106 protein-coding genes, 1 tRNA gene and 2 pseudogenes (1 of these 109 running past the window's edge) are annotated in these 115,343 nt (G+C 29.8%); 59 read left to right on the top strand and 50 right to left on the bottom strand.

The annotated features are described in order from the left end of the window. On the top strand, positions 1–104 hold the final stretch of the coding sequence (locus AB6T46_RS00545) for a heme biosynthesis protein HemY (protein ID WP_370931512.1). The gene continues 1,366 nt to the left of window position 1, outside the view; the window shows 104 of its 1,470 coding nt (coding positions 1,367–1,470); the start codon falls outside the window, past its left edge; its stop codon occupies positions 102–104. Then, positions 82–939 (top strand): aminotransferase class IV, encoded by an 858-nt coding sequence (locus AB6T46_RS00540; protein ID WP_370931511.1) that lies wholly within the window; start codon positions 82–84, stop codon positions 937–939. The genes AB6T46_RS00545 and AB6T46_RS00540 overlap by 23 nt, the downstream gene beginning before the upstream one ends. Here the strand turns inward: AB6T46_RS00540 and holA are convergent. Further along, the gene (gene holA / locus AB6T46_RS00535; RefSeq protein ID WP_370931510.1) at positions 936–1,991 is read right to left on the bottom strand and encodes a DNA polymerase III subunit delta; all 1,056 of its coding nucleotides are present in this window, start codon (positions 1,989–1,991) and stop codon (positions 936–938) included. The two genes, AB6T46_RS00540 and holA, sit on opposite strands and share 4 nt — an antisense overlap. Before the next feature lie 176 nt (positions 1,992–2,167). Between holA and AB6T46_RS00530 the strand changes: the two genes are divergently transcribed. From AB6T46_RS00530 to AB6T46_RS00520, 3 genes are all read left to right on the top strand, one after another. Continuing rightward, positions 2,168–2,242 (top strand) — tRNA-Gly (locus tag AB6T46_RS00530). Between the two features lie 127 nt (positions 2,243–2,369). Beyond that, positions 2,370–2,828 (top strand): hypothetical protein, encoded by a 459-nt coding sequence (locus AB6T46_RS00525; RefSeq protein ID WP_370931509.1) that lies wholly within the window; start codon positions 2,370–2,372, stop codon positions 2,826–2,828. Between the two features lie 102 nt (positions 2,829–2,930). Continuing rightward, positions 2,931–3,737 (top strand): lysophospholipid acyltransferase family protein, encoded by an 807-nt coding sequence (locus AB6T46_RS00520; RefSeq protein ID WP_370931508.1) that lies wholly within the window; start codon positions 2,931–2,933, stop codon positions 3,735–3,737. 1,674 nt (positions 3,738–5,411) lie between these two features. On the opposite strand, the gene pyrF (AB6T46_RS00515) is transcribed toward AB6T46_RS00520, so the two are convergent. Next, positions 5,412–6,257, bottom strand: coding sequence for an orotidine-5'-phosphate decarboxylase (gene pyrF / locus AB6T46_RS00515; RefSeq protein ID WP_370931507.1), 846 nt, complete (start codon positions 6,255–6,257; stop codon positions 5,412–5,414). Next, on the bottom strand, positions 6,250–6,909 hold the full coding sequence (gene tmk / locus AB6T46_RS00510; RefSeq protein WP_370931506.1) for a dTMP kinase: 660 nt from the start codon (positions 6,907–6,909) through the stop codon (positions 6,250–6,252). Before tmk ends, pyrF (AB6T46_RS00515) begins: the two co-directional genes overlap by 8 nt. Before the next feature lie 499 nt (positions 6,910–7,408). Between tmk and AB6T46_RS00505 the strand changes: the two genes are divergently transcribed. Next, the gene (locus AB6T46_RS00505; protein WP_370931505.1) at positions 7,409–8,635 is read left to right on the top strand and encodes an MFS transporter; all 1,227 of its coding nucleotides are present in this window, start codon (positions 7,409–7,411) and stop codon (positions 8,633–8,635) included. A gap of 706 nt (positions 8,636–9,341) precedes the next feature. Here the strand turns inward: AB6T46_RS00505 and AB6T46_RS00500 are convergent. Both AB6T46_RS00500 and AB6T46_RS00495 read right to left on the bottom strand, forming a co-directional pair. Next, entirely contained in the window at positions 9,342–10,430 is a 1,089-nt protein-coding gene (locus AB6T46_RS00500) for a DNA glycosylase AlkZ-like family protein (protein ID WP_370931504.1), read from the bottom strand. 579 nt (positions 10,431–11,009) lie between these two features. After that, positions 11,010–11,576 carry a hypothetical protein gene (locus tag AB6T46_RS00495; RefSeq protein ID WP_370931503.1) on the bottom strand — a complete coding sequence of 189 codons (567 nt, stop codon included), beginning with the start codon at positions 11,574–11,576 and terminating at the stop codon, positions 11,010–11,012. Positions 11,577–12,176: 600 nt separating this feature from the next. Between AB6T46_RS00495 and AB6T46_RS00490 the strand changes: the two genes are divergently transcribed. Then, complete coding sequence (locus AB6T46_RS00490; protein WP_370931502.1) at positions 12,177–13,355, top strand: D-alanyl-D-alanine carboxypeptidase family protein; 1,179 nt, start codon at positions 12,177–12,179, stop codon at positions 13,353–13,355. 6 nt (positions 13,356–13,361) lie between these two features. On the opposite strand, the gene AB6T46_RS00485 is transcribed toward AB6T46_RS00490, so the two are convergent. Together AB6T46_RS00485 and AB6T46_RS00480 are read right to left on the bottom strand one after the other, a co-directional pair. Next, complete coding sequence (locus AB6T46_RS00485) at positions 13,362–14,315, bottom strand: acetyl-CoA carboxylase carboxyltransferase subunit alpha (RefSeq protein ID WP_370932066.1); 954 nt, start codon at positions 14,313–14,315, stop codon at positions 13,362–13,364. A 66-nt stretch (positions 14,316–14,381) separates the two neighbouring features. Then, positions 14,382–15,326 (bottom strand): site-specific tyrosine recombinase XerD, encoded by a 945-nt coding sequence (locus AB6T46_RS00480; protein ID WP_370931501.1) that lies wholly within the window; start codon positions 15,324–15,326, stop codon positions 14,382–14,384. A gap of 94 nt (positions 15,327–15,420) precedes the next feature. Here AB6T46_RS00480 and AB6T46_RS00475 point away from each other — a divergent pair, with 94 nt between their 5' ends. Then, positions 15,421–16,014, top strand: coding sequence for a shikimate kinase (locus AB6T46_RS00475; protein WP_370931500.1), 594 nt, complete (start codon positions 15,421–15,423; stop codon positions 16,012–16,014). A 1-nt stretch (position 16,015) separates the two neighbouring features. After that, positions 16,016–17,125, top strand: a complete 1,110-nt coding sequence (aroB, locus tag AB6T46_RS00470; RefSeq protein ID WP_370931499.1) for a 3-dehydroquinate synthase — start codon at positions 16,016–16,018, stop codon at positions 17,123–17,125. Positions 17,126–17,715: 590 nt separating this feature from the next. On the opposite strand, the gene AB6T46_RS00465 is transcribed toward aroB, so the two are convergent. The 9 genes from AB6T46_RS00465 to AB6T46_RS00425 all read right to left on the bottom strand — a co-directional run bounded on the left by AB6T46_RS00465 (position 17,716) and on the right by AB6T46_RS00425 (position 28,522). Then, entirely contained in the window at positions 17,716–18,864 is a 1,149-nt protein-coding gene (locus AB6T46_RS00465) for an MFS transporter (RefSeq protein ID WP_370931498.1), read from the bottom strand. A gap of 381 nt (positions 18,865–19,245) precedes the next feature. Beyond that, entirely contained in the window at positions 19,246–19,644 is a 399-nt protein-coding gene (locus tag AB6T46_RS00460; RefSeq protein WP_370931497.1) for an EVE domain-containing protein, read from the bottom strand. Between the two features lie 365 nt (positions 19,645–20,009). Next, positions 20,010–20,585 (bottom strand): GNAT family N-acetyltransferase, encoded by a 576-nt coding sequence (locus tag AB6T46_RS00455; protein WP_370931496.1) that lies wholly within the window; start codon positions 20,583–20,585, stop codon positions 20,010–20,012. Between the two features lie 85 nt (positions 20,586–20,670). Continuing rightward, positions 20,671–21,894, bottom strand: a complete 1,224-nt coding sequence (locus AB6T46_RS00450) for an MFS transporter (RefSeq protein WP_370931495.1) — start codon at positions 21,892–21,894, stop codon at positions 20,671–20,673. Positions 21,895–22,330: 436 nt separating this feature from the next. Further along, entirely contained in the window at positions 22,331–22,969 is a 639-nt protein-coding gene (locus tag AB6T46_RS00445; RefSeq protein ID WP_370931494.1) for an epoxyqueuosine reductase QueH, read from the bottom strand. Positions 22,970–23,783: 814 nt separating this feature from the next. After that, entirely contained in the window at positions 23,784–24,086 is a 303-nt protein-coding gene (locus AB6T46_RS00440; RefSeq protein ID WP_370931493.1) for a hypothetical protein, read from the bottom strand. Positions 24,087–24,105: 19 nt separating this feature from the next. Beyond that, entirely contained in the window at positions 24,106–24,870 is a 765-nt protein-coding gene (locus tag AB6T46_RS00435; protein WP_370931492.1) for a hypothetical protein, read from the bottom strand. Between the two features lie 1,301 nt (positions 24,871–26,171). Further along, positions 26,172–27,410: a saccharopine dehydrogenase family protein gene (locus tag AB6T46_RS00430; protein WP_370931491.1), complete on the bottom strand. Its 1,239-nt coding sequence runs from the start codon at positions 27,408–27,410 to the stop codon at positions 26,172–26,174. Between the two features lie 17 nt (positions 27,411–27,427). Then, complete coding sequence (locus AB6T46_RS00425; RefSeq protein ID WP_370931490.1) at positions 27,428–28,522, bottom strand: carboxynorspermidine decarboxylase; 1,095 nt, start codon at positions 28,520–28,522, stop codon at positions 27,428–27,430. Positions 28,523–28,649: 127 nt separating this feature from the next. Here AB6T46_RS00425 and AB6T46_RS00420 point away from each other — a divergent pair, with 127 nt between their 5' ends. The 7 genes from AB6T46_RS00420 (at position 28,650) to AB6T46_RS00390 (ending at position 34,839) form a co-directional block, all read left to right on the top strand. Then, on the top strand, positions 28,650–28,925 hold the full coding sequence (locus AB6T46_RS00420; protein ID WP_370931489.1) for a hypothetical protein: 276 nt from the start codon (positions 28,650–28,652) through the stop codon (positions 28,923–28,925). An 81-nt stretch (positions 28,926–29,006) separates the two neighbouring features. Further along, the gene (gene mbhE / locus AB6T46_RS00415) at positions 29,007–31,853 is read left to right on the top strand and encodes a hydrogen gas-evolving membrane-bound hydrogenase subunit E (RefSeq protein ID WP_370931488.1); all 2,847 of its coding nucleotides are present in this window, start codon (positions 29,007–29,009) and stop codon (positions 31,851–31,853) included. Continuing rightward, positions 31,853–32,194 carry a Na+/H+ antiporter subunit C gene (locus AB6T46_RS00410; RefSeq protein ID WP_370931487.1) on the top strand — a complete coding sequence of 114 codons (342 nt, stop codon included), beginning with the start codon at positions 31,853–31,855 and terminating at the stop codon, positions 32,192–32,194. Before mbhE ends, AB6T46_RS00410 begins: the two co-directional genes overlap by 1 nt. Next, positions 32,191–33,759 carry a proton-conducting transporter membrane subunit gene (locus tag AB6T46_RS00405; protein ID WP_370931486.1) on the top strand — a complete coding sequence of 523 codons (1,569 nt, stop codon included), beginning with the start codon at positions 32,191–32,193 and terminating at the stop codon, positions 33,757–33,759. Before AB6T46_RS00410 ends, AB6T46_RS00405 begins: the two co-directional genes overlap by 4 nt. Continuing rightward, complete coding sequence (locus AB6T46_RS00400) at positions 33,756–34,253, top strand: Na+/H+ antiporter subunit E (RefSeq protein WP_370931485.1); 498 nt, start codon at positions 33,756–33,758, stop codon at positions 34,251–34,253. Before AB6T46_RS00405 ends, AB6T46_RS00400 begins: the two co-directional genes overlap by 4 nt. After that, complete coding sequence (locus tag AB6T46_RS00395; protein ID WP_370931484.1) at positions 34,250–34,534, top strand: monovalent cation/H+ antiporter complex subunit F; 285 nt, start codon at positions 34,250–34,252, stop codon at positions 34,532–34,534. Before AB6T46_RS00400 ends, AB6T46_RS00395 begins: the two co-directional genes overlap by 4 nt. After that, positions 34,534–34,839, top strand: coding sequence for a cation:proton antiporter (locus AB6T46_RS00390; protein ID WP_370931483.1), 306 nt, complete (start codon positions 34,534–34,536; stop codon positions 34,837–34,839). Before AB6T46_RS00395 ends, AB6T46_RS00390 begins: the two co-directional genes overlap by 1 nt. A 17-nt stretch (positions 34,840–34,856) precedes the next feature. On the opposite strand, the gene AB6T46_RS00385 is transcribed toward AB6T46_RS00390, so the two are convergent. The 3 genes from AB6T46_RS00385 to AB6T46_RS00375 form a co-directional block, all read right to left on the bottom strand. Beyond that, a complete protein-coding gene (locus AB6T46_RS00385) occupies positions 34,857–35,366 on the bottom strand; it encodes an invasion associated locus B family protein (protein ID WP_370931482.1) in 510 nt (169 codons plus the stop codon). A gap of 101 nt (positions 35,367–35,467) precedes the next feature. After that, positions 35,468–36,241 (bottom strand): M48 family metallopeptidase, encoded by a 774-nt coding sequence (locus tag AB6T46_RS00380; protein ID WP_370931481.1) that lies wholly within the window; start codon positions 36,239–36,241, stop codon positions 35,468–35,470. Continuing rightward, positions 36,225–37,001: an alpha/beta hydrolase gene (locus AB6T46_RS00375; RefSeq protein WP_370931480.1), complete on the bottom strand. Its 777-nt coding sequence runs from the start codon at positions 36,999–37,001 to the stop codon at positions 36,225–36,227. The genes AB6T46_RS00380 and AB6T46_RS00375 overlap by 17 nt, the downstream gene beginning before the upstream one ends. 192 nt (positions 37,002–37,193) lie before the next feature. Here AB6T46_RS00375 and infC point away from each other — a divergent pair, with 192 nt between their 5' ends. Further along, on the top strand, positions 37,194–37,730 hold the full coding sequence (gene infC, locus AB6T46_RS00370) for a translation initiation factor IF-3 (RefSeq protein ID WP_370932065.1): 537 nt from the start codon (positions 37,194–37,196) through the stop codon (positions 37,728–37,730). A gap of 278 nt (positions 37,731–38,008) precedes the next feature. On the opposite strand, the gene lepA is transcribed toward infC, so the two are convergent. Further along, on the bottom strand, positions 38,009–39,817 hold the full coding sequence (lepA, locus tag AB6T46_RS00365; RefSeq protein ID WP_370931479.1) for a translation elongation factor 4: 1,809 nt from the start codon (positions 39,815–39,817) through the stop codon (positions 38,009–38,011). 164 nt (positions 39,818–39,981) lie between these two features. Here lepA and AB6T46_RS00360 point away from each other — a divergent pair, with 164 nt between their 5' ends. Beyond that, on the top strand, positions 39,982–40,980 hold the full coding sequence (locus AB6T46_RS00360; protein ID WP_370931478.1) for a complex I NDUFA9 subunit family protein: 999 nt from the start codon (positions 39,982–39,984) through the stop codon (positions 40,978–40,980). 471 nt (positions 40,981–41,451) lie between these two features. Here AB6T46_RS00360 and pheT read toward each other — a convergent pair whose 3' ends face one another. From pheT to nth, 5 genes are all read right to left on the bottom strand, one after another. Further along, entirely contained in the window at positions 41,452–43,851 is a 2,400-nt protein-coding gene (gene pheT, locus AB6T46_RS00355; RefSeq protein ID WP_370931477.1) for a phenylalanine--tRNA ligase subunit beta, read from the bottom strand. 25 nt (positions 43,852–43,876) lie between these two features. After that, positions 43,877–44,959, bottom strand: a complete 1,083-nt coding sequence (gene pheS, locus AB6T46_RS00350; protein WP_370931476.1) for a phenylalanine--tRNA ligase subunit alpha — start codon at positions 44,957–44,959, stop codon at positions 43,877–43,879. Between the two features lie 124 nt (positions 44,960–45,083). Beyond that, on the bottom strand, positions 45,084–45,485 hold the full coding sequence (rplT, locus tag AB6T46_RS00345) for a 50S ribosomal protein L20 (RefSeq protein ID WP_370931475.1): 402 nt from the start codon (positions 45,483–45,485) through the stop codon (positions 45,084–45,086). Between the two features lie 22 nt (positions 45,486–45,507). Then, positions 45,508–45,711 carry a 50S ribosomal protein L35 gene (gene rpmI, locus AB6T46_RS00340; RefSeq protein ID WP_370931474.1) on the bottom strand — a complete coding sequence of 68 codons (204 nt, stop codon included), beginning with the start codon at positions 45,709–45,711 and terminating at the stop codon, positions 45,508–45,510. A 123-nt stretch (positions 45,712–45,834) separates the two neighbouring features. Then, positions 45,835–46,485 carry an endonuclease III gene (gene nth, locus AB6T46_RS00335; RefSeq protein WP_370931473.1) on the bottom strand — a complete coding sequence of 217 codons (651 nt, stop codon included), beginning with the start codon at positions 46,483–46,485 and terminating at the stop codon, positions 45,835–45,837. Positions 46,486–46,605: 120 nt separating this feature from the next. Between nth and AB6T46_RS00330 the strand changes: the two genes are divergently transcribed. Continuing rightward, a complete protein-coding gene (locus AB6T46_RS00330; RefSeq protein WP_370931472.1) occupies positions 46,606–46,857 on the top strand; it encodes a DUF1150 family protein in 252 nt (83 codons plus the stop codon). Positions 46,858–46,892: 35 nt separating this feature from the next. Here AB6T46_RS00330 and AB6T46_RS00325 read toward each other — a convergent pair whose 3' ends face one another. Together AB6T46_RS00325 and AB6T46_RS00320 are read right to left on the bottom strand one after the other, a co-directional pair. Further along, the gene (locus AB6T46_RS00325) at positions 46,893–47,369 is read right to left on the bottom strand and encodes a hypothetical protein (RefSeq protein ID WP_370931471.1); all 477 of its coding nucleotides are present in this window, start codon (positions 47,367–47,369) and stop codon (positions 46,893–46,895) included. 226 nt (positions 47,370–47,595) lie between these two features. Next, on the bottom strand, positions 47,596–48,051 hold the full coding sequence (locus AB6T46_RS00320) for a PTS sugar transporter subunit IIA (protein WP_370931470.1): 456 nt from the start codon (positions 48,049–48,051) through the stop codon (positions 47,596–47,598). 180 nt (positions 48,052–48,231) lie between these two features. Between AB6T46_RS00320 and AB6T46_RS00315 the strand changes: the two genes are divergently transcribed. From AB6T46_RS00315 to AB6T46_RS00290, 6 genes are read left to right on the top strand one after another with little or no spacing between them, the layout of a single operon-like run. Continuing rightward, complete coding sequence (locus tag AB6T46_RS00315; protein WP_370931469.1) at positions 48,232–48,540, top strand: integration host factor subunit beta; 309 nt, start codon at positions 48,232–48,234, stop codon at positions 48,538–48,540. A gap of 10 nt (positions 48,541–48,550) precedes the next feature. Then, positions 48,551–48,880: a hypothetical protein gene (locus AB6T46_RS00310; protein ID WP_370931468.1), complete on the top strand. Its 330-nt coding sequence runs from the start codon at positions 48,551–48,553 to the stop codon at positions 48,878–48,880. An 8-nt stretch (positions 48,881–48,888) separates the two neighbouring features. Then, complete coding sequence (locus AB6T46_RS00305) at positions 48,889–49,827, top strand: class I SAM-dependent methyltransferase (protein ID WP_370931467.1); 939 nt, start codon at positions 48,889–48,891, stop codon at positions 49,825–49,827. After that, on the top strand, positions 49,824–50,654 hold the full coding sequence (locus AB6T46_RS00300; RefSeq protein WP_370931466.1) for a TrmH family RNA methyltransferase: 831 nt from the start codon (positions 49,824–49,826) through the stop codon (positions 50,652–50,654). The genes AB6T46_RS00305 and AB6T46_RS00300 overlap by 4 nt, the downstream gene beginning before the upstream one ends. Positions 50,655–50,656: 2 nt before the next feature. Then, positions 50,657–51,142 carry a signal peptidase II gene (gene lspA, locus AB6T46_RS00295; protein ID WP_370931465.1) on the top strand — a complete coding sequence of 162 codons (486 nt, stop codon included), beginning with the start codon at positions 50,657–50,659 and terminating at the stop codon, positions 51,140–51,142. Positions 51,143–51,151: 9 nt separating this feature from the next. Continuing rightward, complete coding sequence (locus tag AB6T46_RS00290) at positions 51,152–51,748, top strand: DUF805 domain-containing protein (RefSeq protein ID WP_370932064.1); 597 nt, start codon at positions 51,152–51,154, stop codon at positions 51,746–51,748. A 22-nt stretch (positions 51,749–51,770) separates the two neighbouring features. Here AB6T46_RS00290 and AB6T46_RS00285 read toward each other — a convergent pair whose 3' ends face one another. The 4 genes from AB6T46_RS00285 to AB6T46_RS00270 are packed head-to-tail and all read right to left on the bottom strand — an operon-like array spanning position 51,771 to position 54,800. Continuing rightward, on the bottom strand, positions 51,771–52,145 hold the full coding sequence (locus AB6T46_RS00285) for a YraN family protein (RefSeq protein WP_370931464.1): 375 nt from the start codon (positions 52,143–52,145) through the stop codon (positions 51,771–51,773). Beyond that, the gene (rsmI, locus tag AB6T46_RS00280) at positions 52,138–53,028 is read right to left on the bottom strand and encodes a 16S rRNA (cytidine(1402)-2'-O)-methyltransferase (RefSeq protein ID WP_370931463.1); all 891 of its coding nucleotides are present in this window, start codon (positions 53,026–53,028) and stop codon (positions 52,138–52,140) included. Before rsmI ends, AB6T46_RS00285 begins: the two co-directional genes overlap by 8 nt. Continuing rightward, on the bottom strand, positions 53,021–53,719 hold the full coding sequence (pyrF, locus tag AB6T46_RS00275; RefSeq protein ID WP_370932063.1) for an orotidine-5'-phosphate decarboxylase: 699 nt from the start codon (positions 53,717–53,719) through the stop codon (positions 53,021–53,023). The genes rsmI and pyrF (AB6T46_RS00275) overlap by 8 nt, the downstream gene beginning before the upstream one ends. Beyond that, positions 53,703–54,800 (bottom strand): Mrp/NBP35 family ATP-binding protein, encoded by a 1,098-nt coding sequence (locus tag AB6T46_RS00270; protein ID WP_370931462.1) that lies wholly within the window; start codon positions 54,798–54,800, stop codon positions 53,703–53,705. The genes pyrF (AB6T46_RS00275) and AB6T46_RS00270 overlap by 17 nt, the downstream gene beginning before the upstream one ends. Before the next feature lie 149 nt (positions 54,801–54,949). Here AB6T46_RS00270 and rpmH point away from each other — a divergent pair, with 149 nt between their 5' ends. The 7 genes and pseudogenes from rpmH (at position 54,950) to AB6T46_RS00235 (ending at position 60,076) form a co-directional block, all read left to right on the top strand. Then, positions 54,950–55,084 (top strand): 50S ribosomal protein L34, encoded by a 135-nt coding sequence (rpmH, locus tag AB6T46_RS00265; RefSeq protein WP_370931461.1) that lies wholly within the window; start codon positions 54,950–54,952, stop codon positions 55,082–55,084. Positions 55,085–55,093: 9 nt separating this feature from the next. Further along, a complete protein-coding gene (rnpA, locus tag AB6T46_RS00260) occupies positions 55,094–55,480 on the top strand; it encodes a ribonuclease P protein component (protein ID WP_370931460.1) in 387 nt (128 codons plus the stop codon). 59 nt (positions 55,481–55,539) lie between these two features. Continuing rightward, a pseudogene (yidC, locus tag AB6T46_RS00255) lies at positions 55,540–57,207 on the top strand (membrane protein insertase YidC); the annotation flags it as partial. Next, positions 57,204–57,860: a ribosome biogenesis GTP-binding protein YihA/YsxC gene (gene yihA / locus AB6T46_RS00250; protein ID WP_370931459.1), complete on the top strand. Its 657-nt coding sequence runs from the start codon at positions 57,204–57,206 to the stop codon at positions 57,858–57,860. The pseudogene yidC and the gene yihA, both read left to right, overlap by 4 nt. A gap of 72 nt (positions 57,861–57,932) precedes the next feature. Further along, positions 57,933–58,625: a glutathione S-transferase family protein gene (locus AB6T46_RS00245; protein ID WP_370931458.1), complete on the top strand. Its 693-nt coding sequence runs from the start codon at positions 57,933–57,935 to the stop codon at positions 58,623–58,625. A 10-nt stretch (positions 58,626–58,635) separates the two neighbouring features. Continuing rightward, positions 58,636–59,472: a 4-hydroxy-tetrahydrodipicolinate reductase gene (dapB, locus tag AB6T46_RS00240; protein ID WP_370931457.1), complete on the top strand. Its 837-nt coding sequence runs from the start codon at positions 58,636–58,638 to the stop codon at positions 59,470–59,472. Beyond that, positions 59,462–60,076, top strand: a complete 615-nt coding sequence (locus AB6T46_RS00235; protein WP_370931456.1) for a 2,3-bisphosphoglycerate-dependent phosphoglycerate mutase — start codon at positions 59,462–59,464, stop codon at positions 60,074–60,076. The genes dapB and AB6T46_RS00235 overlap by 11 nt, the downstream gene beginning before the upstream one ends. Here AB6T46_RS00235 and AB6T46_RS00230 read toward each other — a convergent pair. The 3 genes from AB6T46_RS00230 to fucP are packed head-to-tail and all read right to left on the bottom strand — an operon-like array spanning position 60,073 to position 63,235. Continuing rightward, positions 60,073–60,909: an amidohydrolase gene (locus AB6T46_RS00230; RefSeq protein ID WP_370931455.1), complete on the bottom strand. Its 837-nt coding sequence runs from the start codon at positions 60,907–60,909 to the stop codon at positions 60,073–60,075. The two genes, AB6T46_RS00235 and AB6T46_RS00230, sit on opposite strands and share 4 nt — an antisense overlap. A 2-nt stretch (positions 60,910–60,911) precedes the next feature. After that, complete coding sequence (locus AB6T46_RS00225) at positions 60,912–61,940, bottom strand: aldo/keto reductase (RefSeq protein WP_370931454.1); 1,029 nt, start codon at positions 61,938–61,940, stop codon at positions 60,912–60,914. 11 nt (positions 61,941–61,951) lie between these two features. Further along, the gene (gene fucP, locus AB6T46_RS00220; RefSeq protein ID WP_370931453.1) at positions 61,952–63,235 is read right to left on the bottom strand and encodes an L-fucose:H+ symporter permease; all 1,284 of its coding nucleotides are present in this window, start codon (positions 63,233–63,235) and stop codon (positions 61,952–61,954) included. Between the two features lie 225 nt (positions 63,236–63,460). On the opposite strand from fucP, the gene AB6T46_RS00215 reads away from it, so the two are divergent. Both AB6T46_RS00215 and AB6T46_RS00210 read left to right on the top strand, forming a co-directional pair. After that, complete coding sequence (locus AB6T46_RS00215) at positions 63,461–64,231, top strand: Bax inhibitor-1/YccA family protein (RefSeq protein ID WP_370931452.1); 771 nt, start codon at positions 63,461–63,463, stop codon at positions 64,229–64,231. A 47-nt stretch (positions 64,232–64,278) separates the two neighbouring features. Beyond that, a complete protein-coding gene (locus tag AB6T46_RS00210; RefSeq protein ID WP_370931451.1) occupies positions 64,279–64,989 on the top strand; it encodes an endonuclease/exonuclease/phosphatase family protein in 711 nt (236 codons plus the stop codon). A 359-nt stretch (positions 64,990–65,348) separates the two neighbouring features. On the opposite strand, the gene cls is transcribed toward AB6T46_RS00210, so the two are convergent. From cls to AB6T46_RS00175, 7 genes are all read right to left on the bottom strand, one after another. Beyond that, positions 65,349–66,821: a cardiolipin synthase gene (cls, locus tag AB6T46_RS00205; RefSeq protein WP_370931450.1), complete on the bottom strand. Its 1,473-nt coding sequence runs from the start codon at positions 66,819–66,821 to the stop codon at positions 65,349–65,351. Positions 66,822–66,829: 8 nt separating this feature from the next. Then, positions 66,830–69,721, bottom strand: a complete 2,892-nt coding sequence (gene polA / locus AB6T46_RS00200; protein WP_370931449.1) for a DNA polymerase I — start codon at positions 69,719–69,721, stop codon at positions 66,830–66,832. Positions 69,722–69,909: 188 nt separating this feature from the next. Beyond that, on the bottom strand, positions 69,910–70,629 hold the full coding sequence (gene dnaQ, locus AB6T46_RS00195; protein WP_370931448.1) for a DNA polymerase III subunit epsilon: 720 nt from the start codon (positions 70,627–70,629) through the stop codon (positions 69,910–69,912). Then, positions 70,616–71,215: a dephospho-CoA kinase gene (gene coaE, locus AB6T46_RS00190; RefSeq protein WP_370931447.1), complete on the bottom strand. Its 600-nt coding sequence runs from the start codon at positions 71,213–71,215 to the stop codon at positions 70,616–70,618. The genes dnaQ and coaE overlap by 14 nt, the downstream gene beginning before the upstream one ends. Beyond that, positions 71,206–72,027, bottom strand: coding sequence for a shikimate dehydrogenase (aroE, locus tag AB6T46_RS00185; RefSeq protein ID WP_370931446.1), 822 nt, complete (start codon positions 72,025–72,027; stop codon positions 71,206–71,208). Before aroE ends, coaE begins: the two co-directional genes overlap by 10 nt. A gap of 2 nt (positions 72,028–72,029) precedes the next feature. Continuing rightward, positions 72,030–72,617, bottom strand: a complete 588-nt coding sequence (locus AB6T46_RS00180) for a nucleoside triphosphate pyrophosphatase (protein ID WP_370931445.1) — start codon at positions 72,615–72,617, stop codon at positions 72,030–72,032. Then, entirely contained in the window at positions 72,617–73,441 is an 825-nt protein-coding gene (locus tag AB6T46_RS00175; protein ID WP_370931444.1) for a pyruvate, water dikinase regulatory protein, read from the bottom strand. The genes AB6T46_RS00180 and AB6T46_RS00175 overlap by 1 nt, the downstream gene beginning before the upstream one ends. Positions 73,442–73,889: 448 nt before the next feature. Between AB6T46_RS00175 and hemE the strand changes: the two genes are divergently transcribed. The 9 genes from hemE to AB6T46_RS00130 all read left to right on the top strand — a co-directional run bounded on the left by hemE (position 73,890) and on the right by AB6T46_RS00130 (position 84,194). Beyond that, entirely contained in the window at positions 73,890–74,927 is a 1,038-nt protein-coding gene (gene hemE / locus AB6T46_RS00170; protein WP_370931443.1) for a uroporphyrinogen decarboxylase, read from the top strand. Position 74,928: 1 nt separating this feature from the next. Beyond that, a complete protein-coding gene (locus tag AB6T46_RS00165; RefSeq protein ID WP_370931442.1) occupies positions 74,929–75,393 on the top strand; it encodes a CopD family protein in 465 nt (154 codons plus the stop codon). Positions 75,394–75,480: 87 nt separating this feature from the next. Next, the gene (rho, locus tag AB6T46_RS00160; RefSeq protein WP_370931441.1) at positions 75,481–76,749 is read left to right on the top strand and encodes a transcription termination factor Rho; all 1,269 of its coding nucleotides are present in this window, start codon (positions 75,481–75,483) and stop codon (positions 76,747–76,749) included. 61 nt (positions 76,750–76,810) lie between these two features. Further along, positions 76,811–78,121, top strand: coding sequence for a tRNA uridine-5-carboxymethylaminomethyl(34) synthesis GTPase MnmE (mnmE, locus tag AB6T46_RS00155; protein ID WP_370931440.1), 1,311 nt, complete (start codon positions 76,811–76,813; stop codon positions 78,119–78,121). A gap of 62 nt (positions 78,122–78,183) precedes the next feature. Beyond that, positions 78,184–80,058, top strand: coding sequence for a tRNA uridine-5-carboxymethylaminomethyl(34) synthesis enzyme MnmG (gene mnmG, locus AB6T46_RS00150; protein WP_370931439.1), 1,875 nt, complete (start codon positions 78,184–78,186; stop codon positions 80,056–80,058). A 91-nt stretch (positions 80,059–80,149) separates the two neighbouring features. Continuing rightward, positions 80,150–80,800, top strand: coding sequence for a 16S rRNA (guanine(527)-N(7))-methyltransferase RsmG (gene rsmG / locus AB6T46_RS00145; protein ID WP_370931438.1), 651 nt, complete (start codon positions 80,150–80,152; stop codon positions 80,798–80,800). Between the two features lie 71 nt (positions 80,801–80,871). Next, entirely contained in the window at positions 80,872–81,669 is a 798-nt protein-coding gene (locus AB6T46_RS00140) for a ParA family protein (RefSeq protein WP_370931437.1), read from the top strand. A 68-nt stretch (positions 81,670–81,737) separates the two neighbouring features. Continuing rightward, positions 81,738–82,754 carry a ParB/RepB/Spo0J family partition protein gene (locus AB6T46_RS00135; RefSeq protein WP_370931436.1) on the top strand — a complete coding sequence of 339 codons (1,017 nt, stop codon included), beginning with the start codon at positions 81,738–81,740 and terminating at the stop codon, positions 82,752–82,754. A gap of 318 nt (positions 82,755–83,072) precedes the next feature. Further along, positions 83,073–84,194: an ATP-dependent RecD-like DNA helicase gene (locus AB6T46_RS00130; RefSeq protein WP_370931435.1), complete on the top strand. Its 1,122-nt coding sequence runs from the start codon at positions 83,073–83,075 to the stop codon at positions 84,192–84,194. 108 nt (positions 84,195–84,302) lie between these two features. Here AB6T46_RS00130 and AB6T46_RS00125 read toward each other — a convergent pair whose 3' ends face one another. The 4 genes from AB6T46_RS00125 to dapF are packed head-to-tail and all read right to left on the bottom strand — an operon-like array spanning position 84,303 to position 88,099. After that, positions 84,303–84,920 (bottom strand): inner membrane-spanning protein YciB, encoded by a 618-nt coding sequence (locus tag AB6T46_RS00125; RefSeq protein WP_370931434.1) that lies wholly within the window; start codon positions 84,918–84,920, stop codon positions 84,303–84,305. Further along, a complete protein-coding gene (gene ftsY / locus AB6T46_RS00120) occupies positions 84,907–85,956 on the bottom strand; it encodes a signal recognition particle-docking protein FtsY (protein WP_370931433.1) in 1,050 nt (349 codons plus the stop codon). Before ftsY ends, AB6T46_RS00125 begins: the two co-directional genes overlap by 14 nt. After that, the gene (mtaB, locus tag AB6T46_RS00115; protein ID WP_370931432.1) at positions 85,953–87,239 is read right to left on the bottom strand and encodes a tRNA (N(6)-L-threonylcarbamoyladenosine(37)-C(2))-methylthiotransferase MtaB; all 1,287 of its coding nucleotides are present in this window, start codon (positions 87,237–87,239) and stop codon (positions 85,953–85,955) included. Before mtaB ends, ftsY begins: the two co-directional genes overlap by 4 nt. After that, complete coding sequence (gene dapF, locus AB6T46_RS00110) at positions 87,239–88,099, bottom strand: diaminopimelate epimerase (protein WP_370931431.1); 861 nt, start codon at positions 88,097–88,099, stop codon at positions 87,239–87,241. Before dapF ends, mtaB begins: the two co-directional genes overlap by 1 nt. A 121-nt stretch (positions 88,100–88,220) precedes the next feature. Between dapF and AB6T46_RS00105 the strand changes: the two genes are divergently transcribed. From AB6T46_RS00105 to AB6T46_RS00065, 9 genes are all read left to right on the top strand, one after another. After that, positions 88,221–88,694, top strand: a complete 474-nt coding sequence (locus AB6T46_RS00105; protein ID WP_370931430.1) for an AprI/Inh family metalloprotease inhibitor — start codon at positions 88,221–88,223, stop codon at positions 88,692–88,694. 7 nt (positions 88,695–88,701) lie between these two features. Beyond that, positions 88,702–89,841, top strand: coding sequence for a cell division protein ZapE (zapE, locus tag AB6T46_RS00100; protein ID WP_370931429.1), 1,140 nt, complete (start codon positions 88,702–88,704; stop codon positions 89,839–89,841). 126 nt (positions 89,842–89,967) lie between these two features. Continuing rightward, positions 89,968–90,930 carry a malate dehydrogenase gene (gene mdh / locus AB6T46_RS00095; protein WP_370932062.1) on the top strand — a complete coding sequence of 321 codons (963 nt, stop codon included), beginning with the start codon at positions 89,968–89,970 and terminating at the stop codon, positions 90,928–90,930. A 34-nt stretch (positions 90,931–90,964) separates the two neighbouring features. Continuing rightward, on the top strand, positions 90,965–92,158 hold the full coding sequence (sucC, locus tag AB6T46_RS00090; RefSeq protein WP_370931428.1) for an ADP-forming succinate--CoA ligase subunit beta: 1,194 nt from the start codon (positions 90,965–90,967) through the stop codon (positions 92,156–92,158). Position 92,159: 1 nt separating this feature from the next. Continuing rightward, entirely contained in the window at positions 92,160–93,062 is a 903-nt protein-coding gene (gene sucD, locus AB6T46_RS00085) for a succinate--CoA ligase subunit alpha (RefSeq protein WP_370931427.1), read from the top strand. An 88-nt stretch (positions 93,063–93,150) separates the two neighbouring features. After that, the gene (locus tag AB6T46_RS00080; protein ID WP_370931426.1) at positions 93,151–96,117 is read left to right on the top strand and encodes a 2-oxoglutarate dehydrogenase E1 component; all 2,967 of its coding nucleotides are present in this window, start codon (positions 93,151–93,153) and stop codon (positions 96,115–96,117) included. Positions 96,118–96,137: 20 nt separating this feature from the next. Then, a complete protein-coding gene (gene odhB / locus AB6T46_RS00075; RefSeq protein WP_370931425.1) occupies positions 96,138–97,346 on the top strand; it encodes a 2-oxoglutarate dehydrogenase complex dihydrolipoyllysine-residue succinyltransferase in 1,209 nt (402 codons plus the stop codon). 12 nt (positions 97,347–97,358) lie between these two features. Next, on the top strand, positions 97,359–98,765 hold the full coding sequence (lpdA, locus tag AB6T46_RS00070) for a dihydrolipoyl dehydrogenase (protein WP_370931424.1): 1,407 nt from the start codon (positions 97,359–97,361) through the stop codon (positions 98,763–98,765). 53 nt (positions 98,766–98,818) lie between these two features. Then, positions 98,819–99,667: a YihY/virulence factor BrkB family protein gene (locus tag AB6T46_RS00065; protein WP_370931423.1), complete on the top strand. Its 849-nt coding sequence runs from the start codon at positions 98,819–98,821 to the stop codon at positions 99,665–99,667. Position 99,668: 1 nt separating this feature from the next. Here AB6T46_RS00065 and AB6T46_RS00060 read toward each other — a convergent pair whose 3' ends face one another. Continuing rightward, positions 99,669–100,292: a TlpA disulfide reductase family protein gene (locus tag AB6T46_RS00060; protein WP_370931422.1), complete on the bottom strand. Its 624-nt coding sequence runs from the start codon at positions 100,290–100,292 to the stop codon at positions 99,669–99,671. Between the two features lie 79 nt (positions 100,293–100,371). Here AB6T46_RS00060 and lysA point away from each other — a divergent pair, with 79 nt between their 5' ends. Next, positions 100,372–101,637: a diaminopimelate decarboxylase gene (gene lysA / locus AB6T46_RS00055; protein WP_370931421.1), complete on the top strand. Its 1,266-nt coding sequence runs from the start codon at positions 100,372–100,374 to the stop codon at positions 101,635–101,637. Between the two features lie 3 nt (positions 101,638–101,640). Here lysA and AB6T46_RS00050 read toward each other — a convergent pair whose 3' ends face one another. Further along, the gene (locus AB6T46_RS00050) at positions 101,641–106,452 is read right to left on the bottom strand and encodes an NAD-glutamate dehydrogenase (protein WP_370931420.1); all 4,812 of its coding nucleotides are present in this window, start codon (positions 106,450–106,452) and stop codon (positions 101,641–101,643) included. 159 nt (positions 106,453–106,611) lie between these two features. On the opposite strand from AB6T46_RS00050, the gene AB6T46_RS00045 reads away from it, so the two are divergent. The 6 genes from AB6T46_RS00045 to AB6T46_RS00020 all read left to right on the top strand — a co-directional run bounded on the left by AB6T46_RS00045 (position 106,612) and on the right by AB6T46_RS00020 (position 111,605). Beyond that, complete coding sequence (locus AB6T46_RS00045; protein WP_370931419.1) at positions 106,612–107,076, top strand: YcgN family cysteine cluster protein; 465 nt, start codon at positions 106,612–106,614, stop codon at positions 107,074–107,076. 27 nt (positions 107,077–107,103) lie between these two features. Then, entirely contained in the window at positions 107,104–107,751 is a 648-nt protein-coding gene (locus AB6T46_RS00040) for a carbonic anhydrase (RefSeq protein ID WP_370931418.1), read from the top strand. Between the two features lie 182 nt (positions 107,752–107,933). Next, positions 107,934–109,442 carry a signal recognition particle protein gene (gene ffh, locus AB6T46_RS00035; RefSeq protein WP_370931417.1) on the top strand — a complete coding sequence of 503 codons (1,509 nt, stop codon included), beginning with the start codon at positions 107,934–107,936 and terminating at the stop codon, positions 109,440–109,442. Between the two features lie 26 nt (positions 109,443–109,468). Continuing rightward, on the top strand, positions 109,469–109,849 hold the full coding sequence (gene rpsP / locus AB6T46_RS00030; RefSeq protein ID WP_370931416.1) for a 30S ribosomal protein S16: 381 nt from the start codon (positions 109,469–109,471) through the stop codon (positions 109,847–109,849). 141 nt (positions 109,850–109,990) lie between these two features. Beyond that, positions 109,991–110,659 (top strand): cell division ATP-binding protein FtsE, encoded by a 669-nt coding sequence (ftsE, locus tag AB6T46_RS00025; protein ID WP_370931415.1) that lies wholly within the window; start codon positions 109,991–109,993, stop codon positions 110,657–110,659. Continuing rightward, positions 110,643–111,605, top strand: coding sequence for a cell division protein FtsX (locus AB6T46_RS00020; RefSeq protein ID WP_370931414.1), 963 nt, complete (start codon positions 110,643–110,645; stop codon positions 111,603–111,605). Before ftsE ends, AB6T46_RS00020 begins: the two co-directional genes overlap by 17 nt. Here AB6T46_RS00020 and AB6T46_RS00015 read toward each other — a convergent pair. From AB6T46_RS00015 to AB6T46_RS00005, 3 genes and pseudogenes are all read right to left on the bottom strand, one after another. After that, entirely contained in the window at positions 111,592–112,401 is an 810-nt protein-coding gene (locus AB6T46_RS00015) for an exodeoxyribonuclease III (protein ID WP_370931413.1), read from the bottom strand. The two genes, AB6T46_RS00020 and AB6T46_RS00015, sit on opposite strands and share 14 nt — an antisense overlap. Positions 112,402–112,449: 48 nt before the next feature. Beyond that, on the bottom strand, positions 112,450–113,049 hold the full coding sequence (locus AB6T46_RS00010; protein WP_370931412.1) for an outer membrane lipoprotein carrier protein LolA: 600 nt from the start codon (positions 113,047–113,049) through the stop codon (positions 112,450–112,452). Continuing rightward, positions 113,049–114,560: pseudogene (locus AB6T46_RS00005) on the bottom strand (DNA translocase FtsK); the annotation flags it as partial. The gene AB6T46_RS00010 and the pseudogene AB6T46_RS00005, both read right to left, overlap by 1 nt. Between the last annotated feature and the right edge of the window lie 783 nt (positions 114,561–115,343).

Here is a 115,343-nt window from a genome sequence, read left to right as displayed (position 1 = left end):
AAATACATATATTAAATCCCGACGCTGACAATATGTTAGTATTAGATAATCCGGGAACACAGAAAGAAGAAAGGGAAACTAATGGAACCAATTATTTATCTTAATGGACAATGGGTTAAGGAATCTGAAGCAAAAATTTCTATTTTTGATCGCGGAGTATTAATGTCAGATTCTATCTATGAAGCAACCGCTGTGATTAACGGTCAATTATTGGATTATGAAGCACATATGCTAAGATTCTTATCCTCTATTAAGAAGCTTAATATGAATTATTCTATAAATCTTCAAGAATTATTACAAATACATTTACAATTAAAAGAAAAAAATAATTTAAAAGAAGGTCTAATTTATTTACAATTATCACGTGGTTCCGGACCAAGAGATTTTAATTATGAAAATCACCCTTATAAACCACATCTCTTCTTATTTACTATTCCATTATATTTTGACAAACCAATTCAGGAAATTAAATCTCAACATTTAATTTCTAAATTAGATGGTCGTTGGCAACGTCGAGATATAAAAACTACTCAATTATTATATGCCTCACAAGCTAAAACAGAAGCCGTACAACAAGGCGCCGATGATGTTATTTTTACTTTAGAAGGAAATGTAACGGAATCTAGTTCTTCAAATATTTCTATCATAACTAAACAAGGAACATTAATTACTCATCCAACTAATGAAGCTATTTTACCTGGTATTACTCGAGCTAGATTATTAAAAATCGCACATGAATGTGGAATACCCGTGTTAGAAAAACCTTTCACCTTAGATGAAGCTCTCAACGCAGCAGAAGTATTCGTATCTTCAGCATCGCAGATAGCATCACCAGTGTCAATGATAGATGGAGTAACTATAGCCGATTATGATAATGGATGGGGACCAATAACACAAAAACTACGTAAAATATATTTTGAAACAGTACCTAAAACTTAATTTTTAATGGAATCTTTATCATAAGTAGCCATTTTGACTAATGTTAACATCACTCTAAAAACCAAAATATTTTGTAAATGTGGCATTTGTCGAATATCAAAAATTAATTTTTGCATATGTTTGATAGCTTTAACAATCATGGGCAAACTCCAATCAATAGCGGCTAACTCCAGTTGTTTTTTCTTTTTATAAAAAACAGCTGGCTTTAGCCGGCTAACTGCTTGCTCGATAGTTAACTTATCTTCTTGCACATGTAAATGTATCATCTGTAATTGTTGTAACTGTTTAGAAATTGCACTTAAAAGCCAATGGATATTACCCCCCAATCTTAAATAACGAGTAAAATAATTATCAGCTAAAGAAATATTTCCTGCAAAAATAGCCTCTAAGATTGGATCATGATTCAAATTAGCTACATCACTAATTATTATTTTAATATCTTCTATAGTTATTTCCGCTTTTTCAAGACAATATAAACATAATTTTTCTAATTCATTTTTTGACGCATATCTATCTCCTCCTAAATATTCTTTTAAGAGATATTTTGCTTCTTTCGTTATAGTTAAATTAAATTTTTTTAGATATTGCTCGATAAGATTATCTAAAGATTTTGCATCATCAGGATAACATGGTAAAGCCATAGATCTAGGATGTTTTTCTATCAATGATCTTAAACCATGTGTTATCTTTAAATCACCTGCTTCAATTAATATTAACAAATTTGGTGGAATATCTTTCAAAATCATTTCTAAATTATTTAATAATTTTTTACTGTTTGTAGCATCTTTTACCCAAATAATACGCTGCTCGCCAAATAAAGATATTGTATTAGCTTCATCAATTAATTTTGTTATATTTTGCTCTAACTCAGCTACTTCCATTTTTATCAAACTAAACACATTATTTGTGTCAACATTATTTAACGATATTATTTTATTAGCCCTATCAAAGACCATTCCACGATCAGGACCATAAATCAATATTACAGGATAACTTTTGAGAGATTCCGCTTTTAGAAAATCCTCAACCTCATAAGCTTTTTTTTGTGCCATATTACTTATATTTTTCTCAAAAATTTATATTGTTCAATATAAAACGATCGACTAATAAAAGAAAGTAAATTTTCCACAGAAAGGTTATAAAAATATAAAAATTATATTTTTATGTTGTAATCTTAATTAAATTATTGCATATATAGCAAGTAAATATATTATGTTTTAATATATGAGCGGGTGTAGCTCAGGGGTAGAGCACAACCTTGCCAAGGTTGGGGTCGTGGGTTCGAATCCCATCGCCCGCTCCATTATAAACTTCTCTATATATCTTTTTTTAGTGACTAAAATTAGTTAAGCTTAAAAAAAATCTCTTATATATCTAGTTTTTATATATTTTATTCTATTTCTTTATACATATAATAAAGGATAGATAGCATGAAAAAATCTTTTACCCTTATATTTCTTTCTATTTTTCTAAGCGCCTGTATCCTAGGTTCTAATTTTTCTTCTAGCATTATTAGAACCTCTGCTGACATGATAATTATCAATGTTAAAGTTAATGATAGATGTTCTTTCAATCAAATTATTAGCACTACACAAAAAGTTGCAGCATTAGAAACATTAAAAGCAGGTTATGATAGTTATATAATCAGACAGGTAAAAGCAGATAGTTTTTATTTAGATACCAAAGTTGATACTGAACTAAAAACCCCTATCCCTACCTTTAAAATGAGTGGCAGCCATAAAGAGTTACCTGATAGATATCACACTGTAATTATACAGATGTTTGATGAAGCTAAAGGTAAAAGCAATAATGCTATAAGTGCAAAAGCCATATTAGGTGCAAATTGGAAAGATATTCTACAACAAGGAGAAATATATAAATGTGAATAGCAATATAAATAAGAAAGATATAAATTGTCATTTTACTAGCCTTTTATCAAGGAATAATTTATAATATTACAATGTTAATTTATTTAGATTAAAGGTGTTCTAGTGGCTTTTATACGCAGCCTTATTTTTATAATAATTTTTTATATCTCTACTATCTTACAAGTTATTATCTTTTTACCTGTGTTTTTTTTATCATCACAAAAAACCACTTGGAGTATTACTAAATTGTGGGCGCGCATCAATAATTGGTTATTCTCCCGTATAATAGGCGTAAAGATTATTATAGAAGGTATAGAAAATTTACCTCCTGCAGGTACTAGTTATTTGATAGCCCCTAAACATCAATCAGCGTGGGATACCTTTGGTTTTTTTCCAATATTAGATCATCCATCATTAATTTTAAAACAAGAACTCTTACGTATACCCTTATTTGGATTGTTTGTTAAAAAAACAGGAATGATTGCTATTAACCGGCAATCTCCACTCAAAGCGCTTAAAACAATCACTAAGGAAGCACAAATAAAAATTAATCAAGGAAGACAAATTTTAATCTACCCTGAAGGAACAAGAAAAACTCCAGGAGAAGAACCTTCTTATAAAAGCGGTATTGTTAATTTATATAAAAACTTAAATGTTCCAGTAATAATAATTGCTCATAATGCAGGCTTATTTTGGTCAGCAAAAAAATTTACTAAATATGGCGGTACATTAAGATGCAAAATTTTACCAGCGCTACCTAGTGATATGGATCCTAAAGATTTTTTTAACAAATTAATTGAATTAACAGAAACTAGCTGTAATGAACTACTGATAGAAACTGCTTCGCAACCAGACTGCCCACCTTTACCTGAGTCAGCGGTCAATTATCTTCAACAAAAAAATATTGATTACTATATAAAAAATAAATGAATCTTTATAAATATCTTATAATCTAATCGTATAATATTTATTAAATCATTTAGAAAATTTAATCGCTAATATCAGCTAGAATTTTATACAAAGCAATTAGTTATGAATATTGATAAATTTTTTATTAATACAATATATTATTTTATAGTTAGTTAGATATTAGCAATTTTTACTAACAATAATAATTAATTAGTTAAAAAGTTTATCTTAATTAAAGTCTCTTATCTCAATATTAAACTCTACCGTTAATTATAGATTTATTGTACTGATAGATATAAATTCTACAAGATATTTTTCAGCATAAGATCAATTATTAATTATACTATAACTTCATTATATCAAAATTACTATTTATCTTAAAAAGCACTCTATGATTTATTTTGATATCAATATATGGATATATTAATATTATCTAATGTAGTAAAAAATATATTCTCTGTATTAACAGTTTTGCAAGTATAAATTTAGATTATAGTTGCAAATATAGTATGTAAATATTAAAATTAACTGTTAAAAAAAATATTAAAGATAATATAAAAATTAAATATATATCCATATTTTTATATTTACTTGTAGGTAGTGCAACTCAGGCAAATGGTGTTTTTAATAATGTAAATGCTAAAAATTCTCAAAGTCAAATCTGGAAGCAGAAGTTAGTTTATATTAATCTCCGTGTGTATTATGAGCTTCTGTTGGTGTAGGAATAGTCGTGGGGTATGTAATTGATAAAGAATAAACTTTAAACTTACATAGATTTTTTTATCTGTTGTAAATTTAAGTGTAATAAGAAGGATAATATTATGAAAAACGACAAAAAAGATAAATATGAAGATTGCTGCATAGTAATATGGATAGGATGGGGTATTTTTCTTGGCATTGTTACTTGGGATATATTAAAGAAATTTAACATTGTTTAACAAGGGCAAAAAAATGAAAAAAGCAAAAAACTGGTTTGTAGTCTCAATTTGTATTATATCTGGATTCTTAGCCACTATAGCATATAAATTCCTTATAACTCTATAGTTTTATATTCTATTTATTGTTATTAGCTAAATCTCTACCAAACTCATAGCCTGGTGCAATTCCACCTAATATTGCAATGGTGGGCAATAAAGACTAACTCCTGCCTTTAGATTTGACTTTTAAGAGTTTTTAGCATCCACATTTACGTTATTAAAAACACCATTGGCCTGAGTTACAGTCGCGCTACCTACAAATAAACATAAAAATACAGATATATATTTTAATGTTTATCTTATCTTTAATATTTATATAATAACAAACTGAAAGCGAGATTATATTATAAAAACATTGAATAAATTTAATATTGTTTAGCGGAGTCAAGAAATGAAAAGAGTAAACTGGTTTATAATATCAACATTTTTTTATTAGGATTTTTAATTGCTATAACATTGAAATTCTTTAAGCTCCTATAATTTTATATTTTATTTATTGTTATTAGCTAAATATCTGCCAAACTCATAGCCTGGAACAACAAGAGCTACTATATATCTACTGTGAGCACACACAGGATAATATAAATTAACTCTTGCTTTCGAATTTGACTGAACCTTTTGAGAATTTTCCTTATTTAAGTTATTAAAAACAATAACAAACTGTAACATTAAATTTTTTAATTCTACAATAACCAAAAGTTTCGCTATAATTCCTATATTAACTCTTACCTATAAGTTGTCTTGCCTTATCTTTAAAACTCTCAAGACGATCTAATATCTGAACTTGATCATTCCCTATTAGAGATAATTGTCTAGAAATTGTAGGAATAAACTTATTCATTACGTGCTTCATAGCTAAATTTTCTATCGAGGCTCCTTGTGCTCCAATACCCGGGCTAAGAAGCATAGCCGTTTGTAAAGTATCATAAAATTCAGCAGGTAAATTAGTTTGTGTTGCTCCCACTACAGCTCCGCAAGGTTTGCTATCTGGATAAATCACTGTATTAATATGTTTTATTTTTTCAGCAATATGCTGATATAATGGTTTATTATCAATTAATGCTCGTTGTAAGTTAATTCCTTCAGGATTTGAGGAGACCGTTACCACAAAAACATAACCGCCATTTTTAGCAGCAAGATCAATAACCGGCAATAAAGTATCGAAACCTAGAAATGGTGTGACAGTGATAGCATCAACTCTAATAGAACTATTTTGACTAAAGTATGCTTCAGCATAGCCTTGCATAGTTGTAGGAATGTCGCTACGTTTTGCATCTAGTAATACTAAGATATTATTTTTTCTGCATTTAGCAATTAGCTTCTCTAAAACCTTAATTCCTTCGGAGCCAAATCGCTCAAAAAAAGATGCTTGCGGTTTAATCATTGCTACATTTCCAATGAGAATGTCACTATATTGATCACAATATTTTTCTAAAGATAACAGATCATCATTTCCACCCCAAGCTCTTAATACTTCAGGCGTTGGATCTATTCCTATACATAAAGGAGAATAAAGTTGTGCAGCATCTTTAAATCTATCAATGAATTTTATCGCTTTATTCATAAGTATTCCTCTTTCTTTCTATTAGTTCACATAGCATTTTTGTTATTTGCGATTCGGAAAGTGTGCCATCAATTAATATAAATTTTTCATCTATCGTAGTTAGATAACGAAAGACAGCACAGACTTTTTCTATAAATTCTAATTTTTCTTCAAATTTTAATATAGATCCATCTCGTTCCTTTAGCCTTTGCAATATAACAGAGGAAGGAACATCAAGATAAAAACTTAATGTCGGTTTAAGTAAATTACGATTAAGATTAATAATATATTCTAACTTCATTCCTATTACAGAAAAATAACTAAGCAAAGAAAAAATATATCTATCGCTTATCAACAAAGTATCAGAACTTAATAAAGCAGGTTCAATTACTTCTATACTATGTTTACGCCTATCTGCAGCAGCGAATAGAGCTAACAACTGAAGATCAATATAAGATCCTTTATCCAAATATGCACGCACTTCTGGTAAATTTCTATACCAATTAGTCGGCTGATAAGTTTTAATTACTTTTCTTTTACTTGAATAAACATTAGCAATATTTTGAGTTTGAGTTGTTTTACCACTGCCATCAAATCCACACATTGCTATAAAAAGCCCTGCATAAGGCTTATGGCTCCACATCGCCTCATAGTTTTCTGTTGTTATTAACATCTTAAATCACAGAGTAAAATCTTTATTCTTATAATAAGGAAGTTTTAAATACTATCTTGCTATTAAAAATAACCGGCAGTTATTTTTAATAGCACAAAAAAGAAATAGCAACCACAAATTTAAATTATAGATCAAATAACAAACAAATCTCTATAGATTAAGTCTTAACTTTTGCACCTAATTTATATAATTTAATTAAACTATAAAATACAATGTAATACAGTAAAATAATTGTCATAAACACATATAATGAAAATGTTATAAATATGATACCATGTTTATACTAAGTAATTATAATTTTATTTCGCAAACATATATCAAACAAAAACTATATGTATAAAATTATATATAATAGTATAATTATAAAAAATATGGTAAATTAAAATCTGTTAACGTCAAAATAGAAAATAAACTAGGTAAATTTATATAAGTCAATGTCATAGCAATCACTAAACATTATATGTTTAGTGATTGCGATTGTATTTCATGAGAGCTAATTATGATGTTTCTTTTTAAAGATAGAAACATAAGGTATCTATGTATAACAGTAATACTATTATCATTTGTCAACGGTTTTATAAAAACTTCTATACCAATAATATCTAAAATGTATGGATATGATCTATCCTACATAAGTTTAAGTCAGACGTTTTTTTTATTATCTTGGCCTATATTTGGTATTTTCTTTGGAGTATTATTTGATAGATATAAAATATTATCTACAACTAGAATATTTATTTTTCTGTTTATTTTTCTTTATGCTGTAAATATCCTTATATTATTTTTTAATCTAGATATAACATATTACATTTTTATATATTCTATTTTTTCTGGAATAATAGTTGTTTTTATCGAGTCGCTTTTGCTCACTATTCCACCATTAATTATGAAAAATAAAGATTTATATAAATTTTATTCTTTAGTTATATTTATGGAATTAGGTGTATCTTCATTTATTAGCCCTATAATTGCAACTGGTTTTATTATAGATAATATATTTTTATTTTTCTTATTTATTGGATTTTTATTAATTTTGTCATTGTTAACTTTATCTATTGCTTTAAATAAAAAGCTATCTAATAATGAAGAAAATAACGCTATCAGTATAAAATATATTTTTAGCGGTTTTTCTTTTTTATATTCAAATAAAATTATTTTTTCTATAACTACAATAACTTTTTTCCTTTCCCTGGTTTTTGGAGCTTTTATGGGCTCTCTAATAGTATTTATAACAGATGCAAATTATCTCGGCTTATCTATTCAAAAATATGGTATAATGCTCTCAGCTTATGCACTGGGCACTATGTTTGGATGTCTTTGTTTACAATTTTTCAATAATTTTTCTATCCGTTTAGCCATTATAATTGATATTATTGGAACAATTATGATTTTGCTAGTTCCTGCTTTTTCAAAATCTGTTCTTGTAGTTTGGATTGCTATATTCATGGCTGGAGTAGGGTTGAGTTTTTGGTTAATTGCCATCACACCTCTTAGACAAAGTTTAACACCCAAAAATCTCTTAGGTCGTGCTAATTCTGCATTTAGAGTTATAGGATATACAGGGCTACCTCTTGGAAGTTTTCTAGTTTCTATTTTAGGCACAATTTTATCATTAAAATCTATAGCAATTTTAGTTTCTAGTATATTGATTATAGCTTTTATTATTACCGTTCCTACTATTTGGTCACTAGATGAACTTGCATCAAAAAAAGTAAAAAATAATTAAAATTTTTATTTACTAAAAAGGTAGAAATCTTATAAACTAACCTTTAAAGTTAAAATATTTACTAGAAAACTATTATCTATTATTTAAGTAAAAGAATTATAAAATCTGTAATTTTAATTTGCTGCCACCTCTGCTTGTTAAACTTAAATCCGCAAAATTCCACCATAAAATATGCTGATCGGCGAGTCCAACAAGCTACGCGCGTATGAGATATTATTACCAGTATCGATAGCAAAGACAAATATAATAATACTTAAAGCTTAGTAATATAAAATAAAACAGATATAACCCCAGTCATTTTTAGCTATATTTTTATGTTAACCAAATTAAACCCCCAACGACAATATTAGAATAGTGTACCACTGCGCCTATTGGCGTGCATACGGAATCTAATTAATTACCTATAGCCACATAAAAAATAAACGCTACTTACAAAAACAACTATCCAAAATATACAAAAAACAAAACTATGATTATAACTTCATAACGATATATATAATGTCATCACCAAAGACTTACCGCAGAACTGATAAACATAAACACCTTAACAATAAGTAGTTATTGCATTACACAAAAATACTATTAAGCTAAAAAACAAAAGATAAAAACGCGGCTACTTGAGGCTGTTAGTAATAAAGCTGAAAATCCTCATCTAACGAAAAAATTTTGATAAGTAATCTAGATCTTATGCATAAGTTATTTGTCTTTAGGAAGTCCCGAAAGATACTGAAGCTTCACCCCATTTTTGCAAAATATCTTGTATATTTTCCATAATTGTACAATCTATACCAGCATCCAATTCGTGTGCTTCTATCCATATTTTGTTATTACAACGACGCGGAGCAATACGTCCTACAATTTTTGTCCCCCATAAAATGGGCATAAAATAATGACCAAAATAACGACTATGAGCAGGCTTATAAGACTCTAATTTATATAGTTTGCTAAAAAGCCTATGTAACCTTGGACGATACCAAACAAGAGAATCAAATGGAGAAAGAAGAGTTATATTATCTAATTTTAATAATGCTAGTTCCTCAGCACGGCGAGATAGCCATACCGGCTGTTTCCACCCCTCAACGGTGCCTTTTAAGCAATCAAGTTGCTCTAACGTATTTTTAACGACCGCTCGAGGCAAACGAAAATAATCAGCAATATCCTCTACAGTAGCAACACCAAGTGCATCAATTGCTGCTTGAATAAGATACGAGAAACACTCATCATCAGAGGGTTCAAAATTAAACAATCCAGCAGGAATACTATCCTGTGCTAACCTATATATACGACGGGTACCATCGCGAGTTGTTGAAACTGCTTCGCCCGTCCATAACAACCACTCAGCAGCAGTACGCCATGGAGATAACCGATTCCACCCCGATCCATTCGCTTTCGGAAAATCTTTTACTGTTACCCCCTTTTTTTCATGTAAAAGTTCGCGTACAGCACATAATGCAGCTGCATTAACATCAGGACCTCGCCAACCGTTAACCCGTATTCGTCTACGCATAAATGCAAACCACGGCCAAAAAGAAAGCGGTAAAATAGCCATAGCATGACCCGGGAAAGTAAAAACGGGAAAAGCGCTCTCTTGAGTTAAAATCAAGCGCGCCTCTGTAAGCGATAAACCACGAGATAAACATACAAGCTCATGAGATTCACGAACAGCTTTTAAAGGATCAAGCTGAATAGATTTTACTCTTTCAAAGATACGTCTCAACGACACATTATCCAAACCAAATCCCTGGCTTGCAACCGCTATTGCCCTAGCTTCAGTTAAAGAAATAGAAAGCGACATTTAATATATAAACCTTTCTATTAATTAATAGATAGATAACTTAAAGGATAATTTTAGTATAATAAGCTCTTTAAATTAGATATATATTTAAACTATGTAACTTATTAATAGAATACCAATATTTCCCTCGACATAAATATAAGATGTTTCTCTGCTCTTTATAATAGTCTCTCTTCTTTTGACCTTAAATTGTTTCCAATTAGGATTTACATAATTCTTACTTAAATCTAACTAAAACACCTGACCCTATTTAAACCAGAATCAGACACAAGTGCATATTGTCTCCTAAAACTATTGCAAGGTCACTCAATTCTTGCTCAATTCTAATATATAGAATATTTAATCAATAAGATTTATACTAAGTAATTATCACTAGATAAAGAGTATAGAGAAATATTCCAATAACTATACCAAATACAATCTAATAAAGAAATATTATTGTATCGATAATTGCAGAACAACGACTGACTTCATTTTTCAAGTCGAGCTTTTGTATAATGATTAATGACAAGCTTTAATAATTCAAATTTAAATTAACATAAACTCTGATTAACTATTAAATTACGATAACCAATCAATTTAATTATGTATAGCATCTGTTTTGGTTATGCTTTTATAGTCTGTCTCATCTGTTATTAAATTATTACCCTCTTCTTTTACGTCTTTATATTGTTTTTCATAAATCCAATTATCGTTTATATAATAATGACATTCATTTAATACAGTATATGCTTTAATTATTATATCTAAAAATAATTTATGTATCGTTTCAAAGATACTTACTATTAGAATAGTAATTAGAGTTTTTGTTAAAAATATACTAAGACTTTTAGGAAGATATGCACCAAATATACTGCTAAATAAGTCTATATCTTTTGCTAAATCAAAACCAAAATGTTTTTTAAAATCAAACCCCAAAGCTACCGGAAGATCAATCACAAGAAATGATATCATTACTAATATAGGCAAAATATTTCTACAAAAATTACTAATCATATTAAAAATAGATGAAAATAAATTTATTATAGTTCTAGTTATATATAAAAAAGGTATAATAATAGAGATAGCTAAAGCTTTTTTAAAAACCAAAGCTGGATCTACTATCTTCTTTTTTGGTGTTTTGATTTTCTTTTGTACTTTAGTCATTTTATTTTTCATTTTGTTTTATATATTTAGTTGTTCTTTTGAGATAATGTAAAACGTCATAAATGAAGTGAGGATAAATATTTGACCTAATTAATTTTAATTTCCATTTTATAATTTCCTTAATTAATAATTCAATTATTTCTTGCTATTCTGTAAAATTGAAATTAATTTATTGTTTTAAAAAATATTTTCACCATTAAATAAAGCATCTATATAAGTCACTTTAGCATAAATAAATATTTATTATAAGTATATTTATTTAAAATATTCTAATGTTCTTTTATTTTTTAATACTGCTTTATTAAAAGACTTATAACCTATTTTTGCTAGAAGAAATTAAAATATTTTTTTAAGATAAAAACTTTCAGTTATATTCCTAACAATCAAAATCCAACCTTAACCATAACTGAATTAATATAAAAGTTAACCACGTCACTAATTATTAAGTTATATTAAATAACTTATTTTTATAAAAATTATTTAATATTAATATCTGAATTAACTGAGCTAATAAACCTCTCTAACTCCAAAAAGATCAATACACAAGGAACTATTAAGCCCTTAATAACTTAAATATAAAACTTAGTTATGGAGGCTTTAGTGTTTAATAAAAAACATATTTACATCATATTTATCGTAAATTTACTATGTTTTTTACTTATCACACCAATAACATATAGCAAAGAATTAACTAATTCTAAATTACAAAATAATTTAGTTAAACCTACTTCTAAGCAAAATATAGTCGCCCCTATTTTAGTTATAGACCCATATAATTTAACTATTTTTCATCAAAAAAATATATTTCAACGCTGGTATCCAGCATCGCTTACCAAATTAATGACTGCTTTTGTTGTTCTAATATTAGTTGATCAAAATCAAATTTCTCTTAATGATCCTATCATTATATCAAAAAATGCTAGTAACGTTAGTCCAACAAAGATTGGTTATAAAGAAGGAGAAATTATTTCCGTAGATACAGCGATAAAAGCCTTATTAACTAGGTCTGCTAATGATGTTGCTATAGCCTTGGCTGAAAATATCGCAGGTTCTACTGCGGGATTCGCTACCTTAATGAATAAAGTAGCTAAATTAATCGGTATGGATAATAGCAATTTTGACAATCCTTCAGGTCTTCCTAGCGCCAACAACTATTCAACGGCTTATGATTTAGCTATTCTAGCAATAAATATATGGCGAGAATTTCCACAATATCGACATTATCTAGGTATAGCACAAGTAGAGATAGACAATAAAAAACTAACTAATACAAATCCATTAATAGGTAGATTTACCGGCGCTAATGGCATGAAAACCGGTTTTACTTGTGATTCTGGTTTTAACATGATAACTTCAGCTACAAGAAATGAAAATACATTAATAGTTATAACTTTAGGTAATGAGTCTCAAACAGAAAGAGCAGAAAAAACTGCTAAATTATTAGAAGAATCTTTTACTAATATTAAAGACAGTAAATATCTACCAAAATTAAATCAATTACAACCAAATAATAGTGAAACACCTACCAAAGTAGTCTCAATTAGAGAAAAAATATGCGGTAAAATTAAACATCAACGCCCAAAAGATATATTTACAAAAAATAGACAATTAATATTAAACAGCCAATATATAAATCCTCCTATAGAAGAAACACACACCGTATCACTACCCTATATTTTAAAAATTAACTCAGAAAAAAAGACCATCAAAGAGGAGAAAAAGAAAAATTCATCTCCAACAACAAGATCACCTAAACTAGCAAAAAAACATAGAAGTTAATTCAAATTATAAATTACGTCCTATAGCTAAAAACTTTTCCCACCGTTGACGTTTTAAAGCATCACCACTCATAAGATTAAGATCTTCTAGTGCTTTAGCAATTATATCTCCAGCAGAATCAATAACATGCATTGCCGCCCGATGAGCACCGCCAATAGGTTCTGGTATGATACCATCAATAACTTTAAGATTTAATAAATCCTGCGCTGTTATTTTCATATTATCTGCAGCATCTTTTGCTTTAGCTGCATCTCTCCACAAGATAGAGGCGGCCCCTTCTGGTGAAATAACCGAATATATAGAATGTTCTAACATATAGACCTTATTAGCTGCAGCAATCGCAATAGCGCCTCCAGAGCCGCCTTCACCAATAATAACCGCAACCACGGGGACATTTAAACTCAGCATCATTTCAGTTGATCTAGCAATAGCCTCTGCCTGACCTCTTTCTTCTGCACTAACGCCAGGATAAGCACCAGCAGTATCTACTAATGAGATAATTGGTAATTTAAATCTTTGTGCTAATTGCATAATTCTTACAGCTTTACGATATCCTTCTGGTCTAGCCGAGCCAAAATTATAATACATACGACTTTCAGTATCATGCCCTTTTTCCAGACCTAAAAAAGCAACTGCTTGTCCTCTAAATCTAGCAAATCCAGCTTGTAAAGCAGAATCTTCTGCAAATTTACGATCACCTGCCAATGGAGTAAAGTCAGTAAATAATCTTTCAGCATAATGCAAAAAATGTGGACGATCAGGATGTCGAGCCACCTGAGTTTTTTGCCAAGCAGTTAAATTGCTATATAGATCATGCATAGCTTGTGCTGACTTTTGTTCCAGCCGTTCTATTTCCTCTGACATATTCAGGCTATTGCCCTCTTCTGACATTTTTTTTAGTTCCAGAATCTTACCATCTACATCAGCGATAGATTTTTCAAACTCAAGGTAGTTATACATATCTTTTCCATCCATTAATTTCTAGTTTATTATAAGACAAAAATTTAATTTAGGCAATAATTACGTTTATTTATTAGAAGTTGCAAGAGGATGATAAGTTTCTATTAACTTTTGTATTTTATCTTCTAAAATATAGGTGTAAATTTGTGTTGTCGCTATATCAGCATGTCCTAACAATTGTTGAATAAAACGTAAATCTGCCCCGTTTTGAAGTAAATGACTTGCAAAAGCATGTCTGAATAAATGAGGAGAAACTAATTCCGGGTTAATATTAACCTTTATAGCTGCTTTTTTTAATTCCCTAGCAAATACTTGACGACACAAATGCCCATCGACACCATTTGCAGGAAATAAAAATTTAGATTTTGCCTTTTTAGATAAACTTCTCCACTTTAACCAAATTTTTAAAGTATCTATTGCTTTATCATTTAATGGTACATATCTTTCTCTACCCCCTTTTCCATATATTAAAATAATAGAATCATAAAAATTAACAGCAGTAATAGGTAAAGAAACTAATTCTGAGACACGCATTCCTGTAGCATATAAAAGTTCTACCAAACAGTAAAATTGCATTTTTTTATATCCTTTTTTTTCAGGGTATTCGTATTTTTTAGTTTCTTGATAGGCGAAATCTATTAAGGAATTAATTTGCTTTTGTGATAAAAACTTAGGAACTATTAAAGGTTTCTTAGGAGCAGAGATATGTCTTAAAGGATTTTCTTTAGCTTTATTTTCTAATAAAAGAAACATAAAAAACTGCTTTAACACTGATAACAACCTTAATTGGCTAGTAATAGAAAATTGCTGCTGATTTATAATAGAAAAAAAACTCTCTATATCTTTTTCCGTGGCATTCAAAGGATCTATACCTTTGGAGGTTAGAATAGAACAATATTTTATTAAATCGCTGCGGTAAGCTAAAATCGTGTTAGTAGTTACACCTCTTTCAGCGGCCATCATCTCCAAAAATTCTTCTATTTTACATTCTATCACTTGCAAATTTAACAATTTTCTTCTCCAAATAAAAAATTTGGTTATATATAATTTTAAGATATAATAGCTAAAATTAACCCGTTAATAAAATCACTCAGGCGCGTAGATCGTGAAACAAATAGAGATTAGCAAGATTGATAAATACAGTAAAGAAGTTTTACATAAACAACTAAAGAATCATTCAATTGTTCTAGTTGGAATGATGGGCGTAGGTAAAACTACTATTGGAAAGTTATTAGCTAAGTTACTAGAGATTCCTTTCAAGGATAGTGATAAAGAGATTGAAATGATATCTAGATTCTCGGTTGCAGAAATATTCCAAAAATATGGGGAAGAAGAATTTCGTAGAATAGAAAATCTAGTTATACAACGTCTATTAAAAGAAAAACCTATAATATTATCAATAGGAGGTGGAGCTTTTATTAACCCTATTATCAGAAATCATATAACTAAAAATGCTATTTCTATTTGTCTAGAAGCTGATAAAAATATTTTATTACAACGCATTGCTTTAAGACCAACGAGACCTTTATTAAATGCTGAAAATCCAACCTTAATCTTTGAAACTTTACTACAACAAAGAAATCCAATATATCAAACCGCAGATATAAGAATAAATACCAATAGTCAGAACACAAAAATAATTACTGAAACACTGCTAATCAAACTACAACAATATATAACTAAAATCAATTTAGGCTAATATGGAAAAGATCCAACATATAACTGTTAATTTTGATCACTCACAATCGTCTATCTTATTCGGCGACAATATATTTAAGAAAATAGGAGAAATATTTAAAAATAATTTTCCTATTAGCAGTAAAATAATGATTATAACAGATGATAACGTTGCACCATTATATTTAAAAAATTTATGCAATATGCTTAATAATGAAAATTTTATAACTCATTATTATATTCTACCAGCAGGTGAAATTTCTAAAAATTTTAAACAACTACAAAATATATTAAATAATATTTTCTTACATAATTTTTTGAAATCTGACTTAATAATAGCTCTAGGTGGTGGAGTAATCGGAGATATAGCTGCTTTTGCTGCCTCTATAGCAAAGCGTGGAATGAATTTTATTAACATCCCCACTAGTTTATTAGCTCAAGTAGATGCATCAATAGGTGGCAAAACAGCTATAAATAGCGAATATGGAAAAAATTTAATTGGAAGCTTCCATCAACCAAAGCTAGTAATAACTGATCCAAAATTATTAAATAGTTTACCTAATAGACATTTACTAGCTGGCTATGCTGAAGTAGTTAAATATGCTTTGATAAGTGATATAAATTTTTTTAACTGGTTAGAAAAAAATAATAATTATCTTTTACAAGATACAATTCAACGCAAACAACTTATTTTACATTCTATAAAAACAAAATTAAATATAGTAACCAAAGATGAAAAAGAAAAAAATATAAGAGCTTTGTTAAATTTCGGACATACTTTTGCACATATACTGGAAGCCTATTATAATTATGATGAAAAAATAATCATTCACGGAGAAGCGGTATCACTAGGTATGTTATTAGCTTTAAAATTTTCAAAGCTATTAAATTATATTTCTAAAGAAGAGATAGATAAATTAACAAATCATCTAAAAATTATGCAACTTCCAACTTCTCTAAATGAAATCAAAGGTAAAAAAATTAATAAAGATGAATGGTGGAATTACTTACTTCAAGATAAAAAAAACTATAACAATAAATTTAAATTTATTTTATTAAAACAATTAGGTACCGCTTTTATAGCAGAAAATATCCCTGAAAATAAAATCAAAGAATTTTTTAACAAACTATAAAAAACACTTGATAAAATGACAAATCATGTTAAAAGATAAAATATGTCCACGTAGCTCAGTAGGATAGAGCGTAGGATTCCTAAATTGGGCATTAATAGTGAAAGCTATTAATGAATCTGCTCAAAGTCGGGGAAGGCTTAATAGTTAAAAACTACTGCTAATCCCGAGCCAAGCAATATTATATGAAGGTGTAGAGACTGGACGGGCAGTACCTAAGGATCTTAAATATCTAAGGTAAAGGGACAGTCCAGACCACGAACAAATTTATTTAATTTGGCGGCGAAAGTCGAAGTGGTATGAATCCTAAGGTCATAGGTTCGATTCCTATCGTGGACGCCATTAACGTATAAAAACCTAGAAATATTAACGTTTTACAGCGAATTTAAGACTATATTATTACCCTTTCACACCCTTTTAAGATCAATGTACTTAAAGCATACAGAAGAATTTATAAATTTTATACCCTCTAAATAATTTTAAGTTATTTATATGCACTTCATATAACCACTATGTGTTATGTGCAACTACTGCAATTTAAAACTCTTATTCTACAAAGATAAAACTATTTTAACCAGCTTAGAATTAATAAATTAATATCTTAATTTATATTTCACCATAATAATAGCTGAAATGAGATAACAAAAGGCCAAAGTGATACTTATAAAAATAAGTTTATCATAGTAAGCAATAGCTAAAACAAATGGTATCGACAAAGATTTATTTATTAATGCAGATGCACTCCTCAAAATAGAAACTTTAGCCAAATCTGTATCTAAATGCTCTAACTGATAATAAGATTTTTCGGAATATTTTGCTATAGCAAGACCTATACCCAAAAAAAACTCCAAACAACATAATAAATAAATATTATTTATACCACCCAAAGGCGCCATAAAGATAGCACTTATCACACATCCTACAATAAATAAAAAACTAATATCCCAAGACAGCAACCTTTTTAAGACTAATAAAGCTATTATTCTGCCTGCGAACATAGCTATAATAGGATAAGAATATAAATAAATATTGCCACCACCCACTTCTTTAGCAATCATAGCGAGAGCAAAAGCGGTAGCCGAAAAAGCAAATAAATAAATATTTGATGTAAAAAAGAAGTGTCGTAATTTCTTCTCTGTTAAAATATTTATATAATTCTGCCAGCTATTTATAGATTTATGCAAAATAGTTTCAACTGTTACCTTTCTAAAAATTATATAAAAAATACTACCGCAGCTAAAATTTATAAAAGCAGATAAGATAAAAAATAATTCAGCTGTTTGAGTAAAGAAAAAGGCAAAAGGAACCAATAAAGCAGATAGAAAAAATGAAGTAGATAAAGCTTGCTCACTCCAAATATTAAATAACTTTACTTTATCCTCTTTAAAAAGTCGTGGTAGAAGCTTATAAAATAATGCTGCGTTAAGCGTTTGTGTTAAAGTTGTAAAAAATATATAAATTGAAAAGGTTAAAAACTCCTGCCCCTGAATCACTAATATATTTAACAAGGCGCTAACTAAGCCAAAAATTAAAAAAAATTTTGCGGGGCGTGCAAACCTAGATATATATCTCTCTAAAACAGGAGAAAAACAGGCTACAGATATAATCTGACAAGCAATAAGAATACCATATTCAAATCCATGTTCTGTATTTAATAAATATTTATAGGTAATAACCATATTAACGCAAGCACTAATGATTGCACTAAGCCAAGTTATCATAAGTAACGTTACGTAAGGCATTTATCTATCTTCAACTAAATTATAAAGATGACATTATAAGCAACTAACACAGTTATAATTAAAATCAGTTCAATAGATAACAGTTAGCCCCTAGTTTCACCTATATAAATATAACATAACAAGTTAATTTACTAAACACAAAATATCATCATCATGAAAAATTGATGGAAATCTACTATTAAAACAGATCTTATAGAATAAGATAGATTTTTTCATAATCCGGCTTATGCAGAGAATAGATTATACTAAAATCTAGAACAATATACGATACTTTTTACCGAACATTTGCCGAAAACACTCACTCTAAACAATTTAAAATCAGCCTAAGTAATTTAGTAAAACACCACGCTAATATTTTAAAGAATTTTACTATTCCTATTGTTATTGCTTTAATAGTGCGGCATCATGCGGACTAATTTCAAAAAAACCACGACGTGCTAACATTCCCCAATGAGGAGTGGTGGTAAATTCTAATCCTTTAACCTCTTTAAGAATTAATGGTTGAAAGTTACGCATGAAAATTACATCTTTACGGTAAGGATTAAAACCAGGAAACTGTTCAACTTGATACACCTCGTTATTTTTAAAAATACCATGGAATTCAATAGTCTTTAATATTGTCCCGCCACCCATTTCACTACGTGGACAATAAATAAAGACCTCATCACCAGCATTTGTTCTTCTCAATGGACTAGCTTTACCATGACACACTTGCAAAAATCCTGACCTAGCAGCAGTTTGAGCATGATCTCTCGATATAACGGCAATCCAATGTTTCATATTTTCTAACTTACCTAGATCGCAAAGCAATCAAATAACTAAATAATATTAATACTACAAGAATAAAAAACCTAACAGTTTCACCAAGTTTTTACAAATCTTTATAAATAAAATTTAAATTATTAAATATATTTCCCACAACAATTGCAGCATATTTTATCTAAATATTGCTTTTTATCTGAATCAAAAATAATAACCGCGAAAAATTTACATAAACTGCTTAAAGAAACTAATTAAGTTATGTAAGCAATTAAAAGATTCTTGTTATTCACTAATTACAATATTTTACCTAAATCTCTAGCAACACTAACTAAAACATTTAAAACAGGAAATAATAACTACTCTAACTGCTTATCTTAAATAATTTACTTATTACTATCTTCAGCTAACCAACTATAAATATTTTGATCATAAAATATTCCATTTAAATATTCTGCTTTTCTTAATCTTCCTTCTAATGTAAAACCGCATCTTTTCGCAACAGCATTACTTTTAGAATTAGCAACTGAACATTTTATTACAAATCTATTAATTAAATCACCGGTTTGATAATATTTAACCAAAGCTAAAACAGCCTTTGTTACAATACCATTACCGGCTGATCTACTATCTAACCAATAACCAATTTCAGCAACTTTATTACCTTTATCTATATTATTAAAGCCTACTACTCCTACAACTTTATCAAAATATAAAATAACATATGTCTTAGATGCATTTTTTTGATGGGCTGAATAAAAATCTTGTAAAGATTTTAAAGTATCTGCTTCTTGTTTAACAAAAGAAGGCCAAGCCATATATTTACTAAAATTTTCTCTATTAAAATCAATTGCTTCAAATATAGCTGATGCAAAAGCTGATGAAGCAACTACTAACTTTAAATTATCTTCTATAAAAATAATATCTTCTTTAACGTCTTGACAGTTATTTTTCTCTTGCATCATTATCCCCTTAATTAAATATAGTTTTGAAATTTAGCATAATATTTTTTTACTTAAAAATACAATAAAGTTATTATCATAAATCTTAACATTGTAATTTTTTAACTTGAGACATCCACTTTATCATAATAAATCCACATAAAGCAAAAGTAATAGCAGGTAGAACAAGGTAATATACAGGTGGTAAATTTTCTGGTAAAAAAGATATAACACTTAAAACTAAAATAGAAAATATTCTGCCGCTAAAAGCAATAGCGCCTGCAATAGATGATACATGAGTTTCTTGCCCTTGCTTAAGTTCTGATAAAAAAAGACTTTGCGCACCAATAGGTACTGTACATATAAACCCGTGAATTAAAGAAAATGCTATAATTGCTAAATAGATATAATTCACATTTACCAACAGCAGCAAAGCAATACACATTCCTCCAGAAAAAAAAGAAAAATATTTAATATAATTTTTATATTTATTATCAGCTAGATGATATTTTGATAAAATAAAATTAGAAAAATACTGAGACGAAAATGCCCCCACATGACATAACATAAGTACTAACAAATTATAATTATCAAAATAATTAATTCTTTCATTATTTAATATAATTGGTTGCCAGAAATGTAAAACAACCTGCAACCCTGCTGTAAGAAGACAGGCCTGAATTATATAATATTTTCCTCCAAGAGTATTTTTAAATATCCACAATGTCTCATATGTATTCTGAATTAAGGTTGCTGGTTTTACCTCACTTTGTTGCACTATCTTTTTTTCTGGTACCCAAATGAGAATAAAAATAATCATAACCATAGCAATAGCAGATATTATATATCCCACGAAAAAACTTCCTGAAAAATAAATAGTTGCAATGCCAATCATACCGGTAAAAACGCTACCTAAAGAACCAACCCTATGGCTTAAATGAGCATATTGTGAAAAAGAATCTTTTTTATCTTCCAATGAATAATAAAGCCAACCATTAATTGCAGTAGCACAAAGTCCTAAACCTATAGAATAAAAGATTTGTGCAATTACTAAAAAATACATATCAGGTGCTTGAAGAGAAAAAAGATAAAAAATTGCGGTAAAAAATACACCAATTATAACAGAATATTTATGACTATATTTATCAGCAATAACAGCACAAGGAAAATTAAACAATAACATAACTACAGAAAAGACTAATTGTAACAGCGCTAACTGCGCTAAAGTAACCCCTGTTGAAAGCAAAAATATAGCATGATATACTCCTATTAACATTCGCACAGCGGTATAAATTCCGAGAGTAGAAGCTAAAATAAAAGGTCTATTCATTATCCCCACCACAAATTTTACAATTAAATTCCTTTTACACTAAAAGATACTTAAAAATAATTTATCATTTCAAACCCAACACGCTAATTAATAGATATTGGTTCAGCATGGCTCTAATAATGAATGTGACTTCTAGAATAATATCTATAAACTAAAATATTTTTCGAGGTTTCAGACAAAATTAACAAATTATTCTTAACAAGAAATTTAAAAACCCTCTCAAATTATTCTTTAGAAATTTATTCTGAAATAATATTAAAAAGTTAAGTTGCAGTTTACGCTCTATCCATAATAAAATGACAGGAACTATTCTACTCCTCTCAGCTTTATTCTTAAATATATAGTTAACTAGAACCAACTCCAAATAGAGCTCCTTCACGTCTCATAAAGACACTAGCCTATTTTTCTAAAATAAAAATATCCTCAATGTCCAACTCTATTTTTTATAAAAATTTTTACCAAATTTCACTGTTTCACGACCTTTTGATTTACGATAGTCATTAGTATCGCGTAAAGAATAGATACAACCACAATATTCTTGCTGATAAAATTGCTCCTGTTTACTAATTTCTATCATACGAGCTGAACCACCAAATTTACGCCAATTATAATCCCAATAGATTAAACCTTCATATGGCTTTACTGCACGGTGACCACAATCATTAATTTGGTTCATATCCTTCCAGCGAGATATTCCTAAAGAACTTGTCATCACAGTAAAACCATTTTCATAAGCATAAAGAGCTGTTCTTTCAAAGCGCATATCAAAGCACATTGTACATCTTATACCCCGCTCTGGTTCAAACTCCATACCCTTAGCACGCTGGAACCAATTATCAACATCATAATCAGCATCAACAAAAGTTATATTATGTTTTTCAGCAAATCTTATATTTTCATCTTTGCGTAACAAATATTCTTTATGCGGATGAATATTAGGATTATAAAAAAATATAGTATAATCAATACCAGATTCTGTCATAGCCTCCATTAATTCACCAGAACAAGGAGCACAACAAGAATGCAATAAAACTTTTTGACTATTATCAGGAGTAACTAATCTAGGTCTGCTCATTATATTTCTCTCAAAACATCAATGATGTATTAATAATTAAAACAATCATAATAATATATTATACCCTGGCTATAAAGCCCCTATAACTAAAAATATATAATTATCATTAAAATAAAAAATAATATTCACTTATCTTATTTAGTCATAGCAAAAACAATTGATGTTTTCTCTAAGATATTTATTCCTTTTACTTTAGAGTTTTATATAACACAACTATAAAATACCAAGTAATCGTAATAATTAATATAGATATTTATGACTTACAAAATCAACCAAAGAATTAATATATACGACAGTAACTCAATATAGCATTATTTTTAAAAGCAACATCTATTCATACATCCCTCCAGAATTTTTATAAGAAATCAACCTCTTATAACATACCCAAGATTATGATATTATATTTTTACTCACCTTTTTATATTTAAAAGAATAGGAAAAATTATTTAGTAAAGGATCATTATTTCAACTATTTTATGAGAATGTAATATAAATAATCTGGGGTATGTTATAAACTGTTGATTTGCTAAGTTTTTAACATATATTTGTGCGTATTATTTTCTGGCGGGCAACTAGGATTGCTGTAAATGCCGATCGAATGTTTTTATAGTATATATAAGAATAAAAAGCCGCGACCCAACTGCCGCGACCAAAACTATAGCGTCCGAACTATTAAAAATCCTGAATTAGATTTAGTATCTCTAGAAACATTCTACCTGATACTGATACAAAAAAGGTTAGTTATAAAGTAACTAGACATGGTAATTATTTAATCAACACCCACATCTAAATCCTTCTATTAATTAATATTTCTCTATTGCTCTTCAGTAATTTCTTCAGTGATGATATATTTTGTTCCGCGCGTCAATAAGGTTAATATACCCAAGATAATATCACCAATTACCCAAACATTTAAAATTATACCCATAGCAAATGCCCCTCCGAAAACGGCCCCTGCTTGAAAGGCGGCGTCGCTACTACTACTAATTATGTCCCCAGTTAGAAAAATAACAGATCCAAGCCACAAAAGCATTAGGATGTTAAATGCAATAAATATCCATTTAATGATTTTCCCTATTATACTACGTTGACGAATTTCTTTTTGAATGGTTGCCATAATATTTCCTTTCATTATATCAATTGTTAAAAAGGTTGATAGAATCAAACGAAGTCAAGAACTGAGGTTGTTTCATTGACCCGTCTAATGTTATACTTTTCTCCTGATAGCAGTCTTTGGCATTCTCTCGAAAAAGTCTGCCAGAGAAACGAATTTTTTGCCCTTTTTCTAAACTAGCTAATATATCAAAAAGCTTGCTATCAGGATCAATAAGCGTAGCAGGACCTGACAAATCAGAAAAAACATTATTTGAAGTTTCCAACGTAATACCTTCAGCAATCTGAATTACTAAGACGCCTTGCCCCTCACTTGTGGTGGTTAACCGTTTAATCGTGCCTATCCAATTCTTAACAACAGGCGAAGGAAGGGCAGAACAAATAGCCCGCGCCCTTTGGCGCCGTACGCGGCTTTTGAGTAAATCATTATATGCGTTTTTATACTCTTCCCGTGCGGTATCAATAGCTTTTATGAAAGCAATTTGATCGTCCGGTATAACTAAATTGGATGCCTGGCTTTGAGATGAAATAGCACTATTTTGATCTAATATCTCTACTCTATCAGGGGTTTTAGGAAACATTATACCAATTAACACTAATCCACCAATGAGGATAAATATAGACCACTTACAAATCCTTAAAGCTTTTGAACGCTTTTTATTAAAAATAATAGAATATTCTGGAATCCTAAAGACTTTTTTAGGCTTTTTATTGAAAAGAGCAACTATTAAACTAATGATAAAACTTACCAATGCTATAAAAACAATAGTCCTTAATAAGATATCCATTCCTTACTCTCAATCTAATTACTGAATTTACAGATAAGAAAATCCAATATAAAATTTATGCGCGCAGACATTAAAGAAATTTATTCTATAAATTAATTATTCTAAATTTTTTTATTTAGTCCCCTGATTCAATTTGTAATTTATTATAAAATAATAAATATATCAATAATTATTATTGAAGCGTTCGGAACCGCTTTTACAAACACTATAAAAAATAAAACGTTTAACAACGCAAGAGAAACAAATGTTGTAAGCTTCGTTAATCATAGGTTCACGGAAGTTAGCTCATGGGCTAAAAGGGTTCAACGGTAGCATCTCAATATGTAGATTGTGATAGAGATGAACAAGAGCCACTAAGCAAAACGAAAGAATATAAAACCATTGCAATTATCTCTATAAGTGCTTTAGATACACAACCTTTATTAGTCCTTGCTAGAGAACTACAACCATAATCAGAAAATTTCACCATATTAAATTATCTCTTTACCATTTTAACCTTACTCGATATTGGATTAACTCTTTTCCATGATTAAGAATATTAAAGATCGGTGCTGTACTGCAGCAGTTGGATAAAGATAGATTATTTTGTTAGAGCAATGATAAATAGCTTATAAGAATAGACAAATGAAAATGGATTTAAGCGTAGAGATTAAGAAACTACGTAAAAAAATTAAATTACAATTTTAACTAGAGCTGATAATATAACAATTAGATTAAATCGCAAGGAACAACAACGTAATATTTTAGACAATTCGTTAGCTATAGTTTATTTCTATTAACAATAATAGTAAGGAATTCACTAAAAAAATATAAAAAATTTTGTAAACTTAGAACTTAAAATAACCTAACTAAAGATTGTAGAAGCCGTCTTAAATATTTAAAGAAATTGCTATAGATTATTATTTTACTAAATCTAAAGAAAAAATCTCATATATTTTTAGTGAACAATTTATAACTAACGATTTTAATAAAGTAGATTAATTATGTAACACAAGCTACACATTAATTAATTTTAGCAAAATAAAAACAAATTATAGTTCCACTTTTAAACTATCAATGGTTTTAGCCCGAACAATTTTCCTAATATCAATATATATATATACTTGTTGCCATATCTAAATTTCTAAAAGAAGATAAAATACAATTACTTATTCCTATAAAATATTATACAGTATAATTCTTATAGAATATTCCTAATAATAAAAAGCCCCCGAGGTAACCCTCAGGGGCGCCTACCTCTTTTAGGAGGGGGGAGGAAAAAAAGAGGCAGGTATGAGATACACTATAATTATAGTATTTTTCTAACCCTCATAAAGGTTACTTTTGCCATTTTCATTTATATAACTCTTTAAACCCATCTTATTCAATAGTAAAAGAAAATATTTAGTTGATAACTCTTCAACATTTACCATTTTTTTAACGTCCCATGTTCCTTGAGCTATTAAAATCGCAGCTGCAGCTGCAGGAACACCAGCGGTATAAGATATTGCTTGAGTACCAACTTCAGCAAAAGCTTCTTCATGATCACTGACGTTATAAATAAATAACTCTCTATTTTTACCGTCTTTTTTCCCTCTGATATAGTCACCTATACAGGTTTTTCCAGTATATTTTGCTGCTAAAGAAGAAGGATCTGGTAATACTGCTTTAACAACTTTTAGAGGTACTACTTCAAGTCCTTCTGCAGTTTTAATAGGTTGCTCAGATAATAAACCAAGATTTTTTAATACAGTAAATACATTAATATAGTGTTCACTAAAGCCCATCCAAAAACGTACGTTAGGAACATTAAGATTTTTAGATAGAGAATGAATCTCATCATGACCGGTCATATAAGCAGTCCTAGTACCAACCACTGGCAAATTCCAATCCTTACGTACTTCAAACATTTTATTGGAAGTCCACTGTTCATTTTGCCATGACCAGACTTGTCCAGTAAATTCCCTGAAATTAATTTCAGGGTCAAAATTAGTAGCAAACCATTTATCATGACTTCCAGCATTAATATCAATTATATCAATTGAATCTATTGAATCAAAATAATCATTAGCCGCTAAAGCCGCATAAGCATTCACCACACCAGGATCAAAACCAGCCCCTAAAATTGCTGTAATACCTGCTTGTTCCACTTCCTGCTTTCGTTTCCATTCATAATTTCCATACCATGGTGGCGTTTCACAAATTTTAAGCGGATCTTCATGAATAGCAGTATCAATGTAAGACGCTCCCGCCTGAATGCAAGCAGATAATATAGACATATTTAAAAAAGCAGAGCCAACATTAATAACAATCTGACTATTAGTCTTTTTAATTAAATCTACTGTAGCTTCTATATTTAAAGCATCTAAACTATGTGCTCCTATTGTAGCAGGAACCTTAAGTGACTTTTTCTCAATAATAGAATCTATAATTTTATCAATTTTACTTTTTGTACGAGAAGCTATATGCAGCTCGCCTAATATATCATTATGTTGTGCACATTTATGCGCTACCACCTGCGCAACTCCACCTGCTCCAATTATTAAAATGTTTTTTTTCATATATTAGCTCCTGTGACCTATGAAAGACTAGTTAAATAATCAGTATAATTAAACTCACGAATTAAATTGAGACTTCCATCTAGTTCCTTAATAACAATTGAAGGCATTGACAAGCCATTAAACCAATTTTTTTTCACCATAGTATAACCCCCCGCATCACATATAGACAAACGATCCCCTATTTGCAAAGGTTTTTCAAAATTATAAGTGCCAAATATATCACCTGCTAAACATGATTGTCCACATATCATTATTTCATGTTCACCATTATGCTTCATTTTAGCAGATTCTCGATAAATTAACAAATCTAACATATGTGCTTCTATAGAACTATCGACTATTGCTAAATGTTTACCATTATATAAAGTATCTATAACGGTAACTTCTAACGTAGTACTTTGTGTTATAGCAGCTTCTCCTGGCTCTAGAAATACTTGCACACCATAAGTATCGCTAAATTTCTTTAATCTGTCACTAAATTTCTCAAAAGGATAATTATCATTAGTAAAAGCGATACCTCCTCCTAAACTTATCCATTCTACTTTATGAAAATAGGAAGCAAATTTTTTCTCTATATGCTCTAATAATGCATTAAATTTTTCAAAATCTGCATTCTCACAATTATTATGTATCATAAATCCATTTATTAACTCTAAAGCGTCTTCTACTTTATCATATTCAGCCTCTCCTAATCTACTGTAAGGTCGAACAGGATTTGCAATATCAAAACAAGATACGCCAACTTGCGGATTTAATCTTAAGCCTTTTTGAATATGAGCAGCTTTAGCATGATAACGCTGTAATTGACTAACAGAATTAAAAATTATTTTATCAGCATAACTTATTACATCATCTATTTCATTATCTTTATAAGCTACGCTATACGCATGAGTTTCCTTACCAAATTTCTCTTTACCAAGTCGCACTTCATATAAAGATGATGAAGTGGTACCATCCATATATTGTTGCATGAAGTCAAATAAACTCCAAGTAGCAAAACATTTTAGTGCTAATAAGGATTTAACGCCGGATAAATTTCGCAATAATGCGATTTTCTCCATATTTTTAGCCAATTTTTCCTTATCAATCAAATAATATGGTGTTTGTAGCATTAATTTAGCCCTTTTAATTAATTAATCCCAATATTTTAAATAATTTACGTAAGATCTGCAACAAAATAGTTAATCCTACATTTATATATATAAATAATTTATTATATATATAAATACGAGAACTCTCATGAAAAAAAATTTTATCCTTGGTGCGACTTTAATCGCTTGTATAATAGCTGCTGCTATTATAGCAGCCTTTCTATTTTTTTATCCTAACTCATCATTTAGAAATGAAGAATCATTAAACAATATCTCAGTTTATACAAATAATATAATAACTACAGAAAAAAATAATAATGGGCGTCTTAATGGCTACAAAGGTTACCATTATGCTCGCATTGGCTATCAACAAGCCAGTGATGGTTGGTGGTATCCACCAACCGCCTTCATAAGTAAAAACTAAAAAATAAAATAATAACTATCTAGAATTATTTTATTTTTGCAATATATTGCTTATATATGATTTTTTATTGAAGGCTTTGAAATGCTTGGGAAAAGTTTACTGCTAGCATTGCTATTACTACCCTTCCTAGGTGCTTTCTTAATTGGAATTATAAAAATAAAAAAAGCTTATATAGCTGGTATCATAGTTACCAGCTGTGCCATTATTATTATTAGTTTATATCCTTTTATTTTCTTTCAAGGAAAAATAACTATTTTTATTCCTTGGGTAGAAAGTCTAAACTTAAATTTATCTTTTGATCTTGATGGTCTAGCCTGGTTATTTTGTTTTTTAATCTTTGGAATAGGCTCATTAATAATTTTATATAGCTATTACTATTTACCTAAAAATCAGGATTCTACTCGCTTTTTTTGTCTATTACTATTATTTGCAGGTTCAATAAATGTAATAATATTATCAAGCAATTTAATAATTTTATATTTATTTTGGGAATTAACTAGCCTATTTTCCTTTTTCCTTATAGGTTATGAATATAAAAATCACCTTGCTCGCAAAGCTGCGCAAATGTCTTTAATCGTCACTAGCTTTGGTGGAATAATGCTATTTTTTAGCTTTATTCTAATAGGAGGTTTAATTGATTCCTATCAAATAGATGATGTAATTCATAACGCACATGTCATTATTAATAGTGAATTTTATCCTCTAATTTTAACCTGCCTATTAATAGGTGCATTAAGTAAAAGCGCTTTATTTCCTTTTCATTTCTGGTTACCAAATGCTATGGTCGCCCCCACACCGGTTTCCGCTTATTTACATTCTGCTACTATTGTTAATTTAGGTATATATTTATTAATAAAATTATTGCCTGCTTTTGCTGATACTAAGTTATGGTTTTTTATGCTAGGCTATGCTGGACTTACCTCTCTAGTTTTAGGTGCCTTTCAGGCAATATTTCAGCAAGATCTTAAAAAATTACTTGCTTATTCTACTATTAGTAATATTGGTTTAATAGCCGTTCTATTAAGTCTAGGTAGTCCTTTATCATGTGTAGCCGCTATCTTTCATGTTATTAATCATACCATTTTCAAAGCCTCGTTATTTATGTCTACTGGAGTTATTGCTAAAGAAACAGAGACTAGAGATATAAGACAATTAAAAGGTGTATATTCACTTATGCCAATAACCTCTAAATTAATGATTGTTGCTACCGCCGCTATGGCGGGGGTTCCTTTATTAAATGGTTTTCTATCCAAAGAAATGTTTTTTTATGAAACTACAACCGTACATCTATATTCTTGGCTAGATACAATAACACCATATATGGCTACTTTTGCAGCTAGTCTTTCTGTCGTCTACTCGATGCGTCTTGTTGGAGGAATCTTTAATTTTTCTGAAAATAAACATAAAAAGATCAAAGAACCAAAATTATGGATGCGCTTTCCCATTGAATTTCTAGTTTTTTTATGCCTACTAATAGGAATGTTACCGCAATGGACTATTGGACCATTCTTATATAATGCTGCTTATGCTGTATTAAAAGAGAAAACTCCTTACTACAACTTACAATTATGGCATGATTTTTCTTATACTATATTCATGAGTTTAGTAGCTTTTTTATTCGGTATATTATTGTATATTTTATTTAACGATAAATTAAATAAAATAGAAAATAACTATAAGTTCAATGCTCTTTATTTATTTTCATCATTTTTACAAATTATCTTCGAAAAGATTGCTTTACAATTGCGTTATTGGCTTTCAGTAAAAGGATTACAAAATCAATTACGCATTATAATAATAATCACTATAATATTAATAATATATTATATCCCATATTTTAAAATAACTGAATATGAAATAAATAGCAGTTTCCCATTATTATTTTTTGCTATCTTAACATCTTGCTTAGTATTAATATGCTGTTATGCTTCTGATAAAAAAAGAATAGCCTCTTTTATATATCTAAGCATTATTGGTTTAAATGTATGTTTTGCTTTTCTGATATTATCTGCTCCTGATCTAGCTCTAGCACAATTATTAGTAGATATGATAATAACTTTTTTAACCCTATTAGGGTTATATTGGATTCCACAAAAAAGATACACCGCAAATAAAATTAGAATAACTTCTAATAAAACAAAAATTAACGATATTATTCTAGCTGTCATTTTCGGAGCAATAGTAACTTTTATCTCTTATGTATTGATGTATGAAGATATAAATACATCTGTTGGAGAATATTTTTTATATAAAACCTATCAAGCCACAGGTGCACATAATAGTATAACAGCACTTTTATCAGCCTTCCGTAGCTTTGATACATTAGGAGAAATATTAGTTCTAATAATTTGTGCTTTAATCATATTTGCCGCGTTCGCCCGTCTTCACAAAAACAAAAAACTATCTTCCAATATCATCAAGCAAACCATGAATAACTATAAGCTATATTATAATGATTTATATATACCCTCTCTATTTATGCAATGGGCATCTCCTTTTATTGTTATTTTTTCAATTTATATTCTATTTCAAGGTCATGACAATACTGGAGGAGGATTTCCTGCAGGGATAATTATAGCCTTAAGTATTATTGTTCAATATATGTCACTCCGCAACAATAATATGCAAGAAAAACTTAAAATCATCGCATTATACGGGGTGATTGCGGGAATATTATTAATAATAAGTGCCGGAATTATACCGATTTTCTTAGGAAAAAATTTCTTAGCATTATGGTATTACGAAACAAAATTATTTTTATGGGGAAATTTTTCTATTAGCTCGATGATCGTTTTTGATTTTGGAGTATTTCTTACCGTTGCAGGAGTAATCTTATTGATTATTTTTGCTCTAGCTAGTCTGCCTAAAAAATCCACCATAATAACAAAACCATCTAAACATACGTTAAAAAAGGAGGAAGAAAATTAATGGAATTTGCACTATCCCTAATAATAGGATCTATTTTTAGTGGTGGAATATGGCTAATTTTACGATCTAATACTTATCAAGTTATCTTAGGAGTTTCTTTATTATCTCACGCTGTCAATCTATTTATTTTTTGCTGCCAAGGTATAAAATCTAGGGCGAGTGTTATTGTTTCTAGCGAAAAAATAACTAATCTTTCTGAATATATAGACCCTGTTCCGCAATCATTAGTATTAACTGCAATTGTTATAAATTTTTCTATGACAGCATTAATCTTTTTAATTTTTATCTTTGTAAAAAGTTACCTACGAACAGAAAATGTAGATGGAAGGAATGATGAATGAGTATATTTTTCAATAATTTACTTATTTTACCCATTCTTATACCATTAATTACGGCTATTTTATTACTGTTAATAAGCAATAAATATCGTTCAATAAAATGGTGGGGCAGTTTTATTTCCTCAGTGTTATTAGTGTTTGTCTGTTTATTAATTGTTATTCATTTACAGAAAGTGCCTAATGCTACTTTAATTTATTCGCTAGGAAATTTACCGGTACCAATTGCAATTACTTTAGTTGCAGATCATCTATCAACTTTTTTCTTATTAATAACCTCTATCATATTATTATGTAGCTTATTATTTGCTTTAGGTCACTGGCATAAAGAAGGAGACTATTTTTACTCCTTAGTACAATTTCTTACCTTAGGTATTAACGGATGTTTCCTGACGGGTGATTTATTTAATTTATTCGTATTTTTTGAAATAGCTTTATGCGCTTCATATGGTTTAGCCTTATATGGAATGACAATCATCAGATTAAAAATTATCTTACATTATTTAATTATTAACCTACTTATTTCTGCTTTTTTCTTAATAGCTATTGCTATTCTATATGGATCTTTGGGAACATTAAATATTGCACATATTTATATTAAATTATCAACTCTGGACTTAAATGAATTTAATCTAACAAAAATAGGTTTAATATTTTTAGTAATAAGTCTTTTAGTAAAAGTAGGTATGTGGCCCTTAGGATTTTGGATGCCATTAGCATATGCTCGAGTTATTTCTCCAGTAGCAGTAATGTTCTTGATGCTAAGTAAAGTAAGTCTTTATATAATATTAAGAAATATAGCTTTAATTAAAGAACATTGTGAACTGTTATTTGAAGGCTGGGAGTTAACCTTTATTTTTTGGGGAGGATTAGCTACTACTATATATGGTTTAATACTAGCTTTATCTTATCGTTCTATAAATTATATAATATCTTCTGGTGCGGTTATATCATCTGGAATTATTTTATTAATGATAGCTTACGATGTTAACAAACTTATTGCAGAATTATTATTTTATTTTACTACAGCTACTTTTGCATTAGCAGGACTGTTTCTATTATCTGAATTAATTAACCGCTGTGTAGCCCGCACAAATAACTTACCCCAGCCTAAAGGAGTAAAACAAATTATCTCAAATAAGATTTTATTCCTCGGCATTAGTTTTATATTTTTTGCTATCAGCTTCATTGGTATTCCACCTTTTGCAAAATTAGCTATTTACCATAAAATATTTTTAAATTTCTATGAGCAAAATTCACATGCACAGATAAATTATCAAAGCTGGATCTTAGCATTAGTATTATTATTTTCTGGCTTTATCTATTTTTTAGCTTTTATCAGATACGGAATAAAAACTTTTTGGAATGTGAGAATATATAATACCAATAAATTATATTATGTGGAAATATTGTCTATTTCATTCATTTTATTAATATTATTATCTAGTAGCTTTTTTATAAAATTCTTTTGGTCTTATCTAAATAAAATAGAGCAACAATATAAAAAGCCTGGAATATATACAGAAACTATATTACCAAAACAACTTATTGAAAAAGAACTAAGTAAATGAAACAACAAAAAGTTAAATTAATATCTTCTCCTATTTTAACTATTTTTCTGTTATCATCTTGGCTAATCATACATAAATTTGGCTGGAATAGTTTTTTTATCGGCTTAATTTTTCTCTTTATATTAATAATAATTTATTCTACTTGCTCCACTAAATTACCACTTAAAAAGATTTTCTTACTAATTAAATTTATTTTTTGTCTTATTAAAAGTTTTATCATTGGTTCAATAAAATTTTTATTTATTTTAATAACCTTTAAGTTTAATCCAAAAAAGCAGGGCATTGTCAAAATACCATTAAAAATTGACAATAATAAAATGTTGTTATGTCTATCATTAATTCTATCCTCTTCTCCTGGAACATTATGGATTAAATATAATAAGACTAAAAAATTATTATATGTACATCGTCTTAACTTAACTGAAAAAGATAAGACTAACCCTAGGCATTTAATTGAACAACACGAAAAATTAGTAAAGGAATTATTTCAATGAACTTTTGGATTATTGAATATACTGCTATTATAAGTGAATTTTTACTTTGTATATCAATAGCTATTATTAGCTATCAAATAATAACTGCACCTGATACGGCGGGGCGCCTAATTGGCATGGATTTTTTATATCTTATTTTATCCGTTTTCACCCTAATATTAGCAATATATTATCAAACTACATATTATTGGAATATTGCTTTTATCATTTGTTTACTTGGTTTTATTATATCCACCATTTTCACAAAATTTCTTTTAAAAAAGAAGGCTATAGATAAATAATGACCCATATCCCTCTTTGGCTAACGATATTAGTCTCTATTTTTATGCTATGTAGTTGTTTAGTCATTCTAATAACTTCCATATATTTCTGTTTAATAAAATCTTATTTTAGTAAACTGCAAATATTATCAATGGCAGTTAATTTAGGGCTATTTTTAATAGTGTTAGCAGTAGTATGCTATTTTGGTTGGTTCTTCCCCACACTAATTTTTAAATTATCCCTATTATTTATCTTCGTTTTTTTGACTAGCCCAATTGGAATGATAATGCTGGCATTCTTAGGTTGGCAACAGAAGAAAAAATAACCTTAACCAAGGTTATTTTAGTTACATCTTTGAATATTTTGCAATCCAGATGTTACTCCTTTTAGAGAATAGCTATATTTAGTAGATGTACCTCTAGCAGAAGTTGCCTGTATTTCCATGGTACTACCTTTTCTCATAGTATTAATAAAGGTTGCTTCTTCCGCAGGGTTAGCTAACCATGCAAAATTATCCTCAGTGAAAAAAACGAATTTAGAACTATCTATAGTAACAATAACCTTACTAGCTTTTTTAAAATTATAACCTGCAATAATTTGCGGTTCATTAGTAGAATTATTTACAACATTACGTTTTGTTACCAAAAAATAATTTTCGCCATGATTTACATTATCAGGTGAAGATCTAATTGGCTTAGACAAAATATAACAAATTTTTTTATTATTAACATCAATAAACTTATACGAACCCCATGATCCATACTGATTCATTTTTTCGGGCTTCGCTGCTAATACTGGATTAGACACCAATACAACTAAAGCAATAATAAGTAACAAATATATTCTTTTCATTTGAAGACTCTTTAATAAAAAATATTAACAAACAGAATAAGTTAAAAATATTAAGATTTTATAACTAAAATAGTTAAAACTATTAACTTAACTTAAAAATATTAAGATATCTCCAATTTAAACAATAGATATCCATGTTGCTTTAACCATTCTCTTCCTTTCTCCATATTTTGATCCAATTTTTTACATATTTTCCAAAATCTCTCACTATGATTCATCTCTAATAAATGTGACATTTCATGAGCTACTAAATATTTCAGCACAAAAGGCGGCGCCATAACTATACGCCAAGAAAAACTCAATGATCCATCACTAGTGCAAGACCCCCATCTACTTTTAGTATCTTTATAATTTAGGCTAGTCGGACTAACCCCTAGTTTTTGTGAAAATATTTTAACAAAAGATTGTATTTCTTTTCGGGCTTCTTTTTTTAAAAAATCAGCTATTCTTCTCGACCAATGACGTTCATCCCCATAGATAATTATTACTGGATTACCATATTTATCAACAGATACCTTCGTTAACCCTCTACCCTCACCTTTAACCAACTGATGCTTAACTCCTTTAAATAGAATAAAACCATTTTCTTGACAAGTGAATTTACCTACTAATCCAGACTCTACGTCTTTTCTAATTCTATTATTTATCCATAGTCTATTATTCTCAATGAATGAGTTAAGCTCTAATTTTTCACAGCCCACCGGTACAGTCACTTTCACCTGAGCTCTATCAGGTGAAAGTCTTAAAATTATTCGTTTAGCTTTTTTATTTTCTTTTACAATAATAGGCAATTTATGATTTTCAATAATCATATTGCCAATTAAACCGTTGGTTACAGTTTTCTTTGCAGGAAATATTTTACGAAAAAACTGCATTTTCAATTACCATATTATCTAAAATCCTTATAATTTTGCTTAAATCCTCCGGTCTAGATAATCGATGATCACCATCCGCAATGGTTGTAACAGTTACATTATCTCTTGGCAAATGACTTAAACAATATTCTATATGTGAAAAAGGAATTATTTCATCTTTTAATCCATGTATAATATGGATAGGACACTGAAATTGCAAGTTTTTTGTTAATAATAGATGTTTTTTAGAGTCCTCTATAAAATTTTTAGTAAATGGCATCATAAAATTCCAAGGATTACCATATAAAATAAATCCTTGTTGATTTAATGTATCTTGATCTTTTTCTGACAAAGATGGCAATAATAAGCGGGTAGTAAAATCTATTGCTGGTGCTATTAACAAAATACCGGCGATTTTTCGTCCTTCTTTAATCAATTTTTGAGCTAAACATAAACTTATCCAGCCACCGAGAGAACTCCCTATTAGCAATAACGGTGCTGAAATATTAGTTTTATACAATTGATAAGCCTGCTCTAACCAACTAGAAAAATTTTGCTGAAAAAAATCCCCCGCAGATTCACCATGACCGGCATAATCCCACCTTAGGTACGAAAGATCTTTAGATTCAGCATATGTATCAATTGCTGAAGCCTTTCCACTTAACATAGATGTACGATAACCTCCACACCACATCAAATGAATATTATTATTATTTGATATTCTTGATCGCACAGCAATGGCTATATCATCAATGATTGATATTTGGGCTGTTTTTTGCATATTCTCTCTCTAAATTACTGTTTAAATTGACTAAACTATAGCAAAAATAACGTATTTTTACAAGTTTATGCTTGCCTGGAACCTTTTACTATGTCATATTTAAACTTAATTTTGCAACAAATATAAAAGAAATTTGTTAACATGCAAGATAATTAATTTTTCGCGTAAACTACTTTTGAGGAGCCTATGAATATTCGTCGATCACCCAGAGCGACCATCCCTTCTAAAGAAGGACCCAGAGCGAACGCAGATATCCGCGTACCCCAAGTACAACTCATCAATGCAGAAGGGCAAAATATTGGTATAATAAGCAAACAAGAAGCCCAAAATATGGCAGATGAAGCTAACTTAGATTTAGTGGAAATTGTACCTAACGCTACCCCACCAGTATGTAAAATTATAGATTTAGGTAAATTAAAATATCAAAATCAAAAAAAAGCAGCAGAAGCACGTAAAAAACAGAAAACTGTTGATCTAAAAGAAATTAAAATGCGACCTAATATTGACACAAATGATTACAATGTCAAAATGAAAGCCATTAATAGATTTCTAGCGGATGGTGATAAAGTAAAAGTCACTTTAAGATTCAGAGGTAGAGAATTTGCTCACCAAGAATTAGGCATGAAACTATTAGTAAAAGTAAAAGATGAAACAGCTGAAGTCGCAAAAACAGAATTAGAGCCTAGTATGGAAGGGCGACAAATGATAATGATATTAGCTCCACGTTAATATCATTATAAAACACAAAAGATGAGAGATAAATTACTATTACCTCTCATCTTCAAGACTTGAATAGCTATTCTTGTAGAGTTTTCTATTACCAAATTGTAATATCTTTTTCTTACCTTCTTTTTGTTTCTCTTATAATTTTCTTTTCAAAAAACATCATCACTACGGCATTTATCTAGAATATCTTTGAGTAAAGAGTGAATTATTTTCCTTATAAATATTACCACCTGTAGATAATTAACCATCCTTTTAACGTTGTAACACTTACAATTTATATATTATTTATCACTCATTTTTAAAGCTTGAATAAAGGCTTCTTGCGGTATTTCTACTTTACCGAATTGCCTCATCTTTTTCTTACCTTCTTTTTGCTTCTCTAATAATTTTCTTTTTCTAGAAACATCACCACCATAACATTTAGCTGTAACATCTTTACGTAAAGCACGGATAGTTTCTCTTGCAACAATTTTACCGCCTATAGCAGCCTGAATTGGAATCTGAAACATATGCGGCGATATTAAATCCTTTAACTTTTCTACCATATTTCTGCCCCTTTTTTCAGCCGCAGATCTATGAACTAAAACAGATAATGCATCAACTGTTTCTCCATTAACTAATATAGACATTTTTACTAGATCACCTTCACGATAATCAATAATCTGATAATCAAATGATGCATAACCCTTAGAAATAGATTTTAATCTATCATAAAAATCAAAAACCACTTCATTTAATGGTAAATCATAAGAAACCATAGCCCTGGTACCAATATATGATAAATCTATTTGAATTCCGCGTCTTTCCTGACATAATTTCAATATAGCACCTAAATAATCATTTGGCGTCATAATTGATGCTCTAATCCAAGGCTCTTCAATTGCAGTGATTTTCATCACTTCTGGCATATCGGCAGGATTATGTAACTCTTTAATGGAACCATCTAGCATTGTCATACGATAAACAACAGAAGGAGCCGTTGCTATAAGATTCAAATTAAATTCACGCTCTAAACGCTCTTGAATAATTTCTAAATGCAACAGACCTAAAAAACCACATCTAAAACCAAAGCCTAGGGCAGCCGATGTTTCCATTTCAAAAGAAAAACTAGCATCATTTAAACGCAATTTACCCATTGCGGCCCTTAATTGCTCGAAATCAGCAGCATCTATTGGAAATAACCCACAAAATACTACCGGTTGCACAGATTTAAACCCATCCAATGGTTTCTCAGTCGGGCGACTATCTAAGGTTATTGTATCACCGACTTTAGTGTCAGCAACTTCTTTAATAGAAGCAGTAATAAAACCAATTTCACCAGGCGTTAAACTATCTACCGCTAACATTTTAGGAGTAAAAACACCTACGCGCTCTACAGGATATTTAGCTCCTGTCCCTAACATACGAATAGTTTGCCCTTTTTTTAAAAAGCCATCGATAACTCTTACTAATACTATCACGCCCAGATAGCTATCATACCAACTATCAACTAACATAGCTTTCAACGGAGCATTTATGTCACCTACAGTAGGAGCTGGTAATTGCTTAACTATTGCCTCTAATACATTCTCAATACCTAAACCTGTTTTAGCAGAAATCTCCACCGAATTAGTTGCATCTATACCTACTACCTCTTCGATTTGCGCTTTAACTCGTTCAGGTTCCGCAGCAGGTAAATCTACTTTATTCAAAACCACTAATATTTCATGATTATTATCAATAGCTTGATATACATTTGCTAAAGTCTGCGCTTCTACGCCCTGTGAGGCATCAACTACTAGTAATGATCCTTCGCATGCAGCTATAGAACGTGATACTTCATAAGCAAAATCCACATGCCCTGGCGTATCCATCAAGTTTAAAATATATTTTTGACCATCTTTAGCTGTATAATTTAATCTAACCGTTTGAGCTTTAATTGTTATACCTCTTTCACGTTCAATATCCATTGAATCGAGGATTTGCTCTTTCATCTCCCTAGTTTCTAAACCGCCTGTTATTTGTATCAAACGGTCAGCTAAGGTTGATTTTCCATGATCGATATGCGCTACAATAGAAAAGTTTCTTATATGTTCTAATTTTGTTACCATAAGCTATTATACCTAATTATTTTATCTCTGAATAGTGTACAACCATTACCTACCAATTTAACTTATAGATTGCAATTTATCAAATCTTATCTTATATCCTATGTAAATTGAATTGACTTGCTATTTTTTAGGTTATACATATAATAGAGATATTGGAGTATTAAATGTCGATGGAAAAATGTTGTTTTTCTAACAATAAACTGATAACCGTTCTAGGAGGATCGGGTTTTGTTGGAAGATATATAGTCGCTACTCTTGCTAAACAAGGTTATCGCATAAGAATAGTATCTAGAAACCCTGAAAAAAAAGCTGAATTGATACAATTAGGCAAAGTAGGGCAAATTCAAATAATAAAAGCTAATATAAGATATCCACAAACTATCCATAAAGTATTAAAAGACGCTGATGTTATTATAAATTTAATAAGCATATCTTATGAACGAGGCAAACAAACATTTAAAGCAGTGAATGTTGAAGGAGCAAGATTAGTTGCGGAAATATGCTCACATTTAAAAGTTCCGCTGATACATTTTTCTGCCCTTGGATCGAATGAACTAGCTAAAAGTTCATTCGCCAGATCAAAAGCTGCCGGAGAAAAAAATGTAAGACAATATTATCCTGACTCTATTATAATAAGACCAGCTATTATGTTTGGTAGAGAAGATAAAAGTTTTTACAAAGTAGCAAATAGTTTTTGTTATTTACCCTTCATCCCTTTAATAAACCACGGAAAAAATAAAATACAACCAGTTTATGTTAAAGATGTAGCCTTAATGACGGCAAAAATTATTGAAAATATGAATATTGATAAGAAAATATTTGAATTAGCTGGCCCAAAAACACTAACAGTAAAAGAAATCTGCAATATTATTTTGAAAAATATTAATAGGAAAAGATATTTTATTCCTATATCTGTGCAATTATCATATTTTTTAGCAGGGTTCTTTGAATTCATAAGCAAAATAAATAAAAAGCCACCTGTAATAAGTAAAGATTTTATCTTATCTCTACAAACAGATAATATTTTATCTCCTACCGCAAAAAGTAACGGGAAAACATTCGAATATTACGATATAACCCCACAGTCATTAGAAATATTCTTACAAGAAAATTTAAAGCGCTTCAGAGCTACCGGAATCTATCCACCAGCAATAAATGAATAACTAATATAAATTACCTGATGACCAACCTTAGCTAATTAATTAACGCCTGTATGATTACTAACTGCGATAATAATCTTATTAGATATTTTTTAATATCCACATCAGTAAACGTTCTACTGGCTATAAATTACCTCAAGGAACTCCATGATCATTAAATCTAGCGTATAAAAAATTAACCTGCTTCAAACCTACTAAAATACCAACTTATAATTAGACATAATTCACGTACCCTACTTCTAGGATTAAGATTAACTACGTAAAATAACACCTGTATGTTTATTAACTGTGGTAATAATCTTATTAGATATTTTTTAATATCTACATCAGTAAAGCTTTCTACGGGTTATAAATTACCTCAATGAACTCCATGATCATTAAATCTAGCGTATAAAAAATTAACCCACTTCAAACCTACTAAAATACCAACTTATAATTAGACATAATTCATGTACCCCACTCCTAGGATTAAGATTAACTACGTAAAATAGCACCTGTATGTTTATTCACTGCAGCAATAATCTTATTAGATATTTCTTCAATATCTGCATCTGTAAAACTTTTTTCGACGGGTTGCAATGTTACCTCTATACCTACAGCTTTAGTATCTATTGTTAAATTACCACCTTGAAAAACGTCAAAAATTTTCACTTCTTTAATAAACTTTTTATCTGCCCCTTTAACCGATCTTACTAAATTAATAGATGGTGTCTCTACAGGTAAAATAAAAGAAAAATCACGTACAACCGGCTGTAAGTTATGTAAAGTTAATCTAGGCTTAGTTTTACTCGATTTAATTTTAGTTTGTGGTATATTATCTAAAAATATTTCACAAGCACATACAGCACCTGATAAACCCATTTCTGATATTATTTCTGGATGTAACTCTCCAAAATAACCGATAGTATTTTTAGCGCCTAATTTTAATACACCAGCGCGACCTGGGTGATAATAACTAGGAGGATTAGCATCTATTTGAACTGAATCACTCTGCAATCCTAAAGAAGCTATAATAGTAAAAGCATCTATCTTAGCATCATATAAAGTTACATCTTTAATATCATTATTCCATAATCTTTCTGAACTAGTTAAATTTTCTTTTCCTTGTCTAACGGTAGCGGCCATTTTGAGCTGCCCTTTTGCCTCTGTAGATAAATAAATATCTCCTATTTCAAAAAAGGCTAAATTATTGTACCCACGATCAATATTTTTTTGCATATTAACCAACATGCCCGGCAGTAAAGAAGGACGCATATCAGACATATCCGCAGAAATAGGATTTAATAACTTTAACTCATCTGCTCCACCTCCAAATAATTCAGCATATTTAGCAGAAATAAAAGAATAATTTACATTCTCCATTAAACCTAAAGCTGCCAAACTACGAGCTAAGTTAATCTCTGAAGATAATTTATAATTACCAGAACAATCTAGAGGTTGTGACTTGATATTATCAACTCCATATAACCTCATTATCTCTTCAACTAAATCTGCTGTATTTTGAATATCATATCTCCAAGAAGGTGGAACTATTTGCCAAAATTCTTCCTGTTTTTCCAACTTAAAACCTAACGCTAAAAAATATTTTTCAATCTCTGCAGGATCTACATCAATTCCTAATAAGCGTTTTACCTCGTTTAAATCAAAATTAATTAACTCTCTATCTGTTAATTTTTCTTTCGACTGTATCCATATTTCTGTTTTATTACTAGCAGTACCGCCGCAAAATTCTAAAATAATAGCACTAGCTGCATCTAATCCAAATCCAACCAAAGCAGCATCTACACCACGCTCGAATCTATAACGTGCATCAGTAGAAATACCAAGCCTTCTACCAGTGATAGCAATCATTTGACTATCCCATAAAGCAGATTCTAAAATAATTGAACGAGTGTCCCTATCGCAAGCAGTACGTAAGCCACCAATAATACCAGCTAAAGATATGATGCCCTCTTCATCACAAATAACTGTATCGTTAGAAGTTAATTGATAAATATTGTTATCTAAAGCTATGAATTCTTCACCTTCTTTAGCTCTACGAATCACTAAATTACCCTTTATTTTATCAGCGTCGAAAACATGCAAAGGACGACCAATATCAAAAGTAAAATAATTAGTTACATCTACTACGGCAGATAGATTTCTTTGTCCTATTACACGTAAATATCTTTGCATCCATTCAGGTGAATCATTATTCTTAATATTATTAATCTTTCTATAGGTAAAAGCCAAACAAGCATTTTCATCCTGTTCTACTTTAATAGATAAATTAACTGAAAAATCACCTTTAACAACCTCCTCAGCTAAAGGAAGCAACTGCCCCATTCCAGCTGCAGCTAAATCTCTAGCTATACCATACACACCAGTACAATCTGCTCTATTAGGAGTTAATCCTATTTCTATAAGGGGATCAATCAATTTTGCATAATCAGCAAATTTACTTCCTATTACACTTTCTTCTGGCAACTCTATAATACCACCATCATCTTCGCCTAAATTTAATTCTTTTAGGGAACATAACATACCACAACTTTCAACCCCACGAATTTTGACGACTGATAAAGTTATATCTAACCCCGGAATATAAGTACCTGCTGGAGCATAAACGACCTTTATCCCTTTACGGGCATTTTTAGCACCGCAAACAAGCTTAATAGGCTCTGATTTACCAACATTTAAAGTCACTAATTGTAATTTATCTGCTTCAGGATGTTTTTCAGTCGCAATAATTTCTGCTACCAAAAAAGGTTCATAACGCGAAAAGTCATCTACAGACTCAACTTCTAAACCTATTTCAGTAAGTTTATTCGTAATTTCTGCTAGAGAATTATGAGTTAATAAATATTTTTTTAACCAAGAAAATGTAAATTTCATAATATAACCTATACTAGCAATTAAATTAATTATTATTTAATAATAAGGAAGGTAAATCCAAAGGACGAAAACCATAGTGAGATAACCATCTAATATCTCCATTAAAAAAAGCACGTAAATCAGACATACCATATTTTAACATAGCAAAACGATCTATACCCATACCCCAGGCAAAACCCTGATAAACATCAGGATCAATACCGCCAAAACGCAAAACATTTGGATTAACCATTCCACACCCAAGAACCTCCAACCAATTTTCACCTTCTCCTATATAAATATTACCATCGTTATCTCGTTTACATTGAATATCAACCTCTAACGATGGCTCGGTAAAAGGAAAAAAAGAAGGACGAAAACGCATTTTTAAGTTTTTAACCTCAAAAAAACTTTTACAAAATTCTTCTAACAACCATTTTAATTGAGCTATATTAGTATTTTTATCGACTAAAAGCCCTTCAAGCTGGTGAAACATAGGAGAATGGGTCGCATCAGAATCAACTCGATAAGTCTTACCTGGCATCATTACTCTGATAGGGGGTGTTCTACTCTCCATCGTATGTATTTGTACTGGTGAAGTATGTGTTCTTAAAAGCTTTTTTTCACCAACAGCAGTATCATTAAAGAAAAATGTATCATGCATCTCACGCGCCGGATGACCTTCTGGAAAATTTAAAGCGGTAAAATTATAATAATCATTTTCAATATCAGGTCCAACCGCAATATCAAAGCCCATAACTTGTAATATTTGCTGCATTTCTTCCATCACTTTAGTCAAGGGATGGATATAACCGCGCATTAGAGGGCTATTCGAGACTGATAAAGTTATATCTAGCTTTTCCTTTTCAAGTCGTAATTTCATAGCTTCTTGCTTTAAAGCGTTACGTTTGATAACAATAGCTTCGTTAATACTATCTTTTAATTGATTTAATATAGGTCCATATATTTGTCGATCTTCAGCGGTCATTCGACCCAGCTCTTTTAATTTTTCAGATATTATACCTTTTTTGCCTAATAAATTTACTCTAACAGCTTCAAGAGACGATTCATCCGTTGCATTATTAATTTCAATAATTGCATCATTTTTTAATTGGTTCAAATCTGCCATTGTTATATCCTGCTCTTAGATAAATATATTAAATTCCAGATAAATATTAATTTAACAACTATATTAGAAAAAATCCCCGCACACCAAAATTGTGTACGGGGATCAAAATAAAAAATTTTTAATATTATCCCACAATAGCGTTAAAAGCTTGAGGATCTTTTTCTTTTAAATATGCTAAAGCATTTTTTGCCTGACCAACTAAAGCAGAAAATGCCTCTGGCTCGTGAATAGCTAGATCTGACAATATTTTACGATCTACCTCTACACCAGCTTTTAATAAACCATCTATGAAACGTCCGTAAGTTAGGCCTTCAGCTCTAACAGCTGCGTTTATTCTCTGTATCCATAACGCGCGAAAATTACGCTTGCGATTTTTACGGTCACGATAAGCATATTGTTTTGCACGATCTACAGCCGCTTTAGCTGCTCTGATAGTATTTTTACGACGTCCGTAATATCCTGAAGCCTGTTTTAATATTTTTTTGTGTTTAGCGTGTGCGGTAACGCCTCTTTTAACATGTGCCATAATTTAAACTCCTTAATAAATTTTATTTTCCGTTAGGCAAATAATTAGAAATAACTTTTTTAGCATCAGGCTCAGAAAGAACCATCATACCACGTGCGTTACGAATAAATTTATTAGTACGTTTAATCATTCCATGTCTTTTACCAGCAGATCCAGCTTTCACTAGACCGTTAGCGGTAATTTTGAAGCGCTTTTTAGCAGCTGATTTAGTTTTCATTTTGGGCATTTTGCTCTCCTGTAATAAAATAACCATTAATATATTAAGCAAAACAATCGCCACGGCATGCCCTGCCGGTCGATCTACTACTTTATAAAATTATTTTATTGATTTTACAAGTATTTTCTTTAATTATATATCTATATTATTATTTTTATAATATAGACATATTTTAGTTAAAAAACATTCATTACAGAGAGGTTTTCTAGCTTTACAAATATATCTACCATGCAATACTAACCAATGATGTGCATTATAAATATATTTATCTGGTATCGCTCGCAACAAATCTTTTTCCACCGCCAACGGATTACTACCATCTGATAAACCTAATCTACGGCTTAATCTAAAAATATGCGTATCTACTGCTATAGTATTTTGTCCAAAAGCAGTATTTAAAACCACATTAGCTGTTTTACGACCAACCCCAGCTAACGACATTAAATCCGTTAAATTATTTGGAACATTTCCATTAAAATTGTCAACCAAAGACTTAGATAATAAGATAATATTCTTAGCTTTTTCACGCCATAAACCTATGGTCTTAATATATTGCTCTAACTTAACAATACCTAGATCTAACATATCTTGCGGTGTAGATACCAATTTGAATAAATCTTTAGTTGCTTTATTAACACTCACATCTGTAGCTTGCGCCGACAACACAACCGCAACAAGCAGACTATAATTATTATTATAATTCAATTCTGTTTTAGGCTGTGGATTACGCTCAGAAAATTGTTCAAAAATATCATTTATTTGTCGACAAGATAAAATTTGCATGAAATATCTTTCAAATTTATATATTAAAATGCTATTATTAGAATGATATTTTTTATATATAAAAAAAGCAACAATATTTAATATAATACATTTATATGCTAGTATGTTAAGGAGAAAAAAATGGCTAATAATATACCAAGCATAGATATGTCTGAGTTACACTCTCTTGGGCAAGGTAAAATTGCCTACGTACGCAAGATAAAAACTGAAGAATTAGCTAAAAACTTCCCGTCACTTCCTCCTTTAGCTGCGGGCGTAGAAATATGGGCACTTTTTGGCGCTAGCGGTGAACCGTTAATCTTATCTGAAGCGCAACACGATATTTTGATGAGCGCTAAAGAACAAGATCTAGAAACATTTTCCGTACATTAAATCGAAAAAGATTAATAAAATTCTATAACTTAACATCAAATAGATTTATATCTCTTTCTAAGTATAGCTCTCTCTTTATCTCTGGCTTGTTTAACCTTTTGGCGAGATAGATATCTTCTAGTGGCTAGATAATATCTTTTTCTTAATATCGGTGAAGACTGCCTTAACTGAGGATAGATCGCCACTATAAAAGCAAAAATGTGAAAAACCGCAAAAAATAACATAATATTAATTTTTTGTCCTAGTCTTATTCGCCCTAATTTAATAGTTATAAATTTAATTAAAGTAGCAGGTATCAAATATAAGCTAAACCAAAAAGACAAAACTAATAAGATAACCATAATTATCCCTAGATCACCTTTGTCTTGCATATAAGACCATTGATAATGATTAATTATTAACTCAGCTACATTACGCAAACCTAGTAATAATAACCCATATACAAAAAAGATAAATAACCCCATAAAGATTAAAGTTATTAAAAAATTTTTATTTTCACTTTTAAGTTTCATCATCATTGACCTTAGCATATATGAAATATATATAATCTATAACCGGCTAATAAACAAACAATAAATTATATATTCCCTTGTTAGCACGATGATACATAGTTCTAACAATAAGGTTTCATTTCCTATCAATCTAGAAATATTTACTAAAGCATTTAAATATTAAGACCCTTCAATAGGTATTCAATAACACACTAAACCGCAGCAGCTTTTATATAAGTTAGCTTAATTATTGTAAATTATTAGTAGCTAATAAATTGTATATTTCATCCTTAGCTTTAGTATTACGTAGTGCCAACAATAAACTTTCATTTCTTACTAATCTAGCAATCCTCGCTAAGGCGCTTAAATGTTGAGATACTAATTCCTTAGGACTTAATAACAAGAAGACTAAGTCTATTGGTTCTGTATCTTCATGTGAAAAATATATTGGTTCAGCTAGACGAGCAAAAATAATATTTATCTTCTGTAAAGACTCTAATCTTCCATGTGGTAATGCTACTCCACCACCTATGTTAGTAAACGATTGATTTTCACGCTCTAAAATAGCCTGATTAATAACTTCTGTATCTATATCTATAAGTTTAGACGCATAATAAGATAAGCGAGAGATCAAATGATTGTGACCTTTAATTTTTAAGTCTAATAATATTGCGTTCGGTTGCAAAAATTCTCCCAAAGTCATAATATGCTCCTTATTTATATGTATAGAACATGGATAACTAAATATATAATATTTTTATTTTTTTAACACTTATATCTTACACATTACACAATATATTACAAACAAAACTGTAAAGTCTTTGACTAAATAATGATAGAACTATAAAATAACCAACAATTAACGGCGTATAAAGGAAGGGACATGCTAAAATCGGAGCTAATAACTAAAATATCCGCTAAACACCCTCATTTAAAAAAAAATGAGGTGGAACTTATAATTAATACAATGTTTAATGAAATACGACAATCTTTAATAAATGGTCATAGAGTAGAGCTAAGACGCTTTGGTTCTTTTGATATAAAAAAGAAGCCCGCTAGAATAGGAAGAAACCCTAAAACTGGAGAAATTATACATATAAAAGAAAGATATGCACCGTTTTTTAAAATGGGAAAAGCCTTGAAAGATAGATTGAACGAGGAATATAATAAAGAGTTAAAACAAAAAAGCTAGAGGAATAAATATGTTCAAACAAACGCTAATAAAAGTAAGTAATTTTTTTTATTGGTTAATAATTATTTTATTAACAGTATTATTTATCACTCTAATGGTACTGAATAGCCAATCAATTACGTTATACTATAATCCTTTTGCTTTTTCTAATGATCAACAAGGTTTAACCGCGCCCCTATTTATTTGGTTAATTTTATCTTTTATAGTTGGAATCATTATAGGAGGAATTATTGTGTGGTTTCAGCAGAAAAAATATAGAAAATTAGCCTGGGAAACATTATTACATTCTGATAATATACAAAAATTACCGACTCACACTGATAAAAACAACATAGAATAATTAATCATATGACCATCTCAAATAGCCTAGCTGAACAATTCCCGTTAATATTAAAAACAAAATCCTCAAAAGAATATGCATTACTAGATAGCGGAAATGGTAGAAAACTAGAAAGATATGGTAAATATATTATCAATAGGCCAGAAGGTCAGGCAATCTGGACACCCGAATTACCAAGTTATATCTGGCAAAAAGCTGATGCTATATTCACAGGAAACACAGAAGAAGAAGCTATCGGCAGATGGCATTTCCCTAAAGTTAAATTAGCTGAAACTTGGAACCTCAGCTGGAACAAATTGGATTTTCTAGGAAGATTTACTTCTTTCCGCCATGTAGGTGTATTTCCAGAGCAAGCGGCTCACTGGTTTTTTTTAGAAAAATTAATCAAAAACACTGCTAAACCGCCTAAAGTGCTTAATTTATTTGCTTATACAGGAATAGCATCTTTAGTAGCGGCTAGAGCAGGAGCAGAAGTCACACACGTAGATGCTTCAAAAAAAGCAATCGGCTGGGCTAAAGAAAATCAAATAAAAGCTGGTATGGAACAAGCTAAAATACGCTGGATATGTGATGATGCTCTCAGCTTTTGTAAAAGAGAGCTAAGACGTAACAAAAATTATGATATTATTCTATTGGATCCTCCAGCATATGGCAGAGGTCCTAAAGGCGAAGTGTGGCAATTATTTGACCATTTAAAAGAGATGCTAATATTATGTAAAAATTTACTTTCAGCAGATGCTTTGTCATTAATTCTAACAGCTTATTCAATAAGAGCATCTTTTCTTGCTATGCATGAATTAAATTATGAAATATTTCAGGATAAAAAAGGTATAATTGAATCTGGTGAATTAATTATAGAAACCGAAAATTCTAGAAGATGTTTATCAACTTCATTATTTAGTAGATGGATATCAAACCAACAAACTCAAATTTTGGCAAATAAATGAATAACATTCCTAGTGGCAACGTAAAAAATATAACTAGCTTAAGCAATCCTATAATAAAAAATTTTAAAGCTTTATTTCTTAAAAAAAATAGAGAAAAACAAAATCTTTTTGTGGCAGAAGGGCTAAAAATAATAATTGAAGCCTTAGAAAATAACTGGGAAATAACGAATCTATTATTCACCCCAAATAAAAATCTTTCTCCTTTATTAGATGAAGTAATATTAAAAATTAAAAATCAAGGGGCATTGATAATAAGTACAACTCCTCAGATACTTTCTTCTATCTCTAGGCGAGACAATCCACAAACTGTAATAGGTATAATAAAAAGAAAAATCCAGAATTTAACGGAACTCAACACTAACAATAACTTTAATTTATTGGCATTAGACAGAATAAAAGACCCTGGCAACTTAGGTACTATAATAAGAACCGCAGATGCTGTAGGCCTTAAAAACATTTGTCTTCTTGGTGATTGCACTGATCCTTTTGCTATTGAAACTGTTAGAGCTTCTATGGGATCGATATTTGCCGTAAATATTTTTAAAAGTGAATTAGATAATTTTATTACCTGGCAAAAAAACTTTAATGGTCAAACAATAGGAACTTACTTAAAAGGCGCATTAGATTTTAGAAAAGTTAATTATTATGATAAAAATAATTTATTAATTATGGGTAATGAACAACAAGGAATATGCGATAAATTATTAAATATCTGTGATAAGTTAATAAAAATCCCTCAACAAGGTAGAGCGGACTCGTTAAATTTATCTGTTGCAACCGCCTTAGCTTTATACGAAATTTATAGAAAACAACTAACCTTGGATTAATTATGCTCCAAAAAAATAAGAACTTAATCAAAAATATTTATTTACTAATTATATTAGTAGCCTCAGACCAATTAATCAAATTATTAGTAGAAAATTATCTAACTTATCATAAGCCTCTGAATATATTACCATTTTTCTCTTTACTAAAAACATATAATACCGGGATAGCCTTTTCTTTTCTACAAAATATACCAAGCTTAACTTTACTTATCATTAGTATTATTACATGTTTATTTTTTTGCTATCTATGGTATACAACCAACAAAACACATAAATGGCAAAAATTAGCTTATTTGCTAATTATTGCTGGAGCATTAGGAAATATGATTGATAGACTTTCAAAAGGCTATGTGGTAGATTACTTATATTTACATTCAAATACATATAATTTTTCCTTTGCTGTATTTAACTTAGCTGATAGTTTTATAACCATAGGAGCAATTATATTAATAGCTAACGAATTAATTAATATTAGAAAAAAAGAATAATAAATTTAAATAAAATTATTATTTTATGTTAAGAGTGAGTACAAACAAAATGTTATATATAATTTATTTATCGATGCAATAAAAAATGCTCTAAATTTTAAAGGGCGTATTAGTAGAAAAGATTACTGGTTGACAATTTTATCTATAATAATAGTAACATTGTTAGCATTTTTAGCATTTTTAATTTTAGCTATAATTTTCGCTATGTTAGAACCAGATAATGTTAATCTAGACGCCTCCATCTCCGTAAGACTATTGACAGCTTTACTGGTACTATTCTTAATTTTTATTTTAGGTGTAGCACAAACATCACTTACTGTACGTCGCTTACATGACCTTAATAGGAGTGGGCTTATAGAATATATAAGTGTAGGAATCGCTGTTTTCAGTTTTATATTAGAATTTACATTTTATGGCACACTAGGAGATTATACACAAGACAATTTACAATTTATAGATTATTCTAGCTTAGAAGCTAGCATCATGAGTACTCTTAATGTAATTGGTCTTATATTATCAATCATTATTATTATAATTTGTTGTTTTAAAGGCGATACACAAGACAATAAATATGGTAAATCACCATATTCTACTAAAGACGCATAATTTAATATTATATTCCAAACATTTATTTATTTTTTGCTAAAAAAATTGCTTTTATATGTTTTGGAAAGCGCCATGGAGATATTATGATTAAATCATAACGTAAAGATAGATTATATCTATCTTTACGTCGAGCAAGCCAAAGATCGCTTGCTCTCTCTATTCTTATTTCATTATAATAACCAATTGCTTGCATAGCTTCTGTTACTGAATAACGATATTTTACTTCAATTATGGCAATTAAATTTCCTTTTTTAGCTATTATATCAATTTCACCTAACTTAGTTTTATATCTACGAGATAAAATTTTATAGCCTTTCAGCATTAACCAAAAAGCAGCTATTTTTTCAGCTCTAACACCTTTTTTATAACATCTAAGTTTATTTTTTTTATTAGTCATCTTTTTTGATATCTAACAATCTTTTATATAATTCTGATTTTTTTTGTCCTGTCATAACTGAAGCTTGAGCAGCCGCTTTAGATAAAGACATATCATTACTTAAAGTTAATAATAACTTATCAACTTCTAGCACATCAGTGAAAAGATCTTGTTTCGAGCATGATGATATAACAAATACAAATTCACCTCTTATTTTATCCCTATTATTATAGAGCTGATAAATATTCTCTATCGTATCTGTGTGAATTTCTTCAAATTTTTTAGTAAGTTCCCTAGCAAGCGAAATTATTTTCGAACCTCCAAATATATCAATCATATCTTGTAAAGATTCCAATAATCTGTGCGGACTCTCAAATCCAACTATGGAAGCTGTTTGATTTTTCATTTCCTCTAATTGTTTTAAACGCATATTTTTTTTAGAAGATAGAAAACCAACAAAGTTAAATTTATCCGTCGGTAATCCAGACGCAATCAAAGCACTAAGCACAGAAGATGCTCCTGGAATAGGAATAACTTTTATATTATACTCTAAAGCTCTCTGAACTAATTTAAAACCTGGATCTGATACTAATGGAGTACCCGCATCAGAAACAAGAGCTATTGATTTGCCTGACTGTAATATGTCCAATAATTTATCTTCTATCTTATCATGACTATATTCATGATAAGATATTAACTTATTATTAATAGCAAAAGCTTTAAGCAAAAATCCTGTTTTTCTAGTATCTTCACAAGCAACATAATCTACAGCCGCTAAAGTTTGTAAGGCTCTAATAGTAATATCGTTTAAATTTCCAATTGGAGTAGCTACAAGATATAAAGCTACAGGAAGAGAAGGAACTTTAAATTCATATGATTCAATAAAATAACTACGATTACTCACTTTTTGCCAGCTGCATATCTTTTTTTACTAACTTAACTACTTCGATTGGATCTTCAGCTTTAATTATTGGACGTGCCATAACAATATAATTTGCTCCAGACTCTACAGCTTTTCTAGGAGTTAACACTCTTTTTTGATCATCTTTGTCACTATTTTCAAGCCTAACTCCTGGCGTTACAATAACCATATTTTGACCTATAAGATGTCTAATATGCTGAACTTCTAAAGCCGAGGTAACAATACCGCCCATACCTATATCTTTAGCTTGCAAAGCTCTGCGCACAACTAATGTTGTCACTCCTTCTCCATAACCAGCATTAGCCAAATCTTGATCATCCATAGAGGTTAACACAGTAACACCTAACAAACAAATATTACTGTTTTTCGCCGCAGTAACAGCTGCGCGCATAGCCTCAGGATAAGCATGGATGGTTAGCATATCTACCCCCATTTTAGCTATATTTTCAACTGCATGTGTAATAGTATTTCCAATATCTAATAACTTCATATCTAGAAATATTTTTTTACCATCGGCTATTAATTCTCTAGCAAAATCCAGACCACCTGCAAAAGCTAATTGATAGCCAATTTTGTAAAAATTTACCTCATCACCTAATTTACTAACTAAAGTTTGAGCTTGATTTACATTCTCAACATCTAAACCAACTATCAACTTATCTTTCATTCTCAGTCCCTCTATTACTTAGCAAATTCTGCATAATCTGTGCGGCTATCTCTACAAAATTTTTATTAATTTCACATATATCATGTTGTTGCTCTATTTGTTGCACTAGCGGTTCACCCGCATCTGCGGAAGTTCTCAAAGGTAAAGAAAATGGTAATTCCGCTAAAAATTTTATATTTTGCTGAGAAGCTAAATTTTTTGCCCCCCCTTTGCCAAATATATCGTAACTAACCCCTGTATCAGGTGCAACAAAATAACTCATATTTTCAATTATTCCAAGTATGTTAATAGCTAATTTATTAAACATAGTGATCGCTCGCCTAGCATCCACAAGCGCCATTTCTTGAGGAGTAGAAACAATAATTGCTCCATCTAATTTAATCTGTTGTATAATAGTCAATTGTGCATCACCAGTCCCAGGAGGCATATCTATTACTAATATATCAAGAGGCGCCCAACTAACTTCTTTTAACATTTGACGAACTGCGCCCATAACCATAGGACCACGCCAAATTGCTGCCTCATTCTGATTAATTAAAAATCCAATAGACATCAATTTAAGACCCCAAGCTTGCAGAGGAATTAGTCGTTTATTATCATCTACTGCTGGTTTTTGCTTAAGCCCCGTTAACAATGGTAAAGATGGACCATAAATATCTGCATCCATTAAACCTACTTTTAAACCCTGCTTAGCTAAAGCCAAAGACAAATTAAAAGCTATAGTTGATTTGCCCACACCTCCCTTTCCAGAAGCAACTGCAATAATAAATTTTACTCCTGGTAAAGCTTGTGGCGTTGGAAGAGTTTTTGTAGAGAATTTTTCACTATCTAAAGTTTTTTTTTCTTTAGTTAAACTAATAATAGCCTGATAATCTGGAGCTATTACAGATAATTTATTTTTGATTATTTGAATTAATTGTTCAAAAAAACCATCTGGAGCAGGAATAACATTTATAGAAAGGTAAATTTTATCATGGGTAATAAAAGCCTTACTAACCAACCCCGCATCAACTATATTAACTTCAATATTAGGAGATGGAATCTTTTTAAGATAATAAAAAATTTGATCATTAAGCTTTTGTTGCATTACTATTGCCTACAATTTAATCTATCCTAGACTATTTTTTCCCCCCTTAGAAGGCAATGATTGACTTATTAACAAAAATTTGTTAATAAGTAAGATATTTTAATAATGTTAACGCTAAAAGAAGGGTCGCACTCCGCGACATTATAATAATGAAACGCACATATCAACCATCAAAATTAGTTAGAAAACGTCGTCATGGTTTCCGCGCTCGTATGGCAACCCCTAGCGGACGTAGAGTAGTAGCTGCTCGCAGAAATCGTGGACGTAGCAATATCACTGCTTAATTGATTATAATGGCTAAAAATCTCGAAACATTAAAAAAACGCAAGGAATTTTTAGCTGTAAAAAATACCCCAAAAATAAATAATGGAGGAAAAACTAGGTACTTTTCTCCATTTTTTATTGTGGAAAGCCTAACTACAAACAATAATACTGCTTGTAGTAATAAGATAGCTAGCGCAAAATTCGGCTTTACTGTATCTAAAAAAAATGGTAACGCTGTAACTAGAAATAGAATAAAAAGAAGACTTAAAGAGGCTATCAGAGCTAATATTGATCTAGAAAAATGCAAAAATAAAATTTTTGTTATAATAGCTAAAAAAACCGCCTATGATGCCGATTTTAAATCTTTAGTTGAATCATTAAAAAAGGCTATTTATGGAAAAAATTATGAGACATAAATTGTCCTATGCAATAAATATTTCTGAAAGTTTTAATTATGGAATATAACAAAAATATTATAATTACTCTTATTTTATCTGGATTAATACTTGTTAGCTGGGATTATTTTTTTCCACACCAACAACCAGCAAAAGTTCAACCACAAATAGCTATAACTCAAACTTTAGAACAGCCCAAGGAACAGCCTCACATACATCAGCAAAAATCAGAAAATCATGATACCAGAATTAACATAAATACAGCAAAATTAGAAGGATCTATAAATTTAACTGGAGCTGTATTTGATGACCTTAGGTTAAAAAAATATCATGTAACAGCTGACAAAGATTCTGCAGAAATAACCATTTTATCCCCCAAAAATAGCAATTCTACTTATTTAGCTGAATTTGGCTATCTTTCTGATCCTTCATTAGGAGAAATGCCAAATAATAATAGCAAGTGGAAATTAATTAAAGGTGATATCTTAACTGAAACAACACCGATAACCTTGCAATTTACTAATAGTAAAGGGATAACCTTCGAAAGAGATATTGCAATTGACTCAGCTTATTTATTCACTATAACTGATAAAATTTTAAATAACTCAAATAATGTAATAAATCTGCGCTCTTACGGTAGATTAGCTAGAGAAGATATAGCAAATATTGATAAAGATTCTTCTTATCTTTTACATGAAGGGCCAATAGGTGTATTTGCAGATAATAAATTAGCTGAACTATCCTATAAAAAATTACGTTCAGAGAAAGAAAAATCTTTCCGCTCCGCTCCAGATGGCTGGTTTGGTATAACAGATAAATATTGGGCAACAGCTATTATTCCAACTAATAATAGAGCATATCGCACTAATTTTACCTATGTAAACTCAACTATACCAAATTATCAAACCGATTATTTAAGTGATCCTATTAATATAGATCCAAAACAAGAACTTATTCTAACTACTAAGTTATTTGCAGGAGCTAAGGAAGTTAACGTAATTGACAATTATAAAGCAGAATTTAATTTATATAATTTCGATCTACTAATAGATTGGGGTTGGTTTAAATTTTTAACAAAACCATTATTTTATCTGATGGATTATTTTTCTAAATTAACTTCCAATTTTGGCTTAGCAATAATTTTAACTACTTTAGTAATTAAAATTTTCTTATTTCCATTATCTAATAAGTCATATAGATCTATGGCTAGAATGCGAGAATTACAACCACGTATAAAAGCTATCCAAGAAAGATATCCTGATGATCTAGCAACAAGAAATCGTGAAACAATGACATTATACAAACAAGAAAAGGTTAATCCTTTAGCTGGTTGTTGGCCTATGTTAATTCAGTTTCCTATTTTCTTCTCTATCTATAAGGTCTTATATATCTCTATTGAAATGAGACATGCACCTTTCTTTGGTTGGATTAAAGACTTATCAGCTCCAGATCCTACTTCTGTATTTAATCTTTTTGGTTTGCTACCATATGATGTTCCTTCTTTTTTAATGATTGGAGCTTGGCCTATTATCATGGGAATAACCATGTTTATGCAAATGAAGATGACTCCAACAACATTACCTGCATCTCAAGCTTTTATATTAAATCTAATGCCGATAATGTTGACTTTTGTAATGGCAGGATTTCCTGCAGGGCTAGTAATTTATTGGGCAACTAATAATATATTGACCATTTTACAACAACTGATAGCTTTTAAGCCTTGGAAAAATAAAAAAGAGAAAATATGATAAAGGAATTTCCTAAAAATTGGTACTTTCTAAAAAGTGTACCATCCTTAAAGTTTCTACCTGTAGAAGGTCCTATTGAAATATGTTTTGCTGGTAGATCTAATGTAGGGAAATCATCATTAATAAATATCTTGCTAAATAATAAAAATTTAGCAAGAACTTCTAATACTCCGGGTAGAACGCAAGAATTAAATTATTTTTGCCCGGAAGAAGTCAATAAAAATCAATTTGAAATCCAAGAAGATCTTTCTACTCCTTATATTCCACCATTTGTAATAGTGGATATGCCGGGTTATGGTTATGCGCAAGCTCCTAAAGTAAAAGTTGAAGAATGGACTAAATTAGTTTTTGATTATTTTAGAGGTAGAAGAACCTTAAAAAGAGTTTATTTACTTATTGATGCTAGACATGGTATAAAAGCCAATGATATAAATATCATGAAATTACTTGATAAAGCAGCTATATCTTATCAAATAATATTAACTAAAATTGATAAAATAGCTGCAGCTGAAATAGATAAGAAAAAACAAGAAACTATACAAATCATCAATAAACATGTTGCTGCATTTCCTGAAGTTTTAGTTACCTCTTCAGAGAAAAAAATAGGTATAGATGAAGTACAAAAAGCAATACTAACGACCGTTGATTGTTAATTTTTTTGATATATCTTGAAAAAACTATAGATAAAGAATAATATCAATATATATAATCTATAGGAATTAATTATGTTGACTTTATTGCATCATCCTATGTCTGGACCATCGAGATTTATTCGACTTATCCTGCACGAATATCAACTGACAGTAGAATTACAATTAGAAAATCCATGGGAAAAAAGAACTGAATTTTTATTAATTAATCCAGCACAAACTTTACCAGTATTATCAGTCAATGGGAATCATCATATTTGTGAAGCGATGATAATTAGCGAATATCTTGATGAAACTTGTGGTGTTTTTCAACGAAATTTGACACTTTTTCCTACCGATCCTATAGAAAGAGCTGAAACAAGAAGATTATTATATTGGTTTTTAGAAAAATTTGATCAAGAAGTAGCCTTTCCCTTAATAAATGAAATTGTCCTAAAGAGAATAATGCCTGTAGCATTAGGACAAAATTCACCAGAATCCTCTGTCTTACGTCAAGCAAGACAAAATCTAAAACAACATTTAAAATATCTGGAATGGTTAGCTTATAATAGACATTGGCTAGCAGGAGAATTTTTCTCATATGTTGATCTAGCCGCAGCGGCTGAATTATCTACTTTAGATTATATCGGAGAAATAGACTGGGATATTTACCACATAGCAAAAGAATGGTATACAAGAGTAAAATCTAGACCTTCTTTTCAAACTATCCTAAAAGATAAAATACAAGGCTTAGCTCCCGTTACACATTATACTAACTTAGATTTTTAATGGAAATATAATGCAAAAAAATAATATTGTTATAACAGGTATCAATGGTAGAATGGGGCAAGAAATATTAAAAGCCCTAACAGATAATAATAGATTTTTATTAGTAGGTGCTGTAGCTAGAGAAAATTCACCGCTAATAGGTAAAAGCCTAACCGAAGCTTTTCAAAGTGAAGAAAAAGATATAATAATTAATGCTAATTTAACTGAAATTAATGCTAATATTGATGCTATTATTGATTTTACCTCACCTGAAATAAGTCTAACTTATGCTAATTTTGCTTGTGAAAATAAAATTCCTTTTATTACGGGGACAACAGGTTGGAACCATAAACAAGAAGAAATATTTAAAGAGTTAGCAAAAAAAAACATAATTGTAAAATCTGGCAATATGTCGTTAGGAATAAATTTATTAGCCAAAATAGTGGAATTTACAGCAGGACAACTTAAAGCTGGTTGCTTTGATATAGAAATTTTAGAAATGCATCATAGAAACAAGGTAGATGCGCCTTCAGGAACAGCATTATTACTAGGACAAGCTGCTGCTGCTGGAAGAAAAATAAATTTGAATGAATGTAAAAAAACTGTCAGAGATGGGCAAACTGGAAAAAGAGAAGAGGGTGAAATCGGTTTTGCAACTCTAAGAGGCGGGCAGGTAGCTGGTTTTCACTCAGTGATTTTTGCAGGATTAGATGAAACACTAGAATTTAACCATACTGCACATAATAGAAAAATATTTGCTCAAGGCGCTTTAACAGCAGCTGAATGGGCAATAAAACAAAAAAAAACAGGACTTTACTCCATGCAAGATATAATAAATTTCAAAGGAACTAATGAAAATGACAAATAAATTAATTTTGATCCGTCATGGACAGAGTGAATGGAATTTAAAAAATTTATTCACAGGATGGAAAGATCCTGATTTAACTGCTACAGGTATAGAAGAAACTAAAAAAGCTGCATTTACGTTGAAAAAAGAAAATATAATTATTGAAAAAATTTTTACATCTGACTTGCTACGAGCTAAAAAAACAGCACAAATAATAATGTCAGAAAATAATATAACAGCTCCTTTGACTTCCAATAAAGCTTTGAATGAACGCGATTATGGTGACTTAGCTGGTTTAAATAAAGATGAAGCTAAAAAAAAATGGGGCGAGCAACAAATATATTTATGGCGCCGTTCTTATGAAATAGCTCCTCCTGGTGGAGAAAGTCTTAAAGATACTGTATCTAGAGTTTTACCTTATTATTTACATAATATTCAGCCTCATGTATTAAATGGTAAAATAACCTTAGTTGCGGCTCATGGAAATTCGTTAAGAGCGTTAATTATGGCTCTTGAAGGATTAACCGCAGAAGAAATCTTAAAGCAAGAGATAGCTACAGCAGTACCTATAGTTTATGAGATAGCTAAAGATTCTACTATTGTAACAAAAAAAATATTAACTTAAATATTTTTTAGATTATAAAATTTAATAGCGTTTGTGCCCATTATTTGGGTTATCTCTGCATCAGAATAACCCGATAATAATTGCTTAGACATTTTACACCAGATATCATAAGTTGACTTTAATGTTAACACAGGCCAATCACTACCCCATAATATTCTATCACTACCAAAAGCCTCTATTATTATGGTTACATATGGCTGTAATTCTTCTAGGGTTAAAAGTTTTTCCGATTGCGTTAATAAGCCCGAAAATTTACAATGAACATTTTTATGATGAGCTAATTTCTGCAATTTATTTTTCCAGCATTCAAATTCATTTTTATCATCTATATTAGGTTTAGCAAGATGATTAACTATAATTTTTAAATTTGGATGATTATCAGCCAATTTATCAATTATTTCTAAATGTTTTGGAAAAATAAGGGCATCAAAAGTAAGATTTTTCTTTACTAGATAACTCAAAATATTTTGATAATCTTCCTTTAATATCCAATCTGTCTGTTCTATGTCTTGCAGCATAGGTCTAATACCTACAAATTTAACATTTGTAGCTAATTGATCCAATCTTGTATAAATATTATCTTTATCAAAATCTACCCATCCTACTACGCCTAAAATATTTTTATCATTATTAGCTAAAGATAAAATATAATCAGTCTCAGCCTCGGTAGCTGCAGCTTGAACTAAAATTGTACCAAAAATATTATTTTTTTCTAAGTGTGGCTGCAGATCTCCAGGCAAAAAATCTCTATATAAAACTTTCATATCCGGTGTAAGCCACTTATAGTCATTTCTTTTCAATAACCAAAAATGCTGATGAGAATCTATTATCATAGTTAACCTTCAATATTTGGGATAGGAGCATCCTCATTTAATAATGAATGTTCCTTTAATTGCTGCCAAAATTCTAAAGGAATTTTTTCTTGCATAAAATTAAACGATTGTAATACCTGTTTTTCAGATCTCATACCAGGTATTACTGATACTACAGTTTCATTTGCTAATGGAAATTGCAGTGCAGCAGCACCTAAGGTAACATTATATTTCTCACATAGGGCTTCTATTAATTTAACTTTTTTAACTATATGCTCAGGAGCTGGTTGATAATTATAATAAAGTACTCCATTACTCTTAGTTCCTACAGCTAATATTCCAGAATTATAGGGTCCACCAACAACAACTGAAACATTATTAGCAACACATAAAGGAAAAAATTCTTTCAATGATTCTTGCTCTAATAAACTATAACGACCTGCTAATAATATTAAATCTATATCTGCATGTTTCACCACGTCTGCAGCTATTTCCCATTCATTTACCCCTATACCAAACGCCGAAATAAGTTTTTGTTGTCTTAATTCTTCAAGCGCAGCAAAACCTCGACCTTTAGTTAATTGTTCAAAATAATAATCCGCTTTATCTGCATGAGTTAATTTTCCTATATCATGAATATATAAAATATCAATTTTATCTAAACCTAAACGCTGTATACTTTCTTCCCACGATTTCATAATAGCATCATATGAATAATCATATATAGGCTCAAATGGCATAGGCGACATAAAACCATGACGTTCGATAATTCCTTTATTATACCCTACTATAGGTTTTAACAAACGTCCTACTTTAGTAGAAATAATAAAATCTTTACCTCTTAAACTATTACCTAGACGTCTCTCACTTAGTCCAAAACCATAATAAGGAGCTGTATCAAAGTAATTTATACCTTTATCATAGGCAAGATTAGCAGTAGATAGCGATTCAGCATCAGTAGTTTCTCTATATAGATTACCTAAAGTAGCTGAACCAAAACCTAAGGTTGTTAATAATAAATTACTTTTTTTTACTAGTCTTTTTTTAATCATAATAAATGCTCCTATATTTGAGGTTTTTTAATGCAATATACTGCAAAAGCTATAACTACTAAAAAAGCAACCATAGGAACAATCATCGCTATTTGCCATGAATTAGTTAATTCAGCAACTTTAGCAAAAGACAAAGGAATTAAAGCAGCTCCAGCTATAGACATAATCAACAAAGATGAACCTAGCTTAGTTCTGCGTCCTAAACCAGTAATACCCATTGAAAAAATAGTAGGAAAACCAATAGAGATAAAAGTTAACAATAAGCCGTAACAAATAACAGCAAAAATACCATCAAAGAAAATGGCTCCTATAGATAGAGGTATACAAAGTGAAAAATATAGCAATAATAATTGAGCTGCGGAAATAAAACTCAATAAAAATGTTCCAAAAAAACGCCCTATCATAAAACCTGCCATACTAAATGCAACATAATAAGCAGCCCAACTATCAGTTAAAGATGGATGTACAGATTGAGCAAAATTAATATAGTGAACCGATACAGCTATCTGAGAACCAACAGCAAAAAATTGCGCCACTATCGCTAAACGTAATCGACTATAGCTTGCTGTGGTAGGTTCTTGATTCTCAATTTTAACTACCATCTTTTTACTAACATCTGGCATTTTTACTAGAGAGAATAATACTATCAATACAACCACAACACAGCCAAAAATTAAATATGGTGTTTGTACAGAAAGCGCTTCTGATACCCTATAAGCCTCTTGTACCTCTGGAGTCCAACTTGCTATTTCAGCTTTACTAATATGAGTATCTGAAAGAATAAAACTTCCACCTAAAATTAATGCGACAAAAGCTCCTAAACCATTAAAGCTTTGCGCAAAATTCAACCGTTGCGACGCTGTCTCAGGCGAGCCCATTATAGTAATAAAAGGATTAGCAGCTGTTTCTAAAAAAGTTACCCCACTTGCAATAATAGCTAAAGCAAATAAGAAAAAACCAAAAGATCTTATATAAGCTCCGGGATAAAATAAGAAAACGCCGCAAGCAAATAAGGTTAAGCCTACTATGATACCGCCTTTATAACCAATACGATGCATTATCAAGCCTGCAGGTAAAGCCATAAAAAAATAACCTAAAAAATAAACCGTAGCAATATAGCTAGATTGAGTTGGGGTAAGGTCTAAGGCATTTTGAAAATGTTTGGTTAAAACATCATTTAAGTTATTAGCAACTGCCCACATAAAGAACAGACTAGTAACACAAAAAAAAGCTAAATAATATCCTTTATAGATAAATTTATTTTTTTTAGAATTAGTTGACCCGTGTGCAACCATAAGTGACTCCTAAACATTAATTATAAGTTTATATATAAATTTACCCTTGTTAAAGCTAATATTGTCTTTTCAGTAAAATTTAATATAACTGTTAACGGATTAAATAATTATAACTTAGGTAACAACTTAATTTTTTAATAGTTCCATTATTAACCTTGCGTAATCTATAATTAATATAGTATAATGCGCCAAGGAGATATTTATAACTTACTTATGGAGTGTCTAATGAATTTTCCAAATAAAACAAACGCTCAGCTATATACAAAAACGAGTCATTTTGATGCAGGCTTACGTAGCTATATGCTTGGTGTATATTTAATGATGGCAACAGGGTTAGTAGTTAGCGCCTTAGCCGCATTAGGTTTTAGTACCCTTACTACTACTAATGATGTGAATTTAGCCGTTGCTCATTATAATGGTATGATGTTAACCCAATTAGGAGCTACAGTTTATTTATCTCCATTCAAATATGTGTTAATATTTGCACCGCTAGCATTAGTCTTTTTTATGCAATTTTCGTTGACGCGTTTATCAGCCAATACAGCCCGTAACTTATTTTTAGTATTTTCTTTACTATTTGGTTTATCGCTGTCCTCTATTTTTCTAACCTATACACAAACTAGTATAACACAAGTATTTGTTATAACTTCAGCTTCTTTTGCGTGCCTATCATTATATGGTTATACTACTAAAAAAGACCTTTCTGGCTTGGGAACTTTCTTGTTACTAAGTTTGTTCGGTATCATTATTGCCTCATTAGTTAATATATTTTTAGTACAATCTTCTTTCTTCCAATTTATAATATCTATTGCTGGCGTACTAGTCTTTTCTGGCTTAACTGCATATGATACACAACGCGTTAAAGCAATTTATCATGAATTTGATGAAAGCGAACAAAAGCTTAAAAAAATAACCATTGGTGCATTAACCTTATACCTTGATTTTATCAATCTATTCATATTTTTACTACAATTGATTGGTGTAAAAAAAGACTAACATAGGATGTATTTAGCCCTTATTAATAAATAAGGGCTAAAAATAAAATGAATAAGTTCAAAATAGCTTCATACAATATCCATAAATGTATAGGAATCGATAAAAAGTTTGATCCTTATCGTATAATTAAAGTAATAGCCGAAATAAATCCCGACATAATTTGTTTACAAGAAGCTGATAAAAGATTTGGTAATAAAAAAGGATTATTAGATCTTAAATATTTAGAACAAATAACTGGACTAAAAACCGCTCCTATAATAACAAAAAAACCTAATAGTCATGGATGGCATGGCAATTTATTATTATTTCGTAGGTTTAAATTAGCCTATCTACAACAAATAACACTTCCCAAAATAGAACCTAGAGGAGCATTAATTACTGAACTGCAAATTAATAATAAAAATTTATTAGTTATTTCAGCACATTTAGGTCTATTAAAAAAAACCAGAATAAAACAAATAAAATATCTTATGGAAATATTAGCTAAATACCCTAGCAGACCAGTTATATTATTAGGTGACTTTAATGAATGGAGAAGAACATCTAATTCATCGCTTAATTATTTAAATCACTTATTTAATATCACACAGAAAAATATACCTACATTTCCAGCTAATTTCCCAATCCTACCACTAGATAAAATTTTTGCTAATCCTACTCAAATTATTTCACAAATAAAAGCTCATGATACTATATTAGCTCGTAAAGCATCAGATCATTTACCTATCACAGCTATACTACACACAGATAGATTATAGTAGAAGTCGCCCTAGAGCCTTGTTAAATAACTTGCGGTAAAAATAGACGAATTCTTAAGATTATTAACTCAGTAGCAAACTATTTTCCTAGCACTACGATATTACGCGTATATAATTTATAAATAATCTTCTTGACATGATAATTTGTTAGATAGCAAATAAATTACTAGTTACTTAATATTATTAACTCAGGAACAAATTATTTGCCTAGCACTACGATATTGCACGTGTATAATTTATAAATAATCTGCCGAACCTGACAATTTATTAAATAACAGATATAAAAGCACCTTTTTCTTGATATTACTAGCTCATAAAGCCAAACTATTTACCTAATTGATAGTATTTTCACATACATCTTATAAATAAGCAGAACCAAGCCAAATAACTTTGTTAATTAACCTACGATAAAAAGGCTGATTTCTTAACATTTTATTAGTGACTCTTATGGCGTGTTGTTTACGATTATTAATTATTTTTTCAATTTTATTAGCAATAGATTTATCTACTATCTCCATATCTACTTCAAAATTTAACCTAAAAGAGCGTGGATCTAAATTACTAGACCCTACATAACTCCACACACCATCCATTGTAAATAATTTAGAATGATCAAACTGCCCTTGAGATAACCAAATTCGACAATTCTGAGTTAACAATTGATTAAATTGCGCAAACATAGCCTTAAAGATAAGTTTAACATTATTATTGTATGGTACAACAATATCTATCATTACCCCACGCCTAGCAGCGGTTAATAACGAAACAATAAAGCAATTATCCGGTAAAAAATAAGGAGTAGAAATATAAATATATTTTTGTGCTACAGATAAAGCGCCAATAATAATTTTTAAATTTGTAGAAAAATCATCATCAGGCCCAGAAGCTACTACTCTAACTAAACTATTTTCTGAGCTTAAATTATCAGCTTTTTTTATTGACCATCTTTCAGTATTCAAATTCTCTTTAGTAGTAAAATACCAATCCTCTAAGGCTAACTTAAATAGATCACGTACAGCAGGACCTTTTACCTTAAAATGTACATCTTGAAAGCATCCTTCTTTTTTATATTCCGTAAAATAATTATTAGAAATATTCATACCACCGGTAAAAGCGACTTCTCCGTCAATTATCAAAATTTTTCTATGAGTTCTTAAATTAGCATAAGGTAATCTTAAACCTGCAATCAAATTACCATTAAAAGTAGCTACAGGAATGTTATTATTTACTAATGATCTATAAACACTAGGAAAAGAATATCTCGCTCCAACGGCATCTATTAATACTCTAACTTCTACGCCTCTATCTACTGCTCGTTTTAATGTTTCTACAAATGTTTTTCCTATGCCGGTTCTATCAAAAATATAGCTTTCTAAAATTATACTTTTTTCAGCTTTCTCGATATATTCTAACATGACTCGATAAGTTAAATCACCTGATACAAGCAATTCAATCTCATTACCATAAGTCATCGAAAAACGAGAAACAGAATCTCCTAACTTATTAAGAGAGATTAATGAGTTATTTTTTTGTTCTTTAATAAAGTTACAAATACGATCATTTTCTTGCTTTGTTGTCTCTTGCTTCATTCTTATTCTTAATTGTTTAATATTTTTACGCCTAATACGATTTATTCCAAATATGAAATATATGATAGCGCCTAAAAGAGGACTAAACAGAATAAAAACAACCCAACCTACAGCACTACTTACATCATTCTTATTCATAAGAGCATGTATAGAAGCAACTAGAGACAATGAAAAACTTAATAAAGCAATTATTATCCCATAATGATCATAAATAAACTCACTACATATAGTCAATAAATTCATTTTTTCCTTTAATGGGCATCACCCCAATTTTTTGCATGATTAACATCTACTTTTAAATTTAAATTATTAGTTAAATAAGGAAATGTAGCATTTTCCATAGTGTTTTTTATTATTCTTTCCGCTATAGATATTTCTTCATCTTTAACCTCAAAAATTAATTCATCATGCACTTGTAATAACATTTTTATATCTAAATTTTGCTCTTTTAATTTATTATCTACTAAAAACATTGCTCGTCTAATTATATCAGCTGCAGTGCCTTGTAACGTAGCATTAATTGCAGCTCTTTCATAACCTGCTTTTAAAGCTGATTTAGAGTTTAACAAATTAGGAAAATACATCCTCCTACCAAATAACGTTTTTACATAACCTTTTTTACTAACATATCTTTTAATATCTTCCATATAAGATAAAATTTGCGGAAAACGTTCAAAATAATATTTTATATAAAGATCCGCTTCTTTATTAGGAATAGATAATTGTTTTGATAAACCAAAGGAAGATATACCATAAATAATTCCAAAATTAATAGCTTTTGCTTTACGTCGATGGTCGGCTGTAACTTTATCTAAACTGATAGAAAATATTTCTGTAGCTGTTAATGAATGTATATCAATATTTTTTCTGAAAGCTTCCTTTAAAGCTGGAATATTAGCCATTTCTGCTAATATTCTCAGTTCTATCTGACTATAATCAGCAGAAATAAAACTATAACCACTTTTAGAAATAAAAGCTCTTCTGATCTTTTTACCTAACTCATGTCTAATTGGTATATTTTGTAAATTAGGATTATTAGAAGACAAACGTGCGGTAGAAGTGAGAGACATAGAATAATTAGTATGGATACGACCGCTTTCTTTATTAATATAAGCTGGTAAGGCGTCTGTATAAGTAGTTTTAAGTTTTGTCGCGTGTCGCCAATCTATAATTTTTTGTGCTATTTCAAAACCTGCTAAATTTAACTCTTCTAAAATCTGTAAAGAAGTCTGCCATTGTCCTGTTTTAGTTTTTTTACCTAAGGGTAATTTTAATTTTTCAAATAAAATTTCACCTAATTGCTTAGGTGAAGCTAGGTTAAAATCTGTATCAGACATTGCATATATTTCTTGCTCTAAATTAGCAGTTATAATGGTTAATTCTTCAGATAAATTATCTAACAGCTGAACATCTACTTTAACTCCAGCTATTTCCATAAATAACAAACTTTTAACTAATGGTTTATCTATCCTTTCATAGATTTGTAATTTTTTTTCCTCTATTAATAGTTGTTTTAAAATAAACCATAATCTTAAAATCATATCGCTAATTTCTGCTATATAAACAGATGCATGTTCGAGATCTACAGTAGCAAAGTTTTTATATATTTTATTATTGCTGATTTCTTTAGATATAGTCGATGTATATGATAGATATTTAGCAGTTAGCTCCTCTAAATTACAAGAGATTAAACCATTAGCTAAAATATACCCCATAAGGATGGTATCATCAAAAGCAGCTATATTAATATTATTTTTATACATAATATGCATATTATATTTTGCATTTTGCATTATTACCAATATCGAATCATCTTCTAAATATTGTTTTAAAATATTCAGAACAATAGACATAGGTAGTTGATTCTCTAATTTTTCATTACTTAACGGATCTATATGTTGTAAAGGAATATACGCAGCTTCTCCTGCAGTTAAAGCTATAGAAAAACCAAGCATATTAGCATCAATAGAATCTAAATTATCGGTAATAATATTAAATGACAAATAACCTTGATCTTTAGCTTTATTTAACCATAAAATTAACTCATCTTCACTATTGATAATTTTATAATTTTGATAATTAAAATCTATATTTATTAAATTAGACTGAATTTTTTCAGAAATTTTTCTGTTATCGGCTTGATGAGCAAATGATAAAGATAATTGCTGATTATTATCACTAAAATCCTCTTGTTTACTTTCTACCTCTGGCTTAACCCAGTCAACAATTATATCTGCAGCCTCTATATTTTCAATATAACAACCAGTAGCTGCAGCCACTCTTTTAGTTAGAGTTGTTACCTCTATAGCTTTTAAAAAAGCTACTAAAGCTACTCCATTTATTTCCGGTAAACATAGATGATCTAAAGATTTATCTAAATCAACATATTGATCTAAAGTAACTAATTTTTTAGCTAACTTAATTTTTTCAATATTATTAAGCAAAGCTTCTCTGCGTTTAGGTTGCTTTATAGAATGTAAATTATTTAGTAAATTATCTAAACTACCAAACTCGTTCAATAATAAAGCTGCTGTTTTAGGTCCTATGCCAGGCACACCGGGTATACCATCACTAGAATCACCTACTAATGACTGTAAGTCTATCATTCTTTCAGGAGGCACACCCCATTTTTGCTTAACTTCCTCTATTCCTATTAAATTATTTTTTAAACTATCATACATACTCACATGACTATTAACTAATTGTAATAAATCTTTATCAGAAGATATGATCCTTATCTCAGCACCTTCTTCTAAACCCATCCTCGTATAAGTAGCTATTATATCATCAGCTTCAAAACCATTTTTCTCTATACAAGCAATACCAAAGGCTTTAGTAGCTTGCCTTATTAATGAAAATTGCGGAATAAGGTCGCTAGGTAATTCAGGGCGGTGAATTTTATAATCTGGATAAATATCATGTCTAAAATTTTTAGATGAATGATCAAATATTACAGCTATATGAATAGAATCTAATTCAGTTTTTTTAATATCAGTAAATAGTTTCCATAACATGTTACAAAAACCAACTACAGCTGAAACAGGCAAACCATCTTTTTTACGAAAAAGAGGAGGTAAAGCATAATAAGATCTAAAAATATACCCAGATCCATCTATTAAAAAAATTCTTTTTTTCTTTGACATGTTATTATCTTACCTATAAGTATAAAAAACTTTTTTTTAACATAAAATAAACATTATAAAAACAAATTATAACATTATTATGCGCGAATCGTTATACAGTAGCTGCTAATGTTAGAACATAGTGTATTATATCCCCTCTCTTTATCACTATGGAGTATAACGACAGCCGTTGTAGGAGTTTTCCCCCCTCATTCTACAACGGCTCTATTTTTAGCTAATTTATTCCAAATAAAATTATCATCAAATTTTTGACAAAATTCTTCATGTAACTGTTGTTCTTCTACAGAAATTTGTCCTAAATATTTATTCTGTCTAGTTATTTTATTATTTATTTGAGATTCAAATGAATTTTTAGATTTTTCATCTCCCTTATCTAATTCAAAGCTAGTTTGTTTACCTCCCATTAACTCTACATATATTTCTGCTAATATTTCAGAATCTAATAGAGCACCATGTTTTACCCTATGACTATTATTTATCATAAAACGCTTACATAAAGCGTCTAGATTATTAGCAGAATTAGGAAATTGTTTTCTAGCTAAATCTAAAGTATCAATGACTCTAGTATTATCTATAATTGGACGTTTTATCCTTTGTAATTCAGCATTTAAAAAATTCATATCAAAAGTAGCATTGTGAGCTACTAAATGTGCTCCTTCTATAAATAATAAAAATTCCTCTATAATATCATGAAACTTAGGCTTATCTAATAAAAAATCATCACTTATTCCGTGTACTTTATAAGCATTTATATTAACTTTAACGCCTTGAGGATTTAAATAATAATGAAATTCTTTACCGGTAACATTAAAATTAATTAATTCTATTGCACCTATTTCTATAATTCTATCTTCTTTAGGTGATAAACCTGTTGTTTCTGTATCAAAAATAATATCACGTCTCAACATCAACTCCATTTAATAAATCTATTATTTTTTTAACCTGTTGTTTACTATAATCTAAACTTATTGCACTATTAATTACAAAATCAGCTTTTTTTACTTTTTCTTTATTATTTATTTGTTTAGACAAAATAAAATTTAATTTTTCTTCATTCATATCAACTCTAGCTAAGGCGCGTTTTTTTTGTATTTCTACCGGTGCATCCACTACAATTATTTTATTAAATTGATTTTCATATTTTTTCTCAAACAACAAAGGTATATCAAAAACAGCGAATCTAGCTCCTTTCGCTTTTACTTTTTTAATAAATTTTATTTTTTCTTCTTTAATTAGCGGTTGTAATAAATTTTCTATTTTTATTAAAATATTTTCATCTTTGATTATATGTTGAGTTAATTTTTTTCTATTTATTTTATTATCTTCTATAGCTAAAGGTACTATTTTTGCTATTTCCTTTATAATAGAATTTTTTTCATATAATTGTTTTACTATATCATCAGCACAAAAAACATCTATATTTTCTTCTCTAAAAAAATTAGCAATTGTTGATTTACCCATTGCTATAGAGCCTGTTAAGCCTACTAATAACATTTTAAAAATCCTTTCAATTTATTATCTATTAATGGTTTAATTCCAAACCATTGTAAAAAGGATTCTTGTGCTTGATAAATTAACATATCTAATCCATTTAAAATAGGTAGATTATATTTTTTTGCTTCTTGTAAAAATAAAGGTAAACTAGGGTTATAATTTAAATCTACTATTAAACAGTCTTTTTTTAACTGTTTCATCTCTAATGAAAAAAATTTAGAATAATTATTATCATTGTTAGCTAGACCTACTGAAGTAGTATTTACAACTAAATCTAAATCAGCTTCAATATTTATAGTTTGGTTCCAATTAATTATATTAATTTTATGCTTAAATAATTGTTGTAATAAATAAATTTTATTTTCTGATCGATTAACTATATATAATTTAGAAAAACCAAGAGTATATAGAGCATAAATTATAGCTCTTGCAGCTCCTCCAGCTCCAATTATTAATGCTATTTTATTGTTAAATATTTTTTTCTGTTTTTTTATAGCTGCTGAAAACCCAAAAATATCTGTATTATACCCATAAACTTTATTATTAAATATTTTCACACAATTACAAACATTTATTTCTTGTACTAAAGGATCAAAAAAATCTAAAAAATCTATAATTTTTTCTTTATAAGGTGAGGTTATATTACCTGCAAAAAAATTATTTTTAAAATTATTAGTAAAATTTAAAAATTCTTGTTCTTTTACATTTATAGCTGTATAGCTTGCATTAATATTATATTTTTTTAACCAATAATTATGAATTAATGGAGATAAAGAATGTTTTATAGGCGTACCAATGAGAAATAGCTGCATTATTATCTTATATCATTTAAAAAATTAATTAACGGTATTAAAGGTAAACCTAAAATTGAAAAATAATCACCTTTTATTTCTTTTAAAAACTGAATAGCACTAGTCTCTATTTGATAAGCGGTAACAGATTTAAATATTTTTTCTTTTTGCTTATCTAAATATTTATTTATTTCATCATCAGATAATTTTCTAAAAAAAATAATAGATTGATCTACATAACTCCATATTATTTTATTATTTTTAGCTACAACTACAGCTGTTTCTAATATATGACTTTTATTAGAAAATTTTTTTAAACGTAAAAAAGCTTCTTTTTTACTAGTTACTTTATGTAATAGTTTATTTTCAAAAATTAAGGTTTGATCACAACCAATTACAATTTTATTATTAAATTCATTTATTTTAGATATAGATAATGCTTTTTCCTTAGCTAAAAATAATGCCATATCTTTTATTGATGTACCTAGATTTTTTTGAATTTCTTTTTCATTAATATTGGCTTTAACTGCTAAAAAATTAATACCAGCATTAGTTAAAAGATCTGCTCTAATTTTACTTTCTGAAGCTAAAATAATTTTTTCTATCAACATTAGTTACCATCTATGTGTTTATTAAATAAATTAACGATATTAGCTGCTATTTCTTCCACTGATTTTCTTGTAACATCGATTATAGGCCAATTATATTTTTCAAAAATTCTTCGTGCAAATATTAATTCTTCTGCTATTGAATATTGACTGATATATTCTTCATTATAAAAATCTGCTTTAGCTAATCTATTTTGTCTAATTTGTGAAATTCTATTAGCGGTTGCTACCAAACCAACTATTAATGGACCTTTTAACTTATCTAATTCTATTGGTAGTTTAATTTTTGATACCAATGGAATATTAGCTGTTTTATAACCTTTATTAGCTAAATATATACTAGTAGGAGTTTTGGAAGTGCGAGAGATACCTATTAATATTATATCAGCACCATTAATACTATCTAACCCCATACCATCATCATGAGCCATAGTAAAATCTAAAGCAGCGATACGTTTAAAATAATTTTCATCTAATGCATGTTGAGCACTAGCTTTAAGAACATTTGGTTTATCTAAATAATATTGAAAGGCTAATAACAAAGGTTGCAATATACCAACACAAGGAACTTTAATTTTTTTACAAAAATTATTTATAATCTCTGCTAACGTTGGATCTAAAATCGTATAAAGAACTATTCCAGGGTTTTTATTAATTTTATCAAAAATCTCAGTTAGTTGTTGTTCTTTTCTAATCATAACATATAAATGTTCTATCGCATTTTTTTCAGGATATTGAGCAATTACCGCACGCGCATTTGAAAGCAAAGTTTCCCCGGTTGCATCAGAAATCATATGTATATTAAAAGTTTTTCTTTGATTAAACATAATTTTATCCACTGAATTATCAACTATGTTAACAATATAGCTTAATTTTTTAAGAGATTAATATTTATTAAACCAACTGTGGATATTAATCATTATTTATAAACAAATAAAAATTTAACTGATTAATTTTTTTTAAAAAGGATAACTCTAATAAATTAAATTATTAATTTTTATTAAATGTTTATACACATAAATTAACTTTTTATTTACTAAGTTAAAAACCACCATAAATATAATTAACAAAATATTAATTATAGATTCTTACACAAGCATAAAATTAATTATAAAAAATAAAAAATTTATTAAAAACGATTCTTTATCTTAATAAAAAGTTAATAATTAATAATATCAGTTAATCACAGACTATAATAAAAAAAACAATTATATATATCTCTTTTTTTTTAATATTATGATAAAATCAAAATGAAATTTTACAGATAGCACCCTTATGAAAAAAAAACTTTTACAAACTATTAACGGACAAAAACAAAATATTCCTCCTATTTGGTTTATGAGACAAGCAGGTCGTTACTTATTAGAATATAGGAATATTAGAAAAAAAGTCGATAGCTTTTTAGAATTATGTTATAATCCTATACTGGCTACAGAGGTAACCTTACAACCTATTAATAGATTTGATCTTGATGCAGCAATAATATTTGCTGATATTTTAGTAATTCCACATAGCTTAGGAATTAATTTAACTTTTAAAGAAAATGAAGGTCCTATTTTAGAACAACTAACTATTGATAAAATAAATAAATTAGAAAAAAATATTAATAAAATTGATAATATATTAAATCCTATCTATCAAACTATTGAAAATGTTAAACAAAAATTATCTAAAGAAAAAACTTTAATAGGTTTTTGTGGTGCTCCTTGGACAATAGCAACCTATATGATAAATGGAAAAACTTCTAAAGATCATATTGAAGCTAAAAAATTTGCTATGCAATATCCTAATGAAATGAAAAATTTAATTTCTATTATAACAGAAGCAAGTGCTAATTATTTAATAAAACAAATAGATCACGGTTGTGACTTAGTACAAATTTTTGATTCTTGGAGTAATATATTAGATGAAAATAATTTTGAAGAATATTGTATTAAACCAGTAGCTAAAATTGTAAAAAAAGTAAAAGAAAAATATCCTAATGTACCTATTATTGGATTTCCTAAAGGATGCGGCGCTTTTTATAAAAATTATGCAACAAAAACAAAAGTTGATGTTTTATCTATAGATTGGGCAATACCTTTTGATTTTGCTAAATCTTTACAAAATGAAACTATAATTCAAGGTAATCTTGATCCTGTAAGATTATTAGTTGGTGGACAAGCTTTACATGAAGGAGTTTTAAATATTCTTGATAATTTTAATGATAAACCATTTATTTTTAATCTAGGACATGGAATATTACCTACAACACCAATTAAAAATGTAGAAACAATGATAAATTTAATTAGAACTTATAACAAAGGTAATTAAGATGATTGAATTAGTAACGGATAAACTATTTTTTTTAGTTATAGATTATTCTATTTGGATAAAAATAATTCATATTATCTCTTTTACTTGCTGGATGGCAGGTATGTTATATTTACCACGTTTATTTGTATATCATAGTCAAGTTAAAATTAAATCTGAATCTTCTGAATTATTTAAAATTATGGAAAAAAATTTACTTAGATATATAATAAATCCTGCTATGTTTATTACTATTATTACAGGAGCTTTATTATATTGGACATTATCAGTTCAAACTAATTGGTTTTTATTAAAAATATTATGCGTCTTAGGATTAATTAGTTGTCACGCATTTTTTTCCTACCATGTAAAACAATTTGCTATAGATAACAGATCTATTTCTGAAAAAGCTTGGCGTTTTTTAAATGAAATACCTACCGTCTTATTAATTATAATAATTATCTTAGTAATTAGAAAACCTTTTTAATTTACTTGTAATTAATTATTAAAAATATTATATATATTACTATTATTTAATATTTTACCTCCCTCCTTTTATATTAAGAACCTATCCATGCAAGAAATGAAACTTCAAGAATTAAAAAGTAAAAATCCAGTTGAGCTTTTAGCTTTCGCTGATCAACTAGAAATTGAAAATACTAATAATTTACGCAAACAAGAATTAATGTTTGCTATTTTAAAAAAATTAGCAATCCAAGATATAGAAATTATAGGTGAAGGCGTAATAGAAGTATTACAAGATGGTTTTGGATTTTTACGTTCTGCTGATGCTAATTATTTAGCCGGACCAGACGATATTTATATTTCACCGTCACAAATTAGACGTTTTTCTTTAAAAACTGGTGATACTATAGAAGGACCTATAAGAAGTCCTAAAGATGGTGAGCGTTATTTTGCTTTATTAAAAATTAATACTATTAATTTTCAAAATCCAGAAGAAATAAAACATAAAACACATTTTGATAATCTTACTCCATTATATCCTAATGAACAGTTAAAAATGGAAATAGATGATCCAACAATAAAAGATATATCTCCTAGAATTTTAGATATTATTACACCTTTAGGTAAAGGACAAAGAGCATTGATTGTTGCTCCTCCTCGTACAGGTAAAACAGTTTTATTAAAAAATATAGCTCATTCTATTACCGTTAATCACCCTGAATGCTATTTAATTGTTTTATTAATTGATGAAAGACCTGAAGAAGTAACTGACATGCAAAGATCTGTTAAAGGAGAAGTTATTTCTTCTACCTTTGATGAACCTGCATCTAGACATATCCAAGTTACTGAAATGGTAATTGAAAAAGCTAAAAGATTAGTTGAACATGGTCATGATGTAGTTATATTATTAGATTCTATAACTAGATTAGGTAGAGCTTATAATACTGTTATACCTTCATCAGGAAAAGTTTTAACAGGTGGTGTAGATGCGAACGCTTTACAACGTCCTAAACGTTGTTTTGGTGCTGCACGTAACATTGAAGAAGGTGGATCTTTAACTATCATTGCTACCGCTTTGGTGGATACTGGTAGTAGAATGGATGAGGTTATTTTTGAAGAATTCAAAGGTACTGGTAACTCTGAAATTATGCTAGATAGAAAATTAGCAGATAAGAGAATTTTCCCTGCTATGGATATTTTAAAATCAGGTACTAGAAAAGAAGATTTACTTTTGGATAAAAAAGATTTACAAAAAATATTTGTATTAAGAAGAGCTGTTTTATCTTCAATGAATACTACAGATTCTATTGAATTTTTAATTAATAAATTAAAACAAACAAAATCTAATACTGAATTTTTTGATTCTATGAATGGTTAAGATAAAATTTCATTTATAAATGAGGGTATATTAACTATCTATTTTTTAAAAGGTTAGTAAAATGTACACTATATATGCTTTATCAAGCGGTATGTTACCTTCAGGGGTTGCTGTTATTAGGTTATCTGGCGGTGAATCCTTAACTATTTTAAAAAATATGATAGGTTATATTCCTAAAGCTCGTTATATGTCTTTAACAAAAATTAAAGATAAAAATAATAATATAATAGATAATGGTTTAGTAGTATATTTTCCTAAACCAAATAGTTTTACCGGGGAAGATTGTGTAGAATTTCATTTACATGGTGGAAAAGCAGTAGTAAATAAATTTTTACAAGAATTATCTACATTTACAAATGTTAGATTAGCTGAAGCCGGTGAATTTTCTAAAAGAGCTTTTTTAAACGGTAAAATAGATTTAACTCAAGCTGAAGGGCTTGCAGATTTAATTGCGGCAGAAACTGAAAGTCAAAGAAGATTAGCTTTATTAGAATCTGATGGTTTATTATCTAAACAATATGAAAATTGGCGTTTAAAAATAATAAAGATGCGTTCTTTATTAGAAGCTCAATTTGATTTTTCAGAAGAAGAAGAAATTTCTTCGGAATTATTAGAAATTACTTATAATGAAATGAAGAAATTATCTTCAGAGATAACAAATTATATTAATATTTCTGAACGAAGTTATTCTGTAAAAGATGGTTTAAAAATAGTTTTAATAGGTGCTCCTAATAGTGGTAAATCAAGTTTAATAAATAATTTATCAGGAAGAGAAATATCTATAGTATCGAATGAAGCCGGTACAACAAGAGATTCTATAGAAGTAAGATTGTCTTTAGCTGGTATGATAGTTAATATAGTTGATACGGCTGGTATAAGAGAAACAAAATCAGATAGTATAGAATATAAAGGGATAGAAAAAGCAAAGAATCATCTAAATACTGCTGATTTAGTAATATTACTAGAAGATATGCAAAATCCTATAAAAATTGATTTATCATTTTATCAAGGAGATATTTGGTATATTGGTAATAAATGTGATATTATTGAAACTAATAATAATAAGTATGATTTAAAAATTTCTTCTTTATTAGGTATAAATATAGATATTTTATTAGATAGAATTAGTAAATATTGTTATACTAAACAGCTAGAAATAGGTGATATTATTCCAGCTAGATTAAGGCAACGTTTAATATTATCAGATATATTAAATTTAATTGATGAAATTTTAATAAATATTGAACAACCATTAGAGATACAAGCTGAAATATTAAGACAAATATCACATTTATTTGGTCGTTTAACGGGTACAGTAGACGTAGAAGATATGTTAGATTTTATCTTTTCAGAATTTTGTATAGGTAAATAATAATTAAAATGTTATATAATAAATTCTATTGATGTTTCACGTGAAACCTATAAGGTATTTTTATGTTAAAAGTTAATAATTTTGAAGTCTTAGTTGTTGGAGGTGGTCATGCTGGATGCGAAGCAGCCGCAGCCGCAGCTCGTATGGGGTTAAAAGTAGGTTTAGTTACTTTTTATTTTGATCAAATAGGCGTTATGTCTTGTAATCCAGCTATAGGTGGTATAGGTAAAGGTCATTTAGTTCGTGAAATAGATGCATTAGATGGAATAATGGGCCAAGCTGCTGATAAAGCTGGTATTCAATTTAGATTGTTAAATAGACGTAAAGGACCAGCTGTTAGAGGTCCTAGAACTCAAGCGGATAGAAATTTATATAAAAAAGCAGTTCAATCTAGTATAAAATCACAAAAAAATTTACAAGTTATTGAAGATGAAGTAATAGATTTAACTTTTACTAAAGATAATATTACCGGTATAATAGGTAAAAAATATGGAGCTATAACAGCTAAAGCAGTTATTTTAACTAGCGGTACTTTTTTGAATGGTATTATACATATAGGACAAAAGAAAATATCAGGTGGTAGGCATGGAGATCAAGCTTCTAATAATTTAGCTTTGAAAATTAAAAATATAGGTTTAAACCCTCAAAGATTAAAAACTGGTACACCGGCTAGATTAGATGCAAATAGTATAAATTGGGATTCTTTAGAATATCAATTACCTGATGATGATATCTGTTTTTTCTCATCTTTAACCAAAACAACAGATGTTCCTCAAATTAAATGTGCTATAACTAGAACTAATAATAAAACTCATGAAATTATAAAAAATAACATTCACTTATCAGCTATGTACTCAGGAGAAATAACTGGTATAGGTCCGAGATATTGTCCTTCAATTGAAGATAAAATTGTAAAATTTGGAGATAGAGAAGGTCATCAAATTTTTTTAGAACCAGAAGGTTTAGATAGTAATGTTATTTATCCTAATGGTTTATCTACCTCCTTACCCGAAGATATACAAGAATCTTTTTTAAAAACAATTAAAGGTTTAGAAAATGTAAATATATTACAATATGGATACGCTATTGAATATGATTTTATTGATCCTAGACAATTAAAAAGAAGTTTGGAAGTAAAAAATTTAAGAGGTTTATTTTTAGCGGGTCAAATTAATGGTACTACTGGTTATGAAGAAGCTGCCGCTCAAGGTATCGTTGCTGGTATCAATGCTGCTTTATTAGTAAAAGGGCAAGAGCCTCTAATATTTTCTAGAACAGAATCTTACATAGGTGTAATGATAGATGATTTAACTTCTAGAGGAATATCTGAACCTTATCGTATGTTTACTTCTCGAGCTGAATTTAGATTATCCTTAAGAGCTGATAACGCTGATGAAAGATTAACACCTTTAGCTATATCACTAGGTTTATGTTCTGATGAGAGAAAAGAATATTTTTTAAATAGAGTGTCAAAAATATCTGAATTAAGAAATAAGTGTAAATCGTTATATATAACGCCTTCACAGGCTAGTAATTTTTCTATAAATATAAATCAAGATGGGGTTAAGAGATCAGCTTATGATTTATTATCTTATTCTGATGTTGATTTTATTAAATTAACTAAGATTTGGACTGAGTTAAATTTATATGATAAGAAATGGCAAGAACTTATTGAAATAGAAGCAAAATACTCCGTCTATTTACATAGGCAACAAAAAAATATAGAAGAAATAAAAAAAGATGAAACTCTTAAAATACCTTCTAATTTTACTTTTGAAAAAATATCAGGACTTTCGAATGAATTGTTGTTAAAACTCAATAAGGTGAGACCTGAGACAATAGGTCAAGCGCAACATATTGATGGTATGACACCGGCAGCTATAGCTTTGATAATTAATAATATACATAAAAGACATTCTATCAGTAAAATAAACTAATAACGTTTCACGTGAAACATTATTAGTTTATAAAAAAAAATATAATTTTATACATAATATATAGTTAATAATATATTATACAAAGGTTACTATGGATAATGAATTTAAACTTTTACAAAATGTTGTTAATAATGTTTCACGTGAAACATATGTAGAATTACAACAGTTTGTGGAACGCGTTAAAGTATGGTCTAACCATATTAATTTAGTTTCTCCTAATAGTCTATCTCAGCTTTGGGTAAGGCATATTTTAGATTCTGCACAAATATTCACTTATGGAATGAATCAAAAACAATGGTTAGATCTTGGTTCAGGAGGCGGTTTTCCTGGTATAGTTTTAGCTATCTTATTTAAGAATTTAAATAAAAATATTAATTCAGATAATCAATATTTTATTCATTTGATTGAAAGTAATCATAAAAAAGTATCATTTTTACATTCTATGATCACAGAATTTAATTTACCGGCTAAAGTTATAGCGGATAGAATTGAAAATATTAATATTGATAATAAAAATATTGATGTCATTACTGCACGTGCAGTAGCTCCATTAGATCTATTGTTAAAATTAATTTTACCTTTGTTCTCTATTGATACCGTTGCTCTTTTACCAAAAGGTAAAACATTTCAAGATGAACTTTTGTTAGCTAAGAAAAAATTTAATTTTAAATATTCCGTTATTACAAGTAAAATAGATAATGAATCCGTAATTTTAAAAATTAGTGAGTTATCTAGTAAATAAACTTATTTTAATAGAAAAATAAGAAAAATAATAGTATTGTTATATTACTTATTTGAGAAAAAGGTTGAGCGATGAATGGACATTTTCGAGTTATCACTGTAGCAAATCAAAAGGGTGGCGTTGGAAAAACCACGACAACAATTAATTTGGCTACCGCTTTAGCTGCTATAGGTGAAAGAGTTTTAATAGTTGATGTCGATCCACAAGGTAATGCTAGTACAGGTTTAGGTATTGATAAAAATCAACGTACAGTTTCTTCATATGATTTGTTAGCAGATGGTGTCTCCGCTTTTAGTGCTATTGTTGAAACTGAAATACCTAGATTATCTATAATACCATCTACACTTGATTTATTAGGTGTAGAAGTTGAAATTTCTGCTGCTAATGATAGAACTTTAAGACTTAAAAGAGCTTTGCGGCAAGATAAAAGAGTTGCTGAAAGATTTTCTTATGTATTAATTGATTGTCCGCCTTCGCTAAATTTATTAACGTTAAATGCAATGGCCGCTGCACATGCATTATTAGTTCCTTTGCAATGTGAATTTTTTGCGCTAGAGGGATTAAGTCAATTATTAGAAACAGTAAAACAAGTCAGAGATAGTTTAAATTCTGAACTTACTATTCAAGGAATTGTTCTTACAATGTATGATAGTCGTAATAACTTAGCTAATCAAGTTGTAGAAGATGTAAGAGAATTTATGGGTGATAAGGTTTATAAAACTGTTATTCCAAGGAATGTACGTATGTCTGAAGCGCCTTCATTTGGTAAACCAGCTTTATTATATGATTTAAAATGTGCTGGTAGCCAAGCTTATCTGCGATTAGCTTCAGAATTAATCCAAAAAGAACGCAGATTGTGTCAAATATAAAATAGAGGTTGTTTTGTATTTATAAAAAATCTATTAAAGTGAAATTATAAAAAAGATTAGGTTAGATTATGAGTGAAGATTTATCAAAAAAAAGATTAGGGAGAGGCTTATCAACTTTAATAGGTGATATAAATCCGGCGCCGGTAGCGCTTGAAATAAAAGATCAGGATCTATCTAAGATAAGTAAAAAAACTTCTGATAAAATTTCTTTAAACACTAATAATAATTTATATCAAGATACTGAAACAGATTTATCTATAAAAGGAGTGTTTTTAAATATCAATGATATAACTCCAAATCCTAATAATCCACGTCAATCTTTTGCAGAAGAAGAATTAGATGATCTTGTTAATTCCATTAGGGAACATGGTATTATTCAACCTATAATAGTACGTATCCTATTAGATAAAAAATCTGTAGAAATAGTAGCAGGTGAAAGAAGATGGCGTGCAGCCCAAAAAGCAGGTTTAACTAAAATACCTGTTATTATAAAAAACATTGACGATCGTACTTCTTTAGAAATAGCAATAATTGAAAATGTCCAAAGGGCTGATTTAAACCCTATAGAAGAAGCTAAAGGTTATCAAAAATTGATAACAGAATATTCTTATAGTCAAAATGCTGTAGCCCAGGTTATAGGAAAAAGTCGCAGTTATGTTACTAATAGTTTGCGTTTGTTAAAATTACCAGCTGAAATATTACAATATATTCAAAATAATTTACTTTCCGTTGGACATGCTAGAGCCTTAGTTAGTGCTAAAAATCCTTTAGAATTAGCAAATAAAGTTATAAAACAGCAACTTTCAGTACGTCAATTAGAATATTTAATTCAACAACAAGATGCAAATGATATAAAAAAAGAAATAGAAAATGGTTTGCCACTTAGTAATACAGATAAAGAAAATCATATCTATTTTTTAGAAGAAGTTAATAATTTAAAACAAATAATTAAAGATAAGATAGGGCTTAATTTATCAGTAAAAACTAATAAATATGGTGGCGGCAATTTAATGATTAGTTATAAAAATATTGAAGATATAAAACGTATTTCTCAACAATTAACTATAAATGAATTTGATAAATAAATATTTACTTTACTAAAATAAAGTTTAATTATTTGTAAAATCAATAATTGTAGAACTTGAATTATTAAATATAAAAATATTGAATGTATTTTTAACGATTAATTATAAGGGAATTAAGTAAATAAATATATTACTTAAATTTTATATAATGTATATCATGAGATAATATTTATCTAGCTTATAAAAAACTATATTATTTATGAAACTAATAAATAATATAGTAGGGCAATTTAATGATTAATTATAAAAATATTGAAGAGATAAAGCGTCTTTCTCATCAATTAACTATAAGTTATTTAGTATGAGAGGTGTTTTTAAATGAATTTTTCTAATGAACAATCTTTAGCTTTATTATCTATTTCTAATTGGATAAAAGAAAAAAATAAACCTATTTTTAGGGTGTTTGGATATGCGGGTACGGGAAAAACTACCCTTGCAAAATATATAGCACAAGAAGTAGATGGTTTAGTATTATTCGTTTCTTACACTGCTAAATCCGCTCATATGTTATCTTGTAAAGGAACGGATAATGCTAGTACAATACATTCTTTAATATATAGATTAGAAAAAAAGGATGAATCTATTCATCCAACAACTGGTAAAAAAGATAATAAATTACATTTTGTTATTAATGAACATAGTAAAATCAAACGAGCTAAATTAGTTATAATAGATGAATGTTCTATGATTAATAGAAAAATAGCTGAAGATTTGTTAAGTTTTGGCGTACCTATTTTATTATTAGGTGATCCGGCTCAATTACCTCCTATTGAGGGAGATGGCTTTTTTATTAATGAACCACCTGATATATTGCTAACAGAAATACATAGGCAAGCTAAAGAAAGTTCAATAATATTATTATCAGAATATATAAGGAAAGGAGGCAGACTTACTTATGGTAATTATGGAGATGTAGAAGTTATAAAATATAATGATTTTGATAAACAACAATTATTATTAGCAGATCAAATTTTAGTTGGAAGTCATGCTTCAAGAAATAAATCTAATCAGCTAATGAGACAATTTAATAATATGAATAGTCCTTATCCTGCAGTAAATGATAAATTAATATGTTGTTCAAATTCTTTTGAAAAAGATTTTTTTAATGGTTCTTTGTGGCAAGTTACTGAATTATTAGAAACAAAAGATGATAATGCTATTAGCATGAAAATTGATGCTCAAGATGAAGATCGTACAGATGTAAAAATATCTTTATCAAAGAGTTTTTTTAATCCAAATTTTATAAAAAAGTCTAATTTATCTAAGAAAAAATATGATGACTTTGATTATGGGTACGCGTTAACAGTACATAAAGCACAAGGTTCTCAGTGGAATAATATCTGTTTATTTGACGAGAGTTATTTCTTTAAAGAAAATTCTCATAAATGGTTATACACAGCTATTACCCGTGCAGTTAAAAAATTAACTATTATTAAGTAATAGCTGTAATATAGTTATTAGTTATTAGTTATTAGTTATTAGTTATTAGTTATTAGTTATTAGTTATTAGTTATTAGTTATTAGTTATTAGTTATTAGTTATTAGTTATTAGTTATTAGTTATTAGGTGTTTTTTTATTAATGGAATTTGCATCATCATAAATAGAATAGTTAAGCCTAAAAAGCCAAATACTTTTAGATATGTCCAAATTTCTGTACTGAAATATATTCTAGCAAATTCATTTAATACAGCTAATATTAAAAAGAAGATGGCCCATCTTAAAGTTAGTTTATTCCACCCTGTTTCAGTTAATTTTAAATTATCATTGAATAAATAAGCTAACATATTTTTTTTAAATGCTAACCCTATAAATAATATTGCTGAGAAAATAACATAGATAACAGTTACTTTTATTTTTATAAAATTATCATCAGCAAAAATGATAGTTAAACCACCAAAAATTATAATTAATACCATTGAAAATATAGTTACAGGTTGTAGTTTCCTTGTATATAGCCAATATATAAAATTAGTTATTAAAGTTGCAATTATGATAACAGCTGTTGCAGGTATTAGAGCGTGTAGATTAGGATCTAATGTTTTAAATATAGTTATATTGTTAATTAACCAAGTACTTTTTTTATAAGCAATAAAAAAAAGTATCAAAGGGGTAAATTCAAGTAATAATTTTATATTTGTAGGTATTTCGTTTTTATTTTTTTTCATTAGTATCTTCCATGTTAGCTGATAATATTGCTTGTGCAAAGTTGTTAGCACAGAATTTTTGTAAATCTTCAACAGCTTCACCTATTCCAATAAAATAAACAGGTAATTGAAATTTTCTAGATATTTCAATTAATATACCACCTCGGGCTGTACCGTCTAATTTTGTAATTATTAGGCCATTTACATCAGCTGTTTTTTTGAATATCTCGACTTGCTTTAGCGCATTTTGTCCTGTTGTAGCATCAATTATTTGTATAATATCATGCGGTACATTCTTGTCAATTTTTTTTAACACCTTTACTATTTTCTTAAGTTCTTCCATCAAATCTATTTTATTTTGTAGTCTTCCAGCTGTATCAATTAGTAGAACATCTATATTATTATTTAAAGCTTGTTGATACGCATCATATGCTAGACTAGCAGCATCACTACCGATTTTAGAAGTTACTATAGGTATATTAATTTTATTGGCCCATAACTCTAATTGTTCAATGGCTGCAGCTCTGAAAGTGTCACCAGCAGCCAACATGACTTTTAACCCTTGATCTGATAATTTAGCTGCTAATTTTCCTATGGTTGTAGTTTTGCCGCTACCATTCACGCCTACCATTAAAATTACTTGTGGTTTTTTACTTTTATCTATTTTTAATTCTTTTTCTACATTTATTAAAATTTGCTCAATTTCGTTTGAGATAAGTTTTTTTACTTCTAAATAAGAGATATTTTTATCATATTTGAATTTACTTATTTTATTTATTATATCTTGACTTGTTTCTATTCCAAAATCTGCTTGTATTAAAATATCTTCAATATCTAACAAAATATCTTCATCTAATTTTTTGTTAATTAGTACATTTTTCAATGAATTATTTAATTTTAGCGAGGTTTTTTGTAATCCATTTGATAAAAGGGTTAGCCAATTATCTTTTTTAACTTCCTCTGGTTTATTTACATCAGGAGAACTATTTTTTTCTTCTAATTTATCAGAGTTAGTTTTTTCTTTTTTAAATGAAAATATTTTTTTTAATAAACTCATATTTTCTCCTCAAAGATAGGTATAGCGGTTAATCTATTGTGGTTATATCCTGTTATTTTAGCTTTTATAATAGTTCCTTGTTGAAAATTTTCTGTTAATTCAGTTAAAGCGTAATTTTCTGTTCTACCAATATTATTATTTTCAACTAGAATATTTTTAGTTTTTCCTATTTCACTTTGAAAGAAAAGTTGCAATTTTTCTTTTCCTAATTCTCTTAATCGTTTAGCTCTTTCTTTTATTATTGTTTTTTCTACTTGAGGCATCTTTGCTGCAGGTGTATTTGTTCTAGCGGAATAAGGAAATACATGTAAGTAAGTTATTTGACATTCATCAACTAATTTTAATGTTTGTTGAAACATTTCTTCCGTTTCTGTAGGAAATCCTGCAATGAAATCTGCGCCAAATATTATTTCAGGTCTCTGTTTTTTTAAGTTGGTACAAAAATCAATAGCATTTTGCCGTAAATGTCGACGTTTCATCCTTTTTAATATTAGGTCATCTCCAGCTTGTAAAGATAAATGGATATGTGGCATTATTCGTGTTTCATTGATTAATAATTCTAGCAGACTATCATTTATTTCAATGGAATCTAAGGAAGATAATCTAAGCCTTGGTAATTCAGGTATTTCTTTTAATATTATTTTTATTAATTTAGCTAGATTGCTTTTACCAGGTAAATCTAATCCATAACTAGTAAGATCTACGCCGGTTAAAACTACTTCCTTATAGCCATTTTTACATAAATTACTAATTTGTTGAACTATTACCCCAATTGGTACAGATCTTGATGGTCCTCGTCCATAAGGTATAATGCAAAATGTACACCTATGATCGCAACCATTCTGTATTTGAACAAAAGCCCTAGTTTTTCCCTCTACAGAATTTAGTAAATGTCCAGCAGTTTCTTTAACTGACATGATATCATTTACTCGTATTTTTTCATATTGCTCAAAACCAAAATCTGGTAATTGTTTATATGAGGAAGCGTGTAATTTATCTTCATTACCAATTATTAAATCAATAGCCTCCATGTCAGTAAATTGTTTAATGTCAGCTTGAGCGGCGCAGCCGGTAACAATGATATTGGCGTTGGGGTTTTCTCTTCTGGTCTTTCTTATCGATTGTTTAGCTTGTCTTACAGCTTCTTCAGTGACAGCACATGTGTTAAATATATAAGTTTCGTTGTCTAGTTTATCTAGGTTAGCTTTTTGAGCTTCTTGTTTTATAACTTCAGTTTCTACTATATTAAGCCTGCAGCCAAAAGTGACTACTTTAATTGACATTATATATTCCTTTTTTCATATGTTCCTGTCTCTATAGAAACTATACCAGTGAATTCTAATTCTGTGGATCCTGTCATAAATATATGACCATCATCTGTATATTGTGTAAATAACGTACCACCTGGCATAGATACTTTTAGTTTATTTGAGGTATTTTTTATTTTATGTGATAAGATAGTTGTTGCACAAGCTGCACTTCCACAAGCAAGAGTCAAACCGGCTCCTCTTTCCCAAGTTCTTATCTTAATATGTTGTTTTGATTTTATATTTACGATAGATACATTAACTTTCTCAGGAAATAATTTGTCATTTTCAATCAAAGGTCCAAATTTTTGTAATGGGAAATCATTCACGTCTTCTTTTAACCAAAATACAACATGCGGATTACTAACATTTACTGCTGCTGCACGTCCTAATTGAGGATAAGTTAACGGTAATTGCGCAGTATCAGTTATACTATAAGCAAGAGGAATTTTATCCCAACTAAAAAAGGCTTTTCCCATATCTACACAAATATCGCCATTATCTAATTTTATAGATTTTAATAAATTATTTTTAGTTTGATAAGTTAGTTCTTTTTGTTTAGTTAAATTAAATAAATATTCAGCAACGCATCTAGTACCATTACCACAAGCTTGAGCTTGAGAGCCGTCACGGTTAAAAATATCTAGCCAAAAAACCCCATTATTATCCGGTTTTTTTATTAGCATGATTTGATCAAAACTCATATGTGGATCTTTAGCTAAATTTAGGATAGCATTTTTTGTTATAGATTGTTCATTATCGTTATTATGTACATCTATTACTAAAATTTCATTTCCTAGCCCGTTCATTTTAGCAAAAGGATGTAGATCAAACATAATTTTTCCTTAATATGTAATTTAGTGATTGCTCTTTATGTTTGAAATAATTATATAATTTTTAAATATATTATTCAACGATAGTTATTCTGATAATAAATTGGTTAAAGGATCTTTGCAAATGAATTTTTTTAGTAGAAGTTGTCTTTTTCTTTTTTTAAGCATTTCTTTATCTGCCTGTAATAAAACAGTGATCTCTTTACCTAAATTTTTTCCAGTAGATAATAAAAGTTTACCTTCAGTAGAACAGACTAATTTTATAGATAATTTTGTAAATGAATCAAGTAATGATTGGTTGTTACCAGAAACAGCTCCGGTTATTGAGCCTTTAGATGTATCAGGAGAATGGAATTTATCTATAGATGATTCAAATTGTAAATTAATAACTCCACAAACTCCTATAAGGTTGGGTTACCATGCTCGCCCTATTAATTGTAAAGCTCCCTATTCTAAAATTGCTTATTGGAAGATAAACGGACAATTATTGCATTTATATGACTCTAATAATAATATTTTAGCTAAATTTTATTTAGTTAAAAAAGGTTTTTTTCACGGGGTAACCTTTTATGATAAAATTATTACTTTAAAACGTTAGAATGATTATGGTTAAACAAGTTTACCAAGCTTATCAAGATATGATAGCATCAGGAAAAATACAATATGATTCATCACAACAAAAGTTGATAATGACGTTAGATGAGTTATTATCAAAAGTTAATAATTATTTACCTACAAGTAAAAATTATTTATTTTCTTTATGGAAAAAACCTTTAACACCAAAAGGATTATATATTTATGGTGAAGTAGGTAGAGGAAAAACTATGTTGATGGATATATTTTTTTCCTTAGTTTCGAGTAAAAAGAAAATGCGCGTGCATTTTAATGACTTTATGACGGATATTCATAATAGAATTACCTTACACAGAAAAGATTTTGCTGATAAAAAAAACAAGCAAAATGATCCTATCATTCCTGTAGCGCAACAAATTGCAAGCGAAGTTAAATTGCTGTGTTTTGATGAATTTACTGTTACTGATATAGCCGATGCAATGATATTATCTCGTCTTTTTGAAAATTTATTTAAGCTAGGGGTAATATTGGTAGCTACTTCTAATGTTGCTCCTAAAGATTTGTATAAAAATGGTCTAAATAGGGAATTATTTTTACCATTCATTGATAAATTAGAACAAAATGTTAAAAGTTTTAATGTTCAAGTTGAGCAAGATTATCGTTTAACAAAAACTAATGAAGCTAAATATTATTTTTATCCTTTAACTGAAGCAAATATAAATGAGTTTGAGCAAAAATGGATTGATCTAACTTTAGGAAGTTCAGTTGTTGCGAATCAAACTATATCTTTCAGAGGGCGTAAAATTAATGTTCCTATGTCTACAAGTGGATTTGCTAAATTTGATTATATGGATTTATGCGGCAAACCATTTGCCGCAGCTGATTATTTAGAAATTCTAAAAAAATATCATACTATTTTCTTAGCAAATGTACCTATAATGACTAATAATAACAGCAATCAAGCGAAAAGATTCATATTATTAATTGATAGTTTATATGATAAAAACATAAGGTTATTCATGTCTTCTGAATCGGATATTGGTAGTTTATATATCACAGAAACCGGAAATGAATTAGAGGCTTTTGAATTTAGCCGAACATACTCACGTTTATTTGAAATGCAAAGTGAAGAATATTTACTGAATTGGGAAAAATCTACACTCTTATCTTAAATATTGTTTATTAGTGCTATTAATATAGAAACTTTTAAATTATTTGTTGTAAAATTTAAAAAATAGTTTTAGGAATTAAATAAATAATATATCAGTATAATTTAATCATATATTGGTGAGGAGTCGATAATGCGTAAGAAAATTTCCTTGGTTGGGTCAGGTATGATAGGTGGTACTCTAGCTCATATGATAGGCTTAAAAGAGTTAGGCGATGTAGTTTTATTTGATATCGCTGATGGAATACCACAAGGTAAGGGTTTGGATATATCTGAATCTGCACCGGTTGAAGGTTTTGATGCTAGATATAAAGGTACTTCTGATTATTCTGATATAGCTAATTCAGATGTAATTATCGTTACTGCAGGTGTTCCACGTAAGCCTGGAATGAGTAGAGATGATTTATTGTCTATAAATCTAAAGGTTATGGAGCAGGTAGGAGAAGGAATAAAAAAATATTCACCAGATGCTTTTGTAATTTGTATTACTAATCCTTTAGATGCTATGGTTTGGGCTTTACAAAAATTTTCAGGTTTACCAAAACATAAAATAGTAGGTATGGCTGGAGTTTTAGATTCAGCTCGTTTTCGTTGTTTTCTAGCTGAGGCTCTTTCAGTATCTGTAGAGGATGTTTCTGCCTTCGTTTTAGGTGGACACGGTGATACTATGGTTCCTTTAGCTCGCTATTCTACTGTAGCGGGTATTCCATTGACAGATTTAGTAAAAATGGGCTGGTTATCTCAAAGGGAGCTTGATGCGATAATTCAGCGAACCAGAGTCGGTGGAGCGGAAATAGTTAATTTACTAAAAACCGGTTCAGCTTATTATGCTCCAGCTTCTTCTGCGATTGTGATGGCAGAATCTTATTTAAAAGATAAAAAACGTATTTTACCAGTAGCCGCTCATTTAGCAGGGCAATATGGCGTTGATGATTTATATGTTGGTGTTCCAGCTATTATTGGTGCTAATGGTATTGAGCGTATTGTTGAAATTGAACTTAATGCAGAAGAACGTGCAGCTTTTGATCTGTCTGTGTCTGCTGTTCAGGATCTTTGTGATGCATGTATTAACTTAGCACCACAATTAAAATAATTATAGTAATTCATTCTCTATTAGGAGTAAATTTATGAATATCCATGAATATCAAGCAAAACGTATTTTACATGAGTATGGAGCCCCGGTCGCTAATGGGGTTGCTGTATATTCAGTTGAACAAGCTGAAGAATGGGCAAAAAAATTACCTGGACCTTTATATGTGGTTAAAAGCCAAATTCATGCCGGTGGTCGCGGTAAAGGTAAATTTAAGGAATTAGGTGAGGATGCTAAAGGCGGTGTTCGATTATCTAAGTCAGTGGAAGAAGTTGTTGCTAATGTTAGAGAAATGCTAGGTTCTACATTAGTCACTAAACAAACTGGTCCAGCAGGTAAGCAAGTTAATCGTATTTATATAGAAGACGGCGCAGATATAGAGAGAGAACTTTATTTATCTCTCTTAGTAGATCGTTCTTTAAGTAAAATTGTTTTTGTGGTTTCAACAGAAGGTGGTATGGATATCGAAGCCGTAGCTGAAGAAACTCCTGAAAAAATTGTCACTGTAGCAATTGAAGGAAATGAAGTTTCTCCTGAAGAAGCTGAACTTCTGGCTAAATCTCTAAAATTAGAGGGTGAAGCTTATGAAGATGGTTTGAAATTATTTCCTATTCTCTATAAAGCTTTTGTTGAAAAAGATATGAGTTTATTAGAAATTAATCCTCTCATTGTAATGACAAATGGTCGTTTGCGTGTGCTTGATGCTAAAGTTTCATTTGATAATAATGCACTTTTTCGTCATTCTGATATTTTGGAGCTTCGCGATATTTCAGAAGAAGATCCTAAAGAAATTGAAGCGTCAAAATATGATTTAGCTTATGTGGCTTTAGATGGTAATATTGGTTGTATGGTAAATGGGGCTGGTTTAGCTATGGCCACTATGGATATCATAAAACTTTATGGAGCAGAACCGGCTAACTTCTTAGATGTAGGCGGTGGAGCTACTAAAGAAAAAGTTGCAGCTGCTTTTAAAATTATTACTGCCGATCATAATGTCAAAGGTATTTTAGTTAATATCTTTGGTGGTATTATGCGCTGTGATGTTATAGCAGAAGGTATAGTTTCTGCTATAAAAGAAACAGGACTAAAAGTTCCGTTAGTTGTGCGTTTAGAAGGTACTAATGCAGATTTAGGTAAAAATATTATTAATGAAAGCGGTTTAAATGTGATTGCAGCAGATGATTTAGATGATGCAGCAAAAAAAATCGTTTCTGTAGTGAAAGAGGCTTAAGATGTCTATTTTAGTTAATAAGGATACAAAAGTTCTTGTTCAAGGTTTAACCGGTAAAACAGGTACTTTTCACACTGAACAAGCACTTGCTTATTATGGTACCAAAATGGTTGGTGGTATTCATCCTAGTAAAGGTGGTGAAGAATGGGAGAGCTGTGATGGTGTAAAATTGCCAATATTTTCTTCTGTAGCAGAAGGAAAAGAGCGCACTGGTGCCGATGCTTCTGTTATTTATGTTCCTCCTGCTGGTGCTGCTGCCGCTATTCTAGAAGCAATTGAAGCTGAAATAGGGTTGATAGTATGTATTACAGAGGGTATACCTGTAATGGATATGGTTCGTGTTAAAGAGCGTTTAATTAAATCAAAATCGCGTTTAATAGGTCCTAATTGTCCTGGTGTTTTAACTCCTGAAGAATGTAAAATTGGTATTATGCCTGCGTCAATCTTTAAAAAAGGTTCTGTTGGTGTTGTTTCTCGTTCTGGTACTTTAACTTATGAAGCTGTTTTCCAAACTTCTAACGAAAATTTAGGACAAACAACCGCAGTTGGTATTGGTGGTGATCCAGTTAAAGGAACTGAATTTATAGATGTATTGGAAATGTTCTTAGCAGATGATGAAACTAAATCTATAATTATGATTGGTGAGATTGGTGGTTCAGCTGAAGAAGATGCTGCACAATTCTTAAAGGATGAAGCTAAAAAAGGTAGATCTAAACCAGTTGTAGGTTTCATAGCTGGACGTACTGCTCCTGAAGGTAGAACAATGGGTCATGCTGGTGCCGTTGTTTCTGGAGGCAAAGGTGGTGCAGAAGATAAAATAGCGGCAATGGAATCTGCTGGTATAATAATTTCTCCTTCTCCTGCTCAGCTAGGGAAAACTTTGGTTGATTTATTAAAAGGATAATTAATGTTGGGGTAATATTTACCCCAGCATTAAATTGATGTATAATTAATGTGGCTAATTTAGAGGCGGAATATTTCCGAGTTGTATGATGTCCCGACAGGATAAAGCAAATGATATATTTAACGAAACTTCATTTTTATATGGTAGTAACGCTAGTTATATAGATCAACTTTACGCTCAATATAAGATTAATCCTGAATCAGTTGAAGCTAAGTGGAGAGAGTTTTTCAGTGGCTTGCAGGATAATGATATTGATGTGAAAAGAAATGCTAGAGGCGCAACTTGGGGTAGATCCGATAGCTTTCAGCAAGTTTTTGACGATATGACAGCTGCTATTGATGGCAATTGGAGTAAAGTTGAAAAAAAATTACAACATAATATATCAAAGGATAGTAATATTAATGAAGCTGAGCTAGCCGCTGCTGTTAGTTTAGCTTTAAAAGCTAAAATGCTTATCCATGCTTATAGAACGCGTGGACATATGTTGGCTAAAATAGATCCGTTGGATTTATATACTCCTGAACCTAAAGTTGATTTATCCTTGGAAAATTTTGGTTTCACTGAAGATGATATTAAAAAAGAGGTTTTTGTTGATGGTTTTCTTGGTTTTAAAAAATTACCATTAATTACTATTGAACAAAAATTAAAAGAAATTTACTGTAGTTCTATAGGGTATGATTACGCTCCAGTAACTGATGCACAACAGTTATCTTGGTTGATAACAGCAATTGAAAATAATCATTACCAATTAACCGTTGAAGATAAAAAACAATTATTCCAAAAATTAGTTGAAGCTGAAGGCTTTGAATTATTCTTAGATGTTAAATATAAAGGTGCTAAACGATTCGGTTTAGATGGTGGGGAAGTAGTAGTTTCTGCGTTAGAATATTTAATGACATATGGATCCTCTTTAGGGATATCAGAATTTGTGATAGGAATGGCGCATAGGGGGCGTTTAAATGTTTTATCGCAAATTATTAAAAAACCTCCACATAATATTTTTTATGAATTTAAAGGTGGATCTTGTACCCCTGATAATATAGCTGGTTCTGGCGATGTTAAATATCATTTAGGGGCATCTGCTGATTTAGAGTATAATGGTAAGAAAGTACATGTTTCTTTATCTGCGAATCCTTCACATTTGGAAATTGTTAACCCGGTTATTTTAGGAAAAGCTAGAGCAAAACAAGACAAATGTTTAACGCATATGTGTAATGGAATAGAACCATTGCCCGGTAGAGAATGTATATTACCAGTTTTATTGCACGGTGATGCTGCTTTTGCGGGTCAAGGTGTGGTTGCTGAAATTATGGCTTTATCTAATCTGAGTGGTTATACAGTTGCAGGATCAGTACATATCATTATTAATAATCAAATAGGCTTTACTACTAACCCTAATTATTCTCGTTCTTCTACTTATTCTTCTGATGTTGTAAAAATGATAGAAGCTCCTGTCTTGCATGTGAATGGGGATGATGTGGAATCTGTAATTCGTTGTGTAAGATTGGCGATAGAATATAGGATGCATTTTAAACGTCCTATTGTTTTAGATATTTATTGTTATCGTCGTTTTGGACATAATGAGATGGACGAGCCAAATTTTACTCAGCCGTTGATGTATAAAACTATTCGTAGTCATAAGTCTGTATTGAAAATATATAGTGAAAAATTAGTTTCTGAAGGCGTAATAACCGCTGAAGAGGCAGATGCAGCTAAAAAAGCTTGGCGAAAATATTTAGATGATGAATTTGAAAAAGCTGAGACTTATGTTCCTAATACAATAGATATGTTAGAAGGGGCTTGGAAAGGTCTTAGAGTTGCTGATAGTAAGGATGAATATAATTTTGTTAATACTGGAGTAGCTTTAAAAAAATTAAAAGAGATAGCTTTACAATTAACAGAAGTACCAAGTGATTTTTCTGTTCATCGTACAGTACAAAGATTTCTAGACGCACGTCGGAAAGCGGTGGAGTCAGGTGAAAATATTGATTGGGCAACAGCAGAGGCTTTAGCCTTTGGTTCGTTATTAACGGAGGGCTATTCAGTTCGTTTATCTGGGCAAGATGTTGAACGTGGTACTTTTAGTCAACGTCATTCAGTTCTTTATGATCAAGTTAATAATTCTCGCTATGTTCCTTTAAATAATTTATCTACTGATAATATAACTTATCAAGCTATTAACTCTTTACTCTCAGAAGAAGCCGTTTTAGGTTATGAATATGGTTATTCTTTATCAGCACCTAAAGTTCTAACCTTATGGGAAGCGCAATTTGGTGATTTTGCTAATGGCGCACAAGTTATTTTTGATCAATTTATTTCTTCTGCTGAAACCAAATGGTTAAGAATGTCAGGCTTGGTCTGTTTGTTACCACATGGATATGAAGGGCAAGGGCCAGAACATTCTTCTGCAAGATTAGAGCGTTATTTACAATTATGTGCAGAAGGTAATATGCAGGTTGCTAATTGTACTACACCAGCTAATTATTTTCATATTTTACGTAGACAAATGATAAGAGATTTTCGTAAGCCTTTAATTTTAATGACGCCTAAGTCCTTGTTACGTCATAAACGCGCTGTATCTTCTTTAATTGACATGGCTACAGATAATCAATTTCAACGAATTTTGTTAGATGATGCTCAATCTTCTACAAATAGTAAGATTAAACTTGTCAAAGATACTCAAATAAGAAGAGTTGTAATTTGTAGCGGGAAAGTATATTATGACTTGTATGAAGAAAGAGAAAAAAGAGGGATAGATAATGTGTATTTGTTAAGAATAGAACAGCTTTATCCTTTTCCGAGTTTAATGTTAGAGGCGATTCTTTCTCGTTTTTCAGAAGCTGAAATCTTTTGGTGTCAAGAAGAGCCTAAAAATATGGGGGCTTGGACTTTTGTAAAACCATATATTGATGAAATATTAGCACATATCGGTATGAAAAAACCTTTCATTAGTTATACTGGTCGTGCTGCAGCTGCATCTACTGCTACGGGTTTCTTATCTAAACATTTAGAGCAATTAGCCGAATATCTTCAAGATGCATTAGAAATTAAATAGTTAGGTTGAGAGAAAAAAATATGACAATAGAAATTAAAGTTCCTGCGTTAGGCGAATCTGTTACTGAAGCTACAATTGGCAAATATTTTAAAAAAGTAGGGGATTTTATAAATATTGATGAACCAATCGTCGAATTGGAAACCGATAAAGTAACAGTTGAAGTTCCATCTCCTGTTTCTGGAGTTTTGCAGTCTCTAGCTTTAAATGAAGGTGATACAGTAGCTGTAGGTGCTTTGTTAGCTGTTGTTGCCGAAGGTGAATCAAGTCAAGCTGATGCAGCTAATATTGTCAAAGAAACTGTTCCTGAGCCTGCAGTCGCAACCGCATCATCTAGTGAGATTATGTCACCCTCTCCTGCTGCTAAAAAACTTATGGTAGAAAATAATCTTGATCAAAATCAAATTTCTGGTTCTGGTAAAAGAGGGCAGATTTTAAAAGGTGATATTTTATCCTCATTAGCTAATGTTCACTCAGCTCCTCCTACTACTGCTGCAGCTCCAGAACGTGTATCTCCTCCACAAGAAGATAATATACGTGAAGAGCGTGTTAGAATGACAAAATTACGTCAGACAATCGCGAGACGTTTGAAAGAGGCTCAAAATACGGCGGCTATGTTAACTACTTTTAATGAAGTTGATATGTCTGCTGTTATGAATTTACGTAAAAAATATAAAGATATTTTTGAAAAAAAACACGGTGTAAAACTTGGTTTTATGGGCTTTTTCACTCGTGCTGTTTGCCATGCTTTAAATGAAATACCAGCCGTTAATGCCGAAATAGATGGAACAGATATAATCTATAAGAATTTTGCTCATATTGGTGTTGCTGTTGGAACTGAAAAAGGTTTGGTTGTTCCTGTAGTACGCAATGCAGATCAAATGTCTATAGCTGAGATAGAAAAAGAAATAGGTCGCTTAGGTAGAGCTGCGAGAGATGGTAAATTATCTATGGCAGATATGCAAGGTGGTAGCTTTACGATATCTAATGGTGGTGTATATGGTTCGTTGATGTCAACTCCTATTTTAAATGCTCCTCAATCTGGTATCCTTGGTATGCATAAAATTCAAGAACGTCCTGTAGTAATGAATGGGCAGATTGTTATTAGACCAATGATGTATTTAGCTTTATCATATGATCACCGTATCGTTGACGGACAAGAGGCTGTTACTTTCTTAGTGAGAGTAAAAGAGAGTTTAGAAGATCCAGAGCGTCTTGTGTTAGATTTATAAAAGGAGATAGATATGTCATATGATGTTATAGTTATAGGCAGTGGACCTGGTGGTTATGTGGCAGCTATAAAAGCGGCACAATTAGGATTTAAAGTTGCTATAGTAGAAAAAAACACTACTTTTGGTGGTACTTGTTTAAATGTTGGTTGTATTCCTTCAAAAGCTTTATTGCATGCTTCTGAGATGTTCGAAGAGGCGCAACAGAATTTTGATGATTTGGGAATAGAAGTTAAACAAGTAAAAGTTAATTTAGAAAAAATGATGAAGCATAAGCAATCTGTAATTGATGCTAATACTTCAGGTATTTCTTTCTTATTTAAAAAAAATAAAGTTGATAGTTTTAGAGCTACAGGTCGTATTATTTCTGCTGGTATAGTAGAATTAACCGATACTGAAGGTAAAAAACAGCAATTAGAGACTAAAAATATAATAATTGCAACTGGTTCAGAGGTTATGCCTTTACCAGGTGTAAAAGTTGAATTTGATGAAAAAAATATTGTTACTTCTACTGGAGCTTTATCTTTATCTCAGATACCAGATTCTTTAATAGTTATAGGTGGCGGTGTAATTGGCTTAGAGTTAGGCTCTGTCTGGGCAAGATTAGGTAGCCAAGTGACTGTAGTTGAATATCAAGATCGTCTATTAGCAGGAATTGATAAAGAAATAGCTAAAAATTTTCAACGTATGATGGAAAAACAAGGTTTTAGTTTTAATCTTGGTGCAAAAGTTACCGACGTGCAGAAAGATGGTAAAAAAGTCAATGTTACCTTTGAATCTGTAAAGGGTGGTGATGCTGAAGTTATTTCTGCTGATGTAGTTCTAGTTTCTACTGGACGACGCCCATATACAGCAAATTTAGGATTAGCTGAAGCTGGGATTCTTTGTGATGAACGCGGTTTTATTCAGATTAATGAACATTGGGAAACCAATATAGCTGGTGTTTATGCTATTGGTGACGTAGTAAAAGGTCCTATGTTAGCTCATAAAGCAGAAGATGAAGCAATTGCTGTAGTTGAAAAAATTGCCGGTCAGGCAGGACATGTTAATTATGATGTTATTCCTAGTGTAATATATACTTATCCTGAAGTTGCTACTGTAGGTAAAAGTGAAGAAGAGCTTAAATCTGCTGGAATAGAATATAAAGTAGGTAAATTTTCTTTTATTGCTAATGGTAGAGCAAGAGCTATGTTACATACAGATGGTTTTGTTAAGATTTTAACTGATGCTAAAAGTGACAAAGTATTAGGTGGTCATATTTTAGGCTATAATGCAGGTGAAATGATACATGAACTAGCAGTTTTAATGGAATTTAGTGGCTCTGCAGAAGATCTTGCTCGCGTTTGTCATGCACATCCAACTATGTCTGAAGCAGTAAGAGAAGCAGCCCTTGCTGCCTTTTCAAAACCTATACATATGTAATAATTATATCTCCCTTAATAGGGGTATATAATTATTTGATAGTTTGAGAGCCTATGCTAGAATTTTTCAAAAAATTATTTAAAGTTTTTAGGCTTTCAATCATTAACTTTCTGGAAGATGAAGGATTTGTTTATGCAAGTCATTTAGCTTTTTCTTGTTTATTAGCATTATTTCCTTTTTTAATATTTGTCACTTCTCTTGCGAGTAGTATCTCGTGGATTGTAGGTGCTGAAAATCTATCTCAATTCATTGTTGGCTTGATTTTTGATAATGGACCACAAGAAATAACAGCTCCTATTTCACAAGAAATTTACAAGGTTTTGAGCAAGCCAGAGAGTAGTATTTTAACATTATCAATTTTAGCTACTTTATATTTTGCAGCTAGTGGTGTAGATGCTTTGAGAGTTGCTTTAAATAGAGCCTATGGTTTAATTGAGACTAGAAGTTGGTTGTTTTTACGTGTACAACATATTTTATTTATTGTAATTTTTTCGTTATTTTTAGTATTTTTTAGTTTGTTATTTATTATAATGCCTTGTTCAGACTTTTATTTGTCTGGATCTGTTGTTTTACAATATTTAAATAGTAATAAATCTACGCTAGCGCTGTTATCGTTAATTTTAGGTATATTATTTAGTCATATTTTTCTACCTAACCAATCGTTAAAATTATTACAAATAATACCAGGAATAATTGTAAGTTTTATTTTATGGGGAATAGGTTCTTATTGTTTTATTTTATATTTAAAAAATTTAGCTAATTATTTTTCTACTTATGCTGGTTTAGCATCGATAGTGATAGTAATGATATTTTTATATCTTATGGGACTTATTTTCATTTATGGAGCTGAATTTAACTCAGCTCTTATTTCAGTTTTTAAATATAATAAAGATAAAAGATAGATTATTTATAGATTTTTTTTATATTTTTTAGAAAAGTTATAATCTCTGGACTATCTAAGTTAATTGTACCTATGATTAAGGCTACAGCTTCGCTTTTTTTATTTATTATGAAGATAAAAGGCACTCCAAGTATTGTAAAGGCATTTGCGTGTTCATAAGCAAAGTTGGTTAAACTGTTATTATTTATATAGTAAAATTCTATCAACATATCTTCTAAACTATTAACAAATTTTAAGGCTCTTTTAGGTCCTTTTGAATCTACATTAAGAGCAATAATTTTAATATTTTCATCCTGTATTCTTTTTTGTAAATCATTTAATTTTGGCATGGATTTTTTGCAATGACCACAAAAACTAGCCCATGCATACATTACAACCACGTCATTTTGAAAATCTTTTATAAAAAATTGTTTTTTTGTATCAGTAAAAGATACGTGGCTTATATCCAATGGTTTATCAAATATTATAATATTTGATAAAGATTTTGGAACAGAGTATGATATTAGTTGTTGTTGTTTAGTTTGTAGTGATAATTTTTGTTGTGCTACTACAGGATGATTAAAGTAAAAAGCTAAAGTCGTAAATAGTAAAATCTTTATTAAGATATTTATTGTCTTTAATAGCATGATTTTAACTCCTTACTGATTGTAATTAATATAAGAATAAGATAAGAAATATATCACTTTATTTTAAGCAGGGCAAATTATGAGTTATTTTAAATATATAGATAATAAATTATATGTTGAAGATATTAGCATAACGAATATAGCTAATAAAATTAAGACCCCATTTTATTGTTATTCTAGTTCCGCTATTATAGACAATTATAATAGATTTGCCAATGCTGTTAAAGATTTAAACGTAACTATAGCCTATGCCATTAAGGCTAATCCTAGTATGGCTATTTTATCCTTATTACAGCGTCAATCTTGTGGGGCTGATATTGTATCTATTGGCGAGTTAAAAAGAGCATTAAAAGCTAATATTCCAGCAGAAAAAATAGTATTTTCTGGTGTAGGTAAACAAATAGAAGAAATAGATTTTGCTTTATTAAATAATATAAGATCATTTAATGTAGAATCTAGAGCAGAGTTAATTCAAATTGCTAAAAGGGCCGAGTTATTAAATAAAAAAGCGCCAATATCTATCAGAATAAATCCTGATATTGATGCTAAAACTCATAGTAAAATATCTACTGGTAAATCAGAGAATAAATTCGGAATCCCCTTAGATGAAGCTTATGAGTTATATCTTTGGGCTGCAGACCATTGTCATTTAGAAATAGTTGGCATAACTATGCATATAGGTAGTCAAATAACACAAGCAGAACCTTTTGCTTGTGCTTTTGCGGTAATGTATGATTTTATCAAAAAGTTACAAGCGCAAAATATAAGATTGTCTCATATCGATGTTGGAGGGGGGCTAGGTATACCATATGATTCCAATAGTGAGATTTTATCAGTGGAAGATTATGCTGAGTTAATAAAAAAATATTTTGCTTCATTGGAACTACCGATAATTTGTGAACCAGGTAGATATTTAGTCGCTAATAGCGGTATATTAGTTACTTCAGTAATTTTTTGCAAAAAAGGATTAGCAAAAAACTTTTTGATAGTAGATGCAGGAATGAATGATTTGATGCGTCCTACTTTATATGAGGCTTATCATGAAGTTAATATAGTCGATAGATCTGTAATAGATTCTAATGAATATTTAACGGATATAGTTGGACCAGTTTGTGAAACCGGCGATTATCTTGCTTTATCGCGTAAACTACCTATTCTGAATACAGGTGATAAACTTGTTATTTCTACTACAGGAGCTTATGGAGCTTGTATGAGTAATAGTTATAATAGTCGTAATATTATTGCAGAGATCTTAGTTCAAGGAGGGATATACGATGTTATTCGCCCAGTCTGGACAGTGGATCAGATGATTGATAACGAGTATATCCCTAGTTGGTTAGATTAATAGTTAATTATTATTTTGCAGATCAAGTGATGTAGCAAAATCAGCTATTATATAAGCAGCGACAGTAAATCGAGAAACAGTTAGATTCCTTAAAAGTAAATCTTTTACTTTTTTCTGCATAGTTCTAATTTTCTCTTTATCTTGATTATACCACATATTTACTGGATCATCAGATTGAGAAAAGTTACAAATTACCGCTACTAAAATATTTCTAAATGCTTCTGCTATAGTGTCATTTGCTCTGTTTAAAGCTATATTATCATAATAATCTGATCGACTAATGTTAAAGCTAGTGTTTTCAAGATTATTTTTGCCCATGATATCAGCTAAAATAAAATAATTTTTTGTAGCTGTTTCAATATCAACATTTGCTCTTTTAGCTATTAACATTATATCCGGTATGATTGGTATAACACCTAAATAAGCTAAGTGAAAGCTTAATGTTTCGCTAAGTCCTATAGTTTTATAGGCATTTTCTTTTTTAGCTAAACCTTCTAAAATATTTTGTGGTACAATGATTTTTAATTTTTTTCTTAAAATATCATTAATATTTTGAATATCTTTAATCTGTTCTTCCAACATTGACATATTGTTAGTATGCCTCAATAACCAACAGGTAACTTTTGTTAAACTGTTCGCTAATAATGAATAAAGTTCATTTTGTGTTACCCCAGATATTTTATTATCTAAAGCATTTATTTCTTGATAAAGAGTAATAAAATCAAAACCATCTCTAGCAATAATATAAGCTTTTAAAATATCATCTACTGACGCACTGAATGTTTCCTGCAGTTTATAAATAGCAGCAGCACCGAGACGATTAATAATATCATTAGATAAAATCATAGCGATTATATTTTGTCTTAATTGATGTTGCTCCAATTGTTGAGAGTAATTTTCCTGCATTTTTACCGGGAAATAATTCAATAGAGTTGTCTTTAAGTAAGGATCATTAATTAAATCTCCTTTAGTTAAATCCTCAGTTAGGGTATTTTTTGCATATGCCATTATAATAGCTAGTTCAGGTCTTGTTAACGGGATTTTCTTTTGAATTCTTTCCTCTATTTCTTGGCTATTAGGTAGAGTTTCAATATTTCTATCAAGTAGCCCTCTAGTTTCTAGATATGTCATAAAGCGATCCTGATATACAGTCTCAGTTAAGCCCTTTTTTTGCTCTAATGATAAACTAAGGGTTTGTTCATAATTGTTAAGTAGAACTTTCTCACTGACTTCATCAGTCATTGACTCTAATAATTTATTTCTTTCTTCACGAGTTATTTTATTTTCTGCTAATGCTTGAGCGAATGCGATTTTTATATTGACTTCCACATCAGAACAATTAACACCAGCTGAATTATCTATCGCATCAGAATTACAATGCCCTTTATTAAGGCAAAATTCTATCCTTCCAAGAGGTGTTACTCCTAGATTGGCGCCTTCACCAATAACTTTTGCTTTTACCTCTTTTCCGGTTATTCTAATGAGATCATTTGCGTGATCTCCTACTTGTAAATCACTTTCATTAGATCCTCTAACATATGTGCCAATACCACCAAACCATAATAAATCAGCAGGTGCTTTTAATATAGCTTTGATTATTTCTAGTGGAGTAGCTTGTAATTTATCAAATCCAATAGCTTTTGCAGCTTCTTTAGATAAAGTTATAGTTTTAGCTGATCTAGAATAGATACCACCACCGGCAGATAATTTACTTGTGTCATAATCTTGCCAACTTGATCTTGGTAGCTGGAATAATCTTTTTCTTTCTTCAAAGCTTACAGATTCATCTGGATTTGGATCAAGGAAAATATCTCTATGGTCAAAAGCAGCAATTAAACGTATTTTTGGTGATAGTAGCATACCATTTCCAAAAACATCTCCAGACATATCTCCAACACCTACTACGGTGAATGGCTGTGTTTGAATATCATAATCCATTTCACGGAAATGTCTCTTAACAGCTTCCCAGGCTCCTTTTGCTGTAATGCCCATTTTTTTATGATCATAACCAGCAGATCCTCCAGATGCAAAAGCATCATCTAACCAGAAATTATATTTCTGGCTTACAGAATTTGCAGTATCAGAAAAAGTAGCAGTACCTTTATCTGCAGCTAAGACAAAATAAGGATCATTCTTATCATATTTTATTACATTTTTAGGCGTAACTACTTGCTGATTAACAATATTATCGGTGACAGATAATAGAGCAGTTATATAAGTTATATATGCTTCTCTGCCCGCTTGATTTATAATAGATCTGTCAGTTACATTAGGTAGTTTTTTCGGATAGAAACCGCCTTTAGAGCCAAGGGGTACGATAACAGCATTTTTAACTTGTTGTGCTTTTACTAATCCTAAAATTTCAGTACGGTAATCTTGAGCTCTATCTGACCATCTTATTCCACCACGGGCTACAGGGCCAAAGCGTAAATGTACCCCTTCAACCGCAGTACTATATACGAAAATTTCTCTATATGGACGTGGACGTGGTAAAAATTCAATTTTACTAGGTTTAAACTTAAAAGCTAATGCCTCAGGTAATTGACAAACAGGTAAATTTTGAAAAGCATTGGTTCTAATTGTCGCTAACACTAAACATAAATAACGGCGGAAGATAGTATCTTCATCTAAACTTTGAACGTCTTGTAACATTAGTTCAATTTTGTTAGTTAGCTCTTTTATATCGTTATTAACTTTTTGTTTTGCAAATTGCGGATTAAAACGTAAATTAAATAACTGATATATTGCACGACTTAAGTTAGGATTATTGTTTAAACTATTAGCGATAAAATCTTGAGAATAACTTATTCCTATTTGTTGTAAGTAACTGCCGTAGGCACGTAAAACTACAATTTGTTGCCAGTCTAGTTTTGCGGTTACAATTAGACTATTATAATAATCATTATCAACGTTACCAACCCAAATTTGGTAAAAACTATCTTCTAATAACCCACTTAATTCATTTATTTGTATTAAGTCGTTGTTAGCTGGTCTTATTAACATATCATGGATATATGTTTTTACTCCATCATTATTCGTTAACGCAAATGTTTGTTCTGATATTACTTTAAAACCCATGCGTTCTAAGATAGGAACTCTAGCAGAAAGTGCTAATGCATTTTTTTTATGGTATAACTTTATATTAAAATGATTTTCATCTTCGTTTTTATAAGCATTAAAGCGAACAGATAAAGGTTTTTCTTTTGTAAGAGTTAAAATATGTTGTGCATCTATTACAGCTTCATTCGCTGAAAATTGATCTTTATATGCTTGTGAAAAATTTTTAGCAATAGCTGCTACTTCTCCATTGATAGCCGGGTTATTGAACGTGATTTCTTCAATGGATTCTGACCAAGGGGTAGCTATTTTTTTAATATTCAGCTCTAATTGGTCTCTATCAATTTTTGGTAAAGTATTTTGTCCTTTACTATAGATAGTATAATTTAAATAAGTAAGCGAATTTTCTAAGAATAAAGGACTAAATTCATAGGCATTTGATTGGAATGTTTCAGTTAAAAAATTGGTTATTTTTTGTTGAATTCCAAAATTTACTAGATCTCTAGGTATATAGATTAAAATCGATACAAAGCGCCCAAATTCGTCATCACTAACTAATACTTTTGTTTTAGGTCTTTCTTTTAATTCTAATATATATTTAATATGTCTTGTAAGGTCTTTTTCAGAGATTCTAAATAATAATTCTCTCGGGTAAGTTTCTAATATATTAATTATCGCTTTACCAGAATAATCTGAATGACCAAAACCTAGCGATTTAATCACTTCTTGAGCTTTTGACTTAAGGTGAGGTATAGAGAAAATTGAATTAGTGTAAGCATTTGCTCTGAATAATCCTATTATACGCATTTCTCCATATAATTGACCATCTTTGTCAAATAATTTTACACCAATATAATCTAACCAAGTCTGACGATGTACTTGTGATCTAGCATTTGCTTTTGTTACTATAAATAATGAATCACTTTGCATAAAAGATAATATCTCTGCAGGTGTTTCATCTTCAGTGTTATTTTTTAATATTAGGATTGTTTCATCTTGTAATATTCCTAATTGTACTCCTTTTGGATATAGATACATTTTATCGAGGGCATTTTTATTGTATCTATATTCTCTTAGTCCTAAAATAACAAAATTGTCATTAACTAACCAATGGAGTAAATTAACTACTTGTAGTCTATCTTCAAAATTCTGGTTTTCTAGAGGCTTGTTATAGTCAGTGATAATTTTATTAATTTCATTAACCATAGGTCGCCAGTCTCTTACTGCGACAATTGCTTGTTTTAATGATTTATCTAATGCTGATAATAATTTTTTTTGTATATCTTCATTTAATTTAGATAAATGTATTTGAACCACACTTAATTGTTTTTGATCTTCTTGTTTCGTTGTTTTAGAATGAATTTTTATAGTGTCTGAGCCAATTTTGGTTATATTAAATACGGGGTGAGCAATGAGTTGTAGGGATAATTTTAATTTGTTAATTTGACCTATTATTGTATCAACAAGAAATGGTTTGTTGTCATTGATTATTGTTAACACAGTTAATGGCCGCCCATTTTTTTGTGAAATACTTTCGTCTATGTTAATAAATGGTTCGCACCCCTGATATTGCAACAAAGTTTCAAAGGCTATCTTAGCTGCTTTATTCTTACTTGCTGTATCATAATAGTCTAAGTCGCTTTCAGAAACCCAAGCAAAAAACATATTAGTAAAGTCTGTTAATTCTTTAGAATTACTACAGATATTTTTTGTTAAAGTTACTTCTGATGCTTGATGTGGATTTATATTTGTTAGCATGCTTGAAATCCTCAGTTTCTCAGTTTAATATTTAATATTCCCTAAGTAATATTTACTAAATTATTTCTGAATTGGCTATATTTTATTTATTTTTTATGGTGTATAACTTTTTCGTTGTAATATTATATCACATTAGTGATTAATAATTAAGGTTATGATATGTCATATAATAAAAATTTTTGGTCAGGGAAGAAGCTTGATGAGTTTTCAAGTGAGGAATGGGAGAAACTTTGTGATCGCTGTGGACTATGTTGTTTGCATTCTGTAGAAGATGAGGATACTGGTAAATTTTATTTAACCGGAGTAGCTTGTAAATTATTGGATAAACATCACTGTAAGTGTAGTTCTTATAGTGATAGAAAAAATTATGTTCCTGATTGTGTTACTCTTACGCCCGAAGTAGTCGAACAAGCTAAATGGTTGCCTAAAACTTGTGCTTATGTTTTAATAAAAGAGGGTAAAAATCTATATGATTGGCATCATCTTATTTCTGGTTCATATGATACGATTCATCAATGTGTTAATTCGGCTCGAGATTATATAGATATTTCAGATGATTGTTTAGAAAATGAAGAAGATATTGTTGATTATATAAAAATTGACATTCACCCCAAAAATAATTAAAACAAGGAAATTATTTAAGGTGTTACCATGGATTTTCCCGCTTCTTTATTAAATGGTTATAAATATTTTATTCAAACTAATTTTAATGAAAAAAAATCTTATTATAAAAAATTAGCTAAAGGTGGTCAAAAAGCTAAAGTATTGATTATTTGTTGCTGTGATTCTCGAGCTGCTCCTGAGACCATTTTTAATAGCTATCCAGGTGAGATATTTGTGCTGCGTAATATTGCTAATCAAGTTCCTCCTTTCCAGCCAGATAGTCAATATCATGGAACTTCAGCGGCCTTAGAATTTGCTGTGCAAAAATTAGGTGTTAAACATATAGTTGTATTAGGACATGCACGTTGTGGTGGAGTAGCTGCTGCATTAGAACTAGGTTCTACACCCTTATCAGATAGTGACTTTATTGGTGGTTGGATGAAGTTATTGCAAGGTGCAACAGAAGAGGTATCTAATATAACTCATTTAGATGAAGATCAAAAAAAACGTTTGTTAGAGCGTATCTCTATACGTTATTCCTTAGCAAATTTAAGAACATTTCCTTGGATTCGTGCTAAAGAAGAAGATGGATCGTTAGCCTTACATGGAGCTTGGTTTGATATAGAAAATGGACAGCTTTGGTTGTTGAATCGATCAAATGGTGATTTTTTTTGTTATAATACAACTAGTAATTAAGAAAAACTTGACAAAGTTTTTTTATTGTTCTAAGGTTTCACTGTTATCTTAAGTAATTTATTATTAGATAAACTCACCAGTCGTTGCTACCATTAGGATAAGGGGGCTGGCGGTTAACATTCGACAACGTATTACGTTCTCGAGTGCTTTTTGTTTTGTTTGCTACTTAATTAGGAAGTAATATGTTTGAAACATTATCAGGTCGGCTTACTGGGATTTTTAAAAATTTAACTTCTAGAGGAGTTTTAACTCAAAAAGATATATCTGTAACTTTACGTGAAATACGTAGAGCGTTACTTGAAGCTGATGTAGCTTTAGAGGTAGTTCGTAGCTTTATTAGTGAGTTAGAGACAAAATTGGTTGGCGTGGAGTTAATAAGATCCATAAAACCTGGTCAAATGATAGTTAAATTAGTTCATGAGGAATTAGTTAAACTATTAGGAGATGAAACAAGCGATTTTAACACTAAAGCTGCCCCGCCTTTAGTCTATATGATGGTTGGTTTACAAGGAGCTGGTAAAACCACTACTACAGCAAAGTTAGCTTATCGTTTTCAAAAACAAGATAAAAAAAAGGTGTTAATGGCTTCTTTAGATACTAGAAGACCAGCAGCACAAGAGCAGTTATTGCAATTAGGGCAACAAAATTCTATTGATAGTTTGCCCATCATTGCAAATCAATCACCGTTAGAAATTACTAAAAGAGCTTTGTCAGCTGCACGTTTAGGTGGCTATGATTTATTAATATTAGATACCGCTGGTAGAAGCCATATAGATGAATTATTAATGGAAGAAACCGTAGAAATTAAAGATATTGCACAACCGCATGAAATATTACTAGTAGCAGATAGTTTGATGGGGCAAGATGCGGTAACTTTTGCTAAGACTTTTGATGAAAAATTAGCTATTAGCGGTATTATTCTAACCAGGATGGACGGTGATGGACGTGGTGGTGCAGCGTTATCTATGCGTCATGTTACTGGTAAACCTGTTAAGGCTGTTGCTGTTGGAGAAAAAATAGCTGATATAGATATTTTTAGACCGCAACAGATGGCTAATCGCATTCTTGGAATGGGCGATGTGGTTGCATTAGTGGAAAAAGCTGCTCAGACTATTGATGAAGAAAAAAATGCCTTAATGGCACAAAAAATGCGTGAAGGTAAATTTGATTTAAATGATTTTGCGCAGCAGTTAAAACAAATGCAAAGAATGGGTGGTTTAGGAGCTATAGCGGGTTTAATTCCAGGTATGGGTGCTAAAAATCCTATGGGTATGAATGATAAGGCTATAAAATCATTTTTAGCAGCTATAGATTCTATGACTAAATATGAAAGAGAAAACCCCGAAATATTAAAGCATAGTCGTAAAATAAGAATTTCCAAGGGGTCAGCTGTTTCTACCGCCGAAATTAATAAATTATTAAAGATGCATCGCCAAATGAGCGATATGATGAAAATGATGAAAAAAGGCAAAGGGGGCTGGGGGTTACAAAAAATGCTAGGCGGCTTTGGCAGTAAAATGAAAATGCCACCTGCAGGAGGTAATTTACCGGATTTAGCGGAATTACAAAAAATAGCAAAATTGAAAAATTTACCCGATAAATTAGGTAATAATAATTCGTTATTAGGCGATGGGTCTTTCCCTGATCTTAATAAGTTATCTAATTTTATTGGTGATAAGAAGAAACATTAATTAAATTATTTATTAAGGAGCATATTATGTCATTAAAAATTCGTTTATCTAGAGCAGGATCAAAAAAACGTCCTTACTATCATATTGTGGTTGCTGATGTTCGTGCACCTCGTGATGGACGTTTTATTGAAAGGTTAGGATTTTGGAATCCTATGTTACCTAAAGATGCTGAAAGAGTAGTATTAGAAAAGGAACGTATTGGTTATTGGTTAGCTAATGGTGCACAACCTACAGATCGCGTTGCACGTTTTTTAAGTGACGCTGGAATCAGAGAAACAAAACCACGTAATAATCCAATTAAAGCAAAACCAGGACAAAAAGCTATGGAACGTATTGCTTTAGCTAAACAGGCTGAAGAGGAGCGTTTAGCAGCTGAAGCAGAAGCTAATAATAACGCGGCTGAATAATAAGTTATAGTGAATGAATGTTAATTAAAAATAAAGCACTGTAACAGTGCTTTATTTTTGTGTTTAACAAGAAATAAAATTCTATTTTAAGATTTTTATCTGATAAATATATATATTAAGATGAGATTTATGAGGTAAAATTTGATCTATTTTAGAAATGTTGGTATAAAATATGGTTTAGGGAATGAAATTCTTAGCGATATTAATTTGCATATTGCAGAAGGTTCCTTTCAGTTTTTAACTGGTCAATCTGGAGCAGGTAAAACTACTTTATTGCGGTTAATGTTTCAAGCTTTGCGCCCTACCAGAGGTATTATCAATATATTTGGTCAAGATATTGCATTGTTAGATCAATCTGAATTAGCTAAATTAAGGCGTAGGATAGGTATAGTTTTTCAAGATTTTAGACTTTTAGATCACTTAACAATTTATGATAATGTTGCTTTACCTTTAAGAATTGCTCAAAGAGAAGAAATACAATTTAAATCAGAAATTATAGAACTTTTACAATGGATAGGTTTAGGTAAATATATTAATGTTTATCCTCCGGTACTTTCTGGTGGAGAGAAACAACGTGTAGCAATAGCACGTGCAGTGATAACAAAACCAGAAATATTATTAGCTGATGAACCTACAGGAAATGTAGATCCACATTTAGCGCGTAGATTATTGTTATTATTGATAGAACTTAATCGTTTAGGTACAGCAATAGTTTTTGCAACTCATGATAATAACTTAATGCAACAAGTATCAGGTCGACATTTAATTTTAAAAGATGGAAGGCTTACTGTTAATGACAATATTCAATAAGCTATTAATACCGTTCTTATTGCTTAAAAATATATTTTGGGGGAGCGAAAAAAAATTAATAGGAATTGTTCATAAAGACACTGTTGTTGGAAGCTCTTTAGTTTTCTTAATTGCTTTAATGACATTTCTAGCTTTTATTACTATAGGTTCTGTTAATTTAATTAATAATGTATTATTTAAATGGCAGGGGTCTTTAATGTCTGAGGCAACAATTATATTAAGACCAGATAGTAATTTTTTTTCTGATATTCATAAATCTCAGTTAGAGTTACAAGCTAGGGCTGAAAAAGCGCAAAAAATAGCTAGTGTTTTTCCTAAAGTGTTATCGGTAACTTTATTACCACAGGAAGAAAGTCTTTCATTGTTAAAACCATGGTTCGGTGTACTTAGCAATCTAGAAAAAATGCCAGTACCGCGGCTATTGCTTTTATCAGTTAATCCAGCTGATCCACCAAATTATTCTTTGCTGCAACAAGAATTATTGAAAGCAATACCTAATATATTAGTTGATGATCATAAACCTTGGTTTGGTCAGATAGTATCTATTGCTAAAAAAATCCTTTATTTTTGCTCCTTCTTGTTATTATTAGTTTTAACTATTTGTATTATTGCAATTATTTTTGCTACTAAAGCAGCACTAGGAGCAAATGAACATGTTGTAGAAGTATTATATTTTATTGGTGCGCAAGCTAATTTTATAGCGCAACAATTTAATTATTATTTTATTTGGGTAGCTATACAAGGTATTGCATGGGGCAGTAGTGCGGCGTTATTAGTTTTATTTGCGCTAAGTAAGTGGTTTAAATTAGGTTTTTTTGCTAATAATTATATTTATTTACATTTTTTTCTAACTTATATAACAATCTTACTTATTGTGTTAATAACTAGCCATTATACTATCTTAAGTCAGTTACGAATAAAAAATTATTTAATTAAAGAGCATTAAGTTTTAATTTTATTTCTACTGGTACATGGTCAGAAGGCTTTTCATGGTTACGATAAGATTTCCATATTTTTGCTGTGGTAATTTTGTCTTTTAATTCTTTAGCACCCCAAATATGGTCTAATCTTCTGCCTTTATCAGCTTTTTCCCAGTTAGGGGATCTGTAGCTCCACCAAGAAAATAATTTAGTATCTTGCCCTAATTTATCTCTTATTAGGTCATACCAGTTACCTTGCTGGTAAATAGTTGTTAATAATTCTGTTTCTATTGGAGTGTGACTAACCACTTTTAATAATTTTTTATGATCCCAAACATCTTGTTCTAACGGAGCTATATTAAAGTCACCTAATAAAAGATGATAATCTCCTTGTTGTTTAGATTTGAATTGTTTTATTTCTTCTAAGAACGCTAATTTATGAGCAAATTTAGGATTGGTGTTAGGATTTGGTTCGTCACCGCCAGCTGGTACATATAAATTATTTATCCATAGGTTTATTGAATTAAAAGACAAAAGAACAGCTATATGTCTACAATCATTCAAGTTACAGAATTTATTTATTTTATGTAATTTAAAAGGATATTTAGATAGAATAGCTACTCCATGATAGGATTTTTGTCCATCTATCGCCATATATGAATAACCTCTTGTTTTAAAAAAATCATATGGAAAATTTTTATTTTCGCATTTTATTTCTTGTAAACAAATTATATCCGGATTAGCCTCCAATATAAAATTATTAACTAAATTTAGCCGAAATCGAATGGAGTTTATATTCCAAGATACTATAGAAAGACTCATTAAAAGTTACTTTTTAGGAAGTGGAAGGAAATTTGCGTTAACATTATTCTATTTTGGGGTAAAAGTAAAGATTGCTTGAGGAATATTGATATTCTTTTTTACATCATATAATACCATTATTGTGGTATTGCTATTTGGATCAACTAAGGTCCATTGAGTTAATTGTAAGCTATTTTTATTAAATGCTAATTGTATAGAAGAATCCCCTAAAAAACTCTGTAGTGTAGAAAGTAAAATAATATAATCACCTTCATATACTAATTTTTCTACTCCACTATTTAGAAAATCTACGTTATTTTTAGTAATAAGTGCTAATGGGGTTTTACTTAAATCATGTTGTGTCCAGCTATCTAATTGTTCATTATGAGTATAAACTATATTTCCATCGCTGAGCATTTTAAAGGGTACATCTTCATAAGAAAATAATGACAGACCTGGACGTTTAAGATAGAAAATACCTTTATTTTTGGAACCATCTGCATTAAATTGCACAAATTTTCCTGTCATTGTTTTTGTTTCAGAAAATTTTTTAGATATTTGGTTAATTATTTTTTTATCATTATCCGAAAGAGCATAAACATTAGGCGCGGCTAAGCAACAAAATATTAAGATTAATATCTTAAAAATGATATTTTTTTTTGCAATCATTATTGATATTCCTGTTTAGTTATATAAATTTCTCTTTTACCAGCATGATTTGCAGGACTTATAATACCATTTTCTTCCATTTGTTCTATTATAGAGGCAGCTCTGTTATAACCAATAGATAGACGACGTTGAATATAAGAAGTTGAAGCTTTTTGATCGCGGGCTACAATTTCCACAGCTTTATCGTATAGGCTTTTTTCAGTTGTAGTTGCGCCGAAAGCACCATTATTAAATACAGCTTCATCTTCTGTATTTTCTTCAGTGGTTATTTCTTCCAGATATTCAGGCACGGCTTGATTTTTCAAGAAGTTAACAATCTGTTCTACTTCATTATCACCTACAAATGGTCCATGAATTCGTTGTATTTTACCACCACCCATCATAAATAACATGTCACCTTGTCCTAGTAATTGTTCTGCTCCTTGTTCTCCTAATATAGTTCTACTATCAATTTTAGATGTTACTTGAAATGAAATTCTAGTAGGGAAATTTGCTTTAATTGTACCGGTAATTACATCTACAGAAGGACGTTGAGTAGCCATAATTACATGAATACCAGCTGCACGTGCCATTTGTGCTAATCTTTGTACAGTAATTTCTATTTCTTTACCTGCTACCATCATTAAGTCAGCCATTTCATCAATTATAATTACAATATATGGTAGTTTTTCTAATTTTATTGATTCAGTTTCATAAAGAGCTTCTCCGGATTGTTGGTCAAATCCTGTTTGAATCGTCCTGCTTAAAGTTTCTCCTTTTTCAATAGCCGTTTCAACTCTTTGATTAAATCCATCAATATTTCTTACATTTACTTTTGCCATTTTACGATAGCGTTCTTCCATTTCTCTTACCGCCCACTTTAATGCTACGATAGCTTTTTTAGGATCGGTAACTACAGGAGTTAATAAATGTGGAATACCTTCGTAAACAGATAATTCTAACATTTTTGGATCTACCATTATCATGCGACATTGTGACGGTGGTAATTTATATAATAAGGATAAGATCATAGTGTTTATAGCAACAGATTTACCTGAACCGGTAGTTCCTGCAACTAATAAGTGCGGCATTTTCGCCAAGTCGGCACATATAGAGTCACCATCTATAGTTTTTCCTAGTGCTAATGGTAGTTTTGCAGTATTTTCTTGAAACTCAATTTTTTCAAACATATCTCTAAGGAAAACTGTTTCGCGGCGTGCATTAGGTAATTCTATACCTATAACATTTCTACCAGATACAACCGCTACACGTGCAGATATCGCACTCATGGAACGAGCTATATCATCTGCTAGACCAACTACCCGTGAAGATTTTACTCCTGCAGCTGGTTCTAATTCATATAAAGTTACTACGGGGCCAGGTCTTACATTTATAATTTCACCTTTTACGCCAAAATCTTCTAGGATGTTTTTTAGCATTTCTGCATTTTGGCGTAATTTTTCTTTAGAGTTATCTTCTTGTTTTGATAAAATTTTTGCAGCTGATAAAAATTCTATTGATGGTAATTGAAAACCATGTTTATCAATATTTTTTTTAGCTTTTTCTATAGAGTTATTTTTTATTGCAGCTGGTTTAGGAGGAGTAACAGCAGATTTTTCTTCTAATATAGAATTAAAAGTATCTTTAGTAATTGGTTGATTCTTTTGTTTAGAAAAAACTTTTTTGATAAGATATTTTAATCTTAAAATATGGTGGCTACACCAGCCTAAAATATGTTCACCTAGTGGTAATATTTTATCATTATCTATATATGGTAAATTATTATTCATATATTGATAATCTGTTTTCTTACGTTTAGCGAATAAATTTTTACCAATAATTTGGCTAGCAAAAAGAGCTAAGATTAGGCCTAAGCTGAATAATAATAAATTTATAACTATTAGATAGATTTTACTAGTTGATAAATGGAGGTAATTATGTAAATGTTTTGTAAGTATATCGCCCCAGAGTCCACCCATTGAAGTAGAAAGAGGGTAATTTTTTATTACTGGCAACATGCTAGCGGCAGCACTCCAGCAGCTAATAAAGATAAAAATACATAATAAACGTAAGAGGGGTCTATTAATAAAATTTAGGTTTAATAATGATATACTCCAAAATAAGAAAGGGAAAAGAAAAAATATAGCTGTTATTCCAAAAGTTTGGATTAACATATCAGCAAATATTGCTCCTGCGTGCCCCATTAAATTTTTGGTTTGACTATAGCCTGTATGGCTTAAACTTTGGTCATTAATACTCCAACTGATAAGTGCAATAAAGCACGCTAATGTTGTTAGCAGTAGTATTGTGCCTAA

It is taken from the genome of Bartonella sp. DGB1 (genome assembly GCF_041345015.1).
Lineage (GTDB): Bacteria > Pseudomonadota > Alphaproteobacteria > Rhizobiales > Rhizobiaceae > DGB1.
Note: the sequence above shows the minus strand (reverse complement) of the source record. Positions and strands in the feature narration are given on the sequence as shown.

Coding starts and splice junctions, on each gene's coding strand:
- AB6T46_RS00540 (WP_370931511.1), top strand. CDS start 82: ATGGAACCAATTATTTATCTTAATGGACAATGGGTTAAGGAATCTGAA.
- holA (WP_370931510.1), bottom strand. CDS start 1,991: ATGGCACAAAAAAAAGCTTATGAGGTTGAGGATTTTCTAAAAGCGGAA.
- AB6T46_RS00525 (WP_370931509.1), top strand. CDS start 2,370: ATGAAAAAATCTTTTACCCTTATATTTCTTTCTATTTTTCTAAGCGCC.
- pyrF (WP_370931507.1), bottom strand. CDS start 6,257: ATGAATAAAGCGATAAAATTCATTGATAGATTTAAAGATGCTGCACAA.
- tmk (WP_370931506.1), bottom strand. CDS start 6,909: ATGTTAATAACAACAGAAAACTATGAGGCGATGTGGAGCCATAAGCCT.
- AB6T46_RS00505 (WP_370931505.1), top strand. CDS start 7,409: ATGATGTTTCTTTTTAAAGATAGAAACATAAGGTATCTATGTATAACA.
- AB6T46_RS00500 (WP_370931504.1), bottom strand. CDS start 10,430: ATGTCGCTTTCTATTTCTTTAACTGAAGCTAGGGCAATAGCGGTTGCA.
- AB6T46_RS00495 (WP_370931503.1), bottom strand. CDS start 11,576: ATGACTAAAGTACAAAAGAAAATCAAAACACCAAAAAAGAAGATAGTA.
- AB6T46_RS00485 (WP_370932066.1), bottom strand. CDS start 14,315: ATGTATAACTACCTTGAGTTTGAAAAATCTATCGCTGATGTAGATGGT.
- aroB (WP_370931499.1), top strand. CDS start 16,016: ATGGAAAAGATCCAACATATAACTGTTAATTTTGATCACTCACAATCG.
- AB6T46_RS00465 (WP_370931498.1), bottom strand. CDS start 18,864: ATGCCTTACGTAACGTTACTTATGATAACTTGGCTTAGTGCAATCATT.
- AB6T46_RS00460 (WP_370931497.1), bottom strand. CDS start 19,644: ATGAAACATTGGATTGCCGTTATATCGAGAGATCATGCTCAAACTGCT.
- AB6T46_RS00455 (WP_370931496.1), bottom strand. CDS start 20,585: ATGCAAGAGAAAAATAACTGTCAAGACGTTAAAGAAGATATTATTTTT.
- AB6T46_RS00450 (WP_370931495.1), bottom strand. CDS start 21,894: ATGAATAGACCTTTTATTTTAGCTTCTACTCTCGGAATTTATACCGCT.
- AB6T46_RS00445 (WP_370931494.1), bottom strand. CDS start 22,969: ATGAGCAGACCTAGATTAGTTACTCCTGATAATAGTCAAAAAGTTTTA.
- AB6T46_RS00440 (WP_370931493.1), bottom strand. CDS start 24,086: ATGGCAACCATTCAAAAAGAAATTCGTCAACGTAGTATAATAGGGAAA.
- AB6T46_RS00435 (WP_370931492.1), bottom strand. CDS start 24,870: ATGGATATCTTATTAAGGACTATTGTTTTTATAGCATTGGTAAGTTTT.
- AB6T46_RS00430 (WP_370931491.1), bottom strand. CDS start 27,410: ATGAAAAAAAACATTTTAATAATTGGAGCAGGTGGAGTTGCGCAGGTG.
- AB6T46_RS00425 (WP_370931490.1), bottom strand. CDS start 28,522: ATGCTACAAACACCATATTATTTGATTGATAAGGAAAAATTGGCTAAA.
- AB6T46_RS00420 (WP_370931489.1), top strand. CDS start 28,650: ATGAAAAAAAATTTTATCCTTGGTGCGACTTTAATCGCTTGTATAATA.
- mbhE (WP_370931488.1), top strand. CDS start 29,007: ATGCTTGGGAAAAGTTTACTGCTAGCATTGCTATTACTACCCTTCCTA.
- AB6T46_RS00410 (WP_370931487.1), top strand. CDS start 31,853: ATGGAATTTGCACTATCCCTAATAATAGGATCTATTTTTAGTGGTGGA.
- AB6T46_RS00405 (WP_370931486.1), top strand. CDS start 32,191: ATGAGTATATTTTTCAATAATTTACTTATTTTACCCATTCTTATACCA.
- AB6T46_RS00400 (WP_370931485.1), top strand. CDS start 33,756: ATGAAACAACAAAAAGTTAAATTAATATCTTCTCCTATTTTAACTATT.
- AB6T46_RS00395 (WP_370931484.1), top strand. CDS start 34,250: ATGAACTTTTGGATTATTGAATATACTGCTATTATAAGTGAATTTTTA.
- AB6T46_RS00390 (WP_370931483.1), top strand. CDS start 34,534: ATGACCCATATCCCTCTTTGGCTAACGATATTAGTCTCTATTTTTATG.
- AB6T46_RS00385 (WP_370931482.1), bottom strand. CDS start 35,366: ATGAAAAGAATATATTTGTTACTTATTATTGCTTTAGTTGTATTGGTG.
- AB6T46_RS00380 (WP_370931481.1), bottom strand. CDS start 36,241: ATGCAGTTTTTTCGTAAAATATTTCCTGCAAAGAAAACTGTAACCAAC.
- AB6T46_RS00375 (WP_370931480.1), bottom strand. CDS start 37,001: ATGCAAAAAACAGCCCAAATATCAATCATTGATGATATAGCCATTGCT.
- lepA (WP_370931479.1), bottom strand. CDS start 39,817: ATGGTAACAAAATTAGAACATATAAGAAACTTTTCTATTGTAGCGCAT.
- AB6T46_RS00360 (WP_370931478.1), top strand. CDS start 39,982: ATGTCGATGGAAAAATGTTGTTTTTCTAACAATAAACTGATAACCGTT.
- pheT (WP_370931477.1), bottom strand. CDS start 43,851: ATGAAATTTACATTTTCTTGGTTAAAAAAATATTTATTAACTCATAAT.
- pheS (WP_370931476.1), bottom strand. CDS start 44,959: ATGGCAGATTTGAACCAATTAAAAAATGATGCAATTATTGAAATTAAT.
- rplT (WP_370931475.1), bottom strand. CDS start 45,485: ATGGCACATGTTAAAAGAGGCGTTACCGCACACGCTAAACACAAAAAA.
- rpmI (WP_370931474.1), bottom strand. CDS start 45,711: ATGCCCAAAATGAAAACTAAATCAGCTGCTAAAAAGCGCTTCAAAATT.
- nth (WP_370931473.1), bottom strand. CDS start 46,485: ATGCAAATTTTATCTTGTCGACAAATAAATGATATTTTTGAACAATTT.
- AB6T46_RS00330 (WP_370931472.1), top strand. CDS start 46,606: ATGGCTAATAATATACCAAGCATAGATATGTCTGAGTTACACTCTCTT.
- AB6T46_RS00325 (WP_370931471.1), bottom strand. CDS start 47,369: ATGAAACTTAAAAGTGAAAATAAAAATTTTTTAATAACTTTAATCTTT.
- AB6T46_RS00320 (WP_370931470.1), bottom strand. CDS start 48,051: ATGACTTTGGGAGAATTTTTGCAACCGAACGCAATATTATTAGACTTA.
- AB6T46_RS00315 (WP_370931469.1), top strand. CDS start 48,232: ATGCTAAAATCGGAGCTAATAACTAAAATATCCGCTAAACACCCTCAT.
- AB6T46_RS00310 (WP_370931468.1), top strand. CDS start 48,551: ATGTTCAAACAAACGCTAATAAAAGTAAGTAATTTTTTTTATTGGTTA.
- AB6T46_RS00305 (WP_370931467.1), top strand. CDS start 48,889: ATGACCATCTCAAATAGCCTAGCTGAACAATTCCCGTTAATATTAAAA.
- AB6T46_RS00300 (WP_370931466.1), top strand. CDS start 49,824: ATGAATAACATTCCTAGTGGCAACGTAAAAAATATAACTAGCTTAAGC.
- lspA (WP_370931465.1), top strand. CDS start 50,657: ATGCTCCAAAAAAATAAGAACTTAATCAAAAATATTTATTTACTAATT.
- AB6T46_RS00285 (WP_370931464.1), bottom strand. CDS start 52,145: ATGACTAATAAAAAAAATAAACTTAGATGTTATAAAAAAGGTGTTAGA.
- AB6T46_RS00270 (WP_370931462.1), bottom strand. CDS start 54,800: ATGCAACAAAAGCTTAATGATCAAATTTTTTATTATCTTAAAAAGATT.
- rpmH (WP_370931461.1), top strand. CDS start 54,950: ATGAAACGCACATATCAACCATCAAAATTAGTTAGAAAACGTCGTCAT.
- rnpA (WP_370931460.1), top strand. CDS start 55,094: ATGGCTAAAAATCTCGAAACATTAAAAAAACGCAAGGAATTTTTAGCT.
- yihA (WP_370931459.1), top strand. CDS start 57,204: ATGATAAAGGAATTTCCTAAAAATTGGTACTTTCTAAAAAGTGTACCA.
- AB6T46_RS00245 (WP_370931458.1), top strand. CDS start 57,933: ATGTTGACTTTATTGCATCATCCTATGTCTGGACCATCGAGATTTATT.
- dapB (WP_370931457.1), top strand. CDS start 58,636: ATGCAAAAAAATAATATTGTTATAACAGGTATCAATGGTAGAATGGGG.
- AB6T46_RS00235 (WP_370931456.1), top strand. CDS start 59,462: ATGACAAATAAATTAATTTTGATCCGTCATGGACAGAGTGAATGGAAT.
- AB6T46_RS00230 (WP_370931455.1), bottom strand. CDS start 60,909: ATGATAATAGATTCTCATCAGCATTTTTGGTTATTGAAAAGAAATGAC.
- AB6T46_RS00225 (WP_370931454.1), bottom strand. CDS start 61,940: ATGATTAAAAAAAGACTAGTAAAAAAAAGTAATTTATTATTAACAACC.
- fucP (WP_370931453.1), bottom strand. CDS start 63,235: ATGGTTGCACACGGGTCAACTAATTCTAAAAAAAATAAATTTATCTAT.
- AB6T46_RS00215 (WP_370931452.1), top strand. CDS start 63,461: ATGAATTTTCCAAATAAAACAAACGCTCAGCTATATACAAAAACGAGT.
- AB6T46_RS00210 (WP_370931451.1), top strand. CDS start 64,279: ATGAATAAGTTCAAAATAGCTTCATACAATATCCATAAATGTATAGGA.
- cls (WP_370931450.1), bottom strand. CDS start 66,821: ATGAATTTATTGACTATATGTAGTGAGTTTATTTATGATCATTATGGG.
- polA (WP_370931449.1), bottom strand. CDS start 69,721: ATGTCAAAGAAAAAAAGAATTTTTTTAATAGATGGATCTGGGTATATT.
- dnaQ (WP_370931448.1), bottom strand. CDS start 70,629: ATGTTGAGACGTGATATTATTTTTGATACAGAAACAACAGGTTTATCA.
- coaE (WP_370931447.1), bottom strand. CDS start 71,215: ATGTTATTAGTAGGCTTAACAGGCTCTATAGCAATGGGTAAATCAACA.
- aroE (WP_370931446.1), bottom strand. CDS start 72,027: ATGCAGCTATTTCTCATTGGTACGCCTATAAAACATTCTTTATCTCCA.
- AB6T46_RS00180 (WP_370931445.1), bottom strand. CDS start 72,617: ATGTTGATAGAAAAAATTATTTTAGCTTCAGAAAGTAAAATTAGAGCA.
- AB6T46_RS00175 (WP_370931444.1), bottom strand. CDS start 73,441: ATGTTTAATCAAAGAAAAACTTTTAATATACATATGATTTCTGATGCA.
- hemE (WP_370931443.1), top strand. CDS start 73,890: ATGAAAAAAAAACTTTTACAAACTATTAACGGACAAAAACAAAATATT.
- AB6T46_RS00165 (WP_370931442.1), top strand. CDS start 74,929: ATGATTGAATTAGTAACGGATAAACTATTTTTTTTAGTTATAGATTAT.
- rho (WP_370931441.1), top strand. CDS start 75,481: ATGCAAGAAATGAAACTTCAAGAATTAAAAAGTAAAAATCCAGTTGAG.
- mnmE (WP_370931440.1), top strand. CDS start 76,811: ATGTACACTATATATGCTTTATCAAGCGGTATGTTACCTTCAGGGGTT.
- mnmG (WP_370931439.1), top strand. CDS start 78,184: ATGTTAAAAGTTAATAATTTTGAAGTCTTAGTTGTTGGAGGTGGTCAT.
- rsmG (WP_370931438.1), top strand. CDS start 80,150: ATGGATAATGAATTTAAACTTTTACAAAATGTTGTTAATAATGTTTCA.
- AB6T46_RS00140 (WP_370931437.1), top strand. CDS start 80,872: ATGAATGGACATTTTCGAGTTATCACTGTAGCAAATCAAAAGGGTGGC.
- AB6T46_RS00135 (WP_370931436.1), top strand. CDS start 81,738: ATGAGTGAAGATTTATCAAAAAAAAGATTAGGGAGAGGCTTATCAACT.
- AB6T46_RS00130 (WP_370931435.1), top strand. CDS start 83,073: ATGAATTTTTCTAATGAACAATCTTTAGCTTTATTATCTATTTCTAAT.
- AB6T46_RS00125 (WP_370931434.1), bottom strand. CDS start 84,920: ATGAAAAAAAATAAAAACGAAATACCTACAAATATAAAATTATTACTT.
- ftsY (WP_370931433.1), bottom strand. CDS start 85,956: ATGAGTTTATTAAAAAAAATATTTTCATTTAAAAAAGAAAAAACTAAC.
- mtaB (WP_370931432.1), bottom strand. CDS start 87,239: ATGTCAATTAAAGTAGTCACTTTTGGCTGCAGGCTTAATATAGTAGAA.
- dapF (WP_370931431.1), bottom strand. CDS start 88,099: ATGTTTGATCTACATCCTTTTGCTAAAATGAACGGGCTAGGAAATGAA.
- AB6T46_RS00105 (WP_370931430.1), top strand. CDS start 88,221: ATGAATTTTTTTAGTAGAAGTTGTCTTTTTCTTTTTTTAAGCATTTCT.
- zapE (WP_370931429.1), top strand. CDS start 88,702: ATGGTTAAACAAGTTTACCAAGCTTATCAAGATATGATAGCATCAGGA.
- sucC (WP_370931428.1), top strand. CDS start 90,965: ATGAATATCCATGAATATCAAGCAAAACGTATTTTACATGAGTATGGA.
- sucD (WP_370931427.1), top strand. CDS start 92,160: ATGTCTATTTTAGTTAATAAGGATACAAAAGTTCTTGTTCAAGGTTTA.
- AB6T46_RS00080 (WP_370931426.1), top strand. CDS start 93,151: ATGTCCCGACAGGATAAAGCAAATGATATATTTAACGAAACTTCATTT.
- odhB (WP_370931425.1), top strand. CDS start 96,138: ATGACAATAGAAATTAAAGTTCCTGCGTTAGGCGAATCTGTTACTGAA.
- lpdA (WP_370931424.1), top strand. CDS start 97,359: ATGTCATATGATGTTATAGTTATAGGCAGTGGACCTGGTGGTTATGTG.
- AB6T46_RS00065 (WP_370931423.1), top strand. CDS start 98,819: ATGCTAGAATTTTTCAAAAAATTATTTAAAGTTTTTAGGCTTTCAATC.
- AB6T46_RS00060 (WP_370931422.1), bottom strand. CDS start 100,292: ATGCTATTAAAGACAATAAATATCTTAATAAAGATTTTACTATTTACG.
- lysA (WP_370931421.1), top strand. CDS start 100,372: ATGAGTTATTTTAAATATATAGATAATAAATTATATGTTGAAGATATT.
- AB6T46_RS00050 (WP_370931420.1), bottom strand. CDS start 106,452: ATGCTAACAAATATAAATCCACATCAAGCATCAGAAGTAACTTTAACA.
- AB6T46_RS00045 (WP_370931419.1), top strand. CDS start 106,612: ATGTCATATAATAAAAATTTTTGGTCAGGGAAGAAGCTTGATGAGTTT.
- AB6T46_RS00040 (WP_370931418.1), top strand. CDS start 107,104: ATGGATTTTCCCGCTTCTTTATTAAATGGTTATAAATATTTTATTCAA.
- ffh (WP_370931417.1), top strand. CDS start 107,934: ATGTTTGAAACATTATCAGGTCGGCTTACTGGGATTTTTAAAAATTTA.
- rpsP (WP_370931416.1), top strand. CDS start 109,469: ATGTCATTAAAAATTCGTTTATCTAGAGCAGGATCAAAAAAACGTCCT.
- AB6T46_RS00020 (WP_370931414.1), top strand. CDS start 110,643: ATGACAATATTCAATAAGCTATTAATACCGTTCTTATTGCTTAAAAAT.
- AB6T46_RS00015 (WP_370931413.1), bottom strand. CDS start 112,401: ATGAGTCTTTCTATAGTATCTTGGAATATAAACTCCATTCGATTTCGG.
- AB6T46_RS00010 (WP_370931412.1), bottom strand. CDS start 113,049: ATGATTGCAAAAAAAAATATCATTTTTAAGATATTAATCTTAATATTT.